Genomic DNA, 115343 nt, shown 5'->3' on the forward strand with positions numbered 1-115343 from the left:
AATTTTACTTGATTCGCCAACCTGACGATTGATTTCTTCGATAGAACAGCTTAGTTCTTCAGCCGCAGCCGCAACGGTCTGCACATTCACCGATGCTTCTTCCGCAGCGGCAGCCACAGTATTTGAACGAACCGCTGTATCCTGAGCAACAGAAGACATTTCGCCAGAAGTTGTGTTCATCTGAGACGCCGCAGCACTCACACCCGTTAGAATCTGATTACTATCTGCTTCAAACTGCGCCACCAGTTCTTCTATCCGTTTGGTTCTTTCCTCACGCAATGCCACCATCTCTTGCTCTTTCTGGGCCATTTCATCTTGCTTGATGGCATTCTCTTGGAAAGTTTGCAGTGCTGAAGCCATATCGCCGATTTCATCAGCACGCCCCACACCGGATACTTCAAAGGATTTATCACCATTGGCTAGCATCAGCATTTCTGACGTTGATTGGCGAATAGGGTTGCTAATAGAGCGCGCAAAATACCACCCGAGAAGCGCAACAAGAACAAGAACACCCACACCAATCATTAGAATATAAAAACCGGCTGTATGCGATGGCACGAGAACTTCTTCCTCGTCAATTTCTGCCATCAAAGCCCAGCGAACGCCGTGAAGATCAAGTGGTTGATAAGCAGACAAAACATTTATACCCCGATAATCAGGGACAATTGCTATGCCCGTTTCGCCCTTTAGTGCTTTGGTAACTGTCTCGGTTTTCACCTCAGTCTTCAATATTGTTGATTCTTCTGCAAATCTGGAATCACTACGCATCAGGTAATCCGAACCCACAATATAGGTCTCGCCGCTTTCACCCATTCCCGCTTGCTGTTGTAGAACATTATTAATACGATCAATCGGCATTTGAAAAACCAAAACACCTTCAATGCCCTTTGCTGAAATAATTGGTGTCGACATAAAGCTGGCCGGAGCACCATAACTCGGCGCATAAGGAGCAAAGTCGATAAAGTTGAGCGACCCAGCTTTTGCGTCTTTCATTGCAGCCTTAAAGGCTTGGGCCAAACCGGAATTTTTATACTTTCCGTTATTAAGATTTGTTGCATAATCAAGCTCTTTGAAAACCGTATAGACAACGTTGCCTTCAACATCGATAAGGAAAATATCGTAGTACCCTCGACCTTCTAGCATTTGTCGGAACCATGGGTGAAAACTACGGTGATCTGAATGGTAAGAGCCTTCTATTTTTGGGCCGTTATATAAATGCTTCTCGCCGATTTTCTCAGGGTTCCCCCCCGCATTCGTTGCTTCAGCTGTTGAATCATTAATATAGACACCATGTAAAGATTTCAGCGGGTCGCCATGTCGGCTCTTTTCGTCTTGAAAACCCAGTGCAAGGCTTGACATCGCATCCTGAACATATCCATTCCCCGCAGTAATCTGAATGTCTTCTTCTATCGACTTCACATAATCCAGTAATGCTGAATTCCGAGCTTCCGCTAGCGCCACTAACGTTTGTTCTTCCTGATGCATAAGACTTGCTGACGTATTGAAAACGCTAAACACGCCCACAGAAACAACAGAAACCGCAGAGATAATTATAAATAAAATCGGAAGTTTTTTAGATATTCGAATATCGAATAATTTAGAGATTTCCATCGTCTTTCAGGCCCTCCTAGCACCTAATGTGAATTATTCGTCACCCTCAGTATTTATTATCTTTCACCGAAAACGCTTAATTCAACGACCATCATGCATACCATGATATGCAATAATTCTTAAAGAATCATTTATATAGTTGGTCATGAAAATTTAAGTGAAGTTACACCTTACAAATTTTTGGATATTTGAGTCCGTAGAGCATATAAATTCAACAATAATTATATTCGCATTCAATAATTAAAATTTTCAAAATTAAAACAATACTAATTATTTATTTTAATTTTCAAGTATTGGAATAGACATCCCTACCTTAACGGAATCCATCACAATATTTGTTTTGAATTTACTGACTGCCGTATTGCCAAAGAAATATTCACGGGTAAATTGCTCATAGTGTTGAATATCCCGTACCAATAGCACCAAGATAAAATCGGCCTCACCGGTTGTATAATAACACTGCTGAACTTCTTCTGCCTGTCGCATACGCTTTTTGAAACCATCGAGTACATTCAGGTTTTCACGCTCAAGACTTATTTCCGCAATCACAGTCATTGGATGACCCATTTTTTTAGGATCAAGCAGTGCCACTTCTGCTCTGATAACACCATTATCCTTTAGCTTTTTCAACCTCTTTTGAACTGCAGCAGGTGATAGCCCAATTTCTGCGCTAATCTTTTCAGCAGTCATCCGGCTATCTTTTTGAACATGGAAAAGAATTTTATAATCAAAAGAATCCATTATTATTCTCATCTGAAATAAGATTTATTTTTATGAAATTAGTCTTCATAAAATCATAATTCAATAAATTTAATATCATTTTCAATGTATCCTTATTCGTAAGAATTAAAGGAGTTGATGATGACCGATGTCACACCAGATGCATTTCAATATCAAAAACAAAAACTGATCGACATACGTCATGATTTACATCGCAATCCTGAACTCGGGTTCGAAGAACAAAGAACAGCCCAGAAAATTGCTTTAGAACTCAAATCTTATGGTTTGGAAGTTCATGAGAAAATTGGCGGTACTGGCGTTGTCGGCATTCTAAAAAAAGGTCACAGAAATCAAGCAATAGCATTGAGAGCCGACATGGATGCACTCCCCATACAAGAAACCAGTCGTCATGAATATTGCTCAACAACAAAGGGAAGAATGCACGCCTGTGGGCACGATGGCCACACAACAATGCTTCTCGGTGCAGCGCAATTTTTGTCAGAAAAACAAAACTTCAACGGTACAGTTATTTTTATCTTCCAGCCAAATGAAGAGAATGGTCTGGGTGCCGCTGCAATGGTCAAAGATGGTATTTTCGAAAAATTTCAAATCGACGAAATATACGGAATCCATAATTTACCTGGTGCTCCCCTTGGAGAGTTTTCCACAAGACCCGGCACTATTTGTTCCAGCGAGAGCTTGTTTGAAATCGCGATAAACGCGCGCGGCGGTCATTCTGCCATGCCGCAAAAAGGGGTCGATGCAATTCTTGTTGGCTCTGAAATTGTCCAAGCGCTCCAATCTATCGTTGCACGTAAAATGGACCCGGGATGTGGTGCTGTCGTCTCCATTACCGAATTCATAACTGACGGACGCAGAAATGTCCTTCCCGGTTCTGCAATACTTAAAGGAGATGTGCGCGCCCGAACACCAGATGATCGAGAGAAAATCAAAACTCATATGCAGCGGCTCTTGTCCGGTATAGCTCAAGGTCACAATGTCGAAGCAGGTTTCAGCTTTAACACCGAATTTATTGAAACCATTAACACAGCCGAACAAACCCAAATCGCACTTCAAGCGGCAAGAAGGATTAGTGACAACGTTCAAGGCGACCGGGAACCAATGTCCTTCTCGGAAGACTTCGCATTGTTTTCCCAAAAGAAACCAGGTTGTTTTATGTTAATGGGCAACGGCATAGAAGGTACTCATGGCAAACCTCTTCACGCTTCTGACTATGACTTCAATGACGATGCACTTACAATCGGCGCGGCCTATTGGGCGCAGCTTGTGAAAACCCGTTTACCTGAATAATTATCAAGTTTTTCCCCCACGCCTTTACCACAAGTAGGATAAATTTCATGTTAGATACCTTTTCTGCCGATACTATTAAGCACGTATCTTACGCCCGACACACTGGGGAAGCCTTCAAAAGCGTTATCACACCACAGGATTTTACTGATGCATCCAGCGAAATTATGTCGTGGGAGAGATACACAGCGACACCGCTTCATCCTCTAAAAAGCCTCGCTCAGCAACTTAATCTGGATAATATTTTTTATAAGGACGAAGGACCAAGGTTTGGTCTTGGATCTTTCAAGGCCTTGGGCGGTGCCTACGCAGCTGCAAGAGTGTTACAGCGAGAGCTATATAATAAATTCAATAAAAAAATATCCCTTTCAGATCTTCGCTCGGGAAAATACGTTTCCTTAACAAAAGCAATCACACTTGTTTCTGCGACAGATGGAAATCATGGACGTTCCTTAGCTTGGGGTGCCCAAAAATTTGGTGCTGATTGCAAGATATACATCCATGCAGAAGTCAGTGAAGAACGCGCCAAAGCGATGAGATATTTTGGTGCCGACGTTATTCGCATAGATGGCGATTACGATGATTCTGTTCGCATTACAAAAACCAATGCCGAAGAAAACAACTGGTTCATTGTCTCAGACACATCATGGGATAACTACATACAACCACCAACAGACGTTATGGCTGGCTATGGCGTTATGACAAATGAAATCACACAGGAACTCTCTCCACCGCCAAGTCATGTATTCCTACAGGGCGGGGTCGGGGGTCTCGCGGCATCCGTTTGTGCCGCCTTACGGCAAAAGTGGGAAAAAGCTTCTCCGCGCGTTATTATTGTCGAACCCGACTTGGCCAGTTGTCTTTATGCAAGTGCGGTGAAAGATACACTAACATCAGTTCAAATAACCGAAGAAACCATCATGGCAGGTTTATCCTGCGGTGAACCCTCGCCTCTCGCGTGGAATATCTTACGTGAAGAAGCGTCAGACTTTCTGTCTATACCAGATCTGTTTATTGCGCCGGCTATGAAGTTACTCGCAAAACCGATAGGTAATGATCCAGCTATCGAAGCCGGGGAATCTGCAGTTGCTGGACTAGCTGCAATTATTACCGTTGCTCAGGATACTGCCCTTCGTAACGACTTTCGGATAGATAAAACATCAAGAGTTTTGCTTATTGGGTCAGAAGGTGCAACGGACAGAGCCCTCTATGACAAAATCATATCCGGGTAATTCGTATTCCATCTAATTCACAACAAGACATTATCTGGCAATTGCTTGCGAAGATGAGGCTATACTGCTACCAAAGTGGAGAAAATTATCTCTGTTAGCAGAGCCTCGCTTCCTCGGATAAAAGAACCGGATAAATGCAAAAAACTACACGTATCGCCCCCTCTATCCTTGCCGCTGATTTTTCTCAATTAGGACAAGAAATTCAACGCCTAGATCAGGCTGGTGCAGATTATATACATGTCGATATTATGGACGGGCACTTCGTACCCAATATTTCGTTTGGCCCTTCCATAACCAAAGCGGTTCGCCCGGTAACAAAGAAGCCATTTGATGTTCATTTGATGATTTCACCCATCGATCTCTACATCGAAGCTTTTGTAGATGCTGGTGCAGATATAATAACAATTCATCCTGAAGCTGGTCCACACTTTCATCGCACAATCCAACTTATCAAATCACTTGGTGTAAAAGCCGGGCTTGCGCTCAATCCCGGTACCCCGATTGATATCGTTGATCACGTTATTGAAGATCTTGATCTTTTATTGGTTATGTCTGTGAACCCCGGTTTTGGGGGGCAATCTTTCATTCCCGGCGCTCTTGGAAAAATTTTAGCCCTGAGGAACAAAATTGATGCTCTTGGCAAAGATATTGATCTAGAGGTTGATGGCGGCATCAATTTTGATACCGCACCACAGGCCATCGAAGCTGGAGCTGATTTGCTTGTCGCGGGCACGGCAACCTTTCGCGGAGGACCTAACAACTATGCGAACAACATCAAGAAACTAAAAGGGCTGTAAGAGCATCCGCCTATGGAAGGCCAGAGCCAAACCGAGAAAAGAGATGCGAACAAAAGCACTGGTCGTTGGATCAATGGCCAAAGCAATGTGTCTGAACGCTTGGCTTCCTTCCTTAGGCTGCCCAATTCATTAATTTTCCAGAAAATCGGATACAAGTTAAAATATCCTCTGCTTATCAGCCCACTTTATAATTGGGTAATAAGTCGCAAGGCCATCCCGAATCTGGTTTTTACACCAACCGATCCCTGGTTGGGTGATACGAATCAAGGCAGGGCAATTCTATCAGGACAGATTGAACTGTCCGGGCAAGTCATTAACAATCCCTCCCCACTATGGAATCCTGTGGGGGCAGAGCTGGATTGGGTTAAAGAATTACATTCCTTCAGTTGGTTAAGATCCTTACGTGCCGCAGCTGGGGATCAGGCACGACGAACAGCACGAGAAATGCTGAACCAATGGATAAGAGATAATAACCGTTGGCGCCCTCTAACATGGGAACCTTCGATAACAGGATGCAGGCTCTATAACTGGTTAGGACATTACGAATTTATTGGTAGTTCTGCCGATATCAATCTTCGCCAAAGTATCCACGATAGCATCGCAAAACAGGCCCGTTACCTTTCTTCAACCTTACCCGCAGGCCTTACAGGGGTAGAGCTTATTCGTGCCATTAAAGGGTTATTATACGCTGGCGTTTGTTTACCAGAAGGCGACGTATGGCTTAAACGCGCTTTAGACTTACTTAGCCAGGAACTCACCCGCCAAATCTTGCCTGATGGTGGCCATATACAACGAAGCCCTCACATCCATTTGGAAGTGTTGCGCCATCTGATTGATATTAGAGCAACCTTACACACAGGAAAAAAGCACGTTCCCGGTTCTATAGTTTCAGCAATTGAATCTATGTCTCCCGTTTTGAGAATGTTCCTTCACGGAGATGGAGGTTTAGCCCTTTTCAACGATTCTAACGAAGACCATGGCTGGCAAATTGACATGGTTCTTCGGCGTGCAGAAGGAAGAAAACAACCGCTATTAGCTGCACCACAAAGTGGCTTTCAACGATTACAGTCTGGCCGCATCACAGTGATCGTAGATGCTGGGGCACCACCACCACCGGGATATGACCTCACAGCACACGCTGGTACACTTAGCTTTGAATTATCTGTCGGGCGAGAACGATTAATCACGAATTGTGGTGTCCACAGGAACCATCCACAATGGCGGTGGATTCCCCGGGCAACAGCCGCACACACAACAGTAACGCTTGCGGAAACAAATTCTGCGCACCTGACGCCTCGTGGGGGGCTTGCCAAACGCCCCGATAACGTCACTTGTCGTAGAGAAGAAGACAGCAACGGCGAGATTCGTTTGGAAATGTCTCACGATGGATACTTGAACAAATCAGGCATACTTCATGATCGCACTTTGATCGCACTTCCCAAAGGCGAAGGAATTAAAGGTAATGACATATTACGTTTCTCGGAAAGCTTAGACGAAAGAGATCGACACGAGTTTTCTGGTCGCTTTCACTTGCATTCTGATGTCAAAGCGTCCCCCATAAGTGGTGGCAACGTTGTATTATTAAGCCTACAAAAAGGGGGCGGTTGGCAATTTTCCTGCGAAGGGGCCAACCTATCATTGGAGCCAAGTGTCTATCTTGGAAAAGCAGGCGAAATACGACGAAGTCAACAAATTGTCCTGTCGGGGATAACAAGTACCAGTGATACAAAAATCAAATGGTCACTTATCAGAGTAAATACTAAAAAATCTACATCAAAAAACAACCAATCTAACCTATGGGATCAATGACAGAGTTACTCCACGTCCTGACAATATTCGCTATTTCCCTACTTGCATCATGTGTAGCAACCGCGATGCTTCGGAAAGTTCTGATTAACAAGAGTATTCTCGATAATCCGAATGAACGGAGTAGTCACACCATCCCGACACCCAGAGGCGGTGGGCTTGCTTTGATGGGAATCATCCTTCTTGGATGGGCTGGCCATGGGTCTGCGTCATTGACCCCTCTACCGGGGTTTTGGTTTATATTTACCGGCTCTATTGTCTTGATGGCAATTTCATGGCTGGACGATTTAAAAAATCTTTCCCCGAAATTTCGCTTGTTGATACAAATTATTGTGGTGGTGATCAGCCTTTGGGGGATTAACCATGACGGACAAGAAATCAAACTATTCCCAGCGATTGTCCCGCAGTGGATTGATTACATCTTCATTGGCCTATCATGGGTATGGTTTATTAATCTCTATAACTTTATGGACGGTATTGACGGCATAACAGGTGTAGAGACGTCCACAATTACCTTGGGGCTAGTTCTTATTGCGTCCTATTTTTCCTGGCAAACTGATGCTTTTTATTTACCGCTGTTTGTCCTTGCGGCAACATTGGGCTTCTTAATTTGGAACTGGGAACCAGCAGCAATTTTTCTTGGTGATGTCGGTTCCATTCCACTGGGATATATTCTCGGATGGTTTATGATTTTCTTGATCATAAAAGGCATGTGGGCAGCCGCTTTCATTTTACCGCTCTATTATCTATGTGACGCGACCATTACACTGCTAAAACGCGCAGTGCGAAAACAAAAAATCTGGGAAGCACATAAGGAACATTGTTACCAAATTGGTGTGCAAAATGGCCTCAGCCACAAAGCGGTTTCCTTAACCATTTTAGCCTGTAACATCGTCTTAATTGCCTTAGCACTTTTCCTAAGTGCTGATTACCCATGGTATAGCCTGCTCATTTCTTTTATTCTTGTATTCAGTACAATGAAGCTGTTGAAAAAGAAGCAATCACAATAAGAAATCAGAAATTATCAACAGATCCATGTGAAAGCTTACTGGTCAACTTTAGACATTGCCAGTAAAGTGAAACCAAATTAAGTAAGTCATTCTATTCACTACATTGCCGTCAGGAAAATTATCAAATGAAGTTTATTAGAACTTCACGTAGCAAATCATTGATCGCATTTTCGCATGACCTTTTCATGCTTGCGATTTCGTTTGCTCTTTCCCTGGCGCTCCGTATGGATGTCAACGACGCGGCAGCAATTCCATCTCTTAGCCTGTTTCCCGCTTGGGCACTCTTCATCCTGATAGGGATTGGCACCTTCTGGATGCTTGATTTCTATAGAGGTACCTGGCGTTACGCCTCAATGAATGATTTACTCAACATAATAAAGGCTTCAAGTCTTGTTATGTTGTTATTCCTTCCAATCCTCTTTTTTTGGAACCGCCTTGAAGACATCCCAAGAAGCTCTCTGATTATCAACTGGTTCGTCCTCATCTTTCTCCTCGGTGGTCCACGTATGGTCTACCGAATATGGAAAGATCAGGGCGTGCGAAGGCTCATGGAAAAGGATAGTCATCTTAGGGTACCCGTATTCCTAATCGGTTTTGACGATATTGCCGAAGCCTTTCTCAGACATATAACAAGGGACCCCACCAGCGCCTACGAAGTTGTCGGTATCCTGGATCCAACAGGTCAAGAAGCAGGCAGACGTATGCATGACCTACCCATTATGGGGCCGCTGGAAAAATTACAGGATGCCTTGGATAAAGTAGCTTCTAGCAATAGACGTCCCCAACGAATTATAATGTCAAAAGTCATCGACAGGGACGGTATGCAACATATTAACGATGTTGCCGCCCATAATAATTTACTTATCGAACGCTTGCCCAACCCAACGGAATTCAAAAGCAATTTTGGCAATGAAATAGAAGTTAAACCAATTGCGATTGAAGATCTGCTCGGTCGCCAACAGGCCAAGCTGGATCGCCCAGCCATGGCAAAACTTATATCTGGGAAACGCGTTCTTATCACAGGCTGTGGTGGGTCAATCGGGTCCGAGCTTTCCCGACAAATTGCCTCGTTTACACCATCTCATATAATTCTGTTAGATAGCTCTGAATTCAATCTCTATTCCATCGATATGGAATTATCTGAAGACTATCCAGAATTGGAACGAGATGCCGTTCTTGGTGATGTTCGGGACCAATCTCGCCTCAACCAAATATTCGATCGTTTCCGACCCGAACTTGTTTTTCACGCTGCAGCTTTAAAACATGTTCCCCTTGTCGAAGCGAACCCCATTGAAGGTATCCACACCAACGTACTAGGCACCAAAAACACTGCCGATGCCTGTCGTCGAGTTGGTGTACAAACTATGGTTTTGATTTCTACTGACAAAGCCATTAACCCACCTAATATTATGGGTGCCAGCAAACGATTAGCTGAAAACTACTGCCAAACCATGGACTTGGCAGGTAAACAAGAGAACAAAACCCGCTTTGTTACCGTACGATTTGGTAACGTTCTTGGTTCAACAGGATCTGTTGTGCCCTTGTTTGAACGGCAACTGAAATCTGGGGGACCACTGACTGTGACTCATCCAGACATCACCCGGTATTTTATGACAATAAAAGAAGCTGTAGAACTGGTGCTTCAAACCATGACTCTTGGCGCGGCTATGGCCCGTGAAGATGCGGGTAAAATTTATGTGCTGGATATGGGCGACCCCGTGAAAATTGCTGATCTCGCCAAACAGGTCATCCGGCTTGGAGGGTTTGAGCCAGAAAAAGACATCAAAATTCAGTACACAGGTCTCCGCCCCGGCGAGAAACTATACGAAGAATTATTTCATGAAACAGAACCTCTTCTGCCCACAAGACACGGCAGCTTGAAATTGGCAACACCAAGAATTACAGATCGAGATATCCTTAACCGCGATCTTGATCATTTATCCAGCCTGATCGACCAAAGAGATCGGGAAAGAGTCATTGAACAATTGTGTCGCCTTGTTCCTGAGTATAATGGAAGTTTAAAGCCTGATTTGGCATTAAACAAACATCAAGACAAACAATTCAACGAAGCTCTTTCCCAGTAAATTTTACTGACTGAGTATCTTGGACGAAATGCATCCACCTTAATTTTGAACATCACACGCAATAAATTTGTGCCTCGTTCATCCTATAATACGATATACATTGCATCCTATGACCCTTCGGTTTATTAGTGCCCTTGCCTAAGAAAATTTCGGCCAACATTGATTATTTTTGACGTAAAAAACGAACTAAAATGATCTATACTTCCCGCCCCGGCGGGCAACCGGGGTGGAAGACAGCTGCAAGGAACTGCTATGTCTGACACCATCCGTCGTGCTCTCGTTTCCGTATCTGATAAAACAGGTCTCGTTGAATTCGGTAAATTTCTTGCTGACCAAGGAATTGAAATCCTCTCCACAGGAGGCTCCGCACGCGCATTAAGCGAAGCAGGCATTCCCGTAAAAGAAGTTTCTAGCCACACAGGCTTTCCGGAAATTATGGACGGGCGCGTAAAAACGCTGCACCCAAAAATTCACGGCGGTATTCTAGCCCGACGTGATCTCAAAACACACACAGACGCCATGGCAGAACATGACATTGCGCCAATTGATCTGGTTGTTGTGAATCTTTATCCTTTCGAAGCAACGCTCAAATCCGGTGCAGACTACGATAAATGTGTTGAAAACATTGATATCGGTGGTCCTGGGATGGTTCGTGCAGCCGCCAAGAACCATGGCTTTGTGACGATTGTCACTGACCCAAGTGACTATGCATTGGTACAAGACGAGATGAAAGCAAATGGCGGCGCAACGACCAAAGAAACCCGTCGCAAACTTGCAGCAACAGCCTACAGCCACACGGCGCGTTATGATTCGATGATTTCAAATTGGCTTCAAGGTGAATGTAGTGTCGACTTCCCGCGTGAAACCACTTTGGGTGGCAAGCTCAAACAGTCTCTACGCTATGGAGAGAACCCGCATCAGGTAGCCGCAGTCTACAAGTCTATTGATGCGCGTCCCGGCGTTGTCACAGCACAGCAGCTACAAGGCAAAGAACTTAGCTACAATAACCTGAACGACACCGACGCAGCCTTTGAGCTGGTCTCTGAGTTCGATGCCCCGACAATTGCCATCATCAAACACGCAAATCCCTGTGGCGTGGCAACGGCAGATAATTTAAGCGATGCCTACAAAGCCGCGCTCGCCTGTGATCCGACCAGTGCTTTTGGCGGGATTATCGCCACCAATAAAACCATGGACGCAGCAACAGCCACACAAGTTGCCGATCTTTTTGCAGAAGTTGTTATTGCACCGTCAATTGATGACGAAGCCAAGGCGATCTTCGCAGCCAAGAAAAATTTGCGTGTTCTTGTAACCGGTGAAATGCCAAATCCGGCAGATACCGGCATGAACATGAAGACCATATCTGGTGGCTTCCTATTGCAAGGTCGTGACAATGGTCGCATTACTGCCGCAGACCTCAAGGTTGTGACCAAACGCCAACCAACCGAGCAAGAGATCGCGGATATGATCTTTGCTTTCAGAGTTGGCAAGCATGTGAAATCCAACGCCATCGTCTATGCCAAAAGTGGTGCAATCGTTGGCATTGGAGCAGGGCAAATGAGCCGGGTTGATTCATCCAGAATTGCGGCTTGGAAAAGCAAAGAAGCCGCAGAATCTGCTGGATTAAGCGAAGCCGGAACAATTGGTTCTGTTGTTTCTTCCGATGCCTTCTTCCCTTTCGCAGATGGCTTGCTCGCTGCTGCCGATGCCGGCGCTACAGCTGTTATCCAACCAGGCGGGTCCATGCGTGACGACGAAGTTATTGCCGCTGCTGATGAAGCAGGTCTTGCCATGGTTTATACAGGCATGCGCCACTTCCGCCACTAATACGGTACTCGCTTTGAAACGAAGTATATAAAAAAGGCTGCCAGTTTATTTTGGCAGCCTTTTAATTTCAAAATAGACCGACTTAATTACGCTGCAGACTCTTCCTCGTCAAAAGCAACAAACGCATGGATCTCTTCGGGTAACAGTTCGGGCGAAGGAGGATAGATCCACTGAGTGTTGATCATCTTTTTCATTTCTTTTCCTTCAACACCGGTTTTATCCGCGACCCTGTCCCAGCCTGTGGTAAAAAGCGCACCCCAATCACCAAGATCAAGGCAAGTCGCATAAAAGGCCTGCTCATAATCTTTACCCGGTTGGCCTCGCAGCTTTTTGATCGCATTATACCCAGCAAAACGCCCAAGCTGAATCGCATGCTGACATGAAAAGAGAGTTCGCGGACGATCTGCATCGTAAGCCAAGTTCTTGTTTGATGATATCGACAACGCAGAATTATCTGAAGGCACCAAAGGTTCGGTATAAGCCCAGACAACGTCCCCTGCTCCAAAGGCATTGTCATAGCCGGGAATGCTAAGATCCTGAGCAACCGCTAGCCGCCCTTGTGCCCCTGCGTCTGGTTCTCCAAAACTACTGGTCAGCTTATTTGCTTCCATTCCGTTGGCAAAAACAACCGTCTGGGTCGCGATTACCTCGCCATCTGTAAGAGTGACACTGTTACCTGTGAGCTCTTTGACTGATATCCCCAGACGAAGCTCAATATTGTGCAGCCGAAGGGCCTCATCAATATAAGGTTTTGGATTAACACCCAATTCTGCGCCCGCTATTTCTTCTTTATCAACTAAAATAATACGACAGGTTTTGTCAGATTTTTTCTTCAAGCGGCTATGTAGTTCCGTGGCAATTTCCAAACCTGTAAAACCAGCGCCGATCACCACAAGTGTTTTTGCGACTTCTTCTTGTGCAGCAACTATCCGGGTTAATTGCTGATCCAACCTTTCAGTTTCTTCGTAGGTATCTGCAGAGAACCCGTACTGTTTAACCCCTGTAACATTTAGCTTTTTGAGGTGACTACCAGTCGCAAGAATGACCGCATCATATGATATTTGGGCTGAGGTATGGTTTGAGAGAAAAACCTGTTTATGCTGCGGGTCAATTGATTCTATTGTCGCCTGAATAAATCGAACACCAATTTTATCCAACAAAGGTTTTAGCGGAATGCGCTTGTCTTCTCCTGCACCTTCGTAAAGACGGGGTCTGATTACCAAATGTGCATCTTTGGAGATCAGGGTAATATCAATTTTTCCTGCATCGGCATTAGCATCAACCCGCTCTGCGGCAGCCGACATTGCCGCCCATAATCCAGCAAAACCACCCCCAAGAATAACCAACTGTTTCATTTTATGTTCCCTATACCATCAATAGTTTTCTAAAGAATAAGTCTCGTGTGCCACATCGCTGCCAATTACCGTGCCTCTAATCTTCATTTATCATTAGAAAACCATATGCATTTATGAGATAAAAGTTGTGACTTTGCGATTTTAACTTGCGAAAAAGCAACCATGATTTCCTGGAACGATTACCAATATGTGTTAGCTATTTTTCGCGCGGGGAACATTTCCAGCGCGGCAAAACATCTGAAAGTCAACACATCTACTGTCTTCAGGCGATTAGAAAAAATCGAGACTATTTACAATCTAAAGCTTTTTGAAAGGCATCGCCACGGATATGTTCCAACCGAAGCGGGCAGAGAAATAATCATTGCTGCGGAACGCATTGAACAGGAAACGTTCAGTGCCGAACGTGCCTTAACAGGCAAAGATCAAAAACTTACGGGAAGATTGCGAATCACGTCCACAGAAAGCCTCGCCGCCTCTTTCTTAAGTCGGCACATTCCCCCGTTTGCGGAAAAATACCCCGGTTTATATATCGAAATTATCAGCGATAACCAGCGCCTGAGCCTGACAGAGCGCGAAGCAGATATTGCACTCCGTCCCGCGCGGCCCACAGAAGAAAGCTTGATAGGTAGAAAGCTGTCGACCTTAAAATGGGGAATTTATGGATCCTGCCTTCATTATGAATCAGGTCAAATTCAAAAAACAAGTGATCTTAGGACAAAGTCCTTTATTGCATGGACAGGCGGCCCACTCGCCCAACAAACAACAGACTGGTTACGCAAAACTATTCCCGACGTTCATATTGCGTATGAAAGCAGTAGTATGCTGACCAACGCCCAACTCGCAATCAATAGTCATAATCTTATCCTTTTACCCTGCTTAATGGGACAAAATTGGCATGAATTAGTTCCCGTCTTTTCGCCGCTACCAGATGTAGAAGGAGAACTTTGGTTGGTAACCCATAAAGATTTACAAAAAAATGCCCGGGTTCGGGCCCTTTTAGATCATCTGGCTAACGCAGCTACGGGAGATCGACACCTGTTTCAGGGGGAAAACTGAAACACCACAATTTAGCCTGCCAGAATAACACTGCTCGAGGTAATACAGTATCTCCAAAAGAGCCCGAGAAGGGATGAAGGTTTAGCCAACAACGTTATGGCCACGCCCCTTCATACAGTTCTTTACAATTTGCTTACGTTCGTCTTGTGTACCCCAAGCCTCGGCCCCGGCACCACCCGCCGCACCAATAACACCGCCAACCAAAGCACCGCCCCAGCCATCACTCAATCCACCAACAATTGCGCCAAGACCAGTGCCAAGTAAGGCAGCATTCTGGACATCACCGTTTAGGTACCCGCGCTGGTCCGCAACTGCTGCACATTCACTCAAATCGCTTTCATATACTGCACTGTCACCACCATCAACTATCGGCCGATAATCCGCGCCTGTGTTACTACATCCATTCAAGAAAACAACTATGATCCCCAAGGATAACAGGCCAGCCCAACGGTTCATGCCCCTCATTTTCTGCGTCCTCTGCTTTTAGGTACAAACTGAAAAGACTTTATCGTTTTAAGCTGACGAAGAACTGACAAATACAAAGTAATCATTGATTTTGAAGCGGTCACTTCATGCCAGTATCTACGCACACATTTTTATCTAACCGTACATTTTTGCGCCTTTAGTAATTTTATCGACGATCTTTTTATCACTGTGTAGGGCGATCCCCACTACTTTGGCATCTTCAGGGTCATATTCTGCAAAAACAGCACGATTAGCGGCGTCATGACCCGTCGAGAACATTTCTTCAATATAAAGCGAGGATTTAACGCCGCGTGTAAGTGATCGCTGATGGATTTTTTGTATGGTGTTTTCACAAGCAGATAAAACAATAATCGGCTGGCGGATCAGGGCGTTATAGTTATTCCCCATCCGATCACGATATGCCTCGCCAATGATCGTCTGATTTTCGCCCGCAAGCCCGCCACTTAGAAACGCGGTAACGTTCAAAGCCTGCCAGGTTTGTAAATCATCTCGCAAAACAACAGCAATTTTAGTATCAAACATAATGGTCTCTCTGATTCAGGGTTCTTGATGTGAACAAAGACAACCAGATAAATAAAAGTATAAATCTACGTCTTGAACGTTCGTGCAAATCTTCTGCATCTGCGCAAATAATCTCGGCACCTGTCGTGTCTGGTTTGTCCCGCATCCAAGCGCGTTTTGTTGGCGATTTTTTCGAACCACATCGCCATGACACCTATGCATTGGGCCTAACGATGCAAGGCATCCAAGCCTTCGGCTATCGCGGGGATCGACGGTACAGTCAACCGGGGCAGATTATCGTGCTTCATCCAGATGAATTGCACGATGGTGGGTCCGGTACTGACGAAGGACTGCTCTACCGCATGCTTTATCTCGAACCATCTTTGATTCGTGAGGCGTTGGGAGAAAACTTCATTAACCTCCCCTTTGTCGAGACTCCTATCCTTGATGACCCAGACTTACAAACAGCCATGGTTACGGCCTTGGGTGAGCTTGAAAATAACCTGAGCGACTTGGCAAGAGACGATACGATCAGTCAAATTGCCCATTGTCTTGTCCGGCACGCCAAAGGTCCAAAGCCCTCTGCCCTTAAAACGAATAACGCCGCAGTCGATAAAGCCAAAGATTTTCTCTATGAGAATGCTTGCCGCAATGTGCATTCTGAGGAATTGGAAAAGGTAACGGATATGGACCGCTTTACCCTTTCGCGCCATTTCAGACGCGCATTTGGTACAAGCCCACACCGATTTTTACTTATGCGTCGCTTGGAATTTGCCCGTAAATTGATTGAAGAAGCACAGCCCCTTGCCGATGTCGCTTTCACCGTTGGTTTTGCCGATCAAAGCCACCTCAATCGCCATTTTAAAAAGGCTTATGGCATCAGCCCCGGACAATGGGGACGTTATTGCAACAATTAAAAAGCTTGCGCGATAACTCTCATACCCTATTAGCTAGTTCTTTAGTCATCCCATAAAAAGGGCTCTGATAAACAAATATCAAAACCCTTTTCATATTCAGCTCGTTAGTAAATCAGGTTTTAGTTTTGCAGCCTTAGATATTCAAAAGCAAAGAGGCTATTACCAGATTTTTTGTTATAGTATTGGCAGTAGAGCTTTTCACCCTGTGCCGGAGCAAGCGTACTGGTATTGGCCATGACGCTCAGCATTGTTTTGCCACGCCCGCCCAAATTTTTCTTCCACGCGGAACTGCGGCTACTGTTACTGCCCTCAGCACATTCCGCAACATTTTCTGAATTGCCACAATGCAACATCATGTCTTTACCACTTAGCACGTTCACGGTGTAAGGGTATTCGGTTTTTGGCTCACTCGCCCCCACAACACCCGCACCCGGATTACCTGATTTAATGCACTGCATTTCCCAATCATTGGAACCACCCAAAGCATCGAAGGATTTTTCGTCAACCTCCATATAAGCGATCTCGCGAGAATTGAGCGACGGCAGAATACAACCATTACTCAAAGCCCCTGTGCGACGATTGATTAATCCAGATCGTTTTTCATTGCTAAAGCCCTTTTGAAACGTATAGTCCCCCAGCGTTCCGATGGTGATATTTTCCGGCTTTACCCCTGTACATTTAGTCATACTGATCAGATCAGCAGATGGTGTCCCCAGCTGAGGCGTCTGTCCTGCCGCTGCCACCTTAGTCGAAGTTGACGTGGTTGGTTGAGCTGCACTTTTCTTCGTTGTCTCAGTTATGACTTCTTTTTTCGCGGTTCCGAGTAGCTTGGTCGCTTCTTCGGTCGCTTCATTTTCCAAATTGTTTTTAAGCTTCTGAAACAGGCTTCCCGATGCTTCGGCTGTTCCTGAAGCCGCAAGAGCACCAACCAACAATAACGTGCTTAAAAATATGCCTTTTGAAAAACCATTTTTTGTAAGTGATAATGTCTTAAAGTTTTGGTGGTAATACATACCCGACTGTTCCTTATGCGGTAAAAATAAATAATCCTGACAGGACATTGGAAATCCTTGTCCTGTCAGGGTTACAACGCAGAACGCGTTTTATTCCCGAAATAAGAAAATATTTTAGAATTAGTACCGCCCCTCAAGAGGGCGTATTGCGCTCAAGCGTCGCGCGTGCTTAACCTCGTATTAACTCGGGCGTCCACTTGGACTTGCCAAATTGCGGTAAGCAATTTGGAAGAGTATCCAGATCTAATTAGAAACAATCAAGATTGTTACTTCTTACCGACGGGACCGGTGGGGGTTTCAATGTTTACTTTATCCACCAACTGCCATGGCTTGCCGTCTTCGCGGAAGATCCGTTTATCCTTGTGAGGGTAATCAGCCATGTCAAAAGCGAGCCGTTGACCCACGACGATACATTTAAAGGTTTCTGTGCCTGTATTCATGATCCCGTGGGCTTCACCGCCCGCACGGTAACCGATAAAATCACCTTGGTTGATTTGATATTCTTCATCACCGATATAGGCAGTGGCTGTGCCAGACAGAACATAGACACACTCATCTTCATGGTAGTGTACATGGTATTCCGTTGTCTCCCGACCCGGTTCGACTTCAATGATATGAAAGCCAAGACCCGTCAGGCCTGTGAGATCGCCAAGGGACTTGTTTGTGCGCAGTGCATTTGGATTGAGAAAATGCTCTTTTTCCGTACCCTGCATCTGTTCGATTTCGTGCTTTTTGATCAGGTAGTTTTTCATAGCTCCCCCGCTTTATTTTTTATAGTTGTTTAACTTAACTTTTTGGTTGGCCAAAAGGCTTGTGCCTAGATTTCTAATACCTGCGCCGTATCGATGACCTGACAATATTCACCATCCATATTCGCAAGTGACATATCGTGGACCTCCTGCGCTGATCGCAGCGTCCCGCTATAGTCAGGAAAGGCAAAGGTAAAACAGGCGTCTTCTATCAGATAGGTCATAAAGCCAAGATTACCAGCATGACGTACCGTTGCTTCCACAGAATTGTTGGTAATCACCCCCATCATCAAAACATGATCAATTCCCTGACCCCGGAGCGTTTGTTCAAGCGTCGTGTCAATGAAAGCAGAGTTCGCCGCTTTGCCAATCACCACTTCACCAGATAGAGGGATAACCTCAGGCTTAAAGGCATGAGTTACCGATCCCGGTGCATAGGTAGAATCAGCATTTACGCTATCGTGTCGGATATGAAAGACAGGACGCTTGGTATCGCGCCAGTGTTTCAACACAGCCGCCATGTTTTCTTCCGCTGCGGGATTATTTCGTGGCCCATGCTGAGACCAAAAAGCTTCATCAATAGCCCGTTGCACATCAATAATAACAAGCGCCGTATTCGTTGGGGGTTTCATCAAAAGGCCTTTATATTTACGTTCAAGCGCCACTAAGGCTTTCCTCGCATAAGCTCGGGCGTCCGGTCGGACTTGCCAGATTAAGGAAATCAATCTGGTTTTGGTTTGTACCGCCCCCCCCAAGAGGGCGTATTGCGCTCACACACCGCGCATGCTTGTCCTCGTATTAACTCGGGCGCGTGGTCACGCTTGCCAAATCAAGGATTTGATTTGGTTAGTGCCTTACCAACTCTATTGGAGTTTAGAACAAAGCGCCAACAAAGAAAGGGGCAATGCCCCTTAGATAAAGTGGTTTTCGGGCAAGTTGAATTTTTCCACCATGAAATCAACGAAGACACGAACTTTGGGGGACAGATGCCGGCCCGGAGGGTAGATAGCGTAGATAGCACTGTCAGGAACGTGATAATCCGGCAAAACTTCAACGATATGGGCTTTGCGGATGGCTGGTCCAGCAAGCCAAAGGGGTAACAGGCTGATACCCATATTCTTACAGGTCAAATCCATGATAACTTCAGGGTTGTTGGTTTCCACTGCGCCACTGACATGAACCAGTTCTTCACCGTCAGGCCCTTCAAAGCGCCAGTCATTGCGGAAAGCGCGGGAGGCATAGATCAGACAATCATGGTTTTCCAAATCTTTCGGGTGTTTTGGCGCACCGTGTTTTTTGAGGTAATCCGGCGAGGCACAGACCACCCGACGGTTTGCTGCCAGCTTGCGCGCGATCAAACTGGAATCTTCCAGATCCCCGATGCGCACGGCAAGGTCATAGCCTTCGCTAAGCAGATCCACAAAGCGATCCTGTAGGTTCAAATCCAGTTTGATTTCCGGATAAAGGGTCATAAATTCGGGGATAAGCCCCGTAATCCACAAACGCCCAAAAGCCACAGGTACATTGATCTTCAGGGTCCCCCGCGGCGCGGCATGCAGGTTTGCCACTGCATCTTCGGCCTCTTCTACATCCACGAGGATCTGACAGCACCGCTCATAAAAACCCTTGCCGACTTCCGTCAGGGAAAGATGGCGCGTCGTGCGATTAAAAAGCCGCGCCCCAAGGCGATCTTCCAACCGCCCGACCTGTTTGCTCACCGCCGAAGGCGTCAGTGATGCCGCCCGCGCCGCCGCCGAAAAGCTGCCCTCGTTCACCACCTTCACAAAGATGCCCATCGCCGAAAGATTATCCATTTACCTGCCCTGAATCAGAGTTTATTTGTGACACAGAGGAATAAATATCAGGAATTTTGAGGAGTGTAACGAATAATAAGAATTAATTTTAAATTAACCATACTCATCTAATCCTAATAAACCTCAAAAATGATTTTTTTTTAATATGAAGATTTACTAGCTATTTGTGCCATACCTACTGGGTATTTTTTCCATAGAGCTGCCACAAATGCCGGTTCAATACTTTGTATGTATGAAATATGCCCTCTTAAAGATCGTATTTCTTTTTGAGATAGCATACCGGATTCCACCAAATAAACTTTTGTCCTAAGCCCTCTTTTTTTCTTTCTACCTAATGATGCCTGCCCATCGTTTGTTATCGTGATTCCTGTTACATGGCGATTATGCGCTTTCGATGTAAAAACAGTCTTTTCATCATTAACGGTTAGCCGAGGCCAACTCATAGCTTTAAGTTCTGATTTCACCAAATTTGGCCAAGAAGATAATACACCTTTTCGATTACTAGAAAATGTTAAGTCATCAGAATATCTAGAATATGAGACACCTTCCCCTGTTGCCATATCTGAAACCTTCATATCAAAGTCATACAATATGGCATTTGAAATTAATGGTGAACCTGGAGAACCTATACTCAAAATAAGCTTGTCTGCTTTATGCATAAAAAAGATACGTGACAATAGTCGTAATTCCGTTGCTTCATCTATATCAAGGATATTATTTTTTATAATGAGATTTTGAAAATCAGAATCAACAATCGAAGGGAAAAAATTATTAAAATCTAATTTGAGAAGGTAGCTATTTTTTAAATGTACCTCCGCATTCTTAAGAATAGAGCTATTTTCTTTGTATGCAGTAGCGCTTGAATGTACTGGTAATTTCTTAACCAGAACCTCTTCAATCAATATTCTTTGTACAACTTTCAAATCTTTCGAAGGTTGTGCTATATCACGCCAACCACCAGTTCTTTTGGGGATTTTGTATTTTTTATAACGATAAGGAGCCGTACCAATATAGCGATTTAATTCCTCCTTCGAAAATGACAATTTTTTACAGAGTATTTCTGAGGGCTTCATGCTTTCGCCCCTTTGTTTATGTCCTCAATTACACGCACCCTATTTTTATGGCTACGATTTCTTTTTGCTGCCTCTCTAAAAAACTGACTAACTTCAATTTTTATAGCAGAAGTATCTATTCGGGCTTTGCCTATTGAAGGCTTTAAATCAATCCGAATAGTTGCATCTATTTTAGCAAAAAAGAATGTTTGTGAAGAACGTTTTTTAGAACCGATGAGATTAAATTTTTGAAGAATAAACAAACAGGATGTCAACTCTCCAGACGTCATACTGACATCTAGTTTAAGTAAATAAGCTGAAATTTCTTGTTTCGTCAAAGCAAGAAACATATCAATTATTTGAAAAGTTAGGAAAATTTTGTGCCCACGATGATATTTATCAAATTTTTCAGATTTTGGTGTGCTCAAGCATAACTCATCAATTTCTTTAACAATATCATGTACTTCTTTTGGGTCAATTTTTTCAATATTAGATGGGTCAATTTTAAATGGTAAAACAAACCTTTCATCCAATGATTCAAGGGGATTTAAAAGACCAAACTTGATAAATGATTTACTTTCATAGTGGCTACTATGAAGAACGGTTATCAATTTAGAACGTATATTTTCATTCGCATAAAACAACCCTAGTTCAGCTATAGAACCAGCGCTTTCTAGAATTACAGTGACCAGAGAGGAGATATTCGCAATATCATTTTCAAATGCAGCAAGGTCATCATAACCATCTTGCCAGTCTTTGAAATTTTCAGCCAATATAAATTCACTATTCGATACTGCCCCTGAAGAATTCATGAACATATTGCGGATCGAATAGTTTTCTGTTTTTGTTATATCAACTGGTCCACCACATACAAAAACTAAATATGGTTCTAAAATCACTCTACATCGATCCAAATTAATTCCCAAAATAAATTTGTCTCTAAGATCGGTAGAAGAGTCAGGCATTTTTAACGAGTGCTCGATACCTTAAAAGAAGCGATAAGTACATAATGTTCTTATCAAAACCACGCGCTTTGATAAGAACATTATGTACTTATCGCGCTTAAAAGTGATCAATAAATTAGCGTCTGGCTGTACACCCGACGATGCCCGAAAGCATAACGCGTAAAGAGCACTTATTAGATAATATTTAAACTTATACCGTGTAAAGAGTTTTGTTTAAACTTTAATATCGCTAACCCCACTACTCCAATCCAAAATCACCTTACCGGAATTGCCGGAACGCATGATGTCGAAGCCTTGTTGGAAGTCGTCGATGCTGTAGTGGTGGGTGATGATCGGGGTCAGGTCGAGGCCGCCTTGGATCAGGGCGGCCATTTTGTACCAGGTTTCGAACATTTCGCGGCCATAGATGCCCTTGATCACGAGGCCTTTGAAGATCACTTCGTTCCAGTCAATGCCCATGCGTCCGGGGGGAATACCCAGCATGGCGATGCGACCGCCGTGATTCATGGCGCCGAGCATCCCGTTAAAGGCGGGTTCACTGCCAGACATTTCAAGGCCGACGTCAAAACCCTCTGTCATGCCGAGGTCTGACATGATCTTTTCGACAGAGCTTTCCGTGACATTGACGGCGTTCTTGATGCCCATCTTCTTGGCTAATTCGAGACGGTAGGGGTTTATATCGGTAATCACCACATGACGAGCGCCGACATGACGACAGATTGCCGCCGCCATAATGCCGATGGGGCCAGCGCCTGTGATCAATACGTCCTCGCCAACCACATCAAAGGACAACGCTGTATGAGCCGCATTGCCAAAGGGGTCAAGGATCGCCGCAATATCATCAGAAATATCATCAGGCAGGATAAAGACGTTACTGGCAGGCAGGCAAAGATACTCAGCAAAGGAGCCTGTGCGGTTCACGCCAACGCCCTCTGTATTGCGACAGAGATGACGACGTCCCGCTCGGCAGTTACGGCAATGCCCGCAAGTCAAATGGCCTTCGCCAGAGACCCGCTGTCCAATTTCCAGATGCGAGACCTGACTGCCGACCTCTTCAATGGTGCCAACGTATTCATGGCCCACGGTCATGCCCACAGGAATGGTCGCCTTGGCCCAGTCATCCCAGTTGTAGATATGCACATCCGTACCACAGATCGATGACTTGCGGATCTTGATAAGAACATCATTGGGGCCGATTTCTGGTTTGGCTTCATCGCGCATCCAGATGCCGGGTTCTGCCTTTAACTTTGCCAAGGTTTTCATGTTTAAACTCCATCGGCTTTGCCGATTAATTAGTACCGCTTTTTGAAGAAAGCGTATTGCGCTCAAGTGCCGCGCATGCTTTTCCTCGTATTAACTCGGGCGCCCATTTGGGCTTGCCAAATTGCGGTAAGCAATTTGGATGGTGATTTACTTCCAGAATTTAGCTCCGACCAGATCCTATAAAGGATCTGGCAAGTGCAAATGCACGCCCGGAACGAAGTGAGGACAAGTATGCGCGGCACTTGAGCGCAATACGTCCTCTTGAGGGACGGTACAAATTCTTGTTTTCGTTCAAACGCCACTAAGGCTTACCTCGCATAAGCTCGGGCGTGCAGTCGCACTTGCCAAATTGCACCAGCAATTTGGTTTACTTCCTATATTATCCCCAGTTCTTTTCCGGCTTCGCCGAAGGCTTTTATGGCTCGGTCGATCTGTTCTTTCGTGTGGGCGGCCGACATTTGGGTTCGGATACGTGCTTGGCCTTTTGGCACCACGGGGAAAGAGAAGCCGATGACATAAATACCACGCTGTAACAGCGCATCTGCCAATTTTGTTGCAAGGGCCGCATCGCCAATCATCACCGGGATAATAGGGTGCTCGCCGGGGAGGAGGTCAAAGCCCAGTTCGGCCATGCCTTTGCGGAAGTGATTGCTGTTTTCAACCAACTTGGCGCGCATGTCCTGACCGTTTTCCACCAGATCAAGTACCGCAAGAGTCGTCGCGGTGATCACAGGGGCCAGAGAGTTAGAGAAGAGATACGGGCGCGAACGCTGACGGAGCCAATCCACGATCTCTTTTTTTGCAGAGGTATAGCCACCGGATGCACCGCCCAGAGCCTTACCCAACGTGCCTGTGATAATATCAACGCGATCACGGAGGCCCCAGTAATCCGGCGTACCAGCACCGTTTGGTCCCATGAAACCGACGGAATGGCTGTCGTCCACCATCACCAATGCGTCATACTTGTCCGCCAGATCACAGATTGCTGGCAGGTTGGCGATATAACCGTCCATCGAGAATACACCATCAGTCACAATCAAACGGAAGCGTTGGTCTTGTGCCTCTTTCAAACAGCGTTCCAGCTCGTCCATATCATTGTTGGCATAACGATAACGCTTGGCTTTGCACAGGCGAACCCCGTCAATGATGCTGGCATGATTCAAGGCATCACTGATCACTGCATCTTCGGACCCGAGGATAGTTTCGAACAGGCCAGTGTTGGCATCAAAACAAGAGGAATAGAGAATGGTGTCTTCCTGCCCCAAAAAGCTGGAAAGACGAGATTCCAATTCTTTGTGAATATCCTGCGTGCCACAGATAAAACGTACAGAAGAAAGCCCGAAGCCATAATCATCTAGTGCCTTTTGCGCCGCCTCTACCAAACCGTGATCATTGGACAGACCAAGATAGTTATTTGCGCAGAAGTTCAGAACTTCACCAGAAGACTGCACCTTAATCGCCGAAGACTGAGATGATTCAATCACCCGCTCTGCCTTGTAGAGACCTGATTCCTTCAAGGTGGCAATTTCACCCGTAAGATGCTTGATAATGGACTTGCTCATAACCAACGTTATCCTGCTTCAATGGAAGTTCAATATAGTAGATATATTATCTAGTATAAGGGATTCGTCAAGCCACTTACTGTCCAGAATTTTACCGTACCTGAGAATAACAATCCGATCAGCGCAACAAGATCCCTGTTTTTCTTTTGCCGTTAAAGGCAATACTATCATTGTAACAATGACATACAAAGCAGGCAGAGGAATAACCCCTCGGCTCTACCCCGCCATATCCATACGGGCAAGACACTAAATTCAAGAAAGAAACAAGAAACCCAATGCTATAGTAAGCACAATAAAGAATAGGTCACCTAGGAACGCCTCAGCACAATCATTAGATTTTTATCTTTTGAGCCAAGGAAAGAAGGCCCTCGATATAATCCGGCCTCATTCCCTTTCGTATACCTAGATGAATACTCTTTCTGATGCCTCTATCTATCCTGAGGCCCCGCACCTGATCAATGCTCCTGACAAGCCAGTCCGGTGTCGCGCTAACCGCACGGCCGGACGCCACCAGACGCAGCATAAGATCCGTTGTTTCAACCGTTCTGTGTCGGCGTGGCCAAACCCCGCTTGGCACAAGAAAGCGCGTATAGATATCAAGCCTTTCCCGTGGAACCGGATAGGTAACGAGTGTCTCTCCCGAAAGATCTTCGGGCACCAAACCTTCCTTTTCAGCCAAAGGATGGTCCGTGGCAACAGCAAGCAACAACTCATAATCAAACACGGGATGATATTCGAGGCCCGGCCGGTCGATCGGATCAGGTGTTACCAATATGTCAATCTCGTGGTCGAGCAAAGCCTGGAGGCCACCGAATTGGAAGGCGGTTGTCACGTCGAGATCGACCTCAGGCCATTGGGCAAGGAACGGATCGACAACACGCATCAACCAGTCTTGGCAAGGATGGCATTCCATACCGATCCGGATCGCACCGCGGCGCCCACGCGCATAATCTTCCAACACGATCGCGCCCCGCTCAAGCTGTGGAAGCACCCGGTTAGCCAAGCCCAGCAGATAGTTCCCTGCTGGCGTCAGGCGCAGGCGGCGCCCCTCCCTTTCCAAAAGTTTGACCCCATGGCGTTCTTCAAAACGGCGAATGGCATGGCTGACCGCCGATTGCGTCAGGCAAAGCTTATCAGCAGCCAAGGTCAGGCTGCCTGCCCGATTAATTTCACGCAGAATTGCAAGAGGCTGGATGTCTATCAATTAAATATGACTCCTATTCAACTTCGAAAGAAGTATCTCAATTTTTAGTCATGTACAATTCATTCGAAAAGCCTACATGAAATGCGTTAGAGAACAGCAATATTATAAGATTGAAGCCCATCTAAGCCGATTGCGTGGCTAGGCTTCCAAACTGCCCTGCATGATATAGAAGTGGCTCAGCCGTTGGGTCTCGGTCCAGATGTCGGACCCGGCCGAGGAGAAGGACATGATCCCCTGCCTCTACCTGCTGCACAACATCGGCTACAATAACGGCTGCGGTATCTCGCAATATGGGCAAGCCATGTTGTTCCAAGAACAGATCGGTCAATGTTTCGTCCGGTTTCCCAGCAAAATGCATCGCATGCGGGCACATGTCCTGCGACAGGATATTCACCGCATATCGCCCTGATTTCCTAACCTCTCCAAGCATCTTGGTCCGACGATCCAGAGAAATGGAAATCAACGGCGGATCGAGCGACACTGACATGAATGAACTCGCCGTCATACCGTGATCACCATCGGGTGTGCGGGTGGTGATGACCGTTACACCCGTAGCGAAACTGCCACAACAATCACGCAGGTCACATGGATCAATGCTATCCATTGCTACCGTATCAGACATCGTGACGTTTCCCTTCAATGAATAATGTAGAGGCAAGTCAGCGAGTTAACCGATAAACCCGCTGATAAGTATTAGGCCGCAAGTTCCCGTCGGACAATTTCCGCCCCTGCACCCAAAGCAGTGAGCTTACCCCGAGTAACGGAACGCGATAACGGCGCCATACCGCAGTTTGTGCAGGGATAGAGCTTGTCCGGATTCACATATTCAAGCGCTTTGCGTAGGGTATCGGCGACCTCTTCTGGAGTTTCTATGGTGTTATTTGCTACATCAATGGCCCCGACCATCACCTTCTTACCGCGGATAAGTTCGATCAGTTCCATAGGGACATGGGAATTGTGGCATTCCAATGAGACCAGATCGATACTAGATGTCTGGAGTTTTGGGAAAATTTCCTCATACTGCCGCCATTCCGACCCCAGTGTTGTTTTCCAATCAGTGTTGGCCTTGATGCCATAGCCGTAGCAGATATGAACTGCCGTCTCACATTTCAGCCCTTCAATTGCCCTTTCCAAGGTGGCAATCCCCCAATCATTCACTTCATCGAAGAACACGTTGAAAGCAGGTTCATCAAATTGAATGATGTCGACACCAGCCGCCTCTAGTTCCTTGGCTTCCTGATTGAGAATCGTGGCAAATTCCCAGGCGAGTTTCTCTCGGCTTTTATAGTAGCCATCATAGAGCGTATCGATCATCGTCATGGGACCAGGCAGAGCCCATTTGATAGGAGATTTAGTCTGTCGGCGCAAAAATTTGGCATCCTCAACGAAAACCGGTTTTTCGCGCGAAACTGCATCAAAAACGGTCGGTACACTCGCATCATAGCGATCCCGAATTCTAACGGTCTCGCGTTTCTCAAAATCAACACCGCTGAGATTTTCGATGAAGGTCGTGACAAAATGCTGCCGCGTTTGCTCTCCGTCACTGACAATATCAATACCTGCCAGTTGCTGTTCTGCCAGCGATACCCGTAAAGCATCCTGTTTACCCTCAACCAGCTCTGCACCTTCCAATTTCCAAGGCGACCAAAGTGTTTCAGGCTCTGCTAGCCAGCGGGGTTTGGGCAAGCTTCCAGCAGTAGATGTAGGGAGCAGAGTTTTCATGATAAGCGATCCTGTGTGAATATGGATTAATTAGAAAGAATTCTGAGCGGACCATTCCTCAAGAACAGCCTGGTAGGGTTTGATGAAATGCTCTTCAGCAAATTTGCCCTGCTCAACAGCTAACTGGCTGCGTTCTTCGCGGTCATAGGTAACACGTGTAAGCGAGTGATCCTGGTGTTGTAGGCTTGGTTGAAAGTGCTCGCCCGCGGCAGAGTTGGCGTTGTAGATCTCAGGCCGGTAGATCTTTTGGAAGGTCTCCATCGTGCTGATGGTGCTGATAAGTTCGATATTACTGTAGTCACTGAGAAGATCGCCGGAGAAGAAAAATGCCAAGGGTGCAACACTGTTTTCCGGTTTAAAATAGCGGACCTGTAGTCCCATTTTTCTGAAATATTGTTCGGTCAGGGATGTGTCATTTGGCAGGTATTCCGCACCTAGAACAGGATGGTAGTTTGCCGTCCGATGATAGGTCTTGTTGTACGAAACGCTAAGGCAAATCACGGGTGGTTTGCTGAAATGCTCTTTATATTCGTGTGAATGCACGAAGCTTTTGAAGATTTGACCGTGCAAATCGCCAAATTTATCCGGGATACTGAACCCGGATTGGCTCTTGTTATGCTCCAAAAGCAGCACGCTAAAATCATAATCGCGCACATAAGAGGAAAAATTATTTCCCACAATGCCTTCAATACGTTTGCCAGTCGTTTGATCCAGAATCGTCGTTTTCAGGACCTCGATCACCGGAAAGGCATTTCCGGCACCTTCAACATCCATTTCAACAGATATGATATCAAGCTCTACAGAGTAACGATCGCCTGTCGGGTTATCCCAATAGGCCAACGCATTGCAACGACGGTCAATCATCCGCAACGCATTGCGCAGATTTTCCTGGCGGCTTTCACCACGAGCTAGATTAGCAAAATTAGTCGTGATGCGTGTTTTTTCAAAGGGTTGATAATCCTCATTAAAACTAATGCGTTTTACTCTAAAGGCGAAGTTTTCTGTCATTGTGATCGACCTTCATGTCGTCCGGGGTTATGAGCAATGCATTCTGTATGCTCGAACTCAGACATGAATAAAAATGATCATTTTTCATAAAAGCATGACACATTGTCATAAGCTTAGCTGTTGGTCCGATACTTGTCTTGCCGCCCGAATCAACGCAAAACAAAGCAACAGCTTACCCATACCGCTTAGAAGCACGCTTCTATCAATATAAATACTGGTAAACAGGATCTTGCTCTGTTAATCGACGCATAGAAGAGTGCCATTTATTCAGGCAACGGCATTTTTGACGGCAAGGTTTCAAGACCAGAAGTCAGCCATGATCCAAGCTTTTGATTCACCTAACGCAAAAGCCCCGTGTCTAGATTCCTCGTATCCAAATTTCTCCGCAACACCTGAATCATAAATCTGAATCAAGAATTCAATTTCGAACATCAAACGAATACTCGTGGCGCTGCCACAAATCATCTGTATCAGATTAGAGAATCTGATAATTTTGGCGGTATCTAGTCGGACTGATTCCCATTTGATCACGGAAATGGTGGCGCAGGGTATCGGCAAGGCCAAAGCCACAGTGCGAGGCGATTTCTTCGACAGACATTGCGGTTTCTTCCAGACAGGTACAGGCCAGTGCCAAACGTTCCTGAATCATCCACTTGGCCGGAGGCAACCCCGTCGCTTCCTTGAATCGCCGGATAAAGGTGCGCAAGCTCATGTGTGCCCGCTTGGCAAGTTCTTCCACCCGCAACGGCGTGTGCAAATGCTTTCTGATCCATGCCAGTAAATCATCCATCGCCAATTCGCGACGTACTTGCGGACGGTCGATAAACTGCGCCTGTCCGCCATCGCGCTGTGCCGGAAGCACCAGACGCTTGGCGACCTTGTTAGCCACTGCCGGGCCAAAGTCACTGCGGATGATATTGAGACAAAGATCGAGACCCGCCGCTGACCCCGCCGAGGTCATGATTCGTCCCTCATCAATAAAGAGGACGTTAGGGTCAACATGCAAATCGGGATAGGTCTCTGCCAATAGATCCGCATAGCGCCAATGAGTCGTGACCTTTTGATTACGCAGGATTCCCGCCGCCGCCAACACAAAGACGCCAGAACAGATCGACACGATTCTGGCACCACGATAATAGGCCGCCCAGATGGCTTCCAACAAAGCCTCTGGTGGGCGTTCGTGCACAGAACGCCAACCCGGCACCACGATGGTGTCCGCCTTTTCAAGCACTTCCAGCCCCTTTTCAGCCGTGACCTGAAGCCCACCAAGAGCACGACAAGGCCCACTGTCCGCCGAACAAGTCGTGAAGTCATACCACTCATCAAACTCAGGCCGATCCAGACCAAAGGCCTCAACAACCATACCGTACTCAAAGGTACAGAGACCGTCATAAACCACCGCAGCAACAAGGTGGTTTGGCTTGTCAGCAGGTGTTTCTGACAGTGTTTTCTGGATCAACTTCTTACGAGACTTTTCATTCATGGCAGATTTTTCACTATCGGAATTAATTGGCATTATTTATATGAGTATAGTCATTTATGCCAATAGGCAAGCATAAAAACACGCCCTATAATCACTTTCATCACCACCTGAACATTAAGATTTTGGAGAAAGATTTATGGCTTCTAATGTCGCCCTCGTTCCCGCCGCTTCCCCGGATGAAGCTCTTGCGCATTTTGAACGCCGCCTGCGTGTGGAAACCGATTGCTGGGATACGCATTATGCGCTGACAGCACAGGAACAGGATTTTGTCTTGCTGGATGTGCGATCAACGGATCTCTATAAAGATGGACATATCCCCAAGGCCATTAACCTGCCCCACGGTAAGATCATTGCCCGCAAAGTGCGCGACTATCCCGATGATACCCTGTTCGTCGTCTATTGCGCTGGCCCCCACTGTAACGGCGCCAACAAAGCCGCCGTACGCCTCGCTAAACTAGGCTATAAAGTCAAAGAGCTGATCGGTGGCATCGAAGGCTGGAAAGACGAAGGCTTTGACCTCGTCACAGGCATTGCCTGATTTTTTTGGGGGGGGGCAGTTAAGGGGCACGTAAGACAAGACCTCAACTCTAAAGGATCATTGCCTGAATCATTGAATGATCTGAACCGCAAGATGAGGGTTTACAGCACTTACATATAGAAAAGGCATCTGCCCGACACAAATACGTCGATGCAGATGCCTTATTATACAAACAGCTTACACGTTAACTGAATACTACAATCCCTGAAGACGCTCCACGACCAGCAAGGCAACGGCGTTGCCTTCACCCACATTGATCAGGGCATGGTCGCAATCGGCGGGATAGCGGGCTGTGCCGCCAGCTTCGACGGTTTCGCTATCGCCCGCGGATTCAACCTCTATCCGGCCAGATAACACCGTCAGATGTTCGCGGGTTCCTTCGGCATGGGGGGCAGAGCGTAAGGCCCCGGCGGCTTCGAAGCTCAGTTCGTACCACTCGCACAGTGCAGCGTTCTCAACGGGGGAGAGAATGCGCATCACACAACTGCCATCCGGACTGGACATGGTGGGCGTCAGGTTCGCGGGCACGGCCTCTATCTTGACCACTTCCGGCTCACGCGGCGCGCCCTCTAGCAGTTCATAGATATCCATGCCAAAGCTTTGCGTCAGGCTCCAGAGCGTCGCAAAGGTCGGGTTGGCCTGTCCGCGCTCTATCTGCGAGAGCATGGATTTGGACACCCCCGAAAGCTTCGCCAACTGATCCAGCGTCAGCTTCTTTTCCTTGCGCGCATCCCGCACCTTATCCCCGATCTGCGGAACACCCTTGCGTTTTGTACTCATACCTTGCCTAAAACCCCTTTAGTGGAATTTCCACCATAGTGGATTTTCAAAGAAGGCGCCAGATGGGAGAATTTTTGGAGAATATAAAAAAAGATAACGCAGCCACGCGAATAGAACCAAACTCCCTAACCTACGTTTTTCCACTTAACAGGCGTTACGTGCAACGTGCTGTCGTCGATAGCGACCATGACGTCGCCGTCCTGAATGGTTACGGATAACCTCATAGAACGGTTGGCGAGTTCGGCCAGAGCGCGGGTGTCATCCCTTGAGAAGTTTGTAACCTCGAGATTAGCAAACCGGGTGGTGCTGTTTTTGATCTTCTCCCACCACATTTCTGCTGTGTTGCCGCCGTAACAATAGATCACAACTTTACCAGCCTTACCACAGGACTGGCGCACAATCTTTTCCCCCGGCATGCCCAGCGCGATCCACAGATCAATCTCGCCACTCAGGCTTTTCTGCCAAAGGTCCGGCTCATCCTCGGTCGAAAGACCACGGGTGAATTCCAGTTGTTCGTGGGCGTTCAGGGCAAAGCTCAGTACACGTACCATCAAGCGTTCATCCGTTTCCGAAGGGTGCTTGGCCACAGTCAGATTATGGGTCTCGTAATAGTGGCGATCCATATCAGTAACGGAAAGTTCGACTTTATAAATAGTGGCATTTTTTGCCATGGGGTATGCCTGTTCTGCTTTATCCTGTCCGGAGTTGAGGACCGGATAATATGTGGTGGGTACTTCGAGGACGCTAAGTGCGGTTTACGCTATCTTATATTTGGCCTTATCTATCTGCTTTCTTTACTGACAATAATGGCTTTGTGAAAGGGGAAACGACACATACCAATATTATTCCCCCTATGGACAACAAGATAATAAGAATCTCCTTAATCTATAGTTGATAAACTTGCATTAGAATTGGACCAAAGACAGGTAGATCACGGGAGGAAGGCTTGCCCTTGAATCACAGTTGGTTAAGAAACGTCTCCACCTTAACAAAGCAGTTTGTCGCCTTGTTAACAGGTCCGTTTTCGATTTTGTTTGCTGTATTATTTTCTGGACTGATTCTTGGTTCGTTTTTAACCAGTGCCTCTGCACAAGATGTTCCCCTCAAACAAGCGATTCTTGCAGGGCAAACCATACGTATAGTCGCCACAGACTATCCGCCACATGTCATTGCTGCCAAAGAACGCGGCATGGATCTGGACATCCTGCGCGGTGTTCTGGATGAAATGGGATTCACATCCACGGTACAGTTTGTGCCGACAAAACGCGCATTGAGCATGGTAACCCAAGGCAATGCAGATGTTGCCGTACCTGTTTTTTTTGAAGCAGACAGAGAAGGGTATTACACATCACATGCAATCATCGACTACAAACCCACCATTTTTACCCTTAAGGAGAACCGCGACGAGATTAATGACTTAAACTCTTTGAGTAATCACAGGGTTGTCACCTTTATCGGTGCAGGGGGATATTTTGGAACAGCGTTTACCAACGCAACAGATAAAGCCGTTTCCTATAACGAAATAAATAACGTCAGTGCGATGCCCGAACTACTTTTAATGGGCCGATATTCCGCCACTGTACTGGACGCGCATATTTTTTATTATTTTTATAGAAAAGAAAATAAAAACAGAGACCTAAACGTGTTTTATGCTCACGATGTTTTTCTGAAAGTAGAAGCTGCAGCCGGGTTTAATAATCAAGACCTTCGGGTTTTTTTTAACCAGCACCTTGCAAAATACCGCGCCGCCGGAAAAGATCGCCAAGTCATCGAAAAATACGTTGGTGTCGCGCGTTAAAGTTATGGATCGGCCGACTTACCCACAGTACCGAGTTCTCCTTTTTATGAAATTGTTCGTAGATTATTGCCATATCCCTGTCGAGAAGGCATGAATAAAGAAGCATTATTATTTGAATAAATCACTTTGAACACGAGGAGCTTCCATGCAGATCGTCACAACTGATTCCATCGAGGGAAAACGCGTTGTTGCCTATAAAGGCATTGTCAGCGGAGATGCCATTGTCGGCGCTAACTTTGTCAAAGATTTCTTCGCCAAGATTACCGACGTTCTCGGTGGGCGCGCTGGTGGTTATGAAAAAGCCCTGCGCGGTGCCAAAAATCACGCCATGAACGACATGATCGAACAAGCCGAAGAAGTGGGCGCCAATGCTGTTATCGGTGTTGACCTGGATTATGAATCAATCGGTGGTTCCATGTTGATGGTCAGCGTTAATGGCACGGCTGTGGTTCTCGAAGACGCTTAACATACGCCGTATGCACACATTGTGTGGTTTTTGATTGAGGTCGGTGCGGTTGCATCGGCCTTTTTCTTTTTGAGAGCAACGGCTTAAATACATATCAGCTATAATAAAGGCCAGCTTCAATATTGAAGCTGGCCTTTATACTTAAGCCCTTAAAAAGCAGAGCAACGCTGTTGCTTAGGAAGAGACCATGTTCTTGAGCTGGCGGTTCGCCACAGCCAACATGGCGTAGTCTGGCTTTCCAGCAGCGTTCAATTCCGCAAGGATCTGTTCGGTCCGGTTTACCAGTGGCCGTTTGGATTCAGCCCACTCTTTGATAGCCGCTTCGACACGGTCGGTTTGTCCCGCCGCTTCGAGCACACGGGACGTTAATTCCCCCTGATGCCCATAGAGATCATCGACAATTGCCGTCACAGCCAGTTTATCCCATGCAGATTCACTCGGCAGACGACCCGCGGCACTTCGCAACCAGTCAAAACCATAGCGTTCTCCGATAGAGAAATAGGTACTACCAACGGTATCCACTGGCATTTTCAGCGTATGAGCAAGGCGTACGATATCACAAGCTGGCGTCAAAAGACGCAGACCTGCAATCCGCTTAGCAATATCTGCTGGAACGCCCTGCGCCTTGAAATCAGCGATTTTCTTTTTCAGAAGCGCGGTGTTTTCCTTGGATAGCAGTTTTTCCAGCTGATCAGAAATAGTGCCAACTTCCTTGCCATAGGAATCAACTTCTTTACGGATATCCAGCGGATGCGCGCCATGACGCAAGAACCAGACAGTTCCCTGTTCAATCAATCGACCACATTCCGCCAACAGCGTTGCCTGAAGCGACGCAGGTGCCTTGTTATCCAACCCTTCGATCATCGCAAACAACGAGTTCATATCGAACACTTCGCGGGCAATGGTATAGGCCCGTGCAATGTCGCATGACGCCATGCCGGTTTTTTCCTTTACCTCATAGACAAAGGTAATCCCGACACGGTTGACCATGTCATTGGTCACTGCCGTGGCAATAATTTCACGACGCAGGCGGTGTTCGCCAATTTGCTTGGCAAACTTTTTCCGCAAGGCTGTCGGGAAATAATCAACCAGGGTATCTTCCATATAGGAATCATCAGGCAAGTTAGAGCCTAATAATTCGTCATAGAGAGAGATCTTGCTATAGGACATGAGGGTCGCAAGTTCTGGCCTTTCAAAGCCAAGACCTTGTTTCATGCGCTCGAGCACCATTTCATCATCAGGCAGGTATTCGATGACACGGTTGAGCAGCCCCTGTTTCTCCAATGACCGCATATAACGGGCAATTCGGTCAAGCAAGCGCCCACCGATATTGGCCGTGACCGAGATCGCCTGACTTTGCAGATAGTTATCGCGCAATACTAGTTCACCAACTTCATCGGTCATGGATTCCAGCAGCTTGTCACGCTGTTTTCGGGTCATATCGCCGTCCTGTTCGACAGCGCCGAGCAGAATTTTGATATTCACCTCGTGGTCAGAACAATCAACACCCGCAGAGTTATCCAGGAAGTCCGCATTCACACGACCACCGTTTTGCGCGTATTCAATACGTGCCCGGTGGGTCATGCCTAGATTGGCACCCTCACCGACAACACTACAACGCAGTTCCTTACCATTGAGACGCAGGGCATCATTAGCACGATCCCCGGCATCACCATTGGTTTCACTGGAATGTTTCACGTAGGTTCCAATGCCACCAAACCAAAGCAATTCAGCTTTAGATTTCAACATGGCACGGAGCAAGTCATTGGGTGCCAATTCGTCTTCGGCAATATCAAACAATGCTTTTACTTCAGCACCAATTTTCAGTGACTTGGCACTACGATCAAAGATCCCGCCCCCCTTGGAAATCAGTTTCTCGTTATAGTCTGCCCAAGACGAACGCGGCAAATCAAAGAGGCGCTTGCGTTCAGCAAAAGATTTCGCCACATCGGGATCAGGATCGACAAAGATATGAAGATGGTTAAAGGCACCGACAAGCTTAGTCTGATCAGACAGCAGCATCCCGTTGCCAAAAACATCACCAGACATGTCGCCCACACCAATTGCCGTGAAAGGTTCGGACTGGATATCCTTGCCCAATTCGCGGAAGTGACGTTTGACAGATTCCCACGCACCTTTGGCTGTAATACCCATTTTTTTGTGGTCATACCCAGCTGAACCGCCAGAAGCAAAAGCATCATCAAGCCAGAAACCATAGTCAACAGACACGCCATTAGCGATGTCAGAGAAGGTTGCTGTTCCCTTATCAGCCGCCACAACCAGATAAGGATCATCCCCATCACGACGGATCAACCTTTCCGGTGGTACAACGTCACCAGCGACCAAATTATCGGTTAGATCCAGCAAACCACGGATGAAGGTTTTATAGCACTCGATACCTGAGTCGATAAAAGCTTCGCGCCCTTCGCTCGCTGGCGGCGGGTTCTTAACCACAAAACCACCCTTAGAGCCCACAGGCACGATAACTGAGTTCTTGACCTGCTGCGCTTTCACAAGACCGAGAACTTCAGTTCTGAAATCTTCCCGACGGTCTGACCAACGCAAACCGCCACGGGCAACAGGACCAAAACGAAGGTGCACACCCTCTATATCGGGGCTGTAAACAAAGATTTCACGATACGGTCTTGGCAAGGGAAGATCAGTGATCTTTTCAGAATTCAGCTTGAATGACAGATAGGTTTTAAAATCGCCTTGCTCTGTTTTCTGCAGAAAGTTTGTCCGCAGCGTGCATTCAATCACATTACGGAAACGGCGAATAATTCTGTCTTCGTCAAGATTACTAACACCATCCAAGGCATCATTGATCTTATTGTTGAGATCATCTGCAAGTTGTTCGTCTCGCTCGGTCCCTTTGCCCATAAAGCGCACAAGGAAAAGATCGACAAGCATCCGGGTGATATTCGGATTATTCGCCAGCGTCTGTTCCATATAGCTTTGAGAGAAAGGAATCTGTGCCTGAAGCAAGTACTTGCAATAGGCACGCAGAACGGTGACTTCACGAACTTTCAAGCCCGCAATCAGAACCAGCCTGTTAAAGCCATCGTTTTCCATCTGTCCATGCCAGACAGAGGCAAAGGCCTCGTGAAATCCTTCGCGTAAACTGGAAATAGAAATTTCCTGATCACCAGAAATTACCATGTTGAAATCGTGCATCCACACGCTTTCACCGGTTTCCAGGGAATTAAAGTGATAAGGAATTTCGCTGAAAACCTTCAGTCCCATATTTTCCAACATCGGCAAGACATCAGACAATGGAACTGGATTATCGCGTAAATAAATCTTGAACCTAACCTGCTCGGGATCAGCACCAAGCGGACGGTAAAGGTTCATAGACAAGCCATCACCCTCAAGTGCTTCTTCGGCCCGGGTAATGTCAAAAACCGCATCGTTTTCGTTAAAGTGCTCCTGATAATTAACCGGAAAAGCAGCCCCTAGGCGACGCATGGCCCGGATACCCTGTTCTTCGCCCCGATCCTCGATCAAGACTCGTTCAAGGCGATCTTCCCAGGAACGACCAGCATCCGCAATACGTGCCTCTAACTCACTGACATCTACATCGGGCACCTGACCGCGGGTGGTCTTTACAATGAAATGAACCCGCGCAAGAACCGTATCGGACAAATGGGTAAAAAACGCACTGATCTGACCATTATAAGCGCTACAAAGAATTTCCCCAATTCTACGGCGCAGGGCCGTATCAAAACGGTCACGTGGAATATACGTCAAACAGGAAACAAAGCGCTCAAAAGGATCCTTGCGTACAAAAAGCGCAATCCGGCGGCGTTCTTGCAGATGAAGAATACCGTGAGATATCGTCGAAAGTTCAGCACTGGAAATCTGGAACAGCTCATCCCGGGGGTAGGTATCCAGAATATGGGTTAATCCCTTGCTATCATGACTGCCCGATTTAAAACCCGACTTATCCAGAACCTTCTTAACCTTATGACGTAACAACGGAATATCACTTGGTGAACAGGCATAGGCCGTCGAGGTTAAAAGCCCCGCAAATAAAATTTCTCCGATCACCCGCCCCTTGGCATCAAAGCGTTTCACAGCAATTGTATCAAGATGGACAGCCCTATGAACTGTTGAACGACGGTTAGCCTTTGTTATTCGCAACAGAACAGGCTTGGTCATAAAATCCCGGACTTCTGCCGGCAAAGACCCGAAGTCTCTTAGACCGTCAAAAACATGAACATCAATATCACGCAGTAAGCCCAAAGAATCAGGGTGTACCTTTAAAATTGCATTGGTACCTTCGCCTTCGAACTTGTATTCGCGATACCCAAGGAAAGTGAAATTATCCTGAGTCATCCACTCTAGGAAAGAAATAGACTCGCTAATTTCAGTTTTGGATAGTGACGGCGGAGATTTTTTAAGTTCACCAATGACTTCGCTCATTTTGCCAAGCATTGGTTTCCAGTCTTCCACAGCCGCTTTCACATCGTCGAAAACTTTGGTCAGTTCGTGGGCAATTTGGGTATGGCTTTCGACAACCTGCTCGCTGATCTGTATGTGCATCACAGATTCTGTCAGGATTCCCTTGTCGCCACCAGCCGCATTAATACAGCTTAGCTTACCCTTTACGTCGCGAATACAACTCAGGACGGGGTGCACCACCAGATGAACTTCGACATCCAATCGTTCCAACGCAGCCGTAACTGAATCCACCAGGAACGGCATGTCATTGTTAACAACCTCGATAATCGTATGGGACGATTTCCACCCGTGTTCTTCGGGTCTGGGGTTATAGACCCTTATTTTGGTTTCGTCCTTCGTACGTTGCTGTAACTGACCCCAAAGAGCCAAGGCGGCCCCAAAAAGGTTATCTGCTGTCTCTTCACGTAAATCATCCGGTGGGACGTTTTCATAAAAAGTACGTACGAACTGCTCAATCATCTGGGCTTTATCAGCACTTATTTTTTTGTGAATCAGATCGACTACTTTATCAATACATTCAGATGTACTGCTATTGCCATGAATGGCCATTGTTCTTTCCTCGGACCGCTGTCGCTTTTTAATTATTAGGATATTGCTCTATTCGACGTCCTCACCCCAGGTCCGCCCTTAAAGGTGGAGGACAAACCACGTTAACCTATTTCAGGACCATTGTTAGTAAAAAATGCGTCGCCTACAGGATATTTTTTCAATACTTACAAAAGAGTAAAGTTATCCACATTATTTTCGCCAATAAGTTTAAAGCATATATGGTAAAACCACCGAATTGAAGAGAATAAAAACTGTCCATTGATCTTATCTATTTATACCATGGGCCTAAGCTATTTAACCCCATCATCAATGCACAAATTCATTTAGAGTCGCTCATAGAAAAGTGACTCTCCGCTTTGCAATAGCCCTTTGAATACAGCTAGTTCTATCAGGAAAATAAAATTAATGAGCAATAGCTATTTTTGAAACACCTTCAAGCCGCAAAATATTCACAATTTTCTCTTCCTATGGATATCAACAGATTGTGAGCCTCAAAGGTAGGAATTGGGTATGCGAACACTAAAAAAAGAGACAACTTGGTAAAAGTCATAACGATCAGGCCGAAAAATTCCCTGCGTGCTGTTGGGTTCATAAAAACAAAATGACACCTTTGTGGCTTAGTCATCTGCGACTTGCATTAAAACATGAGACGAGGTAACTCTATGAGCATGTATCGGATAACCACAGAATTTTTTGCGCGAATGCATACGAGCACGCGAATGACCGGGGGCATGAAAATGTCAACGACCATCGTCACGTCTGCTTGTTCAATTCTTCGCCATAAGAGATCCGATCATGAATACTTCTGCGCTACCACAGCAACATAACCTATCTAATCCCTACAAATTTATCAGAATAAATTTCTCTGTCACGCCGCTGTCAATCAACGAAATAAGAGAACATTTGATTCGGCATCAGTACGATGTACTTGCAGATTTATCCACCTCAAGAACCAAGAGAAGATATTGTCTCCTCATAGAAGCAGACGTTAGCACCCTAGAACTTACATCCTTTAGCAAGTGGTTCATGAAGCAAGTAAAACCAGAATTACTTCACAGCAAACTTGAAAATAAATCTGGTGACGTTATCGCCGAATGCAAACTTTATTGTGTTGGCAATAAAAGCTTTTGAAGCATCGGATCGCTCAGGATTTTCGGACAGTGACTGTCAAGCATCGCAATATAGAGAAAAAGGTTACCTGATTCAGCTTTGAGCGCGGCTCTGTCTTCGGGCCTTAAACCTTGGTGCCGAACTAGGCGGGCCAAAGGTGTTTTCAATGTTTCAGGCGTTTTATCCAAGGCGAGATCAGCAGCGCAAGAACAATGTTTTTCCATATTCAAAGCGTTTTCAGCACCTATTCTTTTACCTAATTCTGTCACGCAAAAATCAAGTGTTTCTTCGTGATCCAGATTATCAAAAGCCCTGACAGTAACCGGTGTGACAATGAAAATTGTAAAACAAAGGCATAATGATATCCACGAGAACTTGTTTATTCGCATTAATTTTCGTGCCTTTCGCGCCGCCGTTTCATCCAGAACATTATCTTAATCACAGGGTAAAGCCAGACAAGCCCAACAAAGGGGTAATATACAAGATGTACAAGCGGATGATCCGGAAGCCAATCTGTTCCGATAGAAATAACCATCGCTGAATAGAGTCCCAGAAAAAGGAAAAATAATAGATACCCAACAAGGTTTTTAACCAAGGCTGTAACTCTTTGAACAATAGTTGATAACTCAGATAGTCCTAAGATTTATATCCTGACAGACAAACAAGAACCAGCACAAAAAAATCGCCCGACTTTAACCCCTCCTTCGTTCGTTTGATTAATCAACGAGAAAAATGGCAAAAGGATGAAGGCCGCAAATCGCATTTAACAAAAAGGATTTGATAGCTTCTGTAAAATACAAAGGCTGAAGAAAAACAGTCGGTAAGAGCTTAAATGGAAAAGATTCAATTTCAAACGAAAAAACCCGGCCAAAGCCGGGTCTTTTTCATGCAACACTGGAGCGGGCGATGAGATTCGAACTCACGACATTCTCGTTGGCAACGAGATGCTCTACCACTGAGCTACGCCCGCGTCTCTGTGTTGGTGGAGGGGTATTTACGTCACGAAGTTTGACATTGCAAGAGCTTTTTTTACAAAAAAATAATCCTGCTTGTTTCTTTCTGGTTTCAAAGACAAAAAAAACGAGGCATACCCTTAATTATAAACAAAATTTGCAAAAATACGCAGGCAACGAAATATGACTGATATCACCCCTTGCACCCCAGATGGTCTCTTTCAAAAACTCGATGATCTTGGAATCGAAACCACAACAATTACCCATCCTGCCGTTTATACGGTTGAAGAATCCAAAGAACATTGCGGTGACATCCCAGGTGCCCATACCAAGAACCTTTTTTTACGTAACAAAAAGGGGCAGATGTGGCTTTTGGTCTGTCTTGAAGACAGAAAGATCGACATGAAGTTATTGGGTAAAGCCTTGGGTGCAGGAAAGCTTTCTTTTGGCAGTGCAGATCGATTGATGGAGTTTCTTGGCATCACGCCAGGATCGGTATCTCCCTTTACAGTCCTAAATGATAAAGTTAACGCCGTTAAAGTCATTCTTGATTCACAAATGATGGACTTATCTCCGATTAATTCGCATCCCTTGACCAATACAATGACCACATCAATTACCCCAGAAAATTTGGTACAATTTCTGACCGCCGTAAACCACCCACCAGAAAAACTAGACATGGATAATTTGGCACAACTTGCCCAAGACGCAACTTGATCCCTTGCAGTTCAGGTCAATCAACCTCATCTTGTCAGGAAGAAAACAAACTCTCTAAGGTTGGGGCACAAGGATTGAAGCCTAAGTTTGGGATACCAAATTTACTTCTTAAATTTATGTGCTTCAGGAACAAATTTTAAAGCTCGGATATTGAACAATGGAAGAACTCATCGGCAGCAACCCAACATCACAAGCTGACCTGATAAAGGATACTAATCAGCAAGATTTTGCCAAAGATGTCATGGAAGCATCCATGAACCAGCCAGTTCTTGTCGATTTCTGGGCACCTTGGTGTGGTCCCTGCAAGCAAATGATGCCTGCTATTGAACAGGCAGTTATCGCAGCCAAAGGTGCTGTAAAGCTAGTTAAAGTCAATATTGATGAAAACCAAATGCTGGCGTCACAACTGCGTGTTCAATCCGTACCAATGGTTTACGCTTTTTTTCAAGGACAACCTGTTGACGGTTTTAACGGCGCACTTCCCCCCAGTGAAATCGCCAAATTCATTGACACAGTGATCCAAAAAACCGGTGGTGTAAAAGGCGACCCGATCGCTGATGCCCTTGAACAAGCCACGCTCGCACGAGAAAATGAAGATGACATGTCGGCCATGTCAATCTACAGCCAAATTTTGGAACACGTACCTGATAACGAACCCGCACTTATCGGGATGTTAGAATGTCAAATTAGTGCTAACATGACCGAAGAAGCGCAGGCGTTGTTTGATCAATTACCAGACGATGTTAAATCAAAACCTGAATTTTCAGGTGTTGTGACCAAACTAGAACTCGCAGGTCAAAGTCTCGATAATGAAGAAATCATCGCCCTGAAAAACAAAGTTGAAGGAGGTCAAGCGGATAATCAATCTCGATTTGATTTGGCTTTGGCTTTACAAGCAGAAGGTAGCCACGAAGAAGCTGCAGATCATTTGCTATATATAATCAAGCATGATCGAGAATGGAACGATGATGCAGCCCGAATTCAGCTTTTGAAATTTTTTGAAGCCTGGGGCATGATGGATCCAATGACGATGAAAGCGCGTGGAAAATTATCTTCGTTACTCTTTAGCTAGTAATGTTTGTTGCCTATTCATTAGAATGAGCAAAAATACAAGGCGTGTTCCCATAAACACATTTTGCAAGGGTATGCTATGACCGGTGGTATCTTCGATCCAAAGTTTAACGAGCTCCCGAACGAACTTCCTGTTTTTCCATTGGAAGGCGCATTGTTACTTCCAGGGGGAACGCTTCCACTCAATATTTTTGAACCCCGCTACCTTACCATGATAGATCACGCGCTGGGGCAAAGCCGGTGTATTGGCATGATCCAGCCGAACAGTAAACCTGAGCAAACCATTTTGGATGATAGCAATACACCCCTATACAAAATCGGGTGCCTTGGCAGGATTACTTCCTTTATGGAAACCGATGATGGCCGTTACCTTATTTCTCTGCAAGGTTTGGTTCGCTACAATGTCGACAACGAAATATCATCTGACTTTGGTTATAGACGAGTCATTCCAGACTATACCCCATATCGTCCTGACCTAGAAAACACCGAGTCAGAAGACTTGGACCGTGATCGGCTATTGTCATGCTTACGAAGCTATTTCGACGTCAACAATATTGACGCGGACTGGAAAGCGATAGAGCACACAAACAATCATCGACTGGTGAATACTCTTGCGATGATTTGCCCCTTTTCATCAGCAGAAAAGCAAGCAATATTAGAGGCATCAACTTTGATACAACGTGCTGATATCATGGAAACGATTATGGATATGGCCGTTCACCAAAGTAACCAGAACTTTGCCAAGCAATAAAACATCCCTGAACATAAGATATATCAGGGTATTATGGATAAAATGATGAGCAACGAACCACGCGTCGACAGAAAATTACTCGAAATACTTGTATGCCCGGAAACAAAAGGGCCCCTTGAATACGATGCACAGAATCAAGAACTGATCTCACGCCAGGCAAAGCTTGCTTACCCAATACGTGATGGTATTCCCGTAATGCTGACTGACGAAGCCAGATCAATCGATTAAAACCAACAGATTCTGGGTGGGCATCAATGACCGGATCAATTGAAGAAGATAACGCACAGGGTTTTCGAACAGAACACTGGCCGACGGATCTAAAATATAAGTCAGACGAGCGGGCGCTTCACATAACCTTTGAAAACGGAGAAAGCTTTGCTTTGTCCGCAGAATATCTTCGTGTAGAAAGCCCTTCTGCGGAAGTACAGGGGCACCACCCCAGCCAAAAACAAATCCTTTCCGGACGACGTATGGTCGGTATTATTGCAATCGAACCCGTTGGAAACTATGCCGTGAAATTATCCTTTGATGATTTACATGATACGGGGATCTATTCGTGGCAGTACCTGTATAAACTGGCCATAGAACAAGAAACCATCTGGCAAACATATCTGGATGAAATGGAAAAACGGGGCCTTTCTCGGAACCCATAAAGTTTAACCATTATTCTTGTGGCAAATTAATCTTGGACCAAAAGTTTGATCGCAATCTTTTTTGCCCTTGCCGCAGCTTGTTTGTCACCGCTGACCTGTGCCGTAACGATTGCCCCCTCTTTCAAAAGCATTAGCTCTGCCACAAGATCTTCTGGGTTTGAAAGGTCTGTTTTTTCAACAATTTTTAAAATTTCTTTGGTTAAAACAGCCTTATGACGGGCAGCAACCTGATGAGCCAATTCTTTAAAATCAGAAAATTCCGCAGCAGCATTTATAAACAAGCAACCGCAGAAACGATGCTCAGGAAAAGCTTCATCATTAAACCACTGCCCTAACGCGTCAAACATTGCCAAAATTTGTTCTTTTGGCTCTTTTTGCGCTGTCATAAAGTTTAACAACCAGCTCCTGAATTGCTCATCACGCCGTTCCAGTACAGCGATGATCAAATCATCTTTGGATGGAAAGTGTTTATAAAGCGTCATGCGTGCAACGCCAGCCTCAGAAACAATCTGCTCAATCCCAGTGGCGTGAAATCCCTGAGCGTAAAATAGCCCGAGTGCTACATCAACAAGGTGTTCACGTTTCTTAGACCGTCGCATCGCTTTTCATTCGATCAACTAATTTGGGGCTTTGATGACAACAACCGAGGGCTTGCCATCCAATTTCGACAATGAGCTTTGCCAACTTGGTGGACAAGGGTGTTTTTTAGAATTCTGATTACATGCCCACCCCGTGCGAATACCTTCAAAAGCTTGTTTCATTGCCTCATTGGTCACAGGTTGCGCCCCAATTTCAAACTCAGGCACGCGGAAAACATGCTGAATCAAATATAATGCATTTTGACCAACTGTTGCCCGAAAGAGAGCAACTTCGCCTGTATTACGAGTTAAATCACGGGTACAGTTAATCAGCCTAAAGCCCGTTGGAAAACCATTCACCTGATCCTTCAGCGGCGGAGTTGCACCACTAACTTCACAGTTTTGTTTATAAATTGCAGCCAATTCATCCAGAAAGCTGACAACGTCTCCACCAGCCCAGCCGGGAAACACCTGAACGGTGATCATATCCTTCCAGTTATTGACATCTTGTCCTGGCGGTAACCATTCCGCGGTTGTTGATTGTGCCTGCATATTTCGAGGCAAAGCCTGCCACTGATCGGGTAAAGCCGCAAAAAAAACTTCTCCGTTACCACCCTGAGCAATAACAGAATCACCTGCCGCGTGAGCACTGCTCAGGGGCATCAAACTGACGGCCAGAAAGAATAAACCTGATAACAAACTTTCAGACCATTTAATTTCGTCTTTAGTGAAAGACACTGATACCTCTCTAACGCAAACAACTTTTATTCACCTCAGCCTAAGCCAAGATTTTATTCTCAACATTTCTTTGAGACATCACAATATACTCTCAAACATTAGTGTAAAAATAACAACCAACTCTGGCGATTTTATGTCAACGATTACAGGCACAAGATCATCCGGTTTATTCGCCCAATTTATCTATGTGACCTTTCAAAAGAAAGACATCGATCAAGTGAGTGGAGTTATAATTTCTGACCCTGCATCAAACGGGGGAGATCCCCGACGATTCCCATCGCATGTTTCATGAAAAAACGTTTTACGGGCGGAATTTTATCAACGGTCGCCAAACCGAGATCACGTGCCACCCTTACAGGAGCCAGATCATTGGAAAATAACTTCACCAGGCCGTCCATGGCACCAAGCAAAAGCACATTATCAAACCGGCGCCATTTCGCATAATCTTCCAGAACTTGCGGCGATCCAACATCAAGCCCGACTCTTCGGGCGTCCACAACAACCTGTGCCAGCGCCGCAACATCCCGTAACCCAAGGTTCAAGCCTTGTCCGGCAATAGGATGCATTCCATGCGCAGCATCTCCCACAAGGGCAAGGCGGGTATCTATGTAACGTTCTGCATGTAATGAGCTCAAAGGATAAGACCAACGCATATCTGTTACGGTGAAAGCCCCCAAACTTTCACCAAAGCGTCGATGAAGCTCATTGGCAAAATCTTCATTGCTCATGGACATATAGCCATCAACAAGGTCTCTTTTTTCTGACCAAACCAATGAAGAACGGTGTACGCCCTCTTCACTATCCGGCAGTGGTAAAAGGGCAAAGGGACCAGAAGGCAGGAAATGTTCGAAAGCAACACCGTTATGCGGTTTTTCATGTACAACGGTACAGACAATCCCGTTCTGATGATAATCTGTTCCCGATACCTTAATCCCGGCATTTTTACGTAGCTGAGAACCGCGCCCGTCAGCACCTATTACCAAGCGCGCTTTAATATTTGTGCCATCATCTAGTGATGCAACAACGCCGCGTTTGTCCCGCTCTAATTCCTGCAAACTATGTGGGGCCAAATGATACAGGTTTTCAAGTTCCGCAGCCTTGGCATGTGTCGAAAGCCTGATCGCACGATTTTCCACAATCCATCCCATCGGCATATCACCGACTTCGCTAAAATCATAAGACATGGAAAGTGGAGATGCCCCCCGATCAATCTGACCATCTGTGATCTCAATGTAGCGAATAGCCTCTGCCGCCCATGTCATACCATCCCACAAGTCAACCTGATCAAAGACTCGTTGTGATCCCAGAGCAATGGCGGATGATCGCCCGTCAAAAGGCGTGGCTTTTTGATCAGAAGGCTCTTCGCGATCAACAACCGCAACCTCCATTCCTGCGCCAGCAAGAGCGACACCCAGGGTAAGACCAACCAGGCCACCACCAACAACGAGAACTTCAACCGTTAGATCTTTTTGAGCCATATTATTTTAAGCCATTTGTATTCAGAATCGTTACACAAGATAAGCTTTTTCAGAATAGCGTTGATCTGATCACGCCCGACTTGTTCATTGTTATATAAAAGGGATTATCGCTTTTGCCAAAAGATAACCGACAATAAGCGGGCATTTGCGACAATTTAACTTTATGTTACGAGAATCAGAACACCCTGTTCAAATTTACAGATTTGTATGAGCTCTTTCTACAAAAACATCATGCATTTTAAAAATAAGCTTTAAGGATATTTATCAAATTTCTCTTGACCTTCCCCTAGGAGGAAACTCTATCTAGGGGGTATGAAACGCATTCTTCATATCTTGTTGGCCCTGACCTTTGCCCTTTCGACACCACTTATGTCTGTCGAAGCCGCTGGGCATTGGAGTGATGGCGATCACCATAACACAGCTAGCTTTCAATCTATGGATGCTGATGTTACCGGCATTGCTGTATTTGGCATAGCACAACAAGAGAAATCTCTTCCCACTGGGCAGCAAGTCCTGAAAGAGTGCACGAAGGCTATGCACTGTAGCTCTCCAAGCAGCTATTTTTTAACTGCAAATTACCAACAGCAGATCAGTTTTTATCAGCACAGCCTTTGGAGCTTGCTGCGTGAACGGCGCCGATTAGATCAATCTCCTGCGGTAGATCTTCCCCCACCGCGACTTCTGTAACTCCCCAGAAAGATCAGGATCTCTTTCGGTCTCCGATAAGGCGGCACTTTTATCGTGGCGGCCTAGAGAGGAAGAGCATCTGAATCTCTATTTTTATTCAAAATCGATACGAACACTACTGCTGGAGTTGCAGATGACTAACCTATTTACGAACCCGAAATCCCTGACCTCAACATTATCTGGTCTGGTTTTATCCTTTGGCCTGATTTCCTCTCAAATTTCCGGGGCGGCAGCAAGTCCGGGTCATGGTAATGCCAAATTGCCTACAATTGGCAAGGAAGGAAAAGCCTCTCAAATAAGCCGGACAGTTGAGGTTAACTTGGAAGATAATTACTTTAATCCAGAGACAATTTCGGTCAGTAAAAATCAAACCGTGCGTTTTGTGATTAAAAACACCGGTGAGTTTGTCCACGAGTTTAATATCGGGACTGCCGCCATGCACGCGGGACATCAGGAAGAAATGATGATGATGATCGACCACGGCATTCTTGAGGTGGATAAGATCAATCGGGATATGATGATGATGGATATGGGCAACGGTGAAACCATGTCCCATGACGATCCTAACTCAGTATTGCTGGAGCCAGGCAAAACCGCCGAAATCGTATGGCAGTTCCCCGAAGCCGCCGAACTAGAGTTTGCCTGTAATGTGCCTGGTCACTACGAAAGCGGCATGGTGGGTGAGATCAAGATCGGAAAAGGACTGCCGGATAGTTCTGAGGTTTCAAGTCACTAAGACTTGGTCGCATTAAACTTAGGTCCCGTTAAAACTTGGGCCTAATAAACTTTGTTGTTAGGGGCACATTGCTCCCACACAAGGGGTCCAATCCAATTAACATTTAATTTCAAGCATACGGCATTCTCTACAGGCGTGTTTTTGTCCGCCTCGTTATCTGCGGGCTATCAGCCTGTAGGGAAGCCATGCCTTGATCAGGATAATTTCATGAAACAAGACACACGTCGTCTTGCTTCTGTTCTCAGCGTTATATCTCTTATGGGGATGGCGTTTGTGGCAGAGGCAGAAGCGGCGAGCTATGACCTCTCTGTTGATGAAGTCAAAATTGAAACCGCTGATTTCACTAAAATCGGTATCGGTTATAATGGTAGCTCACCTGGGCCAATACTACATTTTACCGAAGGAGAAAATGTCACCATTAATGTGACAAACAATCTTGACAAACCCACTTCCATCCATTGGCACGGTTTGATCTTACCAGCCAATATGGATGGTGTTCCAGGGATCAGCTTTGACGGTATCGCACCTGGCGAAACCTTTAGTTATCAATTTCCTGTGGTACAATCTGGTACGTATTGGTATCACAGCCACTCTGGTTTTCAGGAGCCTGATGGTGCCTATGGGGCCATTGTGATAGAGCCTAAAAAGCGTGACCCTTTCCGGTACGATCGTGACTACGTTGTCCAGTTTACAGATAAACATCCGCAATCGGGTTCTACCATCATGCGTAACCTCAAGCTGATGGATGACTATTACAATCGCAGCCAGCGTACTCTTGTCGACTTTTTTTCAGATGTTGCTGATAAGGGGTTTTCCGAGACAATTTCTGAGCGCGTGTCTTGGGGTAAAATGCGAATGACTCCGACTGATGTCGAGGATGTTCAGGGTTTTACAACCCTGATCAACGGGCGAGATGCCGAGGCAAACTGGACGGGTCTGTTTAAAGCAGGTGAGCGGGTTAGACTGCGTTTTATCAATTCGTCTGCTATGGCTTATTTTGACGTGCGGATTCCCGGCTTAAAAATGACCGTGGTCAGCGCGGATGGCAACAATGTGCAGCCCGTAAAGGTTGATGAATTTCGGATTGCCGTTGCAGAAACCTACGACGTTATTGTTCAACCAAAAGAAGATAAAGCCTATAGCATTTTTGCTGAATCCATGGGGCGCAGTTCCTATGGTCTTGGCACCCTTGCGCCACGTGAAGGCATGAAGGCCGCTGTGCCGGAAATGCGTGAGAAGCCATTGTTGACTATGGCAGATATGGGCATGGATCACAGTTCAATGGGCCATGGCGAAATGAATAATAGTTCTGGGAATCAGGATGACATGCCCCAAATGAGCATGATGCAGCATTCTCAAGGTTCAGAAGGAAACAGTGAGATGGATCATTCCCAGATGGCATCCGGAGCATCCACTGGTGTTTCTTCCATGATGGGGATGGACCATTCAAAGATGTCCAAATTCCATGATATGGGGATGATGAATATGGGCAATAAGGCTGATCCCTTCTATGCCAAGGGCAGCGGGCTAAGTCCCGAATCTTCTGAGGGTGGTAAGGTCTTGTCCTATGCGGATTTGAAGGCTCAAAAGCCACTATATGAAGACCGGGATGCTACGCGGGAAATTGAACTGCGCCTGACCGGAAACATGAACCGCTATAGCTGGTCGATCAATGGCGTTAAGTACGAAGATGCCGATCCGATACGTTTGCAGTATGGCGAACGGGTACGCTTCAAATTCGTCAATGAAACCATGATGACCCACCCTATGCATCTGCACGGCATGTGGTCCATTTTGGATAATGGCAATGGCAAATGGAATCCGGTTAAGCACACCATCTCTATTGCACCCGGCACAACGATCTATTCCGAGACTGAGGTTGATGCTGCTGGTCAGTGGGCTTTCCACTGCCATCTCTCTTATCACGCAGCAACGGGCATGTTCCGTAAGGTGATCGTCGAAGGCGGCCCGGATGTGGCTCAAAACGCGAGTGATGCTGAAAGCCCTGTTTCGAAAATAAACTTGGGACAGGAGGGATAAATCATGAAAACACTGGAAAAAATGAGCCTGACAAAAACCAAAGGGGCTGCGCTAGCTGGCCTTGCCTTCTTTACCTTCCTAGGAGCAGGAGCCTCTGCGCAAGAACTGAGCTATGATAACCCCGGCAAAGATGCTTATCTCTATTATGGGCTGAGCATTGAACAGCTGGAAACCCGTGTAGGTGAAGGCGATCGTTTCCTTGTCTGGGATGGCGATGCTTTTGTCGGGACGGATGAAGTGAAGTTTCGCCTGAGATCCGCGGGGGAATATTCATTGGATGAGAGCCTGCTGGATAATTTGGAACATCAAGCTTTGGTGCAGACACCTGTTTCAGACTTCTTTGATGCCAAGGCAGGGCTTCGTTATGACAGCCCCAATGGTGAGAACAGAGGCTATGCCGTTTTGGGCTTTCAGGGGCTTGCACCACAGTGGTTTGAGCTTGAAGGTGATTTGTACCTCAGTGAAAAGGGAAATGTGTCCGCGCGGCTAGAAGCAGACTATGAGCTATTGTTAACCAACCGTTTGATCCTGACGCCAACTACCGAAATTGATCTGGCCTTTTCAAATGATGAAGCCATAGGCGTTGGCTCGGGCTTGAACTCTATCGAAACAGGTCTCCGCCTTAGTTATGATCTCGTGGATCGTACCATTGCACCTTATATCGGAGTGAATTACGAACGTCGTTTTGGTCAAACACGGGACTTTGCCAAGAAAGATGGTGAAGATACAGACGAAACCACCTTTGTTGTAGGAGTTCGTTTACTGTTCTGATATTGTGATAATCAATTGATATAAAAAGCTTCACCTTCAAGTAAGGTGAAGCTTTTTATAGAACAGACATATAAAGTAAACATCCAAGAGAATTATTGTATCTTCCCAAAAATCAGATACAGGAAGATTTCCCTAGCTGAATTGGTGGACAAGCTACTGTACCGTATGAACAATACACACAGCAATCACCTTTGAGGGGGCGTAAAACTTCATTACATCCTTTACAGTTATAAAACCACTGACAAGCATCGGTCGGCATTGTTTCGGTTTCAATATATCCACATTTTGGGCAGGCAATAACCGTGGTTATTTCAAATGACACTTTTGACGTTTCCATAGTGCATATCCCGTAATAATTACGAAAAAAACAAGAGCAGGGAGTAAAATGAAGTCCAAGTAAACAGCTATCGCTGAAAGGCCAAATAAGCTAAATAGGATAACAAGAACAGGTGTAAAACAACACAACGCAGTGATAATTGTCCCAATAACACCAACGGTAAGAAAATTAAATTTCATCCAGTTTAAATCCTATATGACAGCTTACTCTTTACCATCAATATTATCGTTTTTCATAATCATCTGTGCGTGATCATCTCTACCAAGGCTTCTGTAATTGAAAACAAGAGCAAACAATAATCAATAATCCCACTTCCAGAAAACGCCCACTTTACTGTCAGCCGTTTGTCCCGTTTCGCTTTCCAACGTGATATTTGGGGTCAGATCAATCTGTACTTTGGCTTTGGTACTGTCTGCTGAGGCCCCTTGATCAACACCAATATAAATATTGTCCGTTATATATTTCCCGGCACTGACTTCGGGAGATCCCGTATCAGAATTCGTACCGGCTGTAAGAACATCCACACCCAGAGAATCTCGGGCAAACCCCAGAACGCCACCGCCGGAATCTATCGCCCCGGACAAGGATGCAATCGCCGATGCCAGCTGCAAAGCTTCCACCGCAGAGAGCTTACCCGAAGCTTTTCCAAACAGAACCTGAGAAAGCACCTCATCCTCTGGCAACCCATCGGGAGAAGAAAAACTAATCTTGGGGTTAGATGCTGTTCCCTGAATAGAAACAATCGCCGTCACATTATCAGCTTCATAAACGGCGGAAAGATCGAGATCAGGGTCAATTTGTGTGCCCCCCAGCAACGCAATCTTACCCTTCTGCAGGTTAAAGTTTTTACCTGCAAAAGAGAACTGGCCCCTGACCGGGCTCAAGTAACCTTCAATCACCGGGGCATTGGCAACCCCCTTAATGGTAAACCTGCCTTCCCATTCCGAATCAAGCCCCCGCCCCCGAATGAATACCTTACGTGGCATATTCAGCAGCAAATCCAGCGAAATTTTTGAGGGTTTTTCTTTCTTCTCAGCCTTTACATCGGCTGCGTTCCTCTGCCCTAAACGGTTAGGACGGTTGATTTCAGTTACTTCAAGGTCCACAACACTTGGGGCAACGGCACTGCCAATATTAATATTTGTTTCCCGTGTCGTAATATCACCTGCAACCGTCATACTTGCTGGAGACCCCTTGATTGCGATGTTACCATCGGTTTGTACCGCGATCTGATCCTGATCGAGAGCGGCAAGATTATCGAGCTGGATAGCCAAATCAATTAGTGGATTACTTAAATTTTCAAAGCGAACAGTCCCCTCAGACCTCAAGATGCCTTGCTTGTTATCATTTGCCTGCAGGTTCAATCGCAACAACTGACTATTTTCCAACCCGGCATCAAGCGTAATATTTTTGAGCAGTGTTCCCAATTCGATATTTTCATAGCGACCTTCACGTATCGTTGCCGAGCCAATTATTTGTGGGTTTGCTATCGTACCGGAAGCTTTGAGGTCAGTAGCGAGCTGCCCACGCATTTCCTGTGTATCCAGCGCCAGAATTGCCCATAGGCTTTCAATTTCGCTATTGATTAAAAGGTTCCCAGTCAAAGGCTGGTTATCAGGTACAGTAACAAAGAAAGGTGAAAAACCAACCTGTAGGGGCACCGAACCTTTGGCTTGTACAGTTGATTTCTCTAACCCCGTCACATCGTTCTGAAAGTCAAATCGATTATTACTTAACGTCCCGGATAACGTCGCTTGCAAAGGGGGAATCGTTGTATTTTGATCATCTGTAAATTTGATATTTTCAACCTTAAAGAAAAGACTTCCCTGAGCATTTTCGGGGCGCAGAGACAGGTTTGCTTGTCCAGCCAGCATCCCTTTGATTTCCAGATCAGGGGCAACCAAATTAACCAAATCCACAGGAAAGGTTTTGATTTCTATCTGCGCATCTGCACTGGATTTTGTCAGCTCACCAGAACCCGCAATCAATCCACGATCAAATGAAAGCTCGAAAGGATCAATACTGGTTTTATCCTGATCCTGAAGTACGACAAGAGCTTGACGTAAAGTAATCATCTTTTCTGCAATCGTGCCATCGAGCTGTGACAATTGAAAACGCGTATATGACGGTTTCCCCGACACCGGAAGCTCCAAACTGCCACCGCCGCCCAATGCAACAGCTGGTGCCATTGAACTGTTCAGTGCAAAGGTGAAATCAGCATTAGACACACTGCCCCCTACACTCAAACGTGCCTGCTCAATCAGACGGTCCTGCACAGAAACATCCGCGAAATTGGCAGTCATCGACAACTGGAGATCATCGAAGCTCCCCTGTGAAGTAGCGGTCACATCCAAATTTCTGATAACAGTGGTGCCTGAATCAGGGGAAAGATTATTTCCCTCCAAATTCAAAGCCAGATGTTGCGTCCCCTCTTTTTCACCCAGAATTGCGTTGGTAGACGCTGCGCCCGCAATATCAGCCCCGAAGGCTGCCCCCAGAGAAGAGAGGTCACCTAAGTCCCCACGAATATCAGCAATAAGCGGTGTCCCATCGAATGGAACTGTTGCTGTACCCGAGATATTGTTTTGACCCGTTTGCAAAAGAATATCGGCGACTTGTAGCTGCGCATAGTCTGGCAAAGAAAATCCAAACGTCAAATCAAGAGGCAAAATTCCACCGCGAAGCTCTGAGTCAAAAACACCATTTGCCCCACTCGCTAATGTTGTCGCGTTAAAGGTTGTTGTCAGATTACCAATTGCATTCTGGTCTAGATTCAGACCCGATACGGTTAACTTTCCTTCTGCCCCCGGATCCGCAATTGCCCCACTTAGAACTGTTTCAAAGTTTGCAGAACCAGATAGAGCAAGCCCGGTAACTTTACTAAGTTGCGAAAGATCCGGCGCCTCGATCTTTATATCTGCCAAAAGGCTTTCAAACGTGGCAGGAAGTTCTGCCGACCCAGCAACTTGTGCCACCGGAAGGGGGAGAGCAATATCCGATACCTTAAATGCCGTATCATCCAAATTGAAATTCGCGCTCAAGGAGGGATCCGTGCTCACAAGCTCTTGAAGGTCAGCATTACCCAAATCAAGGTTTTGAGCGGTAATCGTGACACTACCCATCATCTGATTGGCAATATCCAGACTTTGCACGTTTAGCTCTGTTACAAGCTTTCCCTTTACTGGAGCCAGTTGGGATAAATCATCCAGAACGATTGCAATCTTTGAGCTCGCTGTGTTATCACGGGTTGACATCGCTGCCCTGATATCCGCACTAAAAAAAGCCCCCCGCGCTCGGAACATCGGAACATTTAAGAGCCCACTTTCAAGTACATAATGACTCTCAAGCTCTAAACGCAGGTTGCGCCCCAGCAATTTTTCTGCTTGCGGAGGCAGCCCCCTGACTTCTGTTAGAGCCGCAGAAGCATTAACAGGAATCATCTCCAACTGCATCAAGTTGATATCAGAACTGATACTCCCGATGATGTCCCCAACACTCAAAACACCCTGTGCAGCGGTATCAAGCGGTTCAGCCTGATTAATCTTTATCCCACCCGCCTGAAAAGTTGTGCTGATATTCATTGATTGAAAATCACCGACAACATCTAAATCAACAATTCCCCGAGCAAGGGAAGCTGGCGCAATCATCTGATTCAAAGCACCACCCTCTAACAACGCAGTGCTGGCCGAGATATCGATCTTCTCATTGCCCAGATCTACGTTTCCACTGACAGAGACATTAAGGTTTGTATTGGTGATATCCAGAGATGACAAATTAATCAGGTTATTTTCCCGGTCCCACAAAACAGTCGATGCCAGATCAATCGGGTTCTTATCCACCAAAGGAAGGGAAGCGGCTAACTTATCCGAAAATTCTGTGCTACCAGATAGATCAAAAGTGATCGTATCCTGCCCCCGGCCAGAAAGGGTAAGGTCAGTTTTAAATAACTCTCCGGCATACCCTTTGAGCTGCCCCTGCCAATCCACCAAGGGCCCCTGCCCGCTGATCGTCAAATTAACTTCGGGGTAGCCAGGAAGATCCAATGCCCGCGCAATCAGGCCCCCTTGAGGTTCTGTAAGCTGAGCATCAATGGACAACGTATCTGCATCAGGCTGGTAATTGACCTTGGCGCTAACAGATCCCTGATGAGCATCAAGCTGATCAATATTAAGAACGCTTATAATTCCTGATTCGTCATGCGCAGAAAGCTTCATGGACAATGCCAATAATGCGTTTCGCCCCACGATGTTCTCGGCAAGGTCAATCTTTGCAATATCAAGCTGACCCAGACTTATATCTATTGGCAAAGGCAGAGGCGACGATGTGCTTTGCCCCTCTTCCGGTGAGGATGGCAGTTCTGGATTACGTGTTACAGCCAGAGAAGCAAGAGAGATCTTGTTTATCTTCAACTGACCAAACAGCAAATCCAGCGGCGACCAATCCAAAACAAGATCGGTCCCTTCAAGCCAGTCTCCTTTGGGATCACGCAGGATAATTCTCTCGAGGTGGGCACTTGAAAAAACATTGCCATCAAGCTGCTGCAAATCGATCGTCAAACCAGCAGGGTCATTTACCGCTGACTCTATCTGCGCCAACAGGGTCGCCCGACCGCTATCCGTTTGCAGATAAATATAACCACTAAATATCAGCAATAGAACAAGAATCAGTGGTGAACAGATGATCGCGGCAATAACCTTGCCCTTGCCTACTTTCATTTTGGGCTGATCTTCATCTTAAAAAGCCTGCCCTATGCTGACGTAGAATTGCCAGGCGTCATCAATTTCTTTCCGCCTGTTCAAAGGAACGGCCACATCCAACCGGATCGGTCCAATGGCAGTATAGTAACGAAGACCGACACCGGCACCCCACTGAAAGTTTTCAGAAAAATCAGGGACTGCACTGTCATAGACGTTACCGCCTTCGATGAAAGGAACCAGACCAATGTCTTCTGTTACCCGAACCCTTGCTTCAGCGCCAAACTCAACAAGGGACCGCCCCCCAACAGGGTCGTCACTGGCATTCAGCGGGCCAACTGTCTGGTGTTCATAGCCCCGAATTGACCCGCCACCACCAGCATAAAACCGTTTGGTCGCAGGAATACCTCTGGCACTATCCCCCGCCAACAGACCAATTTTGCCACGCGTCGCAAAGACCAGTCTGTCATCATCCAGAATTGAATAATAGGTTGATCCATCAATTTCTGTCTTGAAAAAATCCGGGGAAGCCGCGGTTAAACCGTAAAACGGTGTTGCTGTTACACCGAAACGAAAACCTGATGTCGGATCCAACAAATCGTTTGTTGAATCATACCGCGCGCTAAGTGGTACGCTTGCAAAGGCATATGATTCTGTATCGTCTTCATCTTGGATCTCAGACAGTTCCAGTTCAAGACCACCACCAACAGTCCAATGGTTGCCCCATTTACGATCAATACCAACAAAAGCACTAACAGATTTCTCTTCGTAGGCTTCGGTGTCTTCATGTTTTATATTTGTATTGGCATTAAAATTTTGATCATTTCTAAGATAATTAGGCTTAGTGAATCCCAATTTTAATTGCTGTCGAATTTCTGCGACCGTTAAATCAGCCCGAAGCTTTTCGCCTTGCCCAAAGGTATTCCTGTTTTCCCAATAGAATTGGGTACCAGCACCCTCACTTGTTGAATAACTGGCGCCGACCCCCACAGATTTATGTTCCCGTTCAACAAAAACTATGGTGATCGGGGTTACATAAGTGCCATCCCTGGCCGCATTGCTTGTGTCCAAGGGCTTCATCCGGACAGCTTCAAACAACCCGGTACGCAGATATTTACGGCGCAGTTCATCTATGATCTTCGCGTTGTAGAGAATACCTGCTTTCCACTGACTTAATTGCTGTAGATAAACGGAATCAACTTCTTTTAAGCCTTCGAACTCCAGATTCCCGACGACCAGTCTCGGGCCTTCATCCAAAACAAGTGTTACATCCATTTTTTGCGTTGCAAAATCAACTATTGCTTCCTGATCTGCTAATTTCGCATCGGGATAACCATGATCCGCAAGAATGACTATCGCTTGATTTTTTGCCTGTACAATCGCTTCTGAACGGACAGCAACACCCGTTGAGATTCCTAAGTTAGTATTATTTAGCGCTGCCGGGATCTGCTTTCCGGATTTGAACACAACGCTGAATGTATTGAGGTGGAATTGAGGGCCCGCCTCAATTTCAAAAGCGACGCCGATGGGCCTTTGGCTATCATCAATGCTATAAGAGATCGTATTATCGTAAAACCCTTCAGAACGCAGAACTTTATCAAAACCTTCACTGTCCTCCTTAACTCTGCGCTTGAGCGCCGCCAAGCTTGAGGGCAATTTATCCTTTAACTGCTCCAACCGTGATGACTTTTCGATAAGGCTCAGTAGATCATTTTCTATGTCACCAGCAATAGAGACATCATACGTATAGGCTTCAAAAGCATCTGTCTCACTCAAGTCTTGCGCACCAGCACGACCAAACATCCCGAGAGATAACAGGGTAAAAGCAACAAAAGTTATGTTAATCCTTGGGTATTTTCGGATGTTCCCAAGGAATTTTAATCGTCTCATAAAGGGCGTACCCATTTTTTATCTGCGTGATGATACCTTAATCCCTGACCCAAGAGTACTTTAGCTTGACCTCAGTAAAAAAGGACAACAACTCAGCTTAAATGCTGCTGTATTAATGACTATAGCTTTATGACCGATTGTTCAATCGTGGCTTTTACCTACTTTAAATTTTTCGAAGAGCACTAATGCCTATTTTTTAATCAACAACATACACAAGATCAATAAATAGGCATAATTTATTTTGCATTGCACAATTTGAATCCACCCCCAAGTGGCATATACAACCTCTATCTCATTGTTATATATGGTAATTTAATTTTTTGAAAGTTGGCACGTTTCTTGGATCTAGTAGACCAGTCCCAGAACGCAAATAATGGAAGAAATAATGTCCAGCTTTCTTAGTTCCAATAAAAAATCTGTCGCACTGTCCGCGATAACAGCTTCTATTCTTACAGTTCCGTTGCTTACGGCCCCCACGCCAGCACAAGCAGCAGTAACCGAAGAAACCGCTTTTGTATTTAACACATTCTCTTTTTTGGTAAATGGCGTCCTCGTTATGTGGATGGCAGCTGGCTTTGCTATGCTCGAAGCTGGCCTGGTTCGCAGTAAAAATACCGCCGCCATCTGTCTGAAAAATATAGCACTCTATTCTATCGCTGGACTGATGTTTTACCTCGTCGGTTATAATTTATTATACGTTGGCGTAGCAGAAGGCGGTTTTATAGGAACTTTCAGCTTCTTCTATGATTCAGGCGAAGCAGAAGTCGCCTTGCTTTCTGCAGATGCAAGTACCGAAGAGTTGATTACTGCTGTCACCTCAAACGGTTATTCCGTTATGTCTGACTGGTTCTTTCAAATGGTCTTTGTTGCTGCTACTGCCTCTATCGTCTCTGGTACACTAGCAGAGCGCATTAAATTCTGGCCTTTCATGCTATTCATTGCTGTATTGACCGCCATCATCTACCCAATTCAAGCTTCTTGGAGCTGGGGTGGCGGCTGGTTGGCTGACCTTGGTTTCAGTGACTTTGCCGGATCAAGTATCGTTCATTCCGTCGGCGGTTGGGCGGCCCTAACTGGCGCTATCATTCTAGGCCCACGCAAAGGCAAGTTCACAGCCGAAGGTCGAGTAAAACCAATCCCAGGCGCTAACCTTCCGCTTGCAACACTTGGAACCTTTATTCTTTGGATGGGATGGTTCGGATTTAATGGCGGCTCACAGCTTGCTCTTGGGTCAGCAGCAGATGCCGTTGCTATGGCGATCGTCTTTGTAAACACAAACATTGCAGCCGCAGCAGGCGTTGTTGCAGCCATGATCCTGACACAGCTTCTATACAAGAAAGTCGATCTTACAATGGCCCTGAACGGTGCACTAGCAGGATTGGTCGCAATCACCGCAGGACCAGATGTGTCCCATGCATATATGGCCATAATTATTGGCGGTATTGGTGGTCTGATTGTCGTCTTTGCAGTTCCTTTGCTCGATAGCCTTCAGATTGATGATGTTGTCGGCGCTATCCCGGTTCACCTTTGTGCAGGTATCTGGGGAACCCTAGCCGTTGGTATTTTCGGTTCAGGGACCATCGTTTCACAGCTAACAGGAATCATAGCAATCGGTGCATTTACCATTATCTGCAGTGCCGCCCTGTGGTTCCTTCTCAAGATTACCATTGGCATCCGAATTTCCGAGGACGAAGAATACAACGGACTTGATGTAAGCGAACTCGGTCTCGAAGCCTACCCAGAATTTGGACGAGGTTCTCAGAAACTCGTCTAACGATTTCAGTCTCCCCACTGAAACTGGTGGTTTTACAGATTATCGTGAAACCACCTGAGACAAACTGGTTAATCCCTTTTCCGGTACGTCTCATCCTCCTTAGGCCCTACAGACCGCTATCCGAGCTCTTTCCTAGTAGGGTCTTAACTTGCCGCCTATCACATCACGTGATAGGCGGTCTTTTTTATTGAAAGCTCAAAAAAAATTCTTTTCTCTAGCCACGCTCTTGCCCGAATTGGTATTTAGTTACATTAATGAAAACCAATTCATGACAACCGTCAAATCAAAGAGTCCGAGGTTAAGAGTTCACGTGATTACCCGCCAGTTTGTTGACCGACAAAAATTACAGGAATTTCATCCCTTTACTCGTCTTCGTACCTTACTCGAAGATATTCCCGCCGGCCGCTCCTGCCTGGAAGATGGACAGGTCATCAATCTCTCTATCGGTGAGCCACAAACACAACCACCCGCTTTTGTCGCCGAAGAGATAGAAAAAGCTGCGAAAGGTTGGTCTAAATACCCCCTATCGAAAGGCACACCGGATTATCTTGCCGCTTGCGCTCACTGGCTTGGGCAACGCTACAAATTGCCAGAAAATTTTATTGATCCGACAAAACATATCTTGGCCGTACCCGGCACCCGGGAAGGATTGTTCATGACAGCCCTCACGGTACTTTCAACGCCAAAAAAAGATTCTGAAGCCCCCGTATTTCTGACCCCGAACCCCTGTTATCATGTTTATACCGGGGCCGCTGCAGCCGCGGCAGCAGAGGTTGTAACCGTTAGTGCGACAAAAGAAAGCGGCTACCTGCCAGATTATACGACAGTACCGGAAGAAATATTAGAACGTACTGAACTTTGTGTACTTTGCAGCCCCTCAAACCCCGAAGGGGCCGTCGCAGAACCACAGCGCATCAAAGACCTTATTTCCCTAGCACGCAAACATGACTTTGTTGTTGTTTTTGATGAATGTTATGCCGAAATATACACAGATACAGCACCACAGTCAGCTTTGGAGATAGCCCGCGAAATGGAGGTTGTATCAGATACAGCCCAGAGCAATACGCAAAACGATTCACTCGCGAATATTCTGGTTTTCCATTCCCTTTCCAAGCGATCAAGTGCCGCGGGTCTTCGATGTGGTTTTATCGCAGGTGATGAAAAATGGATATCAATGATCAACACAACCTGTCAGGTTGGCGGTGCAGGTGTGCCTATACCTGTGCAAGCAGCAGGTACCCGACTGTGGCAGGACGAAGAACACGTCAATATAAACCGCGCACTTTATAAACAAAATTTTGATCTCGCCCAAAAGATCCTTGGTCAAAGTATTCCTGTCGAAATACCAGCAGGTGGTTTTTGTTTATGGTTAGATGTTGGCAACGGCATAGAAGTTACAAAAAAACTTTGGAAAGACACTGGTATTCGCGTCATGCCCGGAGCTTTTATGAGTCACGCTAACAATGATGGCGTTACGCCGGGGGATCGCTATATCCGCCTTGCTTTGGTTTATGACCCAAACTTTATGGAAAAAGCCTTTATGAGTATTCGTAACATACTGGATATAAAACAAGACGTAGGGATTAACGATTAATGGCAAGATCCGCCAAATCAGATAAAGTTCAACTTCTTCCTCAGGGAACTGGTGTGTTTTTTCAAAAGCGTCTGATTGAATGCTTGGGTGTCCTGCTCTTGCTTGGTGGGGTCTTATTATTTCTTTCCCTCCTTACCTATAGCCCCGCAGATCCAGGATTCAACAGAGCCACAGATGGGCCTGTAGAAAACTTGTTAGGCATTTATGGTGCTCAAACAGCAAGCTTTATGCTGCCATTTGTCGGATTGTCTGTCTATTGCCTGCCTCTCATATTCGCAGGCTGGTGCTGGAGGAGCTTCAAAGATCACAGCCTTAACCGCCCATGGCTTCGGGTCATAAGCCTACCCCTTGTGATTATTGCTCTCGTGATTGCCTTTGCTGGTTTACCACAAGCCGAAGGATGGTTAGGACAAGGACATACATCCAATTTGGGCGGGACTTTTGGTCAATTAGCGATTACAGAATCCCGACCTTACCTAGGCGGGCTATTCTGGGCCGCTTCCCTCGTATCTTTCCTCATCTCAGTTCCTCTTTTTCTCTTTGCCATCGGCCTAAGAAAAGAAGAATGGCAAACTATCGGTCGAGGATTAAAGTTTGGATTTTCCGCAACCGGACAGCTTAAACATATCTTCAACGCGCCCAACCCCTTTAAAAGAAATCGCGAGGAAGATGATGAGACGCCTGATATCCGAGGAAAAAGGGATAAAGCTATTCGCAGACGCGCCAAGAAAGATCGAATAGAACCAACCCTGGAAGACGAAAAAATTACCAACGCTCGTGTTGAAACATCTGTCAAACCTGCACAACCAAGCAAACGGATTAAAGCGGAAGAACAGGGGCGCCTTAATCTGGAAACTGCTGATGGTGAGTATGAACTACCGCCAATTTCCATGCTCAATGATCCCCCCGGTGATTCAGGGAAAAACAGCCTCAGCAAAGATGCATTAGAAAAAACAGCCCGCTTGCTAGAGACCGTTCTTGATGACTTTGGCGTCAAGGGTGAGATCGTCACAATCCGGCCCGGTCCAGTTGTTACACGCTATGAACTTGAGCCCGCCCCCGGAACAAAAACCAGCCGGGTTGTCGGCCTTGCAGACGATGTCGCCCGATCAATGTCCGCAATTTCAGTTCGTGTTGCCGTTGTTCCTGGCTCAACAACAATTGGTATTGAGCTGCCAAACAGCAAACGGCAAACGGTCTATTTACAAGAGTTAATGGGGTCCAGTGACTACGACAAAGACAAAGGCAAGCTTCCCATTATATTAGGGAAAGATATTGGTGGCATTCCTTCCATTGTAGATCTTGCCCGAATGCCACACTTGCTTATTGCGGGTACAACAGGATCAGGTAAATCAGTGGCCGTAAATGCCATGATTCTTTCCCTTTTATACCGCTTTACGCCTGATGAATGTAAATTCATCATGATCGACCCCAAAATGCTGGAACTATCTGTTTACGACAATATTCCACATTTGTTGGCTCCAGTGGTAACCGAACCTAAAAAGGCTGTGGTTGCACTGAAATGGACAGTGCGTGAGATGGAAGACAGATATCGCGCCATGTCCAAGCTGGGTGTCCGGAATATCGACGGCTATAACGCACGCATGGCAGAAGCACGAAAGAACGGCGAAATTCTGACACGAAAAGTTCAAACTGGTTTTGATCCAGAAACCGGACAGCCCATACACGAAGAACAACCGTTTGATATGAATGCCCTGCCCTATATCGTCGTTGTTGTCGATGAAATGGCAGATCTTATGCTTGTGGCCGGCAAGGACATCGAAGCCGCAATTCAGCGGCTTGCACAAATGGCTCGTGCAGCCGGTATTCACATTATGATGGCCACACAGCGCCCGTCAGTCGATGTTATCACCGGAACAATCAAAGCGAACTTCCCAACACGTATCAGTTTCCACGTGACCTCAAAAATTGATAGTCGTACGATCCTCGGGGAACAAGGCGCAGAGCAGCTTCTGGGCCAGGGCGATATGCTATACATGGGGCAAGGCGGTAGAATTCAACGTGTTCATGGCCCGTTGGTGACTGATGAAGAAGTCGAAGAAGTTGTGAACTGGCTGAAAAAACAGGCCATGCCGAACTATATCGAATCAGTAACCACAGAAGATTCCGAAAGCCCTGATTTTGACGCTGCGTCACCATCCAGCGGTGGCGGAAATGGCAGTAAAGCGGATGAGCTTTATGACAGGGCAGTCGCTGAAGTCGTCAAGAGTAGAAAGGCATCAACCAGCTATGTACAGCGACGCCTTCAAATCGGATACAACAGAGCAGCCACGATCATTGAAAGAATGGAAGATGAAGGTGTTATTTCATCCGCTAATCACGTAGGGAAGCGTGAGGTCTTGGTACCAGATCGGGATGAGTAAAGATAAATAATACGTATAGATACGGCCTTGTTTTCCAAACTGACAAAGCACACAAACCTATTATCGAACTATTGATTTTAAGGATCAAAATTTGATCATGTTTCATAAAATAATTTCATTAAAATCCTTCATGACAGCTATAATGGTTGTGATTATTGCCCTGTTTATATTCGCAGGGCCAATTGTCGTAACTAGTCAGCAGGCTCAGGCAAATTCAGATACTTCAGTCGAGCCAAACGGTTTGAATGGACTATCCCCTGATGAAGTATCTATCGTACGACGCATCGAAGCCTATCTGAACGATTTGAAATCCGTCTCAGCGCGCTTTATTCAAATTTCCAGTAATGGCAGTCTTGCAGAAGGAGACGTTAATATTCAACGGCCCGGCAAAATGCGTTTTGAATATGACGAGCCAGTTCCAATTGTTATGATCGCAAACGGCGTCACTCTGCTCTATTTCGATAAAAAATTAAAGCAATCGACTTATCTGCCCCTTTGGAAAACACCCTTATGGTTTCTAATACGCGAAAAAGTCGAACTTCATAAGGACATTCAGATTCTTAGTGCTCAAGAATCCGACAGCACAATTCAATTAGAAATAAGAGCCGAAGGTGAATCTGATGGCACCCAAATGACGCTGCTATTCAGTGACAACCCGATTTCTCTGCGAAAGTGGGAAGTAATAGATGCTCAAGGCATTACAACACAGGTTTCACTCGTGAATCCTGTGTATGATGCATCAATAGACGAAACCGTCTTTACTACTGATGATCTCAATATGAAAAAGAAAGAAAACTGGGATTAATCTTTTCTCATCATAAACGGCTTAAGAAATAACTGAAGGAGCGATTTATCCCTTGCTCCTTCAACACCTATTTTCATATTCAAAGTTCTTTTTGTATCACTTCTAGAGCGGAAAATTTTATCCCAAAAGCTAAAAACTGTGCCGTAATTACTGTCTGTATCGCGACGGAGAGCATGATGATGCACCCAGTGAATTTCTGGTGTCACGATGAACATAGACAAGACTTTTTCGACCCCATGCGCTAATCGTAAATTTGAATGATGAAAGATTGTTGCAATCAATAGAATAGTTTCAAAAATTATAACGGATACCAGCGGGATATCAAAAAGAACGATAACAAGAACTCTCATCAAAGCAGATATTATCACCTCGCCAAAATGAAACCGAAGAGCCGACGTAGTATCCAAATTCATGTCCAGGTGGTGTATTTCGTGAAACCGCCAGAGGAAGGGAATTTCGTGGTTTATCCGGTGCCACCAATAAATCAGACAGTCTAACAAAATTATATCGACTATAATTCCTACACCACCTGATAAGACATCTGGTCTCCAACCTATCACATGTATCGTGGCCCAAATAGTCAGAGGAATAACCACAAATGGAGATAAAAGCAGGTTACAGCACCACAGACATATATTTCGCCGAACTCTTACTGGAACGTATTTTTCAAGCCATTCTCTCTTGTCTTTCAAAGTAGAGGCAGGGAAAATTCGCTCCAAGACAAATAGAGAAAGAAGCCAAGCAAAAACAATCACCCCTTTATAGGCCAATAGCACTTCCACAAAATATCCCATCTATTACTGTATAGCCATATGTTCACTATCCGGTATGTAGCTTTATTAGTTGCGCATCTTGCCATGAACTAATCATCTTTAGCCACAGAATCATACTTGCACTCAATAGCGTAAACAGTACCATCACAAATCACTTTTTCCTGAAAACTTTTGATCTGATAATCTAGGGGCCAATCCAGTGTTACCACCAGTACTTCCAATCATCGGTGTTTCAGCATGCCTGCATAAAGCAGAAACGCCCAAATCCTATCATGCTGTTGATGATAAATATTTAAGGGCTGTTGCCTCATCATCGAACACAATGCCCCTAATTATTCCAGCCCTGCCGGATGTACTGGATATCCCACGCCTTGTCTCTAAGCTTGATGGCATCATGCTGACTGGGAGTGCTAGTAACGTTCATCCTGAACGCTACAAAACGCCCCCCTCTGCCGAGGCAGAGCCTTATGATGAAATGCGTGATCAAACAACCTTCGCCTTGATAAGAGAGGCCATTAGTCAGGAAGTGCCTCTTCTTGCTATCTGCCGTGGGTTTCAAGAACTTAATGTTGCCCTAGGTGGCAGTTTATTCCCACAGGTTAAAGACATAGCAGGACGCATGGATCACAGCAGTCCAGACACAAACGATATGGACATTGATTATGGGCCCAACCATTCTATCACCCTCAATCGACAAGGTCGGTTATATGAGATTCTTAAAAAAGATGATGCAGAAGTAAACTCTCTACATTATCAAGCCGTAAAAGATCTTGGCGAAGGGCTAATGGCAGATGCAATCGCAAAAGACGGCACGATCGAGGCCATTTCCATGCCCGATCAAAAATCTTTTATTCTCGGGGTACAATGGCATCCAGAATACAAAGCAATTGAAAATAGCACCTCTAAAGCCATCTTCAGCGCTTTTGGCAAGGCTGTGGCTAACAGAATGAGATAAAACTCCCTTTTAAGCCATTGTCTTTTCCTTATGCGAAAAATGACTATTTCTGTGGAGTCCCTCATCAGCTCCCACCTGAATCAAACATTTCATAGAAAATTTAAGGACAATATTCCGAAATTAATGCCGATAATATGAATAAATTCCTATAACATAAATTTTATCCACAGGTTCATTGAAATCCCCACTAGATGGCTTATCTTAGAATCATGTCGCCTCCTACCTCACTCTATGGCGACGTTAAAGGAACTGGAATCCCCCCTCTGGTTCCTTGAAACTCTGCGAAGAAGCGGGAACACCTGGTTATCCCCCCAATCAGGTGTTCCTTTCTTTTATTTTTGAAATCTATGTGATAGAATCATCAAATAATATAAATTGAGTCTTTGATTTCATAAATATCGATCTCATTTCGCAGCAGAAATAAAAAATCCCCCCTCATTCCACATGCGAAACAAACTCATATCGATGATGGAATGAAATCATTTCGTATATGGAATAACTTTATGTCACTTCGTATTGCTACTTGGAACATCAATTCTGTCAGACAGCGTCTAGATCACCTCAAAGACTTTACAGATAGTCACGCCCCGGATGTTCTCTGCTTGCAAGAGACTAAGGTCCAAGATATCGAATTCCCATTATCAGATATAAAATCAATGGGTTATGAAGAGGTATTTTTTCACGGGCAAAAAAGCTACAACGGTGTTGCAATCCTGTGTAAAAACAACGTAGAAAGCCACGAAAAAATCGTCTGGTGTGGAAAGGACGACAGAAGGCACCTGTCGATTACATTAAAGAGCGGTCTGGAAATTCATAACTTTTACGTCCCCTCAGGCGGCCCCATTCCGGACCCGAAACAAAATGACAAATTTGCTCATAAGATCCAATTCCTCAAAGAAATGTCCAAATGGGCTGCAAAACCTGAAGTAAAAGAGAAAAAAATAATCCTCATGGGTGACCTTAACGTTGCCCCTTTGGAAAAGGATGTCTGGAACCACAAAAAGCTCCTTAAATCTGTAGGTCACACCCCTCTTGAAAGTGAACTTATGGCAAATCTTCGAAAATCAGGAGATTTAATTGATGTTGGACGCCACTTTATACCCCACGACCAACCGCTCTATAGTTGGTGGGGTTATCGCTATAAGCCTTCATTTGAGAAAGATTACGGATGGCGTCTTGATCATATCCTGACAACTCAAAGCCTTAAATCTGAACTAAAAAATTTTGAAGTTGTCAGGCACACTCGTGGATGGGAAAAACCCTCAGACCATGTCCCAAACGTCGTGGATATAGACACCTAATCTCTATTAAGGCCCGTATAAAGCAACTCCGGTTTTGAGCTTAATCTTCGTAGGCTTACATATAGATTTGGCTACTAGGGTTTAAGTTTGGGGTTTTAAACACCGATAAAGATCAATTCTCGGGTTTAACCAACTTTAATCAGATCTTTCAGCCAACGCATTACGAGCCTCGGTCAATTGACTGGTAGTATGATCAATACGATGCGCAAGTACACGCATGACCTCAACACCCATTTCCGGAAAATCCATTACCATATTAAAGAAAAGCTCTTTGGTAATTTTCAAGGTAATCAGTTCTGACTTGGCTTTAATTGTTGCTGTCCTGGGCACATCACAAAGAATAGCAATCTCACCAACAAAGTCATTTTTTCCAAAAGATGCGACAACAAGTGGACCGTCATCAGTATCAACAATGACATCAGCTTCCCCTTCAATAAAGATATAAGCTGCATCCCCTGCATCCCCCTGATGGAAGAGCTCTTTTCCTTCTTTAAATGTCAGGCGTTCACTGGCAAAGGCCATAAGCTTCAGCCGGGAAGGGTCAATGTTCGCGAAAAGCGGTATATTTTTTAACGCTTCAACTTCTTGTTCAATCGACATCTACTCTGGTTCCCTACCTACTCTGTTTCTCTTTGGCTTCGTATCCCGGTAACTTATTTGATGATGTTATTCGTCATCAATAAGACTTTTCAAGACCTTACCACCTTTGTTGAGTTCGTCGAAGCTACCACTTTCGACAACCTTTCCATTTTGCATGACAATCACATATTCAAAATGTTGGGATAAACTTGCCCTTTGTAATGTCCAGCAAATACCACGATCTTCCTGAGCTTCCATAATAGATGGCACCAACTTGTTCTGGCTCTGAGAATCCATAACGGCTGCTGCTTCATTCAAAATAAGAAGATCCGGTTTTTTGATCAATGAACGTGCCAAAGCCAGTTTTTGTCTCTGAACACTGCTCAAGCGATTTCCGGCAATCCCAACATTAAATTCAAGCCCGACTTCAATAACTTCAGACCTTAATCCGAGATCATCAAGAAGCTCTGTCATTACGCGACCTATTGTTGCACCAGCTTCGGCACGGCCATAAGCCAAACGACCAAACAGGATATTATCCTGAATACTTGCAGCGGAATTGTATGAATCAGGATCATAGAATTCAACGGCATCTGGATCACGACTTTCCAGTTTCTCTGTAAAAATTTGGCGGGCTTTTAAAATTTTTGCTTCGACATCTTCGGTTACCAACCCCAAACGATGACGTGCCTCTACATAATCAAAAGGCAAATACATCAAGGCCTCCCGATCAGAATCTGATATTTCTGAAAAGCTACTTTTGTCTGCCCGTTTTACTATTTTATCGAACTCTGGCAGATCATCCGCAGAGATAAAACTGAACTGTTCAAAAAATTGATGAGACGGCGGAAGACCCATAAATAGTTCAACCATGGTACGGGCAATAGAAAGGCCCATGTTATAAATACTATCTTTTAGGCCTGCTTCTTCGACAGATTCACGTAAAATTGGCATAGTCAGCAGATTATTTCCCGCATACTGCTTTTTACGTGGGGTTCCAAACAAAAGGTTTTCGCGTAATGTTGCGTTTTTATTATATTTTTCCGGATCAAAAGCGATAACGAGATCTTCGTCCCCAGTCGATTTCAAATGCTCCTTTAACGCAATCCTTGCCCCTAAAATACTTTCTGCGATATCCGGCCTATTTTCACAATCAACTATCCCGCTTAATCCAAATAGATACACATCTTCTTCGAAATCAACCGCGCGTAAAATTTCTGTTACACGCGGAACCAGTTCTGCCGGTTCATTTATCCCTGCAGAGCTAAAATCTATCCATTCTCCATTTGGATTAAGCGCAATATTACCTGTTCGAAGTGCTTCTTGCTTTTCACGCTGGTACTCAACCTCTGAATTAGGAAGCAAGGATGTATCCTTAATCATCCAGTTCCGTAATCCATAGAAAAGATTATCCATCACCGACAAAGGAAAGAGATAGGCCTCTGAGCTTACATAGGAAATTCTGCGTCCGGTTATGGCAGAAGGCAATTGCACCATTGGCTTGCCTCCTATTTTCATAGATCCAGAAGATGATTTAACCAGATTAGCCAGAAGCAACCCTAAATATTCCTTACCGCTGCTGGCATTGCCAACGACGGCAATTTTTTTATCCACACCAACTGTGAAGTTAATACCCTCCAGAAGTTTATTCTCGTTTTCATCAACAAGACCAAGATTACTGACAACAATGTCACCTTCCAGTGGCGGACTATGTTTTTCTTCAAGCCGTTGCATTTCAGCATCGATCATACCATTGGGTTGGAACTGTTCAGCAACCTGTTCATATTTAATCTGAACATCATTCCGTTGTTGGTCCCAATTAATGAGATCCTTGATCGGCGGGGGCAGATCTTTGTAGGCCGCAAGTACAGCGACAAGTGTACCAATTTCAAACTGCCCGGTAATAACCAAATACCCACCGCCAAGATAGAAGATAAAAGGTGTTATTTGGGCAAGTAAGTTATTCAAAAATTTAACAAAAAACTTTCGTTGATAAATTTCATATCGAATTTTGAAAATCTTACCAAGTCTGCTGGATATCTCTGCACGTTCATAGTTGCTGGTATCATGAGACTGGATTTCAACAGCTCCTTCGACCAGTTCACTCACGCGCCCAGCAAGGGCCCGCGCTGTCATTTGGCGTTGACGCCCAAGGTCAAGAATACGTCTGCGAAGCTTGGGAATTAAAAAAGCCTGTACCAGAACGATACTCATCGCAACAATGCCCAACCAAACATTCTGGACCATGATAAAGATAAGCGCCGTCAGGGCTTGGCCACCCAAGAAGAAGGGGGTGACGATCGCATCGCCGATAAAGCCCCCCAAGGGTTCCACTTCATCTTTGAGCATCGTCGCAATTTCTGCCTGCTTCACGCGGCGACTATGCATAACAGGAAAACGAAGAATACGGTCGGTAAGCTCAAAACGTAATCTGCGGAGCATCCGCTCGCCCAGTTGGCCTTTTAAAGTATTGATAACAAACTTAAAAAGACCATTAACCAAAACGAGGCAGAGAAACGAAAAACACAGTGCAAACAGCAAAGAGATTTGTGTTAAATCAAAGCCTTCAATGAGAATGATTGGATGTCCAAAAATTTCCTCACCAAAAGGAAGTTCAAACCGCATAAAAGACAACGTTGAATTAATGTCAGCGAAGTTTTGAGAGTCGACGGCGCGGTTTATAATACTTTTTGGTAAATCTAATGACAGAAAGTAAAAGGGCATTGATGCCAGCACAAGGAACAGAATTTTAATCTGGTCCGTTTTACTGTGCTTCCATATATACTTAAAAAGTCGTTGCTCCATTACGCCCTAAATCCCCCGCACCCGGCCTTAAAAGTTTAAATTGTAGTCAATACACCTGTATTTCAACAAGTTACACGATAAAACCAAATTTTTATTGAGTAAACAGCCAACAAATTTTAACGCTTCATAAAGCTCAGCCTATCCGAAGAACTAACAGAGGTAAACTCGAAGGGAATAAACACATTGTTATTGGATGTGTAAGGCTTAAATAACAGCTTTATGGTAACTTAATGTCACCACATGCACTGGACATTGTACTACAGCTTCAAATAGAAAGTTTTTTTAAACCATATAGTTACACTAAATTCATTCAATCTTTATCAAAGAAAAAAATCGACAAAACGTTCTGAACACATATTCTTTCTTGGGTCCTAGTAACGAATTGTGGCATAGTCCCGACATTATCGAGGGGAGCAATACCATTACACAAGACAGTAAACACATTGTTGATGATCAAAAAAGTACCCGTGTTCTTATTTACAGTCACGATAGCTTTGGTCTGGGGCATTTGCGGCGCTGTCGGGAAATTGCTCATACACTGGTAGAAGAGCATAAAAACTTATCTGTTTTGATTCTATCAGGTTCGCCAATCATTGGGTCCTTCGGCTTTAAATCTCGCGTTGATTTCGTCCGTATCCCAGGCGTCATCAAACTGAGGAATGGTGACTATACCTCGCTCAACCTGCACATTGATATTGAACAGACCCTGAGCATCAGATCATCAATTATCAAACATACCGCTGAATTTTATGATCCCGACCTTTTCATTGTAGATAAAGAACCCTTGGGATTACGGGGTGAAGTAGAAGACACGCTCCGCTTACTAAAAAGCAGAGGCACCCCCTGTGTCCTAGGCCTCAGAGACGTCATGGATGATCCGGATCTTCTCTCAAGTGAGTGGGAGCGTAAAAACACACTACCCGCTTTGTCAGAATACTATGATGACATTTGGGTCTATGGCCTTCCTCAAATTTGTGATCCGTTAGATGGCATCGACTTACCGCCATCAGTTCAGAGGAAAATGACCTATACTGGCTATCTACGCCGCACAGGAGGCAGCGATGTCCCTATGCCGGTGCTCGAAAAAGTTGACGAAGAAACACCTTATCTTCTCGTGACTGTCGGTGGTGGTGGAGACGGCGAAGAAATAATTGATTGGGTTCTCTCTGCCTATGAAAGCGATCCTGACCTTCCTTATCCAGCTCTGTTTGCCCTTGGCCCCTTTATGAATAGTGACCTTCAGCATGATTTTCAGGTCCGCGCCAGCAAATTGCCCAATGTTGAAGCCATTACCTTTAATGCCCAATTCGAAAGCCTCGTCGATAGAGCGATCGGTATTGTCGGTATGGGGGGATACAATACCTTTTGTGAAATCCTTTCCTACGATAAACGAGCCCTTATCGTACCAAGAACTGTCCCCAGAATGGAACAGTACATTAGAGCCAGTCGCGCACAAGAACTCGGCTTGGTTTGTATGCTGGAAAATGATGGCAAACGCGATCCACAAAAAATGGCAACAGCCCTAAGAAACTTACCTCAACAAAACCTGCCATCTGATGTTGTTGTACCAGGATTGCTTGATGGACAGAAAAACGTCATCAAACTTGCCGATAACTGCTTCAAGGCAAAGCTTTCAAAATTGGGCATAATCGACAAACTATCAAAGACAAATTAACCCCACCTGCTCGATCGTGCTAATCGTCAAATTACTTTTGTCGAAAAGCAGACGGCAAGCAAAAGAGCTATAATCCGACGGTATGAAAAAAATAACCGTAATCCTAAAAGGTTACCCACGCCTTTCAGAGACTTTTATCGCACAGGAACTTCTAGCGCTAGAACAACGCGGTCTGGACCTGTCATTAGTCTCACTTCGCCACCCAACAGATACATCCACACACCCCATTCATCAGGAAATCAAAGCACCTGTCAGCTATCTGCCAGAATATATCTATCAAGAGCCCTTCCGGGTTTTGAAAAGCTGGTGGAATGTCCGAAATCTGGCTGGGTACAAAAAAGCATTTTCCCTGTTTATCAAGGACTTAAAACGTGACCAAACCCCAAATCGGATAAGACGTTTTGCTCAGGCCTGTGTTCTTGCTGCTGAATTGCCAGAGGATGTCGATTGGCTCTATGCGCACTTTTTACATACTCCGTCTTCAGTCACACGCTATGCGTCTTTTATCCGGGATATCCCGTGGTGTGGGTCGGCCCATGCCAAGGATATCTGGACATCGCCAGAGTGGGAGCTACGGGAAAAACTAGCCGACATCAAATGGCTGGCGACCTGTACGCAGTTTAACGTGGATTATTTAAGAGGCTTAACCACAGATAAGAACCGTGTAGACCTAGTCTACCACGGTCTTGACTTTGATCGTTTTGATAAGACAGCAAATCACCATTCCCAGAATGACGGAAGCTCAGAAGATAAAAGCGTCACCCTGATATCCGTCGGTCGTGCGGTTGCCAAAAAAGGCTACGATGATCTCTTAAAAGCCCTTTCCTCTTTACCGAGCACCCAGCATTGGCATTTTATTCATATCGGAGGCGGAACATTAAGCAAGGATTTGAAAAACCAGGCTGAGTTACTTGGCATTAACAATAAGATCACTTGGATGGGCGCTCAACCTCAAGAGGTTGTTCTGGAACAATACCGCAAAGCAGATCTTTTTGTTTTGGCATCCAGAATCACAGAAGACGGGGATCGTGATGGCATGCCAAATGTACTTATGGAAGCACAAAGTCAAGCTCTGGCCTGCCTTTCAACTGATATATCTGCTATACCTGAACTAATCATTAACAATGAAACGGGTATATTGGTTTCACCAGAAAGCCCGGATGCATTAGGTACTGCCCTTAAAAAACTCATACAGAATCCCACCCTCAGGGAAACTTTGGGACAAGCCGGAGCAAAACGCGTAAGAGGTGAATTTTCAATGAGACAAGGCATAGATCAGCTTTTTAGCCGATTCACAGCGGAATAGTCAGGCGATAGAAATGCGGATTGCTTTTTACGCCCCCTTAAAATCACCCCGCCACCCCACACCATCAGGTGATCGCCACGTCGCTAGATTACTTATACAAGCCCTTGAAACCCAAGGGTACGACGTTCACATCGCCTCTCACCTGCGCAGTAGAGACGCAATCGGTGACAAAAACCGTCAAGCCAGATTGAAGAAAATTGGCGAGAAACTAGCTGCAAGATACATTAAGAAAATCCAAAACAAACCAAAAGACCAGCGTCCGAATGTCTGGATCACTTACCACCTCTATTACAAAGCACCAGACTGGATCGGGCCACTTGTATGTAACGCGCTCAATATTCCCTACATTGCCATCGAAGCATCTATTGCCAACAAAAGGGCAAATGGCCCCTGGGATTTAAGTCATCAGGCCGTTGTCGCAGCCGTTCATCAAGCTGATTGTGTTATAAGCCTTAACCCTCATGATACACACTGCCTGCCAGACACAGTAAGAAACTGGTCGTTACCGCCCTTTATTGTTCCCGATCCCATTATCAAAAAACGGAAAAACTGGTCACAGTGTCGTAAAGCTATTGCAGAAAAATATGGTCTGGATCCGCACAAACAATGGTTATTGGCAATTGCCATGATGCGCCCCGGGGACAAGCTGGAATCATACAGAGTACTATCAAAAGCCTTGCGCGGTCTGCCAGACCTACCCTGGCAACTGATCATCGTTGGTGATGGACAAGCCAAACCAGACGTAGAATCAAGTTTTGTATGGGTCCCAAAAACCAAAATTACTTATACGGGCCAACTTAATTCAGATGAACTGGCAACACTTATACCTGCGTGTGATATCTACACCTGGCCCGCAGTTAACGAGGCTTATGGTCTCGCTTTTCTGGAGGCCCAAGCTGGTGGACTGCCTGTTATTGCTGGAAAGACAGGCGGTGTTCCCGCCGTTGTCGCAGATGGCGAAACCGGCCTGCTAACAACACCCGGAGACCCCGTAGCCTTTGCCGCTGCGCTTAGAAGTTTGTTGACTGCCCCTGTTCGTCGTCGGGATATGGGAAAATCTGCAGCAGAAAAAGTAGAGGCGATGCATAGCCTTTTAACTGCCGGACAACGTTTGGATGCAATCCTTTCAGCATCCAGAAAAGGCTATATTGAACCGGGATTACCACTGTTCGATTATACCAAGAAAAACAAAACGCTATAATAATGACATCTGAAACCACAAGATCTGAAGCCAAAAATCCTGAGAAACGCATAGACGTTCTCTTTTATGTCCAACATCTTCTCGGTATAGGACATCAAAAACGGGCTGCAAGCCTCACTCGAGCGATGAATAAAGCTGGCCTATCGGTTGCGTTTGTTTCCGGAGGGATGGAAGTCCCCGGACTGGATACAGGCAGCGCAAAGTTTTATCAACTGGACCCTGTTCGTGCTGACGGTATCCTGTTCACAAAGTTATTGGATAAAAACGACCAGCCAATCGATAAGGCCTTTAAAGCTAGAAGGGCACAGGAACTTGTTGAGATCTATCACAAAACAAAACCACGGCTCGTCCTGTTGGAAATGTTTCCCTTTGGCCGCCGACAAATGCGCTTTGAACTTATTCCTCTTCTTGAAGCCGCTCAAACATCTGAATTTTCCAGCAAAATAATCTCATCCGTTCGAGATATTCTCGTCAAAGCGCCAAAAGCGGAACGCATAACTGAAATGCTTTCCTGGGTAGATACCCATTTTGATCACGTGTTAATTCATGGTGATCAAAATCTTATTCCTTTTGATAAAACCTTCCATCCTGCGCGCCATATCACCGACAAAATTCTTTATAGTGGCTATGTTGTTGATGAAAAGGTTGACGGTACGCCACACCCGACAGATGGCATTGATGAAGTTTTGGTTTCGACCGGGGGCGGTGCCGTCAGTGAACGGCTGATTAAAGCAGCATTAAGTGCGAGAAAACTGAGTGTATTAAAAGAAAAACGATGGCGCATTCTTATTGGCCATAGCCTGCCAGAAGAATTGTTCGAAAAATACAGAATACAATCAGATAACAACTTGATTGTTGAGCGTTCAAGGCCGGATTTCACCTCTCTTTTGGCAAACTGCGCGCTATCCATAAGTCAAGGCGGATACAACACCGTTATGGAAGTCCTCCGCGCCGGGTGTCCCCGTGTCATTGTTCCCTACTCCGGTGGTCTGGAAACAGAACAAACTCTTAGGGCCAAACTGTTATCTGAACAAAATGCCCTCACCTATGTGGATGAAGAGACATTGACAGCAGAAAAATTCGCCATAGCCATAGAAAAAACATTACAAAATAAACAAACACCACCCTCCAGCTTAAATACACATGGCGCAGAAAACACGGCGAAAATTCTTTCAGACATTCTAACTGATAAAACCCTAGGAAAGTTTTTAAATAATGGCTGAAATATTAATGTTCAGGCATGGACCAACCGTTTGGAATGCTGAAAAAAGAATGCAGGGAAGATCTGATATTTCCCTTTCTGAGCAAGGCATGAAAACAGTTCGAAAATGGCACCTGCCAAATGAATGGATGGAAGTGCCTTGGTACGTCAGCCCTCTGCAACGCGCACAACAAACCGCAGAATTGTTAGGACAAGAGAAATTTGAGATTGCGCCTTTGTTAATCGAAATGTCCTGGGGAAATTGGGAAGGGCAGAGATTACCAGAGTTAAGGGAAAGGCTGGGGCCAGAAATGGAAGAAATGGAAGCGCTTGGACTGGACCTTTGCCCCCCCGATGGTGAAAGCCCAAGAAATGTACAAGAACGCCTAAAGCCTTTTTTAAAAACGATCGCAAAGGCTGAGCAATCAGTTGTTGCTGTGGCTCACAAAGGTATCCTAAGGACACTTTATGCCGACGCAACAAACTGGGATATGCGCGGTAAGCCAAATGAAAAGATACTAGATAACTGCGCTCACCTTTTTCAGGTTTCCCCAACAGGTGAAATCAGTGTAAAAACAATGAATATCAGCTTGTTACAATCTACTGAGTTTTTTCCGCGACCCCTGAACTATACCCCGTAAAAACGACCTTTCATCCTAAAGAAGCTCACAAATGGCAACCCCAAAAGATACCGTTAACGTTTTTATCTATGTTCAGCATCTTCTGGGTATTGGACACCTCAGACGTGCATCATTACTGGCAAAAGAGTTGGACAAGGCCGGAATGTCGGTTCTGTTTGCGTCTGGAGGACGTCCCGTTTCATTTCTTGAGATCGGTAACGCCAAGCTCTTTCAGCTTCCCGCCCTTCATGCTGCCGATAACAGTTTTAAGGTTCTAAAAAATTCTGAAGGAACAATCGCCGACGACGCCTGGAAAGAGCAACGCAAAAAGCTTCTTTTATCGGCTTTCCACAAGGCCAAGCCCGATGTCCTCCTGATCGAAATGTTTCCTTTTGGCCGACGCCAAATGCGTTTTGAACTGGACCCCTTGATTGCTTTGGCTAAATCGATGGACATTCCAATTATCAGTTCTATACGGGATATTCTCACAACACATAAAACGCCGGGGAAAAGCGAATGGATTATTGATCGGGTCCAGAAAGATATTGATCATGTTCTGGTTCATGGCGATCCAGATTTTATTCCCCTTGAAGATAGCTTTCCGCTTGCTGCGCAAGTTAAAGAAAAAATCGTCTATACTGGTTATGTCGTCGAACATAATGCCCAAAATCGAAACCCCAACTCACCAGAGAATAGAAAGGGTGTACTGGTTTCTGCAGGCGGGGGTGCCGTAGCCCTGCCCTTGGCTGAGGCGGTCATTAAAGCCAAAAATCTTTCCACTTTAAACAGTGTGCCCTGGCGATTGCTTCTGGGTAACAACCTGCCTGATCAAGAATTCAACAACATCGTCAAACGTGCGCCCGATGGTTTAATTGTCGAACGAAACCGCCCGGACTTTTGCACACTTCTATCCCAAGCTCAGCTTTCAATCAGTCAGGCCGGATATAATACCATTATGGAAACTCTCATGACCGAGACACCAGCGATTGTCGTCCCCTTTTCGGCAGAGGGGCAAAGCGAACAGACAGACCGTGCACAGAAACTAGCAAAAGCAGGTGTGCTATCGCTGCTATCAGAAGCAGACCTAACCCCGGAAAATTTGGCAAAAAAAATAGATGATGCTGTTCATAAGTCTCTGTCTCCAAAATCCGGGCCAAAAATGCCTGAGTCAAAAGTAAAAATCGATGTTCATGGTACAGACAAAACAACACTGTTTATCAAAGAGCTAATTGAGAAAAGACATAAAAAGAAAGACATACAGTGCCCCAAATAACTCCACAAAGTTTCAAATATCCCCTTTTTGATGTTTATCTCGATTATCTAAAAACAGCTTTTGGCTTATCAATTGGTCTCGGCGGACTGGTTTACGGTCTGAACAACACTTTTTCCCAAATCTGTTTTAGCGCCATCCTCATTATCTTTATTATCTTCGGATTCCATTCACTACGGCGCCACAGAATACGTGTTATCTTGGATAATGAATTGGTGGAAATTACAGATTTTAAGAAGCGTAAGCTTCTATTTAAAGATATAAAAAATATAGAGTTACGCTATTATGGTCGCCCTGTGAAAGATAAAGAAAACGACCAGAAACCCAAAGGCGTTTTGCATCTCGTCTTAAAGAACGCAGAACAAAAACTCACATTTGATTCCAACTTGTATGGTTTCAAGTACCTTGTCTGGGCAACCATACTATTTGCGAAAGAGTACAACCTGCCGCTTGACCCAAGCACCATTGGCAATATGCTAGATATCGGACTTGATCCAGAAGGCAGCAGTGAAATGCCAGATCCAAAAATGTCGGGAATTTAAAAAGATATAAGACGATCAAGCCAACAGGGTTTAACAACGGGGCCAGTGTATAATCGTGAACGATCTGCTACAGGTCAAAGACCTTCGTGTCGCATTTAAGCTTCCAGAGGGCACTTTGAACGCCGTCAAAGGTGTATCCTTTCGTATCCCGCGTGGGAAAACTGTCTCTCTGGTTGGTGAATCTGGATCAGGAAAATCAGTTGTCAGTCAGGCAATTATGGGAATTTTACCCAACGTTGCCGAGATTGCAGGGGGTGAAATTCTTTTTTCAGATCCCAAGAAACATGGTGAAATTCTAGATCTGGCGAGAATCCGACCCGACAGCAAACAGATGAGACAAATCCGCGGTGGCCGGATATCTATGGTTTTTCAGGAACCCATGACTTCGCTGTCACCAGTGCATACGGTTGGTAGCCAAATCTGTGAAGCCCTAGAGTTGCACCGTGACATTTCCGCGAGCCAAGCACTGGAACTTGCAACCGACATGTTACGGATGGTCGGGTTTCCCGATCCCGTTAGAGCAATGCGCACCTATCCATTTGAACTTTCAGGTGGATTGCGGCAGCGTGCCGTTATCGCTATGGCCTTAGTGTGCCGCCCAGCCCTTTTGATCGCCGACGAACCCACAACGGCCCTAGACGTAACCATTCAGGCGCAAATTTTAAAGTTAATCAAAGATTTGCAGAGCGAACTGGATATGTCCGTTCTCATGATTACCCACGACCTTGGCGTGGTTGCTAACATGGCAGATGAAGTCGTGGTCATGTATCATGGCGAGGTTATGGAAAGCGGCACACTGGAAGATATTTTCAGAAAAGCCGAGCACCCATATCTCAAAGCTTTGCTTCACGCAGTGCCCCGGTTTGATATGAAACCGGATGAACGGCTAAAACCAATTCGTGAAATTGAACATCATCCCGATAACCCTATTCTAAAAGCAAAGCGGCAAAGACGGGAAATCAATGAAAATGATCCCCCCTTGCTTGAGGTAAACAATATCTCGAAATCTTTTTCGATCCGAAAAGGTGGGTTTTTCTCGCAAAAATCATCAGAAAAGGCATTGGCTGTTGATGATATCAGCTTTTTTGTCAACCGCGGGGAATGCCTTGGCCTTGTGGGAGAGAGCGGCTGCGGGAAAACCACTCTGTCGAAAATTATCATGCGTGCCCTGAAGCCCGATCAGGGATCAATTATTTTCAGGGATCAAGAAAATAACCCAACAGATGTTCTAACCCTTGAGAAAAAAGACCTCTTTAAATTTCGTGAACGTGTTCAGTTCATGTTCCAAGATCCCTATAGTTCACTTAACCCGCGCATGACCGTCCAAGAGTTAATTGGTGAACCCTTACTGATACACGGTATGAAAGATGCCAAAGAGCGACGAAGGTACGTTGAAAGCCTGATGGATGTCGTTGGATTGGCACCAATGCATATAAATCGCTATCCACATTCATTTTCAGGGGGGCAACGTCAACGTATCGGGATTGCAAGGGCACTGGCACTACAACCTGACCTTTTGATCTGTGACGAGCCTGTATCGGCGTTAGATGTTTCTATTCAAGCACAGGTTCTTAATCTTCTGAAGGACTTAAAAGCGGCTTTAGGGCTGACCTATATATTCATCAGTCACAATCTGGCCGTTATAGATTACATTGCGGACCGAATTATCGTCATGTGTAGAGGACGATTGGTCGAAACCGCCCCCAAGGAACTACTCTTTAAAAACCCGGTTCACCCCTATACTAGGGCCTTGGTATCTGCGGTACCTGATCCAGACCTAGACCACCCGCTTGATTTAAAGGATTTACTGGAAGGAAAAGCCTCTGTGCCAGAAAACTGGCCAGCGCCTTTTACCGTAAGTAATCAACACGATATGGTCATGGTTGATTTAGGTGGCGGGCATTATGTACGCGTCCACAAAGGCACTGATAGCGATGCTATCCCTCAAACAGATATGAGGGAGCACGCATAATGCTGAGCTATATCGTTAATCGTATTCTGGCCATGGTGCCGACACTGCTTATTATTTCTGCAATTATCTTTACTCTAATCCAGTTGCCCCCCGGTGATTATCTGGAAACACAAATAGCCGAAATGCAGGCACAGGGTGAAAACGTCGATCAGGAAAAAATCGATTACCTCCGTACAGAATACGGGTTGGACAAGCCCATGTACGAACAATATTTCGACTGGGTTTTTGGGCTTTTACAAGGCGACCTTGGTTATTCATTCGAACATGAGTTACCAGTAACCGAAGTTATTGGTGATCGCATAACCCTAACCATTGTGCTCGCCCTTGCTGCAACACTCTTTACTTACGTGCTTTCATTCCCCATCGGTATCTATACCGCGGTAAAACAATACTCTGTCGGTGATTATGTTTTCAGTTTTGTCGGCTTCATAGGTCTCGCGACCCCTAACTTTTTATTAGCTTTGGTCCTGCTCTATTTTGCCAATGTCTGGTTTGGAACTTCAATTGGTGGCCTGATGGATGACGAATTTATCGGCAAACCCTGGAGCATGGATAAAGCCCTATCCGTTCTTGAACACCTTTGGGTTCCCGTCATAGTAATCGGGACTTCCGGTACCGCTGGTATGATCAGACGGCTACGCGCGAACATGCTGGATGAACTATCCAAACAGTATGTCATTACAGCCAAAGCCAAAGGCCAGACTCCCCTCAAAATCCTGTTGAAATACCCCCTTCGATTGGCAATAAATCCTTTTATTGCGGATATAGGGTCTATTCTTCCTGATTTGTTATCCGGCTCTGTTCTGGTCGCTGTGGTCATGGGGTTAGAGACAACAGGCCCAATGCTTGTTGACTCTCTTTTAAGTCAGGATATGTATCTTGCAGGATCATTCCTTATCATCGAAGCATCTCTGGTCGTTATTGGTGTCTTCATTTCAGATCTGATTCTTGCCGCGATCGACCCAAGAATCCGTCTGGGCGGGGGAGCTGAAAAATGAGCAGAAAAACAACAGATAACCAGCTCTCGAACCAAGCTACGGAACACTACGTCAATCCCGCCCCTTTTGATCCCTATTCAGTTACGAAGCTAACCCCTCAACAGGAACGCTATTTCACCGCATCTCAATGGCAAATTATGTGGTGGAAGTTCAAAAAGCATAAACTAGCCGTTTATTCCGGCATCATCCTGCTGTGTATGTACATGGTTGCCATTCTGGCAGAGTTAGTAGCCCCCTATAACTTACACAACCGCGAAACCAAGTTTATTTACGCCCCGCCACAGGCCATTCACTTTTTCCATGACGACGAGTTTATAGGTCCGTTTGTCTATGGCTTTGACTACAACCTCAATATGGAAAACTTGAAACGGGAATATACGCCGGATACATCAGATGTTCAGAAGCTAAACTTCTTTTGCCGAAGTAATCAGGAATATGATTACCTTGGGCTGGTCAGTGGTGACTTCCATTTCGTCTGCCCCGCAAAAAACGGAACTCTGTTCATCTGGGGAACCGACCGCTTAGGGCGTGATGTCTTTAGCCGTATCATTTACGGCTCTAGAATTTCACTCACCATTGGTTTGATTGGTGTAGCTATCAGTTTTGTTCTCGGCACCTTCTTTGGTGGGTTGGCAGGATATTTTGGCGGGTTGGTCGATAATTTCGTTCTGCGAGCCATTGAGATCCTCAAGTCTTTCCCAAGCTTACCACTTTTTATGACTCTTTCGGCTCTCTTGCCTGTTACCTGGAGTCCTCTGGGTGTTTTCTTTGGAATATCCATCATTCAAGGCTTTTTGGATTGGCCGGGATTAGCACGTGCCGTCAGGTCAAAACTGTTAAGCCTGCGCGAAGAAGACTTCACCACCGCAGCCCAATTGATGGGGGCTTCGCACGCAAGAGTTATTGGTAAACACCTTTTGCCTTCGTTCAGTAGCCATCTTATTGCCTCAGCGACCCTGGCTATCCCCATGATGATACTGGGTGAAACCAGTTTGTCTTTCCTTGGTTTAGGATTAAGAGCCCCAATCACATCATGGGGCGTGCTGCTTAACGAAGCCCAGAATATAAGCGCCGTGGTTCTATACCCATGGCTACTCTTACCTGTACAGCCCGTTGTATTAGTCGTGCTTTGTTATAACTTTTTGGGTGACGGGCTACGTGATGCCGCGGACCCTTACAAATAAGCTATGGTTTGGTGAGGGATTCAAACCCCTCATCACACACATTAATCCGCAATCACGACCAAATCCATTGCCACAGAAACACCCATTATCTGGCTTTTCTCGAGTACTTTTGGCTCCAACAAAGGCTGGTAACCTTGTTCAAGAGCTCTTTGGTAGGTGGTGTGGTCTGAAATAGCACGCGCACCAACGTCCTTATTATGCTTTTCAAGCTTTGCTGACAGATTTACGGCATCACCAATTACCGTGTATTCCAAACGCGTATCATCACCTACAGCTCCAAATAGAACTGGCCCAACAGCAATTGAACCATTAACCAGCGGCGCTTCTTCGCCATTATCTCTTTGCCATGCCGCTGTTACATCCATGAGCTCATCCATGGCCCTTAGAGCATCCGCAGCATAGGTTTCCGAAGGGAGCGAGGCACCAAAGGTAGCCATGATTCCGTCCCCCATGAATTTATCAATTGATCCACCGTGCTTCTGGATAATCGGCACACAAAGTTGCTGATATTCAGCCAATGTACCCATGACAACCTCGGCAGATTCAACCGCAGCTAACTTTGTAAACCCCCGCATATCCAAGTTCATAATCGCCGCTTCGCGTCTTTCGGCGCTCCCCACCATTATTTTATCTTTTGAATGGGCAATTTTTTTAGCGACTTCAGGGGAAAAGAAACGTGACAGCTCTTGGGCAGCCTGTCGCTCGGACACAGAATTAATCAATAAAGCGCGGGCACGGACCAAGGCAACAGCAAGTATAAGGGTAACAACAAGGATAGAGATTATCTTGTCAAATTCTGCCCCAAAAAGAATAGCGTTTGAGGTCATGTAATGCACATAATCCCGCGTGATCATGCTATCCATGGAATCAACCGAGACAACATACATGATCATTATACCCCAGCCCAAAGCCGCAAATATCCCGGCAATGACAACGAATTTGGCTTCAAACCTCAAAGCTCTGATCGCTATGAAAATAAAGACATAAAGAAGGGTTGGGACTTTTAAATAAAAGCTCGGAGGTTGGTTGTACTGAATATGAAAGCTCCAGATCAGTACCATCAATAGCGTCATATCAAACAGCGCAGAAACCGCCAATGACCAATCAGGTAGATGGAATTTATAAGCCCAGACAATCCGAATAAGTGTCAAAACCAGATAAATACTCAAGGCCCAAGGAACAGGGGCAAAAGTCACATCTTCATTAAAGGTTTTTGGTGAAAGAAGATAAAGTGACCCAAAAATACTAACGACACCCAGCTGAATCCAGCCAATCAGCCGTTCGGTCTTATCTTCTTGTTCATGAATGGCTTTTAATACCCGCGCTGGCAGAGCTGTTTCGTTAACCGAACTAAACCACTTCATATGTATAATCCTGAAACTTTAAGGCACCTGCCTATAACATCTGTCTGAAAATTGTCATGCAATACACTTAAATTAAGCTTTTTCTATTGCTATTCTATAGAAACTTTGATCAAGCCATAGTCAGAATTACGTGATCCAAAGGAAACTAATTACAGGCTAAGAACCAGCCCTTCTTTTGCAAACAACGTTCCCGGTCGTAATTTCTCTGCCTTCTCGGCTTCTGCATCCAAAAAATCATCGTCATGGCAGGGATCATGATGAAAGGCGATAAGCTGCTTAACGTCTGCCTGCTCACAGAGCCGAACCCCTTCTTGCCAGGTTGAGTGCCCCCAATCTTTAAACTTCGGGTATTCTTCGTCTGTATAGCTGCTGTCATAGACCATACAGTCAGCCCCTTGGACAAGCTCTAGAATCTGACGATCTGGTACCCCGGGTGTATGTTCAGTATCAGTGATATAACAGAAACACTTACCTTTATATTCCAAGCGATACCCCGTAGCTCCATTGGGGTGGTTCAAAGGTGTCGTGCGAACCTTTAACCCGGGATATGGCTCTAGCGTTTCCCCACTGTGAAAATCATGGAAGGTCACATTCGCTGAAAATATTTTGGGTGGTACGGGAAACAAAGGTTCCGCCATATATCGGCACAAAATTTCATGAAGATTGCTTTTTTGCTCTAATAAATGCCCCGCCCACAACCGCACTTTATTTTTAGGGTAAAAGTTCGGACCAAAAAATGGCATACCCATAATATGGTCATGATGTGTATGTGAGAAAAAGATATCAATCTGCTGTTTGTCACTTGCCGAGCAAATATTTTGCCCCAAAGATCTGATGCCCGTGCCAGCATCGAAAATAAAATGGTGATCTCCACAGCGAACCTCTACGCATGACGTATTCCCGCCATAACGCCTGTGGCTGTTTTCCGGGCAAGGTATAGAGCCTCTTACCCCCCAGAATTTCACTGTAAAATCACTCGTTGTAGACACGTTTAATCTCCCGGCTACTACATAGCCAAATGCAAAATTCACAGACCCTTTGCCAAAATACCTCTAGGGTACCAAACGATAACCACCAGGCTCTGTTACTAATAACTTTGCATTCGATGGGTCGATTTCAATCTTTTGTCTTAATCTATATACGTGAGTTTCGAGCGTATGAGTGGTTACACCAGCATTATAACCCCAAACTTCATTGAGAAGAGTATCCCGACCAACCACCTGAGATCCTTTACGGTACAAATACTTAAGAATAGAGGTTTCTTTTTCGGTCAGACGAATTTTCTTTTGTGTTTCGCCTTCTATAAGAATTTTACCGCTAGGCTGAAAAGTATAGGGTCCGATGGTGAAAACGGCATCTTCACTCTGTTCATGCTGGCGGAGTTGAGCACGCAAACGTGCCAAAAGAACCCCCAAACGAAACGGCTTGGTAATATAGTCGTTAGCGCCAGCATCTAGCCCAAGAATAGTATCTGCATCTGATTCAGCAGCTGTTAACATTATGATAGGACTTTTAACCCCTGCGCGTCGCATAAGACGGCAAACCTCACGCCCATCCATGTCGGGAAGACCAACGTCCAGCAAAATCGCATCATAGTAATCATCTTTGGCCTTTTCTAAGCCTTCCATACCATTTACGGCTTCCGTTGTTTCAAACTCTTCATGTAGATGCAGTTGCTCTCTTAATGACGAACGCAGCGCGTCATCATCATCTACAAGCAATATTCTACGGCCGTTTGAAGTCGTCATCCCATAGGCCCCTTATCTATTTTCCCTGTTTAAATCACAGTGTTCATGTCACAATTTTATTTCGCGGCCGGATTTACTATCCGATTGTATTATTTGTGCAGCTATCAAGTAACCCGCTTTTATCCAAAAATTACTCCCATTTAGATAACACTCGCACTAACCACATTCAAGCTCACCCGCGAAATCTGTACACCAGAGCATCCCGGCATTAACGATAAAGGTGGCTATAAACAAATAAAGTTACACTTTAGCTATCAAAACTATAGATCTAATTTAATTTCAAGCTTGTCTATATCGTGATTTTCAGCAGAAATTACAAATAGCAGTTGGTAAACAATACGTGTGCGCCGTAGATATAGTTAACCCGATGTAAATCGATGTACCATCCACAGTTTACTATAAATGTAGGAAAAGAATTGCTTAAAGTCCTCCTTAACACCCAACAAATGTTAAGGATTGTCGCAAACCCCTACTCACGCTTCGTATTTTCACACTTTCAATTCCTGCTACTTTGCTATAAGTGACCAATGGCTTTTAGACATTTACTTGGAATGTCAGGATAGTGTTCCCTAAATAAGGAGCGGATCACTGTTCTTTGGTGATATACATTATCAAAAGCTATGATTACCGAATGCAACCAAGCCGGACGAAAGAACTGATCAGTGCCAGCGCTAGAAGAAAATGCCGCAAGGATCCTCCCTGCTGTTGAGCGAGCCATTGCAGAATTGCGTCGCGGAGCAGCTGTTATTGTACAGCGCCCCGATGGACAGTCTGCATTAATACAGGCATCCGAAACTTCATCAGATGAAAGCCTGAACAAACTTCGGTACATCAGCAATGCAGAACCTTGCCTTCTTTTAACCGCACGCCGCGCAGCAGCCATCGGGATCACGGAAGCAGAACCCCTTATCAACACCACAGAAGTCATCGCCTTTGCGCTGGACGGGATGTCACCAGAAGCCGCGTCCTATCTGGCTGATCCAGTACACGACCCTCTGGGGATTAATCTACGGCATGATAATTTTCTGACCACCGAAGTCCCCGAAATACTGGCCCGAAATGCTGTGCTATTGACAAAACTGGCCTGTCTGCTTCCGGCTGCGCTTTTTGTAAATTTGCCAGACGGTAAAGACACAGAGCTTGCAAAAACACATAATCTTCTCGTCGTTTCGGCAAGTGATATTGCAAGCTATCGCAGTACGGCCGCTTATAGCCTAAAAAAAGTAGCATCTGCTCAGGTTCCTCTTGAAATGGCCGAAAAGACAACCGTTGTCGCATTTCGTCCAAAGGACGGAGGCACTGAACATCTTGCCCTTGTTATTGGTGACCCCGATCCAAATCAACCAACGCTAATACGCCTGCACTCTGAATGCTTTACGGGAGACCTTCTTGGTAGTTTACGGTGTGATTGCGGCGACCAACTTCGCGGCGCGATAAAGCTTATGGAAGAACAAGGTGGTGGTGTTCTCCTTTATCTTTCACAAGAAGGTCGAGGCATCGGCTTGATGAACAAACTTCGCGCCTATGAACTACAGGATAGAGGCGCTGATACATCAGATGCCAACGAACTTGTCGGCTTTGACCCTGATGAACGGATTTATATCCCTGCGGCTGAAATGCTGCGTCAGTTGGGCTATGACGAAGTCAGACTCCTGACAAACAACCCAGAAAAAGCAACCGCCCTGATTGAATGTGGTATAGAAGTTATAGAAATGGTTCCACATCATTTCCCTTCAAACGGGCACAATGAGTTTTATCTAAAAACCAAAGCAACACGCTTTGGGCATAAGCTCTAAAATCATCTTTCAAAGAAATGCCTTTGAGAATATATAAGCAGATATGGGCAAGCTTTGCCTTATTACAGGAAAAGTATTCCGATCTATATTTGAATTTACAGCAAAAGTACCCTTGTAAGCCATAATAAATTGGCCCGATCATTGCATTGATACACTTGAATTAACGATCAGGTGTTATCAGGCTTATGTTGGATCAGCTCTATTCTCAACAAATTATTCAAAAAGGACAAATCCGTCCTGCCATTCATAATGGGCACAATAATACAGATCTGAGATCAGAAAACGCTTCTCTTCCCACAGCTTCAACACCTTTGGCGCAGCCTCAAAATGCACAAATAAATAAAGCGCCTTTATCCCATAAACCTACCCAAGAAAATCCGTTTAAAAATGAACTGCTCAAAACAAACACAACAGATCCAAGCAAGAGGCCCACGACAGAAGCCGCTATAGAACAGCAAAATTCATCTCAGGAAGAACAAAGTTTTGGCTTCTTTGATTTCCTCGATGTTATAAATCCTCTGCAACATATTCCTGTAATTTCGACATTATACAGAGAAATCACCGGCGATGAAATTCAACCTGCCGCCCGGGTTGTCGGTGGGATGATTTATGGAGGCCCTTCCGGTTTTATTTCCGCCATAGCAAATTCAATTTCTGAAGAAACAACAGGTAAAGATATAGGCGAAAACATAATGGAGGCTTTTCTTGGGACTGATGAAGAAGAAAGCCCTGTTCAAGTTGCAGCAGTCGAATCCACCGCCGAGAATACATCACCACCCATTTTTTCTCAGCTGGCCCCGGTGATACCGCCTGCACCAAGCCAACAGCCACTGGTCAGTAATGCGGTAACGCACACCGATGGTACGGGCTCAATAACGTCTCCTCTCGAAGGAAAAGATGCCCTAGCAGCCCTTTACGATGATATGACAACAGCTAAAGCAACAGCTGCTGCACAACCAATTCAAGCATCATCAAACCTGCCCTCTAATTCACCCCTAAATTTACAGCAAGCGAACCCAGCCCCTCTATCTCCATCCAGGCCCGGTAAATGGTTCCCTCTCTCTGGTGGTAATGTGCTGATTGCACAGACATCACATTCCCCTCAGCCCACACCTGTAAAAACTGAGACACCACAAGTATCCATCCCAACAACCGCTTCCATCACAGAAAATGCTCCATCGGCTCAGGAAACTATTGCTACCATTGAAAGTGATTTCGCGCAAAATATGTTAAACGGTCTGGATAAATATAAAGAGCTAAAAAGCAATAACTGAAGCCTCGACAATCCAGACTGAATATGTATGTTTGGCCCAAATTATATTTCCAGCTTACGTTTAAAGACTGATTTCGGGTACAGACATGGATATCATCGTTCAGGTAGTTAATGGTAATTGGCAAGCGTCATATGGCGACAAAATATGGCCATGTACCATCGGTAAAAATGGCACTGTTCCTGCCAAAGAAAAAGTCGAGGGTGATGGGAAGACACCGATAGGAAGTTGGAATTTAACCAAAGTTCTATATCGTGCAGACCGTATATCTCTGGAACAAAGAAAAGCTATTCGTAAGGCGGTTGAAATTGCCCCTCTTTGCCAAAGAGACGGGTGGTGTGATGAACCTGAAGATCCCTATTACAACAAAGCCGTCATTGTTCCCTATACATCCAGCCATGAAATCCTGTGGAAAGAGCAAGAAAACACCTATGATCTGATCGGCCTACTAAGCCACAATTCAGACCCTGTCATTCCGGGTCAGGGATCAGCAATATTTCTCCATGTCGCCAAACCGGAGCTGACACCGACAGAAGGCTGCGTTGCTCTTGAACTCAATAACCTCTTAGAGTTACTTTCCCTTATAGAAAGTGAATCAAAGATTGAAGTAATTGGATAAAATTTTCTTGAATATCGGATGTTTTTTATCAAATTGTCCCCATATTGAAGAACGAGATTAAGAACTTAAGAAAGCCCGAAGCATGAAAAAGACTCTTTCTTATATAGCCATAAGCCTTTTACTGGCAGGGTGTGCCGCCGCTGGTTATGACAGTCTTCGTTCGACCTATTATTCATTGGGGTATACAAAAGGGGATGCTTTGCTAGCGGCGAATGGTCAAGCAATTAAAGTGAATGTTGTCTCTAAAAAAGAGAAAGAAACCCTCGAGCAAAATGTGTCCGCCAGCCTGAATAAATATGGCCCAAAATGGCTTGATGCAAAGTATGCTCCCGCCTCTGCCACAGAAAACAAAAGCCCTTATCAAATGAAATGGGCTTTTAATGTGCCAGAAAGTGGCAATGCAATTTCAATCTGTCGCAAAGACTATAATTCAAACCCGCAAAATTTTTCCACCGAGAATACAAGCGTAGTTCTTGCCGCTTTTTGTCTAAATAACAAAACCTTAACAAGCCTAAGAGCGCGAGTTTACTCTGCACCAGATACAGAAGATTTTGCTAAAACTGTCGGACTTATCGGCAGAAATCTGTTAACAACGACAAATCCCGAAAGATTTGATGACTGTACAAATTTCGATGATTGCAGCTAACCTAAGTTAGAATAATCGCGCGTACCAAAAATACCTGATCCTACCCTGACATGGGTTGCGCCGAAACGAACTGCCAAATCAAAATCACTACTCATACCCATTGATAGATTTGCTAAACCGTTTTCCTTTGCAAGCTTAGACAAGAAGGAAAAGTGTAGTGAAGGCTCTTCATCCACGGGTGGAATGCACATAAGCCCGGTAATTCGAAGATTTTGTTCACGGCAAAGGGCGATAAGGTCTCTTAAACCGCTCGGCGAAACACCTGCCTTTTGTGGCTCTTCACCTGTATTCACTTGAATATATAGTTCGGGACTTTTTACTTGTTTTTTTATCTCTTTTGATAGTGCGTTAACCAATTTTGGTCGATCTACAGTCTGAATGACATCAAAGGTCTCAACAGCTTCTTTTGCCTTATTCGTTTGTAAAGGGCCGATTAGATGAAGCTCAATTGCATCTCTTTTCGGTCCAATATCTTTGAATTTCTTTTGAGCTTCCTGGACTTTATTCTCACCAAAAACACGCTGACCAGCTTCATAAGCTGATAAAACATCTTCAACAGGCTTTGTCTTACTCACAGCAATCAAAGATACATTCTCAGAAGCTATCAAAGACTCCATCCGAGAAGACTCTATTTGATCACTAATACTTTTGAGATTCTTGGCGATATCAACAGACATAATAAACAACGTTTTTTCAGTTAAGACAGAGTTCGAAGTGACTCGAAATTACAAATACCCAAACCGCTTCATCTGTGCCTTGTGGTCTTTCTCGATGCGATAGCGTTGCTTATCTGTCAACACTTCCCGCCATCCACCAGCTTTGCCCGAGCGGAAAAATTTTTCGCTTTTATGCGATCTTTCAATAAAACCCTTCTCAGCTTCTAAAGCCTGTAACTGCTTAAATGAAGAAAATTCAACAGCACGCTTTATTCGTTCTTCGTCCTTCGTGATACCAAGTTTTTTTGCAAATCCACCCAAAACAGTGTGGGGATCTGCCAACATATCCTCATATTTAAGAACTATGAGGTTTTTATGTTTAACCTGCGTCCAAGATTTCACGTGATTGGACCAGCTATTGTATATTTCGTAAACTAGGTTTTCATCAGCTTCGCTTCGTGCACCTGTCTTGCTCATCAATTCAATCGTTTTGTCGATTGAAACTCCAAAATGATCCGCACCAGACACAGCAACATCTCTTGGATCTCTGACTATATAGACAGCGGCAGCTGTAGAATGCATAGAACAGAGTGGTTTATTTAAAAACTCGCCTAAAAAATTATGTGTTTTTAGTAAAACAACCCTTTTATTAACCTCAACTGCCCTTTTTTGAGCTAATTCTCTAGCATCTGCTATATCTTGCTCACTTTGTTCATCCCAAGGCCTATCTTTTAAGAAAGGCTCATACCAAACACGATTGGCTTCACTTACACATACTTCGTTTGCACGGTCGGGAGATAACGGCTCTTTTGCATCCAAAATTAAGTTTGCCAAAAAAACACGAACCCATGTGTTACCTGATTTTGGATAAGAAGCAATCCAGAGTATGCCCGGCATTAATTGTCTCCATTCTAAAACTTTAAGACCGTCCAATACATATCTTAGACGCCAAATTAGGATATTTAAATGATTACCTAACAGGACTAGAAAATACCTGCAAGCAGATCAAAAAAGCTTCTTGTTTTTTCATTATAATGCCCAGAATCCCTATTTTAATTAAGGAATGAATTAATCAGATTCTAACGCTAAAAACTTAATATCCCTTCATTCTTCTAAAAATTCTCGACTCAAAGCATCCATTTTGTTGCATCAATGTCACACTAGTACTCAAAAACAACATTACACAAGATTCCAGTATTGCAGTTCTTTTTCAGCTAATGCTACAAAAGCACACGTTAATTGAAGGCTTAGTGCCTGACATATCTTTATTTGGAGATCGAATATAATGAAAAAAGTTCTGCTTGCTAGTTCAGCTCTTGTAGCTGGCGCAGCTTTCGCAGCACCAGCAATGGCTGCTGATGGCGAAATCGTTTGGTCCGCATGGACACAGTTTCACGTTTCTTCTACTGGTGTAGATAGTGATTCAGCTGGCGTTGGTGGTGACACTAACAAAGGTGTTGATTTCAACACTAACTCAGAAATCGCTCTTGATTACTCAGCAACTGCTGACAATGGTCTGACTTATGGTCTGCACATTGAGCTAGAAGCTGATCAAAACACATCAAACAACTCAGATGAAAACCACATCTTCCTAGAAGGTGATTTCGGTCGCGTTGAACTTGGTGACCAAGATTCTGCTGGTGATCGCCTGATGGTTTCTGGTTCTTCTGTTGGTTTCGAATTCGGCATGTACGGTAACTACACAGGTTCTGTACTTTATAACACTGGTTACACTGGTGGTGCGCAGACAGCTGCTGATTTTGCTGATTCTTCAGACGACACAAAAATCACTTACTTCACACCAACATTCAACGGCTTCAAAGCTGGTATCTCTTTTGCTCCAGATTCTGACACAGGTAACTCTGTTTCAGGTAGTGGCACAGGTACTGACAATCACATCGATGGTGGTATCAACTATTCTGGTAACTTCAACGACTTCTCAATCGATGCAGGTCTAGTTGGTGGTACTCATGAAGTATCAGGTACTGCTTCTGATGATGACACTTACTACGCTGTAGGTGGTGGTCTTAAAGTTGGATACGCTGGTTTCAGTGCTGCTGTTGGTGTAATGCACGAAGACCTAGAAGATAACTACGACACTGATACAGTAGATCTTGGTCTTGCTTATGCAACTGGCCCTTGGAACTTTGCAGTTGGTGCTGCTTGGTCTGAGCGTGATTTCAATGCATCAACAACTGATAACAACGAATACACAGCATACTCTGCTGGCGTTGGTTACCAGATTGCACCAGGTCTAAAAACTTGGGTTGGTGGTACAGTTGGCGAATACGAAAACGCTGCTGAAGACTTCACGAACATCCAAGCTGGTGTAGCAGTATCATTCTAATTGATACCTACTACATAGTTTATAAAGACAGGTCGGTTCGGTTTCGAACCGGCCTTTCTTTTTGCTGTACTTCTGCATGAAGATTAGGTTAAGTATTCTCAGATTAAGTATAATCCGGGAAGAAGCATGACCAACCTCACCTCTTTTGTTCGTTTCGCTTTTATTACGCTACTCTCTATATTCCTTCTCGCTTGCGAGGGAGGAAAAGAGTCAGATCTTATTTATGATAGTCCTTCTGATGAAAGATACGCCAAATATGGCGGGTCAATTCTTGGGGGCGATGGTGGTGTTAACCTTCTTGATCTGGGAAATAATAAACCCCAGGACGGTGGTGCTGGCGTTGGCGTAAACTCTTTTCTTTGGCGTGCCTCACTCGATACCATTGCTTTCATGCCCCTAACCTCTGCTGATCCTTTTGGCGGCGTGATTATCACGGACTGGTACAGCCCAGATGAAACAAAACCAGAGCGTTTTAAAGTTAATGTCTTCATTCTTGGCCGCGATCTACGCGCTGATGGTGTTCGTGCGTCTGTTTTTAAACAACAACGCGATGTCACAGGCAGCTGGATTGACGCCAAAGTAGATCCTAAAACGGGAACAGAGTTGGAAGATGCAATTCTAACACGTGCTCGCCAGTTAAGAATTGCTTCAAGTGAGTAACTTCTCTACCCAATTTACATAAATTGGATGAAACCGTATCAAGGCCACAGAAACTGAACACCCTTCATCTGTGGCCTTTTAATCTTATTACCATGGGCTTTATATATATATAAGCCATTTTAGCTAAGTCAGAATATTATGAACCGTTACAACGTCAAGGAAACCGAAACCAAGTGGCAAAAAGCCTGGGTTGAGAACAATTGCTTTTCTGTCGAAACAGATACAGACAAACCCAAGTATTATGTCTTGGAAATGTTCCCCTATCCTTCTGGCCGGATCCACATGGGCCACGTTCGGAACTATACAATTGGCGATGTAATCTCTCGATATAAAAAAGCCAAAGGGTTTAATGTTCTTCATCCCATGGGGTGGGACGCTTTTGGTCTTCCCGCAGAAAATGCCGCAATCGCCCGTGGAGTCCATCCAGGCAAATGGACCTACGAAAACATTGCCGCCATGCGTGAACAGCTCAAATCTATGGGTCTTTCCATCGATTGGGATCGCGAAATAGCCACCTGTCACCCCCAATATTACAAACATGAACAAAAAATGTTCCTGGACTTCCTAAAAGAGGGTCTGGTTGAGCGTAAGGAGTCTTGGGTAAACTGGGACCCAGTGGACCAGACAGTGCTCGCCAATGAGCAGGTTATCGACGGTAAGGGATGGCGTTCCGGTGCAGAAGTAGAAAAGCGCAAATTGAGCCAGTGGTTTTTTAAAATTACCGACTTTGCTGATGAGCTATTGGAAGGTCTGGAAACCCTAGATCGCTGGCCGGACAAAGTCCGCACTATGCAACACAACTGGATTGGCAAATCCGAAGGGGCACGCGTCTTTTTCAAGATCAAAGATTCTGATCAGGAGATTGAAGTTTACACCACACGCCCCGATACACTGTTCGGCGCATCTTTCTGTGCCATTTCCGCAAACCACCCCCTCGCCGATCAGCTTTCAACTAATAATTCAGAACTCAAAGCTTTTGTTGCTGAGTGCAACAAGATGGGGACGTCCGAAGAAGCTATCGAAAAAGCAGACAAAAAAGGGTTTGATACCGGTTTAAAAGTCATTCACCCTCTGGATTCTTCACTTGAGCTGCCTGTTTATGTCGCAAACTTTGTTCTTATGGATTATGGAACCGGCGCCGTATTTGGATGCCCTGCCCACGACCAGCGCGATCTGGACTTTGCCAGAAAATACAATCTGAACGTCACGCCTGTTGTCCTGCCAAAAGGCGAAGATCCGAACGCTTTTACTATTGAGAACGAAGCCTATACTGGCGAAGGAGCACTATTTAATTCTCAGTTCCTTGACGGTTTAGATATTAATACTGGCAAGAAAACAGTCATTAATCATCTGGAAGAGTTGGGCCACGGTAAAGGAACCACTCAGTTCCGCCTGAGAGATTGGGGTGTATCCCGTCAACGCTATTGGGGATCTCCTATTCCCATTATCTATTGTGAAGATTGCGGCGCTGTTCCTGAAAAGGAAGAAAATCTTCCTGTCGAGTTGCCTGAAGACGTAACCTTCGATAAACCCGGTAACCCCATTGCACACCATCCAACATGGAAACATACAAAGTGCCCTTGTTGTGGCAAAGCTGCTGTCAGAGAAACAGATACATTTGATACCTTTATGGAATCATCTTGGTATTTTGCACGTTTCTGTAGTCCCAGAGATGACAACGCCTTTAATCGCAAGGATGTCGATTATTGGCTCCCTGTTGATCAATATATCGGTGGTATTGAACACGCTGTTCTTCACCTTCTCTATTCAAGATTCTTCACACGCGGGCTTGAAAAATGTGGATACCTTACTGCGAAAGAACCTTTTAAAGGTCTTTTCACCCAAGGTATGATTTGCCATGAAACCTATCAAAACGATAAAGGTGAATGGCTTTCTCCGGAAGAGATTGAAAAAGATGATTCTGGGAATTTTGTTACTCTAGCTGGTAATACCGTAAACGTCGGTCCCTCAATCAAAATGAGTAAATCAAAGAAAAATACCATTGATCCAGCAGATATTATTGGTAGTTATGGGTCTGATACAGCAAGATTTTTTATGCTTTCAGACAGCCCCCCGGACCGCGATATGGAATGGACAGAATCCGGAATTGATGGGTCATGGCGCTTTACCCAACGTATGTGGCGTCTGATCACAACCGAGTTGAATAATCTTCCAAACGTCAACACGGAAAAACCAGATACATTCAATGATCGAGCTCTTGAACTGAGAAGAACTGTTCATAAATCCATTGCTGCTATAAGCGAGAACATTGAAAGCTTCCGCTTTAATGCTGCGGTAGCAAAAATATACGAATTAACCAATAGTATAGGTCAATTCAAAGCGAGCAAAGATGATGATTTTTGGGCATTACGTGAAGCTTTTGAAATACTCGTTCGTCTTGTTTCCCCAATGATGCCCCATATCTCCGAAGAGCTATGGAATCAACTTGGTCATAACGATCTTATCGTCAATGTTTCCTGGCCTGCTGCTGATGAAAGTTTAACAGTAGACGAAACCGTAAAGCTCCCTGTTCAGGTTAACGGTAAAGTCCGTGCAACAATTTCATTGTCGCTTGAAGCAACAGAAGGTGAAATTAAGCAAGCCGCACTAGCCGAAACTGGGGTACAAAGAGCAATTGATGGCAAAGATATTCGTAAAGTCATTATTGTCAAAAACCGAATTGTAAATATTGTTGTATAATCTGCTTTTAAGGCTTTGATAATGTCCATGTTTGCCAAAAAATTCAGTCTGTTTATTATCTTTATAGTCGGTCTTTTCAGCCTGTCAGCCTGTGGATTTCAACCCGTCTATAAAAAGAATACTGAAACCGGATATTCTTCGAACCAGGCCTTGCAGACGATAAGAATAAGCCCGCTTCCCGATCGCCCAGGGCAAATCCTTCACAACATGCTACGGGACAGAATGAACCCACTTGGGCAACCAAGAAAACCACTTTATGTCTTAAAAGCAATTATTGAAGAAACTGAAAAAAACCTAGCTGTTCGTCTGGATAATACGACTTCAAGAACAAATTTAACTATAGCAGTCAAATATTCACTCGTTAGTCTATCTAGTAATAATATCGTTTTTTCTTCCATAGCACGATCAACAAACAGCTTTGATAAGCTGGATGATCCCTACGCTAACCTTATAGCCGAGGACACTGCCCGTAGCCGTGTCTTACGGCAGGTAGCCGATGATATGACTTTACAGCTCGGTACCTACTTCAATAAGTTACAGTAAGTGCTTTGCATCGTTTTCTGAATAAGGCTCTGAGTAAGTGAAAATACCTGCTGCCAAAGCTGATAGTTTTTCCAAGTCTCCTGACAGCAATATAAAAGCCATCTTGGTTTATGGACCTGATGAGGGGTTGGTTTTAGAGCGAAGCCAGAATTTACTTCATACTGTCGTCGACGATGCTCAGGATCCTTTTCGCGTAGTCAACCTCGATAATGATGTTCTGAAAAAAGAACCTTCATTAATCAGTGATGAAGCAGCGGCAATATCTATGATGGGTGGTAGGCGCGTTATACGAATACGATCCGCTAGTGATGCGTTAGCTCAAACTTTTTCAGGTTATTTTTCTGATCCCGTTGGCGATGCCCTCATCATCCTTGAGGGCGGTGATTTACCAGGCAGATCCAAACTTAGAAAAGTTTTCGAAACAGAAAATCAAGCCGCAGCTATCGCCTGCTACAAAGATGATGAAAAAAGCCTTCCTAGCCTAATTCGTCAAACCATTGAAAATGAAGGGTTTTCTCTTTCAAACGACGCTCTCAGCTTCCTCGTTGTAAATCTTGGTACTGATCGACGATTAACGCGCCGAGAACTACAGAAATTATGTCTGTATAAAGGTATAAATTCCTCACCGATTTCTCTTGAAGATGCACAAGCTTGCATTGGTGACACCGCGACATTAACGCTGGATGATTTAGCACTTGCCGTCGGAACAGGAAATATACAAAAACTTGAAAAGACTTTGGTAAGAGCACACCAAGAAAATCAAAACGCAATTACCATTCTAAGAGCAGTCACCCGACATTTCCAGAGATTGCATTTAACAGCCGGTTTAGTCGCACAAGGTATCCCTATGGATAAAGCTGTCTCAACACTACGGCCACCTTTATTCTGGAAAGTTGCTGATCCTTTTAAAGCGCAAGCAAGAAAATGGTCCCCAACGGCATTGGCCAAGTCACTCAGTATGCTTTTAGATACGGAAGCCAACTGTAAAAAAACAGGGGCCCCGGCAGAAACACTTTGTGCAAGAACACTACTAGAAATAACAGCGAACGCCCCTACCCGCCGGCGTTCTTAAATAGCACATAGAGGGTTATGACTCGGAAGATTGGGTTAATCGGTGCAGAACATTATCAAGCTGTTCCAAGGTATCGTAAGCGATTTTAAGCGCACCACCCTGCCCATGGAAATCAATACTAACCTTTAGACCCAACATATTTGACAGATCGCGCTCTAACGCAAGAGTATCTGCATCCTTTTGCGAGCCTGAACTTGGTTTAATCTTTGACGTAGAAATTGGCTTTTTAACCTGAACCTGACCTTCATCAGGCTCACTAAGCTCTTTTTTCATCGCTTTAGCCAAGCGTTCCGTTTCCCGAACAGAAAGACCTTTTGAAGAAATTTCCTGAGCAAGTTCAACGGCGTCTTCAGCGCCAACAAGTGCACGAGCATGACCGGCACTCAAATCACCTTTTTCGACGAGATTCTGTACTTCTTCCGGAAGAGAAAGCAAACGAAGTATATTTGCAATATGGCTGCGACTTTTCCCGATAATTTTGGCAACATCGTCTTGTTTATGGCCAAATTCATCCATAAGACGACGGTAACTAGTTGCTTCTTCGATCGGCGTTAGATCCTGACGCTGAACATTTTCAATTATTGCAACTTGAAGAACTTCAGCATCATTCAGTTCACGTATTACAACGGGAATTTCATGTAACTGTGCCCTTTGAGAAGCCCGCCAACGACGTTCCCCCGCCACAATTTCATATTCTGATGAGAGCTCAGGATGACGACGTACCAAAATAGGCTGAAGCAAGCCTGATTGTTCAATAGAATCAGCAAGCGTGGCAAGCGCTTCTTCTTCAAAATGACGGCGGGGCTGTTTAGCATTAGGATGGATATGCTCTATCGGAACTTGTTTTGTTGAACGTACTTTATCCAAAGACGCATAGTCTTCTGTCTCATCTCCAAAAAGAGCAGCAAGACCGCGGCCTAAATTTTTCCGTTTATCCTGAGCTTCAGCCACCAAACGACCCTTTCAACTAAGCCTGTTATGTATTTTACCTAGAGGTTAATTTTATTTGGGTTATGACCCGTTTAATTATTATGCAACAGCCGGTTCGGTAATACGAACCTGTTCGTTCCGAAGAATTTCACCAGCCAACTTGATATAGGCCTGAGAGCCTGCACAAGCAACATCGTATAAAAGGACAGGCTTACCATGAGAAGGTGCCTCTGACACTCTGACATTACGCGGTATAACCGTATTGAACACCTTATCACCCAAGAAGGCCCGCACATCAGCAGCAACCATCTCACAAAGGTTGTTCCTTCTGTCATACATCGTAAGAACAACACCCTGAATTTGAAGACGACGATTAAGCCCGCGCTTCACACGATCAATTGTACGAAGAAGGTGAGATAACCCTTCTAAGGCATAAAACTCTGTTTGTAGAGGCACAAGAACGGCATCAGAAGCAACCAGAGCATTCAAGGTCAGCAAACCAAGTGCAGGTGGGCAATCAATCAGGATATAATCAAACTGATCCAAAAGGGGACCAATAGCATTCACCAGTTTAAATTCACGTTCTTTCAGGTTCACAAGCTCCAGTTCGGCACCTGAAAGTTCCACACCAGAAGAAATAACATGCATCCGGGGAACATCTGTTGATCTAACAGCACGCGTGATTGGCAACCCTTCGATCATAACCTGGTAAATGCTTTGTTGCCGCGCATCAGGTTCTACACCTAATCCAGTACTAGCATTCCCCTGAGGATCAAGATCAATAATCAGAACCTTTTTCTTACAAGCAGCTAAAGCTGTTGCTAGGTTAACGGTTGTTGTTGTTTTACCAACCCCACCCTTCTGATTTGCAATAGACCAAACCTTAGCTTCACGTTTCTTTATACTTGAAATTGAATCCATATCTTGTACTGACACGATCAATCCCCCCAAGTTATAGAAGTTTGAGGTTCAATATTGCTGCATCATCATCAGACAAAGAATTGTACCTCGACACCTTCATAGTCCACTTTTTCTCTGCTTCGGTCAATTCCTCATCTACATTTCGCCCCTTTAAAAGCAAAAATTCAGGATCTTTTTTCCCTTTTGAAGCTTTTAAAAAGGACTGAGAGAAATCTAAAATTTTAGAAAGTGGTGCAAAAGCGCGTGCTGTAAAAACATCAACAGCAAAGGGCTCAACCTTTTCAATACGATTATTATGAACAATTAACCCTGTACCTGTTTCACGTGAAACTTCACGCAAGAACATTGATTTCTTAAGATCAGATTCCATCGCATGAACTTCCCCTGCTCCCATTATAGCAAGAACAAGAGCTGGAAAACCTGCGCCACTTCCAAAATCAACAATTGTTTTTTTATGCTCTGTCTCAGAAAGATATTTAATAAGTTGAGCAGAATCTAAAAAATGGCGGATCCATAAATCAGGTAAGGTGTTTTTACTCACCAGATTGATAGCTTTATTCCATTTAATCAAAAGATCCGCATAGCATTTTAATTTATCCTCTGTTTCACGTGAAACAGAAATATGCTTTTTAAAAACTTCAATTCCAGTTTGATCAGGCAACATTATTTTTATCTAATCTTCTTACATATCTTAAAAGTGCAACCAGTGCAGCAGGTGTAACACCCGAGATACGCGATGCCGCTCCTAACGTATCAGGTTTTGATTGATTAAGTTTCTGAACAATCTCGTTAGACAGACTTGGCACAGATGCATAATCGAAAGTTTCTGGTAGCTTTAAACCTTCATCTTTCTTAAAAGCTCTGATATCAGCATCTTGGCGATCAATGTAACCTGCATAGCTGGCATCTATCTCTAGTTGCTCCACGATAACCGGATCAAATTGTGAAAGATCAGGCCATACTTTCGTTAAAACCTCTATCGTAACATCAGGGTAACGAAGTAGGTCAAAAATTGACCTTCTTTGCCCATCTTTATTTACATTGATATCAAAGGTAATCAACTCATTAGGTGTCGCAGAATGCTCTTTTGCAAAAGCTCTTGCTTTTGAAAGCGCTGACATCTTCTCATTAAATAGAGAAGCTCTGTCTTCTTTAATACATCCAATATCAAGCCCTATAGGTGTTAGGCGTTGATCAGCATTATCCGCCCGAAGCTTCAAACGATATTCTGCACGACTAGTGAACATTCGGTAAGGCTCTGTAACACCCAAAGTTACAAGATCATCAATCATAACCCCCATATAGGCATCAGCACGATCCAACACAAAATTCCTATCAGATCCTTGTGACTTCAATGCAGCATTTACACCAGCAATAAGACCTTGTGCCCCTGCCTCTTCATAACCAGTTGTCCCATTGATTTGACCCGCAAAGTAAAGTCCATGAACTTTCAACGTTTCAAGTGTCGGACGCAATTCACGCGGATCAACATAGTCATACTCAATTGCATAGCCATGTTGAAGTATTTTTGCTTTCTCAAGACCAGGAATAGTTTTCAGAAAATCTTCCTGAACATCTTCTGGAAGAGATGTAGATATACCATTTGGATAGACATTTACATCGTCCAGACCTTCTGGCTCTAGAAAAATTTGATGGCGATCTTTCTCTTTAAAGCGAACAACTTTATCTTCTATGGAAGGACAATACCGTGGGCCTTTACTTTCGATTTGGCCAGAATACATCGGAGACTGGTCAATATTGTCAGCAATAATATCGTGGGTATCGACATTGGTATAGGTTATATGACATGGAACCTGTTTTTGAGTAATTTCCTTTGTCATATAGGAAAATGGTTCTGGCGGCGTATCTCCAGGCTGAACAACCAAGTTACTATAATCAATTGTGCGTGTATCAAGTCGTGCTGGTGTGCCGGTTTTTAAACGACCCAGCTCAAAACCAAACCGAGATAGAGTTTTGGATAAACCTATGGCTGGTTCATCCCCTACCCGACCAGCGGGAATTTTCTTTTTACCAAGATGAATTAATCCGTTTAAAAATGTTCCTGTCGTCAAAACAACACCAGAAGAAAAGATCTTTTCTCCTGTAGCAGTAATGACACCGCAACAAATGTCATTTTCATCCAGAATAAGATCTTCAACGGGAGCTTCAAGAATTGTCAAATTTTTCTGATCATTCAATAGTTCTTGAATAGCTTCTTTATATATCTTTCGGTCAGCTTGAGCTCTCGGTCCACGTACAGCTGGGCCTTTACTTCTATTTAAAACACGAAACTGAATGCCACCTCGATCAATGGCTTTACCCATTAACCCATCAAGCGCATCAATTTCTCTTACTAGATGCCCTTTGCCAAGACCGCCTATCGCAGGGTTACAAGACATAACACCGATAGTCGATTTTTTATGGGTTACAAGAAGTGTAGCAACACCCATTCTGGCAGAAGCTGCAGCAGCTTCTGTTCCAGCGTGACCGCCCCCAACAACAATAACATCATAGTTTTTCATAGCTGATCGCTTTGCTATATTTTTTGAATTGTAAAAATATTTAGAACTAAGTTTAAGGTTATTTGCCCAAAGCGTCTTTAATCTTTTTATCCGTATTATATTGGCTCAATGCGTAAACAGACCAAATCGCTGCCACGGGCCACCCAATAAAAGTGATCTGTAAAATGAGACAAATGATTCCAGCAAAGGGTCTTCCAATTGTGAAAAATTGAAACCATGGAATAAGCAAAGCCAATAATAAACGCATTATCTTCCCTCTTAATAAGATTCTTAAAACTTTTCGGTGAATTTGTCATAAGTGAGTTCACTGAAGTGAATTTACCCTCAACTTAATTTTCAGCCATATTCATAACTATATGGTCTGTTTCACGTGAAACATCGTTCACTAAACGCTTTACCTATGTAAGCTAAATTAGTTTATTTTCCAATGCAAAAATCACGGAAAATAACATCTAATAACTCTTCTACGTCAACTTTTCCAGTAATTCGTCCTAGATAACGTGTCGAAAGACGTAAATCTTCAGCACAAAGTTCTGGCAAATCAGTCTCAAGAGATCTACCTAATGAATCTAAACATTCAAGCAAAGCTGACCTATGCCGCTGTCTCGTAATACCGGATGAACTTCCAGACTGTCCTATATTAGAAACTACCCATGAATTAAGCTTTTCCAATAAAATATCTAAACCATCGCTAGATTTAGTCGATATTTTAGTTATATCAAACCCAGAAACGGAAGAAGGGATAGTTTGATCAGCTTGATTTATATCGTTTTTGTTAAGCGCAACAAAACTATTCTCACTATTCAATAATTTTAAAGTTTCAGTATCAAAATTATCTCTATCGGCAATATCAAAAACAGCCAGACATAGATCAGCGGATTCAGCGTTCTGTTTGGCTCTTCTTATCCCTTCGAGCTCAATTCCATCTGTCGTATTTTCTTCTATTTCTCTCAGACCAGCCGTATCGGAAACAATAACGGGATAACCAGATAGATCCAAATGTACTTCTATTATATCTCTCGTTGTCCCAGCGACGTCAGAAACAATGGCGACTTCCCGTCGTGCCAAAGCATTCAGCAATGAAGATTTACCAGCATTTGGAGGTCCAACAATTGCTATCTTAATGCCGTTCCGTAAGCGTTCACCGCGATGATTATCGGACAGATGATGTTTAATATCTTTTATTAACTGCTCTATATTGTGTTTTACTTGAGCTGAAATTCCTTCTTCCAGCTCTTCATCTGGGAAATCAATTTCAGCTTCCAAATAGGCAAGCATCCGGACCAGACGATCACGCCATCCTTCCACCAGCTTAGAAAGTTCCCCATCCATTTGACGAATGGCTTGTTTTCTTTGAGCTTCAGTCTCTGCTGCGATGAGATCAGACAGTCCCTCTACTTCAGTTAAGTCGAGTTTGTCATTATCAAATGCGCGACGTGTAAATTCACCGGCTTCAGCTGGACGAAAATCAGGTAATTTTGCCAAAGCTTCGATCGTGCCATCAACTACAGCACGACCACCATGAAGGTGTAGCTCGACAACATCTTCCCCCGTAAAACTACTGGGACCAGGAAACCAAAGAGCTAAACACCGATCCAGTTCAGCTTTATCTTCCGGATTAAACAATTTTATAAGAGCAGCAACACGAGGTTCAGGAAAAGAAGATGACATCTTTTCTAAAACAAGTTTGGCTGTGCTACCCGATATTCTAATCACAGCAACACCCGCCTGTCCCGGCGCAGTAGATAGGGCAAAAATTGTTTCGGAAGCCATCTTGTCTAAACCAATAATAGTTTCATGCTCAATCGTAGGGAATTGCACATTAGCCGCAGAAAATCAGCAGGTCAAAACCCTTTATAACATAGCAGAACTGCAGAAGTTCTATGATCCCGAAAGTATAATCCCGCGACAATAATTATTAAGAAGGAAAAGAAGAAGAGTTACTTAGACGGTTTTTTTGAACTATCTTGTGAAAATTGGGACCAAAACATCTTTTGCATTTGATCAAACCCTTGCATTGAAGCTGGCATCCAAGTTTTCATTAACGTCTCAGAGTCACTAGCTTGAATAGTCTCAAGCATTTTTTTTCTAACTTCTTCTATTGCTTCTTTTTGAAGTTCAGAAACATCGGGAAGACCCAAAAACTGCCGCGCTTCTTCCGGTGTACAATCTATATCAAAAGTGATTTTCATGGTTATTTCCCGCAATTCAATTAAAGCTGTTTCAAATACCATACCTTAGTTACAGAAAATTAATTAGAAATTTTTAGATCAGCTTTTGTTTCACGGGAAACATTACTCAAACGAAATAATTTTACTTCCAGTTCTCACTCAAACTAGTCAAAGGTTCCCTGGAAAATACCCAACACACAAACTTACGCATTACATTGAGCATCGGCGTATATATCATCCAAATTGTAACCATAATGGCCAAGAAGATGCCTCCGATAGCAACATCACCGAACCAGTGCCCTCCCCCAACCAGTCTAGGGCTAGCATTAATCAGGGCAAAAACACTCACAAGAATTCCATAGGAAATCCCAAGATATCGCCACATGAATATAACAGATATAAAAGAAATAGCGGCATGATCACTCGGGAACGATTTTCTTGTCCCTGTTTTAACTTCTATCCAGGAAACAAGATCATTTATATTAATAAAAGGTGTAAGAACTTGTGACGGACTTTGATGGTAATAAAGCTCAAACCCCCGGGAAATTATTATCATTGTTATTACAACGGCAATAACTAAAAGAAAAATTCTGGCAAGACGTTCTTGAAAAGAATTTTCCCTATTCAATAAAACATACCAAAGGCAAAGAGATCCTAGGAATAGGCCACTTAAATTATCAAATATTTTACTATTAGTGAACGCCCAATAGTTGTTCCAAATCGTCCGCCCTTCTTGTAAAGAACCATTTAAATAGAAAAAAATCTGTTCGTCCCAAGGCGTTTTAAAACCACTATCAATAAAAAAATATATAACCAATCCAACAATCATATTCCCAAGAATTAACTTCTTGAAGTTCCATAATGACAGATTTTGATCAGAGTTATTCACTATCGTGCCCTTAATTCTTTTAGCTGTAGGTATTCCTTACCCAACAACACCAAATTTGCTGTTACAATATCTTGAACCGACAAAAAAGGTTATCGTGTATCACACGTTTTCCTAATCTTATTACAAGCATCTGACAACCAGGAACTTCTATGTATCACTTAACCTTTACCTCGCCACAAGGCTATTTGGATGTTGCTGAAGAAGATAACAAAATTGTCCGCCTGCAATGGATTAATGATAAAGAACATTATGAACAAAGCCCTACACCCTTGCTTCTAAAATGTAAAAAACAAATGGAGCAATATTTTGCTGGAAAAAGAAATAACTTTGATGATATTCCGCTAGCTCCCCAAGGGACAAACTTTCAAAAAAATGTATGGAACGCCTTATATAAAATTCCTTATGGGAAAGTGAAAACCTATGGGGACATTGCCCATGAAGTTGAATCAGTTGCTCGGGCTGTGGGTGGTGCCTGTGGCGCAAACCCTATCCCTATCATTATTCCGTGTCATCGGGTCATCGCAGGAAACCAAGTTCTTGGCGGTTTTTCCGGGGGTGAAGGCGGAAAGTCTAAAAAAGAACTCTTATTTCTCGAAGGTTATAAAGTTTTTGAAGAAAATCAACCAAGTCTTCCCGGACTTTAAATAATGTTTAAATATTCCAGAAAATAGGCCTTTAATAATAACAAATACAGGTGAGCTATGAATAAAGGTATTAAATTTTATGAATATGGCGGACCAGAAGTCCTCCATTATGAAGACATTGAAATTGGTAAGCCTAGCAAAGGCGAAATAAGGTTAAAGCAAACAGCTATCGGTCTAAACTTTATTGATGTCTATCACAGGACAGGCCTCTATCCCCAACCGTCACTTCCTTCGGGCATAGGTTTAGAGGCTGCTGGCATTATCGAAGATGTTGGACCTGGTGTAACAGACCTCCATGTTGGGGACAGGGTCGCCTATGGCACGGGACCAATAGGCTCATATGCGGAACACAGAATAATTCCTGCAGATAAAGTTATTCTTATCCCTGAGAGAATTTCTGATGAAGAAGCTGCCTCAGTAATGTTGCAAGGAATGACAACCGAGTATCTCATTAGACGCACCTATTGTGTAGAACCTGGTGATTTTGTTCTTTTTCATGCCGCTGCTGGCGGTGTTGGATCTTTGGCCATTCAATGGCTCAATTCTCTGGGCGCAACTGTAATTGGTACTGTCGGATCTGAAGAAAAGGCAGAAATAGCCAAAGCAAAAGGCTGTCATCACCCCATTAATTATAAGACTGAAAACTTTGTCGACGGTGTAAAAGATATTACGAATGGCAAGGGCGTAAACGTTGTTTATGATTCTGTTGGTAAAGACACCTTTGAGGGATCCCTAGACTGTCTAAAGGTTCGTGGCACCATGGTAACCTTTGGGAATGCATCTGGCCCCGTCCCTGCTATAGAACCACTTATTCTTAATGCAAAGGGTGGAATTTATCTTACACGCCCAAGTTTGGCGCACTATTGCGGAACTCATGATGACATGGTGGCTTCAGCAAATGCTTTGTTTCAGGCAATTTCTTCTGGTGCAATCCAGATTGATGTCAACCAAAGCTATGCGTTGTACGACGCCCGCAAGGCCCATGAAGATCTAGAAGCAAGAAAAACAATAGGATCTACTATTCTTGTCCCAGAACACTAGGATAACGCTGAAACCAAGTAGAAATAAAAAAGGGCTGCCAGAAAAATTGGCAGCCCTTTTTCTTGTTCACGAAACCAATTATTGATTCATTGAATCAAAGAATTCGTCATTATTTTTGGATGTTTTTAGCTTATCAACCAAGAACTCAACAGAATCTGTCACACCCATTGGTGTAAGAATACGGCGAAGAACCCACATCTTACTAAGGGTTGCTTTATCGACCAGTAACTCTTCCTTACGCGTACCGGATTTACTGATATCAATCGCAGGATAGGTACGTTTATCAGAAAGTTTGCGGTCCAGAACGATTTCAGAGTTACCTGTACCTTTAAACTCTTCAAAGATCACTTCGTCCATACGGCTACCAGTATCAATAAGAGCCGTAGAGATGATCGTCAGGCTGCCGCCTTCTTCTATGTTACGTGCAGCACCAAAGAAACGTTTAGGGCGCTGTAGAGCGTTCGCATCGACACCACCAGTCAAAACTTTACCAGAACTAGGAACAACAGTGTTGTAGGCACGGGCAAGACGCGTAATAGAATCAAGAAGGATAACAACATCTTTTTTATGTTCTACCAACCGTTTTGCTTTTTCCAGAACCATTTCAGTTACCTGAACATGGCGATGAGCAGGTTCATCAAATGTAGAACTAACCACCTCACCTTTCACAGAACGGGCCATGTCTGTGACTTCTTCTGGACGTTCATCAATAAGAAGAACAATCAGGAATACTTCAGGATGATTTGCCACGATCGACTGCGCAATATTCTGCATCAAGACGGTTTTACCCGTTCTTGGCGGCGCTACGATCAATGCACGCTGACCTTTACCCAGTGGAGTCACCAGGTCGATCACGCGGGTCGTCATATCTTTTTTTGTTGGATCATCAAGCTCAAGCTTGAGTTTTTCATCCGGATAAAGCGGTGTCAGGTTATCAAAATTGATCCTGTGACGCGAAGATTCCGGCTGATCAAAATTAATTTGATTAACTTTTAACAGGGCAAAATAGCGTTCGCCATCTTTCGGTGCACGAATTTGGCCCTCGACAGTATCACCCGTTCTTAAACCAAATCGTCTTACCTGACTTGGGCTGACATAGATATCATCAGGTCCTGGCAGATAGTTTGATTCCGGTGCACGGAGAAAACCAAATCCATCTTGTAAAATTTCCAAAACGCCCGAGCCAAAAATAGGCACATCGTTCTCAGCCATTTGTTTGAGGATGGCGAACATCATGTCCTGCTTACGCAGGGTGCTGGCGTTCTCTACTTCAAGTTCCTCTGCAAGCTTTAGAAGCTCTGCGGGACTTTTTACTTTGAGATCTTGTAAGTTCATATGATGGAAAATTTTGGTTCAGTTAAAAAATGAACGAGATGATAAGGATGCAACATACAAGTTAAGATTTATAAAAGGCTTCGTCATTATTTCGACGATCCCCAAAGACCTGATATCTGTTGCAATGTAAATCGGAGTAACGGGCTGTTGATGTTGGCCCACGTTTGCTAGCGGGGTGAATTATAGTACCTCAAAAAGGAAGTCAAGTAAAAGAATTCTCTGTAAAACTTAAAATTGCGCTTAAAATGGCTTCACAACGACCAAAATCACGATCAAAATCATTAAAATTGTCGGAATTTCATTGGCATAACGATAAAAGCGCTCACTACGAGTATTTTTATCAGCTTGGAAGGCTTTCATCCATTTACCAGCGATTTCATGAAAAATGGTCAAAGCAATCAATAGCGTAAATTTGCCATGAAACCACCCATCAGTATGAGCCTCAATATTTAAAACCAGCAATATACCAAAAATCCAACTGGCCATCATTGCCGGATTCATAATAAAGCGAAATAACTTTCGCTCCATTATTTTAAAAATCTCGGACCGTTCTGAACCAACAGGAACTTGGGTATGATACACAAAAATGCGTGGAAGATAAAATAAACCTGCCATCCAGGAGATAACTGACATAATATGCAGAGCTTTTATCCAAAGATAGCCATCGCCTAAAAATCCACCCATATTTCAGATATTTCCTGTTTAAAATCAGCCCCTGACGAGCGTTAACATTTTTTCGACGTTCTCGATTGGTGTTTGCGGCACAATGCCATGACCAAGATTAAAAATAAAGGGTCCACCGCTGAGATCGCTCATAATGGTTTCAATAGATTTTTCCAGTATTTCACCACCAGCAACAAGGACGAGCGGATCTAGGTTTCCTTGGACAGTTACGTGAGATTGGATGTTATCTCTGGCCCAAGATGTCGATAAAGTTGTGTCCAGTCCCAAGGCATCAGCTCCGCTTTCTTTTGCAAAAACGGGATAATTATTTCCTACACCCTTTGGAAAGAGAATAACTGGTACGTTGGGGTAAACTGATTTGATTCCAGCTATAATCTGTTTACAAGGTTCCAAACACCAACGTCGTAAAGCAAATTCCGGCCATACACCGGCCCAGGAATCAAAAATTTGTACCGTTTCAGCCCCGCTTTCAATTTGTTTAATTAGATATCTGGTTGTTGCTTCCACTACTAAGCTGATTATTCGATCAAACTCTTTTGGTTTGGAATAAGCCCAGGTTTTTGCTTTCGCATAATCTTTGGAAGATCCACCTTCGATCATATAACTGGCGACTGTCCAAGGGGCTCCGGCAAAGCCGATTAAGGTTGTTTCTTTTGGAAGTTCTTCTTTCAAACGACCAAGGGTTTCATACATTGGTGCTAAGATTTTATGAAGATTATCCATATTAAGTTTTGATAGATCTTCGATGGAATTTAAGGGTTCTAGTTTTGGTCCTACACCTTCTTCAAACCACACTTTTTGGCCTAGTGCATGGGGAATGACCAAAATATCACTAAACATAATTGAAGCATCAAATCCAAATCTACGAATAGGTTGAAGTGTTACTTCTACAGCGAGATCTGGGGTATAACAAAGATCTAGAAAACCGTTCGCTGATGCTCTTGTTTTTCTATATTCAGGTAAAAAACGGCCCGCTTGTCTCATTAGCCAGATAGGTGTGCGTTCAGTTTTTTCGCCCTTAAGAGCGCGTATCATGAGTTTGTTTTCGGTTTTCACGGTCTCTTTGAACCTCGCGTTAGAAGTTATCTCTATTAATATACTAAGTAATAGTAATTATTTGTTGTTGTTGTAGATCCCTGTGAATCACGAGGATTAGTCAGTTATTCATAACTTGTCCTCAAGCTTCAAGTCTTCAATTTAAATTTTTCGTGATTTCTGTGTGTTCTGTGTATTTCATCGTGGATTGAAAATTGGGACTCGTTAACGAATCTCGGAGTCCTATTTTTTCCTTAATAACCTTAATTATGGGGATAACTTTTTTATATTCCGGAGTCCTTTTACAAGTTTTGCACAGATGTGAGTATTGCAGCGAATTGTCGCATAAGACGAGGGAGTGACTTGGGGACAGCGTGTGTAAAAAAGGGGTATGTGGACAAATAGCTATAGTTATCCACAAAGTTTTACGCACCACCCACAACTTTGTTCACACCTGAGGACATGATCCGGGCGGCATCTTTATAAAAAATAATAAGTTACTGTTTTTTCGTTGGTTTAATGCTCCAAATCAGCTGAATAAAACCCAGTAAAAATGAGTTTTCTTTGAAGAAAATGTGAAAATAGATTGCTTTCTGGGCCAGACAGGTTTCGTGTTTTGTACTTAATGTGTATGTATGAAACACAACAATGTGCTCAAAAGCCGTAAGGCGGGACCGAGAGTTCGGAAATAGATATGTCGCAGACCCATTTACACCTTGTTTCTGATTCCACAGGTGAAACAATTAATTCTGTTGCCCGTGCCTGTATGGTGCAGTTTAAAGTGGAAGAACCTATTGAACATGTTTGGAGTTTGATCAGAACCAAAGTTCAAATGGAAAAGGTTTTGCTTCAAATCCAGCAAAAACCTGGTCCTGTTCTTTTTACAGTTGTTAATCAAGAGCTTAGAGAGATTTTAATCCGTGAATGCCGGCGACTAGGATTACCTTCTATTCCGGTTCTTGATCCGGTTATTCATGCGCTTGCGAGTTATTTCAATCTGGAAATGTCAGGTAAACCGGGACTGCAACACACGTTGGATTCAGAGTACTTCAATCGAATTGAGGCGATGAACTTTGCTTTGAACCATGATGATGGGCAATTACCGCAGAATTTGAATGATGCCGAGATTGTATTGTTGGGGGTTTCCAGAACGTCAAAAACGCCAACGTGTATTTATCTGGCCAATAGAGGCTATAAAGCAGCGAATGTTCCTATTGTCCCGGGCTGTCCTTTACCGAAAGAGCTGGAAACGCTTACTAATCCTTTGGTCGTGGGGCTGACAAAAGACCCGGCAAGCCTGATGCAGATCCGTCGAAGTCGTTTGAAAATGATCTCAAATGAAGAAGAAACTGACTATGTCCACCTGGAATCTATTAAAGAAGAGGTGAAAATGGCGCGTAAGTTCTGTAACGAGCATCGCTGGCCCATTATTGATGTGACGCGCCGGTCTATCGAAGAAACGGCGGCAACAATTATCAAACACTATCATCGCCATATGGGCATTGCCGATGAATAGAGTTATAAACCAAGAAAACTTAGATCAGACCCCAGTTATTCTGGCCTCTGCAAGTAAAGCACGGGGGTTTCTTTTAAAAAATGCAGGGGTGTCTCTTTCTGGTTTATTGCCCGCTGTAATTGATGAGGACGAAGTTAAACAGTCCTTAAAATCCGAGGGTGCAACAGCGTTACAAGTTGCGGAAACTCTTGCAGAGCTTAAAGCGCGTAAAATTTCAATGACAAATCCAAATTCTTTTGTCATTGGCGCAGACCAGATGCTCAATTGTAACGGGGTCTGGTTTGATAAACCGACAGATCTGGATCATGCTGTAGCACATCTAAAGGCTTTATCCGGGAAAACCCATCAGTTGGAATGTACTGTTTGTGTGGTCAAAAATGGCGAGAGGCTATGGCACCACAATGAAACGGCTTCTCTGACAATGCGTGATTTAGATAATGATTTTATAATGTCGTATTTAAATGCACTGGGAGATGAGGCCCTTTCTTCTGTTGGGGCATACCAACTGGAAGGTATCGGTGCACAGCTTTTTCATAAAGTTCAGGGGGATTATTTTACTATTCTAGGGCTTCCGCTTCTCCCTCTTCTCACATTTTTACGACACAACAGGATTCTGGCTTAGATGATTCTTTCAGGCAAAGCCCGTTTGGCCGGGGTAATTGGTTGGCCTATATCCCATTCAAAATCCCCGAGATTACATGGATATTGGTTGGAAGCGCTGGGGATAGATGGTGCCTATCTCCCCCTTGCCATTGAACCTGAAAACTTTGAAACCGCTTTGAAGGGATTGATGTATTCCGGGTTTGGTGGAGTGAATGTCACAGTCCCGCACAAAGAAGCTGCGTTGGCATTCTGTGATGAGGTTGATCCGCTAGCGAAACGAATTGGAGCTGTTAATACGATCGTTTTCAAACATGGACGTTCTCATGGTTCTAACACCGATGCGTTTGGGTTTATAGAAAACTTGAGACAAGGTGCTGAAAGTCTTGATTTTTTTGCGGCAAAAACAGTCGTTTTAGGTGCTGGCGGCGCATCCCGTGGTGTCATTGTTGCCCTTCAGGATGCTGGCGTTAAAAATATAATTCTCGTGAACCGAACAAGAGAGCGCGCAGAAGTTCTTGCGGCAGATTTATCATCAGGTGCTGATGGCATGATTACGGTTGCTGATTGGGAAGATCGCAATGATGTCCTTAACGGTTGTGATTTATTGGTAAACACGACGAGCCTTGGTATGGCAGGCCAACCGCCTTTGGAATTATCACTGGATAAATTGCCAAAATCCTGTGTGGTTACCGATGTTGTTTATGCACCTTTGATTACCCCTCTTCTTGGTTTAGCCGAGAAAAGAGGCAATAAAATTGTGGATGGTCTCGGTATGTTATTGCACCAAGCAAGGCCTGGTTTTGAGGCCTGGTTTGGCGTAAAACCAGTAGTGACAGAGGATCTGCGCAAATTTGTTCTAGAGGGATAGTATCAGGCTGTTGTTCGGGTTTTATTGTATCGGGAACGGATTATTTTAATGCATGTTCTTGGACTTACAGGTTCAATTGGAATGGGGAAATCGACCGCTGCGAAGATGTTTCAGCTATTGAAAGTTCCTGTGCATGATGCTGATGCCACAGTTCATCAATTGATGAGTAAAAATGGTGCAGCAGTTAAGGAAATCTCTAACCTTTTTCCTGGAAACGAGACAGCAAACGGAATCGATCGCAAAAAGCTCGGTGATGCCGTATTTGGGCAGCCCGAAAAATTAAAACAGCTGGAAGTAATTCTACACCCCCTCGTCCGACAAAAGATGCATCGTTTTATAGATCGTTATGCCAGACAAAGGAGAGAACTAGTTGTTCTGGATATACCTCTTCTTTTTGAAACAGGCGGAGACAGGTTTTGCGATAGTGTTCTTGTTGTTTCTTGTCCCAAATATATACAGGATCAACGGGTTTTATCCCGTAAGGGAATGACGGTAGAAAAATATCAGGGAATTTTAGATAAGCAGATGCCTGATATGGAGAAAAGGACACGGGCTGATTTTGTGATCAGATCAAATCAAGGGAGAAGGCATTCTTTTCAACAGGTACAACAGATTATTGAAAAGTTGGGATCGAGTGATAAAAGAGCAAGTGGTACAAAAGGCAGAAGGTTTTCCCCACACCTGTCACTGGTCTGCAAACAGTAGCATTATACAAACACCATTCTGGGATTTAGATAGTCAATATGCGTGAAATTATTCTGGATACAGAAACAACTGGTTTTAAGCCTGAAGAAGGCCACCGTATTGTTGAGATCGGATGTCTTGAAGTTTATCAGAATTTACCGACGGGTAAGTCGCTACAGCTCTATATAAACCCTGAACGTGACATGCCAGAGGGTGCTTTTAAAGTTCACGGTATCAGTGAAGAATTTCTGGCGGATAAACCACTTTTTGCAGATGTGGTTGATGAATTCCTAGAATTTATCGGCGAAGATCCTTTGGTTATTCACAACGCGCCTTTTGATATGAAGTTCCTCAACTCAGAACTCAAATGGGCGGGGCGGCCAAATCTCAAAAACAAACCCATTGATACCGTTGTAATCGCCAGAGAACTTTTCCCAGGATCACCTGTTAATCTAGATGCTTTGTGTCGCCGATTTGAAATTGATAACTCGTCCCGTACCTATCACGGTGCCCTACTGGATTGTGAGCTTCTTGCCGAGGTATATCTGGAACTTCGGGGCGGTCGGCAACACGGTTTTGATCTCGGTGCAAAAAAAGCAGCTTTGTCTGGAAATAACAGCGGTCAAAGACAAGGTATAAATCGTACTAAGACAGGTAAAAAAGTACGTGAAGCAAGACCCCATACTATCCCGGAAGACGAGCTGGCCGCACATAGCGCAATGCTAGAGCTTTTAAGCGATCCAATCTGGAAAAAATAAAAGCAGAAATTTTGCGTATAAAAAAAGGGTAGCCGCAGCC

General features: G+C 44.6%; 102 protein-coding genes, 1 tRNA gene and 1 pseudogene (1 of these 104 only partly in view). 53 read left to right on the top strand and 51 right to left on the bottom strand.

Features of this window, described 5'->3' with window-relative positions:
- Both ACN0QW_RS09020 and ACN0QW_RS09025 read right to left on the bottom strand, forming a co-directional pair.
- Positions 1-1611 carry the 5' portion of a methyl-accepting chemotaxis protein gene (locus tag ACN0QW_RS09020; protein WP_417430725.1) on the bottom strand. 582 nt of this gene lie to the left of the window's left edge, so the window shows 1611 of its 2193 coding nt (coding positions 1-1611); its start codon is at positions 1609-1611; the stop codon falls past the left edge of the window.
- A gap of 279 nt (positions 1612-1890) precedes the next feature.
- Positions 1891-2352 (bottom strand): Lrp/AsnC family transcriptional regulator, encoded by a 462-nt coding sequence (locus ACN0QW_RS09025; protein WP_417430727.1) that lies wholly within the window; start codon positions 2350-2352, stop codon positions 1891-1893.
- A 117-nt stretch (positions 2353-2469) separates the two neighbouring features.
- On the opposite strand from ACN0QW_RS09025, the gene ACN0QW_RS09030 reads away from it, so the two are divergent.
- The 7 genes from ACN0QW_RS09030 to purH all read left to right on the top strand — a co-directional run bounded on the left by ACN0QW_RS09030 (position 2470) and on the right by purH (position 12395).
- Complete coding sequence (locus tag ACN0QW_RS09030) at positions 2470-3642, top strand: M20 aminoacylase family protein (protein ID WP_417430729.1); 1173 nt, start codon at positions 2470-2472, stop codon at positions 3640-3642.
- A 47-nt stretch (positions 3643-3689) separates the two neighbouring features.
- Positions 3690-4871, top strand: a complete 1182-nt coding sequence (locus ACN0QW_RS09035; RefSeq protein ID WP_417430731.1) for a diaminopropionate ammonia-lyase — start codon at positions 3690-3692, stop codon at positions 4869-4871.
- A gap of 134 nt (positions 4872-5005) precedes the next feature.
- Positions 5006-5668: a ribulose-phosphate 3-epimerase gene (rpe, locus tag ACN0QW_RS09040; protein ID WP_417430733.1), complete on the top strand. Its 663-nt coding sequence runs from the start codon at positions 5006-5008 to the stop codon at positions 5666-5668.
- A 12-nt stretch (positions 5669-5680) separates the two neighbouring features.
- A complete protein-coding gene (locus ACN0QW_RS09045; protein ID WP_417430735.1) occupies positions 5681-7477 on the top strand; it encodes a heparinase II/III family protein in 1797 nt (598 codons plus the stop codon).
- Positions 7474-8484 carry an MraY family glycosyltransferase gene (locus ACN0QW_RS09050; protein WP_417430737.1) on the top strand — a complete coding sequence of 337 codons (1011 nt, stop codon included), beginning with the start codon at positions 7474-7476 and terminating at the stop codon, positions 8482-8484. The genes ACN0QW_RS09045 and ACN0QW_RS09050 overlap by 4 nt, the downstream gene beginning before the upstream one ends.
- 125 nt (positions 8485-8609) lie before the next feature.
- Complete coding sequence (locus ACN0QW_RS09055) at positions 8610-10568, top strand: polysaccharide biosynthesis protein (RefSeq protein ID WP_417430739.1); 1959 nt, start codon at positions 8610-8612, stop codon at positions 10566-10568.
- Between the two features lie 252 nt (positions 10569-10820).
- Positions 10821-12395 carry a bifunctional phosphoribosylaminoimidazolecarboxamide formyltransferase/IMP cyclohydrolase gene (gene purH / locus ACN0QW_RS09060; RefSeq protein ID WP_417430741.1) on the top strand — a complete coding sequence of 525 codons (1575 nt, stop codon included), beginning with the start codon at positions 10821-10823 and terminating at the stop codon, positions 12393-12395.
- A gap of 86 nt (positions 12396-12481) precedes the next feature.
- Here purH and ACN0QW_RS09065 read toward each other — a convergent pair whose 3' ends face one another.
- Complete coding sequence (locus tag ACN0QW_RS09065; protein WP_417430743.1) at positions 12482-13750, bottom strand: NAD(P)/FAD-dependent oxidoreductase; 1269 nt, start codon at positions 13748-13750, stop codon at positions 12482-12484.
- Positions 13751-13912: 162 nt separating this feature from the next.
- Here ACN0QW_RS09065 and ACN0QW_RS09070 point away from each other — a divergent pair, with 162 nt between their 5' ends.
- Positions 13913-14806, top strand: a complete 894-nt coding sequence (locus ACN0QW_RS09070) for a LysR family transcriptional regulator (RefSeq protein ID WP_417430745.1) — start codon at positions 13913-13915, stop codon at positions 14804-14806.
- Positions 14807-14887: 81 nt separating this feature from the next.
- Here ACN0QW_RS09070 and ACN0QW_RS09075 read toward each other — a convergent pair whose 3' ends face one another.
- Both ACN0QW_RS09075 and ACN0QW_RS09080 read right to left on the bottom strand, forming a co-directional pair.
- Positions 14888-15262 carry a hypothetical protein gene (locus ACN0QW_RS09075; RefSeq protein WP_417430747.1) on the bottom strand — a complete coding sequence of 125 codons (375 nt, stop codon included), beginning with the start codon at positions 15260-15262 and terminating at the stop codon, positions 14888-14890.
- 144 nt (positions 15263-15406) lie between these two features.
- The gene (locus ACN0QW_RS09080; RefSeq protein WP_299380612.1) at positions 15407-15814 is read right to left on the bottom strand and encodes a DUF2000 family protein; all 408 of its coding nucleotides are present in this window, start codon (positions 15812-15814) and stop codon (positions 15407-15409) included.
- 29 nt (positions 15815-15843) lie between these two features.
- On the opposite strand from ACN0QW_RS09080, the gene ACN0QW_RS09085 reads away from it, so the two are divergent.
- The gene (locus ACN0QW_RS09085; protein WP_417430750.1) at positions 15844-16710 is read left to right on the top strand and encodes an AraC family transcriptional regulator; all 867 of its coding nucleotides are present in this window, start codon (positions 15844-15846) and stop codon (positions 16708-16710) included.
- A 119-nt stretch (positions 16711-16829) separates the two neighbouring features.
- Here the strand turns inward: ACN0QW_RS09085 and ACN0QW_RS09090 are convergent, their stop codons facing one another.
- The 14 genes and pseudogenes from ACN0QW_RS09090 to ftrA form a co-directional block, all read right to left on the bottom strand.
- Positions 16830-17771, bottom strand: coding sequence for a hypothetical protein (locus ACN0QW_RS09090; protein WP_417430752.1), 942 nt, complete (start codon positions 17769-17771; stop codon positions 16830-16832).
- A gap of 218 nt (positions 17772-17989) precedes the next feature.
- Positions 17990-18475, bottom strand: a complete 486-nt coding sequence (locus ACN0QW_RS09095; protein WP_417430754.1) for a cupin domain-containing protein — start codon at positions 18473-18475, stop codon at positions 17990-17992.
- A 65-nt stretch (positions 18476-18540) separates the two neighbouring features.
- A complete protein-coding gene (locus ACN0QW_RS09100; protein WP_417430756.1) occupies positions 18541-19137 on the bottom strand; it encodes a cysteine hydrolase family protein in 597 nt (198 codons plus the stop codon).
- Positions 19138-19383: 246 nt separating this feature from the next.
- Positions 19384-20286: a LysR family transcriptional regulator gene (locus ACN0QW_RS09105; protein WP_417430758.1), complete on the bottom strand. Its 903-nt coding sequence runs from the start codon at positions 20284-20286 to the stop codon at positions 19384-19386.
- Between the two features lie 140 nt (positions 20287-20426).
- A complete protein-coding gene (locus ACN0QW_RS09110) occupies positions 20427-21359 on the bottom strand; it encodes a retron St85 family RNA-directed DNA polymerase (RefSeq protein WP_417430760.1) in 933 nt (310 codons plus the stop codon).
- Positions 21356-22303 carry a retron St85 family effector protein gene (locus ACN0QW_RS09115; RefSeq protein ID WP_417430762.1) on the bottom strand — a complete coding sequence of 316 codons (948 nt, stop codon included), beginning with the start codon at positions 22301-22303 and terminating at the stop codon, positions 21356-21358. The genes ACN0QW_RS09110 and ACN0QW_RS09115 overlap by 4 nt, the downstream gene beginning before the upstream one ends.
- 213 nt (positions 22304-22516) lie before the next feature.
- Complete coding sequence (gene tdh / locus ACN0QW_RS09120; protein ID WP_417430764.1) at positions 22517-23566, bottom strand: L-threonine 3-dehydrogenase; 1050 nt, start codon at positions 23564-23566, stop codon at positions 22517-22519.
- A 374-nt stretch (positions 23567-23940) separates the two neighbouring features.
- Positions 23941-25128, bottom strand: a complete 1188-nt coding sequence (locus ACN0QW_RS09125; RefSeq protein WP_417430766.1) for a glycine C-acetyltransferase — start codon at positions 25126-25128, stop codon at positions 23941-23943.
- Between the two features lie 331 nt (positions 25129-25459).
- The gene (locus ACN0QW_RS09130) at positions 25460-26131 is read right to left on the bottom strand and encodes a LysR substrate-binding domain-containing protein (RefSeq protein ID WP_417430947.1); all 672 of its coding nucleotides are present in this window, start codon (positions 26129-26131) and stop codon (positions 25460-25462) included.
- Between the two features lie 27 nt (positions 26132-26158).
- A pseudogene (locus tag ACN0QW_RS09135) lies at positions 26159-26332 on the bottom strand (helix-turn-helix domain-containing protein); the annotation flags it as partial.
- Positions 26333-26453: 121 nt separating this feature from the next.
- The gene (locus ACN0QW_RS09140; protein ID WP_299380505.1) at positions 26454-26954 is read right to left on the bottom strand and encodes a flavin reductase family protein; all 501 of its coding nucleotides are present in this window, start codon (positions 26952-26954) and stop codon (positions 26454-26456) included.
- A gap of 71 nt (positions 26955-27025) precedes the next feature.
- The gene (locus tag ACN0QW_RS09145) at positions 27026-28054 is read right to left on the bottom strand and encodes a methionine synthase (RefSeq protein ID WP_417430769.1); all 1029 of its coding nucleotides are present in this window, start codon (positions 28052-28054) and stop codon (positions 27026-27028) included.
- Between the two features lie 30 nt (positions 28055-28084).
- Positions 28085-29062 (bottom strand): DUF1852 domain-containing protein, encoded by a 978-nt coding sequence (locus ACN0QW_RS09150; RefSeq protein WP_417430771.1) that lies wholly within the window; start codon positions 29060-29062, stop codon positions 28085-28087.
- 475 nt (positions 29063-29537) lie between these two features.
- The gene (gene ftrA / locus ACN0QW_RS09155; RefSeq protein ID WP_417430773.1) at positions 29538-30545 is read right to left on the bottom strand and encodes a transcriptional regulator FtrA; all 1008 of its coding nucleotides are present in this window, start codon (positions 30543-30545) and stop codon (positions 29538-29540) included.
- Between the two features lie 136 nt (positions 30546-30681).
- On the opposite strand from ftrA, the gene ACN0QW_RS09160 reads away from it, so the two are divergent.
- Positions 30682-31083 carry a rhodanese-like domain-containing protein gene (locus tag ACN0QW_RS09160; protein ID WP_417430775.1) on the top strand — a complete coding sequence of 134 codons (402 nt, stop codon included), beginning with the start codon at positions 30682-30684 and terminating at the stop codon, positions 31081-31083.
- 195 nt (positions 31084-31278) lie between these two features.
- Here the strand turns inward: ACN0QW_RS09160 and ACN0QW_RS09165 are convergent, their stop codons facing one another.
- A complete protein-coding gene (locus ACN0QW_RS09165; RefSeq protein WP_417430777.1) occupies positions 31279-31863 on the bottom strand; it encodes a helix-turn-helix domain-containing protein in 585 nt (194 codons plus the stop codon).
- Positions 31864-31988: 125 nt separating this feature from the next.
- Positions 31989-32534 (bottom strand): YaeQ family protein, encoded by a 546-nt coding sequence (locus ACN0QW_RS09170; RefSeq protein ID WP_417430779.1) that lies wholly within the window; start codon positions 32532-32534, stop codon positions 31989-31991.
- 275 nt (positions 32535-32809) lie between these two features.
- On the opposite strand from ACN0QW_RS09170, the gene ACN0QW_RS09175 reads away from it, so the two are divergent.
- Together ACN0QW_RS09175 and ACN0QW_RS09180 are read left to right on the top strand one after the other, a co-directional pair.
- A complete protein-coding gene (locus ACN0QW_RS09175; RefSeq protein ID WP_417430781.1) occupies positions 32810-33661 on the top strand; it encodes a substrate-binding periplasmic protein in 852 nt (283 codons plus the stop codon).
- 145 nt (positions 33662-33806) lie between these two features.
- Positions 33807-34127, top strand: coding sequence for a YbjQ family protein (locus ACN0QW_RS09180; protein ID WP_299380115.1), 321 nt, complete (start codon positions 33807-33809; stop codon positions 34125-34127).
- Between the two features lie 174 nt (positions 34128-34301).
- On the opposite strand, the gene ACN0QW_RS09185 is transcribed toward ACN0QW_RS09180, so the two are convergent.
- The 4 genes from ACN0QW_RS09185 to ACN0QW_RS09200 all read right to left on the bottom strand — a co-directional run bounded on the left by ACN0QW_RS09185 (position 34302) and on the right by ACN0QW_RS09200 (position 41217).
- Positions 34302-39137 carry an NAD-glutamate dehydrogenase gene (locus ACN0QW_RS09185; RefSeq protein ID WP_417430783.1) on the bottom strand — a complete coding sequence of 1612 codons (4836 nt, stop codon included), beginning with the start codon at positions 39135-39137 and terminating at the stop codon, positions 34302-34304.
- Between the two features lie 1103 nt (positions 39138-40240).
- The gene (locus ACN0QW_RS09190) at positions 40241-40636 is read right to left on the bottom strand and encodes a hypothetical protein (RefSeq protein ID WP_417430785.1); all 396 of its coding nucleotides are present in this window, start codon (positions 40634-40636) and stop codon (positions 40241-40243) included.
- On the bottom strand, positions 40636-40842 hold the full coding sequence (locus tag ACN0QW_RS09195) for a DUF2842 domain-containing protein (protein WP_417430787.1): 207 nt from the start codon (positions 40840-40842) through the stop codon (positions 40636-40638). Before ACN0QW_RS09195 ends, ACN0QW_RS09190 begins: the two co-directional genes overlap by 1 nt.
- Before the next feature lie 300 nt (positions 40843-41142).
- A tRNA-Gly gene (locus tag ACN0QW_RS09200) sits at positions 41143-41217 on the bottom strand.
- Between the two features lie 166 nt (positions 41218-41383).
- On the opposite strand from ACN0QW_RS09200, the gene ACN0QW_RS09205 reads away from it, so the two are divergent.
- The 5 genes from ACN0QW_RS09205 (at position 41384) to ACN0QW_RS09225 (ending at position 44392) form a co-directional block, all read left to right on the top strand.
- Positions 41384-41917 (top strand): prolyl-tRNA synthetase associated domain-containing protein, encoded by a 534-nt coding sequence (locus ACN0QW_RS09205; protein ID WP_417430789.1) that lies wholly within the window; start codon positions 41384-41386, stop codon positions 41915-41917.
- 157 nt (positions 41918-42074) lie between these two features.
- Positions 42075-42989 carry a tetratricopeptide repeat protein gene (locus tag ACN0QW_RS09210; protein WP_417430791.1) on the top strand — a complete coding sequence of 305 codons (915 nt, stop codon included), beginning with the start codon at positions 42075-42077 and terminating at the stop codon, positions 42987-42989.
- A gap of 78 nt (positions 42990-43067) precedes the next feature.
- On the top strand, positions 43068-43739 hold the full coding sequence (locus tag ACN0QW_RS09215) for an LON peptidase substrate-binding domain-containing protein (protein ID WP_417430793.1): 672 nt from the start codon (positions 43068-43070) through the stop codon (positions 43737-43739).
- Positions 43740-43784: 45 nt separating this feature from the next.
- Positions 43785-43967: a Trm112 family protein gene (locus ACN0QW_RS09220; protein WP_299379315.1), complete on the top strand. Its 183-nt coding sequence runs from the start codon at positions 43785-43787 to the stop codon at positions 43965-43967.
- 26 nt (positions 43968-43993) lie between these two features.
- Positions 43994-44392, top strand: coding sequence for a gamma-butyrobetaine hydroxylase-like domain-containing protein (locus ACN0QW_RS09225; protein ID WP_417430795.1), 399 nt, complete (start codon positions 43994-43996; stop codon positions 44390-44392).
- A 26-nt stretch (positions 44393-44418) separates the two neighbouring features.
- Here the strand turns inward: ACN0QW_RS09225 and ACN0QW_RS09230 are convergent, their stop codons facing one another.
- The 3 genes from ACN0QW_RS09230 to ACN0QW_RS09240 form a co-directional block, all read right to left on the bottom strand.
- Positions 44419-44991 carry a TetR/AcrR family transcriptional regulator gene (locus tag ACN0QW_RS09230; RefSeq protein WP_417430797.1) on the bottom strand — a complete coding sequence of 191 codons (573 nt, stop codon included), beginning with the start codon at positions 44989-44991 and terminating at the stop codon, positions 44419-44421.
- A gap of 18 nt (positions 44992-45009) precedes the next feature.
- Positions 45010-45708: a hypothetical protein gene (locus tag ACN0QW_RS09235; RefSeq protein ID WP_417430799.1), complete on the bottom strand. Its 699-nt coding sequence runs from the start codon at positions 45706-45708 to the stop codon at positions 45010-45012.
- A 227-nt stretch (positions 45709-45935) separates the two neighbouring features.
- Positions 45936-47186, bottom strand: a complete 1251-nt coding sequence (locus ACN0QW_RS09240) for a UbiH/UbiF/VisC/COQ6 family ubiquinone biosynthesis hydroxylase (RefSeq protein ID WP_417430801.1) — start codon at positions 47184-47186, stop codon at positions 45936-45938.
- 312 nt (positions 47187-47498) lie between these two features.
- On the opposite strand from ACN0QW_RS09240, the gene ACN0QW_RS09245 reads away from it, so the two are divergent.
- From ACN0QW_RS09245 to ACN0QW_RS09260, 4 genes are all read left to right on the top strand, one after another.
- On the top strand, positions 47499-47873 hold the full coding sequence (locus ACN0QW_RS09245) for a hypothetical protein (protein WP_417430803.1): 375 nt from the start codon (positions 47499-47501) through the stop codon (positions 47871-47873).
- A 133-nt stretch (positions 47874-48006) separates the two neighbouring features.
- Positions 48007-48609 (top strand): cupredoxin domain-containing protein, encoded by a 603-nt coding sequence (locus ACN0QW_RS09250; RefSeq protein ID WP_417430805.1) that lies wholly within the window; start codon positions 48007-48009, stop codon positions 48607-48609.
- Positions 48610-48816: 207 nt separating this feature from the next.
- The gene (locus ACN0QW_RS09255) at positions 48817-50649 is read left to right on the top strand and encodes a copper resistance system multicopper oxidase (RefSeq protein ID WP_417430807.1); all 1833 of its coding nucleotides are present in this window, start codon (positions 48817-48819) and stop codon (positions 50647-50649) included.
- 3 nt (positions 50650-50652) lie between these two features.
- Entirely contained in the window at positions 50653-51420 is a 768-nt protein-coding gene (locus tag ACN0QW_RS09260; protein ID WP_417430808.1) for a copper resistance protein B, read from the top strand.
- Between the two features lie 112 nt (positions 51421-51532).
- On the opposite strand, the gene ACN0QW_RS09265 is transcribed toward ACN0QW_RS09260, so the two are convergent.
- From ACN0QW_RS09265 to ACN0QW_RS09280, 4 genes are all read right to left on the bottom strand, one after another.
- Positions 51533-51757 (bottom strand): GDCCVxC domain-containing (seleno)protein, encoded by a 225-nt coding sequence (locus ACN0QW_RS09265; RefSeq protein WP_417430810.1) that lies wholly within the window; start codon positions 51755-51757, stop codon positions 51533-51535.
- A complete protein-coding gene (merF, locus tag ACN0QW_RS09270) occupies positions 51727-51936 on the bottom strand; it encodes a mercury resistance system transport protein MerF (RefSeq protein ID WP_417430812.1) in 210 nt (69 codons plus the stop codon). Before merF ends, ACN0QW_RS09265 begins: the two co-directional genes overlap by 31 nt.
- Before the next feature lie 120 nt (positions 51937-52056).
- Positions 52057-56472: a translocation/assembly module TamB domain-containing protein gene (locus ACN0QW_RS09275; protein ID WP_417430814.1), complete on the bottom strand. Its 4416-nt coding sequence runs from the start codon at positions 56470-56472 to the stop codon at positions 52057-52059.
- Positions 56473-56490: 18 nt separating this feature from the next.
- On the bottom strand, positions 56491-58341 hold the full coding sequence (locus ACN0QW_RS09280) for an autotransporter assembly complex protein TamA (protein ID WP_417430816.1): 1851 nt from the start codon (positions 58339-58341) through the stop codon (positions 56491-56493).
- A 385-nt stretch (positions 58342-58726) separates the two neighbouring features.
- Between ACN0QW_RS09280 and amt the strand changes: the two genes are divergently transcribed.
- The 4 genes from amt (at position 58727) to ACN0QW_RS09300 (ending at position 64898) form a co-directional block, all read left to right on the top strand.
- Positions 58727-60115, top strand: a complete 1389-nt coding sequence (gene amt / locus ACN0QW_RS09285; RefSeq protein WP_417430818.1) for an ammonium transporter — start codon at positions 58727-58729, stop codon at positions 60113-60115.
- Between the two features lie 310 nt (positions 60116-60425).
- Entirely contained in the window at positions 60426-61709 is a 1284-nt protein-coding gene (locus ACN0QW_RS09290; protein ID WP_417430820.1) for an aminotransferase class I/II-fold pyridoxal phosphate-dependent enzyme, read from the top strand.
- Positions 61709-64093: a DNA translocase FtsK gene (locus tag ACN0QW_RS09295; RefSeq protein ID WP_417430822.1), complete on the top strand. Its 2385-nt coding sequence runs from the start codon at positions 61709-61711 to the stop codon at positions 64091-64093. The genes ACN0QW_RS09290 and ACN0QW_RS09295 overlap by 1 nt, the downstream gene beginning before the upstream one ends.
- A 97-nt stretch (positions 64094-64190) precedes the next feature.
- Positions 64191-64898, top strand: a complete 708-nt coding sequence (locus ACN0QW_RS09300) for a LolA family protein (RefSeq protein ID WP_417430824.1) — start codon at positions 64191-64193, stop codon at positions 64896-64898.
- Here ACN0QW_RS09300 and ACN0QW_RS09305 read toward each other — a convergent pair.
- Positions 64895-65680: a sterol desaturase family protein gene (locus ACN0QW_RS09305; RefSeq protein ID WP_417430826.1), complete on the bottom strand. Its 786-nt coding sequence runs from the start codon at positions 65678-65680 to the stop codon at positions 64895-64897. The two genes, ACN0QW_RS09300 and ACN0QW_RS09305, sit on opposite strands and share 4 nt — an antisense overlap.
- Before the next feature lie 190 nt (positions 65681-65870).
- Between ACN0QW_RS09305 and ACN0QW_RS09310 the strand changes: the two genes are divergently transcribed.
- Complete coding sequence (locus tag ACN0QW_RS09310; protein ID WP_417430828.1) at positions 65871-66626, top strand: gamma-glutamyl-gamma-aminobutyrate hydrolase family protein; 756 nt, start codon at positions 65871-65873, stop codon at positions 66624-66626.
- Positions 66627-67129: 503 nt separating this feature from the next.
- Entirely contained in the window at positions 67130-67927 is a 798-nt protein-coding gene (gene xth, locus ACN0QW_RS09315) for an exodeoxyribonuclease III (RefSeq protein WP_417430830.1), read from the top strand.
- Between the two features lie 135 nt (positions 67928-68062).
- Here the strand turns inward: xth and ACN0QW_RS09320 are convergent, their stop codons facing one another.
- Positions 68063-68527: a cyclic nucleotide-binding domain-containing protein gene (locus ACN0QW_RS09320; protein WP_299374907.1), complete on the bottom strand. Its 465-nt coding sequence runs from the start codon at positions 68525-68527 to the stop codon at positions 68063-68065.
- Positions 68528-68593: 66 nt separating this feature from the next.
- Entirely contained in the window at positions 68594-71311 is a 2718-nt protein-coding gene (locus tag ACN0QW_RS09325) for an ATP-binding cassette domain-containing protein (protein WP_417430832.1), read from the bottom strand.
- A gap of 382 nt (positions 71312-71693) precedes the next feature.
- On the opposite strand from ACN0QW_RS09325, the gene ACN0QW_RS09330 reads away from it, so the two are divergent.
- The 10 genes from ACN0QW_RS09330 (at position 71694) to ACN0QW_RS09375 (ending at position 83280) form a co-directional block, all read left to right on the top strand.
- Positions 71694-72986 carry a glycosyltransferase family protein gene (locus tag ACN0QW_RS09330; protein ID WP_417430834.1) on the top strand — a complete coding sequence of 431 codons (1293 nt, stop codon included), beginning with the start codon at positions 71694-71696 and terminating at the stop codon, positions 72984-72986.
- A gap of 82 nt (positions 72987-73068) precedes the next feature.
- A complete protein-coding gene (locus ACN0QW_RS09335; RefSeq protein WP_417430836.1) occupies positions 73069-74292 on the top strand; it encodes a glycosyltransferase family 4 protein in 1224 nt (407 codons plus the stop codon).
- 13 nt (positions 74293-74305) lie between these two features.
- Positions 74306-75493, top strand: coding sequence for a glycosyltransferase family 4 protein (locus ACN0QW_RS09340; RefSeq protein ID WP_417430838.1), 1188 nt, complete (start codon positions 74306-74308; stop codon positions 75491-75493).
- 2 nt (positions 75494-75495) lie between these two features.
- A complete protein-coding gene (locus ACN0QW_RS09345) occupies positions 75496-76716 on the top strand; it encodes a glycosyltransferase family protein (protein WP_417430840.1) in 1221 nt (406 codons plus the stop codon).
- Entirely contained in the window at positions 76709-77335 is a 627-nt protein-coding gene (locus ACN0QW_RS09350; protein ID WP_417430842.1) for a histidine phosphatase family protein, read from the top strand. Before ACN0QW_RS09345 ends, ACN0QW_RS09350 begins: the two co-directional genes overlap by 8 nt.
- A 31-nt stretch (positions 77336-77366) precedes the next feature.
- Positions 77367-78587 (top strand): glycosyltransferase family protein, encoded by a 1221-nt coding sequence (locus ACN0QW_RS09355; RefSeq protein ID WP_417430844.1) that lies wholly within the window; start codon positions 77367-77369, stop codon positions 78585-78587.
- Between the two features lie 212 nt (positions 78588-78799).
- A complete protein-coding gene (locus ACN0QW_RS09360; RefSeq protein ID WP_417430846.1) occupies positions 78800-79126 on the top strand; it encodes a hypothetical protein in 327 nt (108 codons plus the stop codon).
- A gap of 55 nt (positions 79127-79181) precedes the next feature.
- Positions 79182-81098, top strand: coding sequence for an ABC transporter ATP-binding protein (locus tag ACN0QW_RS09365; RefSeq protein WP_417430848.1), 1917 nt, complete (start codon positions 79182-79184; stop codon positions 81096-81098).
- Entirely contained in the window at positions 81098-82096 is a 999-nt protein-coding gene (locus tag ACN0QW_RS09370; protein WP_417430850.1) for an ABC transporter permease, read from the top strand. The genes ACN0QW_RS09365 and ACN0QW_RS09370 overlap by 1 nt, the downstream gene beginning before the upstream one ends.
- Entirely contained in the window at positions 82093-83280 is a 1188-nt protein-coding gene (locus ACN0QW_RS09375; protein WP_417430852.1) for an ABC transporter permease, read from the top strand. Before ACN0QW_RS09370 ends, ACN0QW_RS09375 begins: the two co-directional genes overlap by 4 nt.
- A gap of 41 nt (positions 83281-83321) precedes the next feature.
- On the opposite strand, the gene ACN0QW_RS09380 is transcribed toward ACN0QW_RS09375, so the two are convergent.
- From ACN0QW_RS09380 to ACN0QW_RS09390, 3 genes are all read right to left on the bottom strand, one after another.
- On the bottom strand, positions 83322-84644 hold the full coding sequence (locus tag ACN0QW_RS09380) for an adenylate/guanylate cyclase domain-containing protein (protein WP_417430854.1): 1323 nt from the start codon (positions 84642-84644) through the stop codon (positions 83322-83324).
- A gap of 149 nt (positions 84645-84793) precedes the next feature.
- Positions 84794-85633: an MBL fold metallo-hydrolase gene (locus tag ACN0QW_RS09385; protein ID WP_417430856.1), complete on the bottom strand. Its 840-nt coding sequence runs from the start codon at positions 85631-85633 to the stop codon at positions 84794-84796.
- A gap of 63 nt (positions 85634-85696) precedes the next feature.
- Positions 85697-86392, bottom strand: coding sequence for a response regulator transcription factor (locus tag ACN0QW_RS09390; protein WP_299381062.1), 696 nt, complete (start codon positions 86390-86392; stop codon positions 85697-85699).
- Positions 86393-87054: 662 nt separating this feature from the next.
- On the opposite strand from ACN0QW_RS09390, the gene ribA reads away from it, so the two are divergent.
- The 4 genes from ribA to ACN0QW_RS09410 all read left to right on the top strand — a co-directional run bounded on the left by ribA (position 87055) and on the right by ACN0QW_RS09410 (position 90724).
- Positions 87055-88188, top strand: a complete 1134-nt coding sequence (ribA, locus tag ACN0QW_RS09395; RefSeq protein ID WP_417430858.1) for a GTP cyclohydrolase II — start codon at positions 87055-87057, stop codon at positions 88186-88188.
- Positions 88189-88373: 185 nt separating this feature from the next.
- Positions 88374-89462, top strand: a complete 1089-nt coding sequence (locus tag ACN0QW_RS09400) for a hypothetical protein (protein ID WP_417430860.1) — start codon at positions 88374-88376, stop codon at positions 89460-89462.
- A gap of 85 nt (positions 89463-89547) precedes the next feature.
- Positions 89548-90078, top strand: a complete 531-nt coding sequence (locus ACN0QW_RS09405) for a L,D-transpeptidase family protein (RefSeq protein WP_417430861.1) — start codon at positions 89548-89550, stop codon at positions 90076-90078.
- Positions 90079-90160: 82 nt separating this feature from the next.
- The gene (locus ACN0QW_RS09410) at positions 90161-90724 is read left to right on the top strand and encodes a hypothetical protein (RefSeq protein ID WP_417430863.1); all 564 of its coding nucleotides are present in this window, start codon (positions 90161-90163) and stop codon (positions 90722-90724) included.
- Here the strand turns inward: ACN0QW_RS09410 and ACN0QW_RS09415 are convergent.
- Together ACN0QW_RS09415 and ACN0QW_RS09420 are read right to left on the bottom strand one after the other, a co-directional pair.
- Complete coding sequence (locus tag ACN0QW_RS09415) at positions 90721-91401, bottom strand: YggS family pyridoxal phosphate-dependent enzyme (RefSeq protein WP_417430865.1); 681 nt, start codon at positions 91399-91401, stop codon at positions 90721-90723. The genes ACN0QW_RS09410 and ACN0QW_RS09415 overlap by 4 nt on opposite strands.
- Positions 91402-91449: 48 nt before the next feature.
- A complete protein-coding gene (locus tag ACN0QW_RS09420; RefSeq protein WP_417430867.1) occupies positions 91450-92277 on the bottom strand; it encodes a sulfotransferase domain-containing protein in 828 nt (275 codons plus the stop codon).
- Between the two features lie 388 nt (positions 92278-92665).
- Here ACN0QW_RS09420 and ACN0QW_RS09425 point away from each other — a divergent pair, with 388 nt between their 5' ends.
- The 5 genes from ACN0QW_RS09425 (at position 92666) to holA (ending at position 98702) form a co-directional block, all read left to right on the top strand.
- Positions 92666-93727: a porin gene (locus ACN0QW_RS09425; protein WP_417430869.1), complete on the top strand. Its 1062-nt coding sequence runs from the start codon at positions 92666-92668 to the stop codon at positions 93725-93727.
- Positions 93728-93853: 126 nt separating this feature from the next.
- A complete protein-coding gene (locus tag ACN0QW_RS09430; protein WP_417430871.1) occupies positions 93854-94387 on the top strand; it encodes a DUF3576 domain-containing protein in 534 nt (177 codons plus the stop codon).
- A 138-nt stretch (positions 94388-94525) separates the two neighbouring features.
- Positions 94526-97087, top strand: coding sequence for a leucine--tRNA ligase (gene leuS, locus ACN0QW_RS09435; RefSeq protein ID WP_417430873.1), 2562 nt, complete (start codon positions 94526-94528; stop codon positions 97085-97087).
- A 21-nt stretch (positions 97088-97108) separates the two neighbouring features.
- Positions 97109-97630, top strand: coding sequence for an LPS assembly lipoprotein LptE (gene lptE / locus ACN0QW_RS09440; RefSeq protein WP_417430875.1), 522 nt, complete (start codon positions 97109-97111; stop codon positions 97628-97630).
- Between the two features lie 37 nt (positions 97631-97667).
- Positions 97668-98702: a DNA polymerase III subunit delta gene (gene holA, locus ACN0QW_RS09445; protein ID WP_417430877.1), complete on the top strand. Its 1035-nt coding sequence runs from the start codon at positions 97668-97670 to the stop codon at positions 98700-98702.
- A 15-nt stretch (positions 98703-98717) separates the two neighbouring features.
- On the opposite strand, the gene ACN0QW_RS09450 is transcribed toward holA, so the two are convergent.
- The 8 genes from ACN0QW_RS09450 to ACN0QW_RS09485 form a co-directional block, all read right to left on the bottom strand.
- Positions 98718-99653: a ParB/RepB/Spo0J family partition protein gene (locus tag ACN0QW_RS09450; RefSeq protein WP_417430879.1), complete on the bottom strand. Its 936-nt coding sequence runs from the start codon at positions 99651-99653 to the stop codon at positions 98718-98720.
- A gap of 78 nt (positions 99654-99731) precedes the next feature.
- Positions 99732-100553: a ParA family protein gene (locus ACN0QW_RS09455; RefSeq protein WP_417430949.1), complete on the bottom strand. Its 822-nt coding sequence runs from the start codon at positions 100551-100553 to the stop codon at positions 99732-99734.
- 31 nt (positions 100554-100584) lie between these two features.
- Positions 100585-101217 (bottom strand): 16S rRNA (guanine(527)-N(7))-methyltransferase RsmG, encoded by a 633-nt coding sequence (gene rsmG, locus ACN0QW_RS09460; RefSeq protein WP_417430880.1) that lies wholly within the window; start codon positions 101215-101217, stop codon positions 100585-100587.
- Positions 101207-103075: a tRNA uridine-5-carboxymethylaminomethyl(34) synthesis enzyme MnmG gene (gene mnmG / locus ACN0QW_RS09465; RefSeq protein WP_417430882.1), complete on the bottom strand. Its 1869-nt coding sequence runs from the start codon at positions 103073-103075 to the stop codon at positions 101207-101209. Before mnmG ends, rsmG begins: the two co-directional genes overlap by 11 nt.
- Before the next feature lie 58 nt (positions 103076-103133).
- Positions 103134-103322, bottom strand: a complete 189-nt coding sequence (locus ACN0QW_RS09470) for a YqaE/Pmp3 family membrane protein (protein ID WP_417430884.1) — start codon at positions 103320-103322, stop codon at positions 103134-103136.
- 170 nt (positions 103323-103492) lie between these two features.
- A complete protein-coding gene (gene mnmE / locus ACN0QW_RS09475; RefSeq protein ID WP_417430886.1) occupies positions 103493-104848 on the bottom strand; it encodes a tRNA uridine-5-carboxymethylaminomethyl(34) synthesis GTPase MnmE in 1356 nt (451 codons plus the stop codon).
- Between the two features lie 167 nt (positions 104849-105015).
- Positions 105016-105267 (bottom strand): DUF6489 family protein, encoded by a 252-nt coding sequence (locus ACN0QW_RS09480; RefSeq protein WP_417430888.1) that lies wholly within the window; start codon positions 105265-105267, stop codon positions 105016-105018.
- 121 nt (positions 105268-105388) lie between these two features.
- Positions 105389-106075: a phosphatase PAP2 family protein gene (locus ACN0QW_RS09485; protein WP_417430890.1), complete on the bottom strand. Its 687-nt coding sequence runs from the start codon at positions 106073-106075 to the stop codon at positions 105389-105391.
- A gap of 209 nt (positions 106076-106284) precedes the next feature.
- Here ACN0QW_RS09485 and ACN0QW_RS09490 point away from each other — a divergent pair, with 209 nt between their 5' ends.
- Positions 106285-106779, top strand: coding sequence for a methylated-DNA--[protein]-cysteine S-methyltransferase (locus tag ACN0QW_RS09490; RefSeq protein WP_417430892.1), 495 nt, complete (start codon positions 106285-106287; stop codon positions 106777-106779).
- Between the two features lie 57 nt (positions 106780-106836).
- Positions 106837-107820 (top strand): quinone oxidoreductase family protein, encoded by a 984-nt coding sequence (locus tag ACN0QW_RS09495; RefSeq protein ID WP_417430894.1) that lies wholly within the window; start codon positions 106837-106839, stop codon positions 107818-107820.
- 78 nt (positions 107821-107898) lie between these two features.
- On the opposite strand, the gene rho is transcribed toward ACN0QW_RS09495, so the two are convergent.
- The 3 genes from rho to hemE form a co-directional block, all read right to left on the bottom strand.
- Complete coding sequence (gene rho, locus ACN0QW_RS09500; RefSeq protein ID WP_047764081.1) at positions 107899-109155, bottom strand: transcription termination factor Rho; 1257 nt, start codon at positions 109153-109155, stop codon at positions 107899-107901.
- 240 nt (positions 109156-109395) lie between these two features.
- On the bottom strand, positions 109396-109839 hold the full coding sequence (gene hemJ / locus ACN0QW_RS09505) for a protoporphyrinogen oxidase HemJ (RefSeq protein ID WP_417430897.1): 444 nt from the start codon (positions 109837-109839) through the stop codon (positions 109396-109398).
- A 24-nt stretch (positions 109840-109863) separates the two neighbouring features.
- Positions 109864-110895 (bottom strand): uroporphyrinogen decarboxylase, encoded by a 1032-nt coding sequence (hemE, locus tag ACN0QW_RS09510; protein WP_417430899.1) that lies wholly within the window; start codon positions 110893-110895, stop codon positions 109864-109866.
- A gap of 673 nt (positions 110896-111568) precedes the next feature.
- On the opposite strand from hemE, the gene ACN0QW_RS09515 reads away from it, so the two are divergent.
- The 5 genes from ACN0QW_RS09515 to dnaQ are packed head-to-tail and all read left to right on the top strand — an operon-like array spanning position 111569 to position 115303.
- A complete protein-coding gene (locus ACN0QW_RS09515) occupies positions 111569-112390 on the top strand; it encodes a pyruvate, water dikinase regulatory protein (protein ID WP_417430901.1) in 822 nt (273 codons plus the stop codon).
- Entirely contained in the window at positions 112383-113012 is a 630-nt protein-coding gene (locus tag ACN0QW_RS09520) for a Maf family protein (RefSeq protein ID WP_417430903.1), read from the top strand. Before ACN0QW_RS09515 ends, ACN0QW_RS09520 begins: the two co-directional genes overlap by 8 nt.
- Positions 113013-113861 carry a shikimate dehydrogenase gene (locus tag ACN0QW_RS09525; protein ID WP_417430905.1) on the top strand — a complete coding sequence of 283 codons (849 nt, stop codon included), beginning with the start codon at positions 113013-113015 and terminating at the stop codon, positions 113859-113861.
- Between the two features lie 48 nt (positions 113862-113909).
- Complete coding sequence (coaE, locus tag ACN0QW_RS09530) at positions 113910-114566, top strand: dephospho-CoA kinase (protein ID WP_417430907.1); 657 nt, start codon at positions 113910-113912, stop codon at positions 114564-114566.
- A gap of 38 nt (positions 114567-114604) precedes the next feature.
- Positions 114605-115303 carry a DNA polymerase III subunit epsilon gene (dnaQ, locus tag ACN0QW_RS09535; RefSeq protein ID WP_417430909.1) on the top strand — a complete coding sequence of 233 codons (699 nt, stop codon included), beginning with the start codon at positions 114605-114607 and terminating at the stop codon, positions 115301-115303.
- Positions 115304-115343 lie beyond the last annotated feature (40 nt).

The sequence above is a fragment of the Kiloniella sp. genome, assembly GCF_048259265.1.
In the GTDB taxonomy this organism is placed as follows: Bacteria; Pseudomonadota; Alphaproteobacteria; order Kiloniellales; family Kiloniellaceae; genus Kiloniella.

Excerpts from the sequence above, each read along its gene's own strand:
- ACN0QW_RS09025 (WP_417430727.1), bottom strand. The coding sequence starts at position 2,352 with ATGGATTCTTTTGATTATAAAATTCTTTTCCATGTTCAAAAAGATAGC.
- ACN0QW_RS09030 (WP_417430729.1), top strand. The coding sequence starts at position 2,470 with ATGATGACCGATGTCACACCAGATGCATTTCAATATCAAAAACAAAAA.
- ACN0QW_RS09035 (WP_417430731.1), top strand. The coding sequence starts at position 3,690 with ATGTTAGATACCTTTTCTGCCGATACTATTAAGCACGTATCTTACGCC.
- rpe (WP_417430733.1), top strand. The coding sequence starts at position 5,006 with ATGCAAAAAACTACACGTATCGCCCCCTCTATCCTTGCCGCTGATTTT.
- ACN0QW_RS09045 (WP_417430735.1), top strand. The coding sequence starts at position 5,681 with ATGGAAGGCCAGAGCCAAACCGAGAAAAGAGATGCGAACAAAAGCACT.
- ACN0QW_RS09050 (WP_417430737.1), top strand. The coding sequence starts at position 7,474 with ATGACAGAGTTACTCCACGTCCTGACAATATTCGCTATTTCCCTACTT.
- ACN0QW_RS09055 (WP_417430739.1), top strand. The coding sequence starts at position 8,610 with ATGAAGTTTATTAGAACTTCACGTAGCAAATCATTGATCGCATTTTCG.
- purH (WP_417430741.1), top strand. The coding sequence starts at position 10,821 with ATGTCTGACACCATCCGTCGTGCTCTCGTTTCCGTATCTGATAAAACA.
- ACN0QW_RS09065 (WP_417430743.1), bottom strand. The coding sequence starts at position 13,750 with ATGAAACAGTTGGTTATTCTTGGGGGTGGTTTTGCTGGATTATGGGCG.
- ACN0QW_RS09070 (WP_417430745.1), top strand. The coding sequence starts at position 13,913 with ATGATTTCCTGGAACGATTACCAATATGTGTTAGCTATTTTTCGCGCG.
- ACN0QW_RS09075 (WP_417430747.1), bottom strand. The coding sequence starts at position 15,262 with ATGAACCGTTGGGCTGGCCTGTTATCCTTGGGGATCATAGTTGTTTTC.
- ACN0QW_RS09080 (WP_299380612.1), bottom strand. The coding sequence starts at position 15,814 with ATGTTTGATACTAAAATTGCTGTTGTTTTGCGAGATGATTTACAAACC.
- ACN0QW_RS09090 (WP_417430752.1), bottom strand. The coding sequence starts at position 17,771 with ATGTCCTGTCAGGATTATTTATTTTTACCGCATAAGGAACAGTCGGGT.
- ACN0QW_RS09095 (WP_417430754.1), bottom strand. The coding sequence starts at position 18,475 with ATGAAAAACTACCTGATCAAAAAGCACGAAATCGAACAGATGCAGGGT.
- ACN0QW_RS09105 (WP_417430758.1), bottom strand. The coding sequence starts at position 20,286 with ATGGATAATCTTTCGGCGATGGGCATCTTTGTGAAGGTGGTGAACGAG.
- ACN0QW_RS09110 (WP_417430760.1), bottom strand. The coding sequence starts at position 21,359 with ATGAAGCCCTCAGAAATACTCTGTAAAAAATTGTCATTTTCGAAGGAG.
- ACN0QW_RS09115 (WP_417430762.1), bottom strand. The coding sequence starts at position 22,303 with ATGCCTGACTCTTCTACCGATCTTAGAGACAAATTTATTTTGGGAATT.
- tdh (WP_417430764.1), bottom strand. The coding sequence starts at position 23,566 with ATGAAAACCTTGGCAAAGTTAAAGGCAGAACCCGGCATCTGGATGCGC.
- ACN0QW_RS09125 (WP_417430766.1), bottom strand. The coding sequence starts at position 25,128 with ATGAGCAAGTCCATTATCAAGCATCTTACGGGTGAAATTGCCACCTTG.
- ACN0QW_RS09140 (WP_299380505.1), bottom strand. The coding sequence starts at position 26,954 with ATGTCTGATACGGTAGCAATGGATAGCATTGATCCATGTGACCTGCGT.
- ACN0QW_RS09145 (WP_417430769.1), bottom strand. The coding sequence starts at position 28,054 with ATGAAAACTCTGCTCCCTACATCTACTGCTGGAAGCTTGCCCAAACCC.
- ACN0QW_RS09150 (WP_417430771.1), bottom strand. The coding sequence starts at position 29,062 with ATGACAGAAAACTTCGCCTTTAGAGTAAAACGCATTAGTTTTAATGAG.
- ftrA (WP_417430773.1), bottom strand. The coding sequence starts at position 30,545 with ATGAATGAAAAGTCTCGTAAGAAGTTGATCCAGAAAACACTGTCAGAA.
- ACN0QW_RS09160 (WP_417430775.1), top strand. The coding sequence starts at position 30,682 with ATGGCTTCTAATGTCGCCCTCGTTCCCGCCGCTTCCCCGGATGAAGCT.
- ACN0QW_RS09165 (WP_417430777.1), bottom strand. The coding sequence starts at position 31,863 with ATGAGTACAAAACGCAAGGGTGTTCCGCAGATCGGGGATAAGGTGCGG.
- ACN0QW_RS09170 (WP_417430779.1), bottom strand. The coding sequence starts at position 32,534 with ATGGCAAAAAATGCCACTATTTATAAAGTCGAACTTTCCGTTACTGAT.
- ACN0QW_RS09180 (WP_299380115.1), top strand. The coding sequence starts at position 33,807 with ATGCAGATCGTCACAACTGATTCCATCGAGGGAAAACGCGTTGTTGCC.
- ACN0QW_RS09185 (WP_417430783.1), bottom strand. The coding sequence starts at position 39,137 with ATGGCCATTCATGGCAATAGCAGTACATCTGAATGTATTGATAAAGTA.
- ACN0QW_RS09190 (WP_417430785.1), bottom strand. The coding sequence starts at position 40,636 with ATGCGAATAAACAAGTTCTCGTGGATATCATTATGCCTTTGTTTTACA.
- ACN0QW_RS09205 (WP_417430789.1), top strand. The coding sequence starts at position 41,384 with ATGACTGATATCACCCCTTGCACCCCAGATGGTCTCTTTCAAAAACTC.
- ACN0QW_RS09210 (WP_417430791.1), top strand. The coding sequence starts at position 42,075 with ATGGAAGAACTCATCGGCAGCAACCCAACATCACAAGCTGACCTGATA.
- ACN0QW_RS09215 (WP_417430793.1), top strand. The coding sequence starts at position 43,068 with ATGACCGGTGGTATCTTCGATCCAAAGTTTAACGAGCTCCCGAACGAA.
- ACN0QW_RS09220 (WP_299379315.1), top strand. The coding sequence starts at position 43,785 with ATGAGCAACGAACCACGCGTCGACAGAAAATTACTCGAAATACTTGTA.
- ACN0QW_RS09225 (WP_417430795.1), top strand. The coding sequence starts at position 43,994 with ATGACCGGATCAATTGAAGAAGATAACGCACAGGGTTTTCGAACAGAA.
- ACN0QW_RS09230 (WP_417430797.1), bottom strand. The coding sequence starts at position 44,991 with ATGCGACGGTCTAAGAAACGTGAACACCTTGTTGATGTAGCACTCGGG.
- ACN0QW_RS09240 (WP_417430801.1), bottom strand. The coding sequence starts at position 47,186 with ATGGCTCAAAAAGATCTAACGGTTGAAGTTCTCGTTGTTGGTGGTGGC.
- ACN0QW_RS09245 (WP_417430803.1), top strand. The coding sequence starts at position 47,499 with ATGAAACGCATTCTTCATATCTTGTTGGCCCTGACCTTTGCCCTTTCG.
- ACN0QW_RS09250 (WP_417430805.1), top strand. The coding sequence starts at position 48,007 with ATGACTAACCTATTTACGAACCCGAAATCCCTGACCTCAACATTATCT.
- ACN0QW_RS09255 (WP_417430807.1), top strand. The coding sequence starts at position 48,817 with ATGAAACAAGACACACGTCGTCTTGCTTCTGTTCTCAGCGTTATATCT.
- ACN0QW_RS09260 (WP_417430808.1), top strand. The coding sequence starts at position 50,653 with ATGAAAACACTGGAAAAAATGAGCCTGACAAAAACCAAAGGGGCTGCG.
- ACN0QW_RS09265 (WP_417430810.1), bottom strand. The coding sequence starts at position 51,757 with ATGGAAACGTCAAAAGTGTCATTTGAAATAACCACGGTTATTGCCTGC.
- merF (WP_417430812.1), bottom strand. The coding sequence starts at position 51,936 with ATGAAATTTAATTTTCTTACCGTTGGTGTTATTGGGACAATTATCACT.
- ACN0QW_RS09275 (WP_417430814.1), bottom strand. The coding sequence starts at position 56,472 with ATGAAAGTAGGCAAGGGCAAGGTTATTGCCGCGATCATCTGTTCACCA.
- ACN0QW_RS09280 (WP_417430816.1), bottom strand. The coding sequence starts at position 58,341 with ATGAGACGATTAAAATTCCTTGGGAACATCCGAAAATACCCAAGGATT.
- amt (WP_417430818.1), top strand. The coding sequence starts at position 58,727 with ATGTCCAGCTTTCTTAGTTCCAATAAAAAATCTGTCGCACTGTCCGCG.
- ACN0QW_RS09295 (WP_417430822.1), top strand. The coding sequence starts at position 61,709 with ATGGCAAGATCCGCCAAATCAGATAAAGTTCAACTTCTTCCTCAGGGA.
- ACN0QW_RS09300 (WP_417430824.1), top strand. The coding sequence starts at position 64,191 with ATGTTTCATAAAATAATTTCATTAAAATCCTTCATGACAGCTATAATG.
- xth (WP_417430830.1), top strand. The coding sequence starts at position 67,130 with ATGTCACTTCGTATTGCTACTTGGAACATCAATTCTGTCAGACAGCGT.
- ACN0QW_RS09320 (WP_299374907.1), bottom strand. The coding sequence starts at position 68,527 with ATGTCGATTGAACAAGAAGTTGAAGCGTTAAAAAATATACCGCTTTTC.
- ACN0QW_RS09325 (WP_417430832.1), bottom strand. The coding sequence starts at position 71,311 with ATGGAGCAACGACTTTTTAAGTATATATGGAAGCACAGTAAAACGGAC.
- ACN0QW_RS09335 (WP_417430836.1), top strand. The coding sequence starts at position 73,069 with ATGAAAAAAATAACCGTAATCCTAAAAGGTTACCCACGCCTTTCAGAG.
- ACN0QW_RS09340 (WP_417430838.1), top strand. The coding sequence starts at position 74,306 with ATGCGGATTGCTTTTTACGCCCCCTTAAAATCACCCCGCCACCCCACA.
- ACN0QW_RS09345 (WP_417430840.1), top strand. The coding sequence starts at position 75,496 with ATGACATCTGAAACCACAAGATCTGAAGCCAAAAATCCTGAGAAACGC.
- ACN0QW_RS09350 (WP_417430842.1), top strand. The coding sequence starts at position 76,709 with ATGGCTGAAATATTAATGTTCAGGCATGGACCAACCGTTTGGAATGCT.
- ACN0QW_RS09355 (WP_417430844.1), top strand. The coding sequence starts at position 77,367 with ATGGCAACCCCAAAAGATACCGTTAACGTTTTTATCTATGTTCAGCAT.
- ACN0QW_RS09370 (WP_417430850.1), top strand. The coding sequence starts at position 81,098 with ATGCTGAGCTATATCGTTAATCGTATTCTGGCCATGGTGCCGACACTG.
- ACN0QW_RS09375 (WP_417430852.1), top strand. The coding sequence starts at position 82,093 with ATGAGCAGAAAAACAACAGATAACCAGCTCTCGAACCAAGCTACGGAA.
- ACN0QW_RS09380 (WP_417430854.1), bottom strand. The coding sequence starts at position 84,644 with ATGAAGTGGTTTAGTTCGGTTAACGAAACAGCTCTGCCAGCGCGGGTA.
- ACN0QW_RS09390 (WP_299381062.1), bottom strand. The coding sequence starts at position 86,392 with ATGACGACTTCAAACGGCCGTAGAATATTGCTTGTAGATGATGATGAC.
- ACN0QW_RS09400 (WP_417430860.1), top strand. The coding sequence starts at position 88,374 with ATGTTGGATCAGCTCTATTCTCAACAAATTATTCAAAAAGGACAAATC.
- ACN0QW_RS09405 (WP_417430861.1), top strand. The coding sequence starts at position 89,548 with ATGGATATCATCGTTCAGGTAGTTAATGGTAATTGGCAAGCGTCATAT.
- ACN0QW_RS09410 (WP_417430863.1), top strand. The coding sequence starts at position 90,161 with ATGAAAAAGACTCTTTCTTATATAGCCATAAGCCTTTTACTGGCAGGG.
- ACN0QW_RS09415 (WP_417430865.1), bottom strand. The coding sequence starts at position 91,401 with ATGTCTGTTGATATCGCCAAGAATCTCAAAAGTATTAGTGATCAAATA.
- ACN0QW_RS09420 (WP_417430867.1), bottom strand. The coding sequence starts at position 92,277 with ATGCCGGGCATACTCTGGATTGCTTCTTATCCAAAATCAGGTAACACA.
- ACN0QW_RS09425 (WP_417430869.1), top strand. The coding sequence starts at position 92,666 with ATGAAAAAAGTTCTGCTTGCTAGTTCAGCTCTTGTAGCTGGCGCAGCT.
- ACN0QW_RS09430 (WP_417430871.1), top strand. The coding sequence starts at position 93,854 with ATGACCAACCTCACCTCTTTTGTTCGTTTCGCTTTTATTACGCTACTC.
- leuS (WP_417430873.1), top strand. The coding sequence starts at position 94,526 with ATGAACCGTTACAACGTCAAGGAAACCGAAACCAAGTGGCAAAAAGCC.
- lptE (WP_417430875.1), top strand. The coding sequence starts at position 97,109 with ATGTCCATGTTTGCCAAAAAATTCAGTCTGTTTATTATCTTTATAGTC.
- ACN0QW_RS09455 (WP_417430949.1), bottom strand. The coding sequence starts at position 100,553 with ATGGATTCAATTTCAAGTATAAAGAAACGTGAAGCTAAGGTTTGGTCT.
- rsmG (WP_417430880.1), bottom strand. The coding sequence starts at position 101,217 with ATGTTGCCTGATCAAACTGGAATTGAAGTTTTTAAAAAGCATATTTCT.
- mnmG (WP_417430882.1), bottom strand. The coding sequence starts at position 103,075 with ATGAAAAACTATGATGTTATTGTTGTTGGGGGCGGTCACGCTGGAACA.
- ACN0QW_RS09470 (WP_417430884.1), bottom strand. The coding sequence starts at position 103,322 with ATGCGTTTATTATTGGCTTTGCTTATTCCATGGTTTCAATTTTTCACA.
- mnmE (WP_417430886.1), bottom strand. The coding sequence starts at position 104,848 with ATGGCTTCCGAAACAATTTTTGCCCTATCTACTGCGCCGGGACAGGCG.
- ACN0QW_RS09480 (WP_417430888.1), bottom strand. The coding sequence starts at position 105,267 with ATGAAAATCACTTTTGATATAGATTGTACACCGGAAGAAGCGCGGCAG.
- ACN0QW_RS09485 (WP_417430890.1), bottom strand. The coding sequence starts at position 106,075 with ATGATTGTTGGATTGGTTATATATTTTTTTATTGATAGTGGTTTTAAA.
- ACN0QW_RS09490 (WP_417430892.1), top strand. The coding sequence starts at position 106,285 with ATGTATCACTTAACCTTTACCTCGCCACAAGGCTATTTGGATGTTGCT.
- ACN0QW_RS09495 (WP_417430894.1), top strand. The coding sequence starts at position 106,837 with ATGAATAAAGGTATTAAATTTTATGAATATGGCGGACCAGAAGTCCTC.
- rho (WP_047764081.1), bottom strand. The coding sequence starts at position 109,155 with ATGAACTTACAAGATCTCAAAGTAAAAAGTCCCGCAGAGCTTCTAAAG.
- hemJ (WP_417430897.1), bottom strand. The coding sequence starts at position 109,839 with ATGGGTGGATTTTTAGGCGATGGCTATCTTTGGATAAAAGCTCTGCAT.
- ACN0QW_RS09515 (WP_417430901.1), top strand. The coding sequence starts at position 111,569 with ATGTCGCAGACCCATTTACACCTTGTTTCTGATTCCACAGGTGAAACA.
- ACN0QW_RS09520 (WP_417430903.1), top strand. The coding sequence starts at position 112,383 with ATGAATAGAGTTATAAACCAAGAAAACTTAGATCAGACCCCAGTTATT.
- ACN0QW_RS09525 (WP_417430905.1), top strand. The coding sequence starts at position 113,013 with ATGATTCTTTCAGGCAAAGCCCGTTTGGCCGGGGTAATTGGTTGGCCT.
- coaE (WP_417430907.1), top strand. The coding sequence starts at position 113,910 with ATGCATGTTCTTGGACTTACAGGTTCAATTGGAATGGGGAAATCGACC.
- dnaQ (WP_417430909.1), top strand. The coding sequence starts at position 114,605 with ATGCGTGAAATTATTCTGGATACAGAAACAACTGGTTTTAAGCCTGAA.